At 69.1% G+C, this 112,217-nt stretch carries 111 protein-coding genes and 2 tRNA genes (1 of these 113 running past the window's edge); 47 read left to right on the top strand and 66 right to left on the bottom strand.

Annotated elements, in window-relative coordinates; genetic code table 11:
• Nucleotides 1–39 precede the first annotated feature (39 nt).
• Nucleotides 40–1,395, bottom strand: coding sequence for an SLC13 family permease (locus C1N74_RS09930; protein WP_088380084.1), 1,356 nt, complete (start codon nt 1,393–1,395; stop codon nt 40–42).
• 65 nt (nt 1,396–1,460) lie between these two features.
• Entirely contained in the window at nt 1,461–2,573 is a 1,113-nt protein-coding gene (locus C1N74_RS09935; RefSeq protein WP_137750447.1) for a PrpF domain-containing protein, read from the bottom strand.
• Between the two features lie 238 nt (nt 2,574–2,811).
• Between C1N74_RS09935 and C1N74_RS09940 the strand changes: the two genes are divergently transcribed.
• The gene (locus C1N74_RS09940; protein ID WP_137750448.1) at nt 2,812–3,723 is read left to right on the top strand and encodes a LysR family transcriptional regulator; all 912 of its coding nucleotides are present in this window, start codon (nt 2,812–2,814) and stop codon (nt 3,721–3,723) included.
• Nucleotides 3,724–3,777: 54 nt separating this feature from the next.
• Here the strand turns inward: C1N74_RS09940 and C1N74_RS09945 are convergent.
• Nucleotides 3,778–3,850, bottom strand: a tRNA-Ala gene (locus C1N74_RS09945).
• A 57-nt stretch (nt 3,851–3,907) separates the two neighbouring features.
• On the opposite strand from C1N74_RS09945, the gene C1N74_RS09950 reads away from it, so the two are divergent.
• Nucleotides 3,908–5,107 (top strand): amidohydrolase family protein, encoded by a 1,200-nt coding sequence (locus tag C1N74_RS09950; protein ID WP_137750449.1) that lies wholly within the window; start codon nt 3,908–3,910, stop codon nt 5,105–5,107.
• Between the two features lie 8 nt (nt 5,108–5,115).
• Here the strand turns inward: C1N74_RS09950 and C1N74_RS09955 are convergent, their stop codons facing one another.
• The 3 genes from C1N74_RS09955 to galU form a co-directional block, all read right to left on the bottom strand.
• Nucleotides 5,116–6,018: a large exoprotein gene (locus tag C1N74_RS09955; RefSeq protein ID WP_137750450.1), complete on the bottom strand. Its 903-nt coding sequence runs from the start codon at nt 6,016–6,018 to the stop codon at nt 5,116–5,118.
• Nucleotides 6,019–6,090: 72 nt separating this feature from the next.
• On the bottom strand, nt 6,091–6,732 hold the full coding sequence (locus tag C1N74_RS09960) for a GNAT family N-acetyltransferase (protein WP_137750451.1): 642 nt from the start codon (nt 6,730–6,732) through the stop codon (nt 6,091–6,093).
• Nucleotides 6,733–6,751: 19 nt separating this feature from the next.
• A complete protein-coding gene (gene galU, locus C1N74_RS09965) occupies nt 6,752–7,630 on the bottom strand; it encodes a UTP--glucose-1-phosphate uridylyltransferase GalU (RefSeq protein ID WP_023954639.1) in 879 nt (292 codons plus the stop codon).
• A 66-nt stretch (nt 7,631–7,696) separates the two neighbouring features.
• On the opposite strand from galU, the gene C1N74_RS09970 reads away from it, so the two are divergent.
• Genes C1N74_RS09970 through mscL form a run of 3 tightly spaced genes read left to right on the top strand, consistent with a single transcriptional unit; the run spans nt 7,697 to nt 9,124 of the window.
• Nucleotides 7,697–8,293, top strand: coding sequence for a 5-formyltetrahydrofolate cyclo-ligase (locus tag C1N74_RS09970; RefSeq protein ID WP_023954641.1), 597 nt, complete (start codon nt 7,697–7,699; stop codon nt 8,291–8,293).
• Between the two features lie 13 nt (nt 8,294–8,306).
• Nucleotides 8,307–8,597: an FmdB family zinc ribbon protein gene (locus C1N74_RS09975; protein ID WP_023954643.1), complete on the top strand. Its 291-nt coding sequence runs from the start codon at nt 8,307–8,309 to the stop codon at nt 8,595–8,597.
• A gap of 32 nt (nt 8,598–8,629) precedes the next feature.
• Nucleotides 8,630–9,124, top strand: coding sequence for a large conductance mechanosensitive channel protein MscL (mscL, locus tag C1N74_RS09980; RefSeq protein WP_137750452.1), 495 nt, complete (start codon nt 8,630–8,632; stop codon nt 9,122–9,124).
• A 186-nt stretch (nt 9,125–9,310) separates the two neighbouring features.
• Here mscL and C1N74_RS09990 read toward each other — a convergent pair whose 3' ends face one another.
• On the bottom strand, nt 9,311–13,039 hold the full coding sequence (locus C1N74_RS09990; protein WP_064954939.1) for an ATP-binding protein: 3,729 nt from the start codon (nt 13,037–13,039) through the stop codon (nt 9,311–9,313).
• Between the two features lie 166 nt (nt 13,040–13,205).
• Here C1N74_RS09990 and C1N74_RS09995 point away from each other — a divergent pair, with 166 nt between their 5' ends.
• Nucleotides 13,206–13,727, top strand: coding sequence for a methylated-DNA--[protein]-cysteine S-methyltransferase (locus tag C1N74_RS09995; RefSeq protein WP_137750453.1), 522 nt, complete (start codon nt 13,206–13,208; stop codon nt 13,725–13,727).
• Nucleotides 13,728–13,800: 73 nt separating this feature from the next.
• Here C1N74_RS09995 and C1N74_RS10000 read toward each other — a convergent pair whose 3' ends face one another.
• A complete protein-coding gene (locus C1N74_RS10000; RefSeq protein ID WP_036306006.1) occupies nt 13,801–15,417 on the bottom strand; it encodes a cation acetate symporter in 1,617 nt (538 codons plus the stop codon).
• A 17-nt stretch (nt 15,418–15,434) separates the two neighbouring features.
• Nucleotides 15,435–15,785 carry a DUF485 domain-containing protein gene (locus tag C1N74_RS10005; RefSeq protein ID WP_137750454.1) on the bottom strand — a complete coding sequence of 117 codons (351 nt, stop codon included), beginning with the start codon at nt 15,783–15,785 and terminating at the stop codon, nt 15,435–15,437.
• Nucleotides 15,786–15,907: 122 nt separating this feature from the next.
• On the opposite strand from C1N74_RS10005, the gene C1N74_RS10010 reads away from it, so the two are divergent.
• Complete coding sequence (locus C1N74_RS10010) at nt 15,908–16,765, top strand: LuxR C-terminal-related transcriptional regulator (RefSeq protein ID WP_064954941.1); 858 nt, start codon at nt 15,908–15,910, stop codon at nt 16,763–16,765.
• Nucleotides 16,766–16,825: 60 nt separating this feature from the next.
• On the opposite strand, the gene C1N74_RS10015 is transcribed toward C1N74_RS10010, so the two are convergent.
• From C1N74_RS10015 to C1N74_RS10025, 3 genes are all read right to left on the bottom strand, one after another.
• Nucleotides 16,826–18,010 (bottom strand): glycosyltransferase, encoded by a 1,185-nt coding sequence (locus C1N74_RS10015; protein ID WP_137750455.1) that lies wholly within the window; start codon nt 18,008–18,010, stop codon nt 16,826–16,828.
• A 126-nt stretch (nt 18,011–18,136) separates the two neighbouring features.
• Entirely contained in the window at nt 18,137–18,976 is an 840-nt protein-coding gene (locus C1N74_RS10020) for an SDR family oxidoreductase (RefSeq protein WP_137750456.1), read from the bottom strand.
• Nucleotides 18,977–19,095: 119 nt separating this feature from the next.
• Entirely contained in the window at nt 19,096–19,860 is a 765-nt protein-coding gene (locus C1N74_RS10025; RefSeq protein WP_023954660.1) for an MBL fold metallo-hydrolase, read from the bottom strand.
• Nucleotides 19,861–20,066: 206 nt separating this feature from the next.
• On the opposite strand from C1N74_RS10025, the gene C1N74_RS10030 reads away from it, so the two are divergent.
• Nucleotides 20,067–20,939 (top strand): manganese catalase family protein, encoded by an 873-nt coding sequence (locus C1N74_RS10030; RefSeq protein ID WP_137750457.1) that lies wholly within the window; start codon nt 20,067–20,069, stop codon nt 20,937–20,939.
• 144 nt (nt 20,940–21,083) lie between these two features.
• On the opposite strand, the gene C1N74_RS10035 is transcribed toward C1N74_RS10030, so the two are convergent.
• The 3 genes from C1N74_RS10035 to C1N74_RS10045 are packed head-to-tail and all read right to left on the bottom strand — an operon-like array spanning nt 21,084 to nt 23,322.
• The gene (locus C1N74_RS10035) at nt 21,084–21,290 is read right to left on the bottom strand and encodes a CDGSH iron-sulfur domain-containing protein (protein WP_103842492.1); all 207 of its coding nucleotides are present in this window, start codon (nt 21,288–21,290) and stop codon (nt 21,084–21,086) included.
• Entirely contained in the window at nt 21,287–22,240 is a 954-nt protein-coding gene (locus C1N74_RS10040; RefSeq protein WP_137751009.1) for a glycosyltransferase family 2 protein, read from the bottom strand. Before C1N74_RS10040 ends, C1N74_RS10035 begins: the two co-directional genes overlap by 4 nt.
• The gene (locus C1N74_RS10045; protein ID WP_137750458.1) at nt 22,240–23,322 is read right to left on the bottom strand and encodes an iron-containing redox enzyme family protein; all 1,083 of its coding nucleotides are present in this window, start codon (nt 23,320–23,322) and stop codon (nt 22,240–22,242) included. The genes C1N74_RS10040 and C1N74_RS10045 overlap by 1 nt, the downstream gene beginning before the upstream one ends.
• A gap of 213 nt (nt 23,323–23,535) precedes the next feature.
• On the opposite strand from C1N74_RS10045, the gene C1N74_RS10050 reads away from it, so the two are divergent.
• Together C1N74_RS10050 and C1N74_RS10055 are read left to right on the top strand one after the other, a co-directional pair.
• Nucleotides 23,536–24,684, top strand: a complete 1,149-nt coding sequence (locus C1N74_RS10050) for a zinc-dependent alcohol dehydrogenase (RefSeq protein ID WP_023954670.1) — start codon at nt 23,536–23,538, stop codon at nt 24,682–24,684.
• A 3-nt stretch (nt 24,685–24,687) separates the two neighbouring features.
• Entirely contained in the window at nt 24,688–25,278 is a 591-nt protein-coding gene (locus tag C1N74_RS10055) for a hypothetical protein (protein WP_375538043.1), read from the top strand.
• Here the strand turns inward: C1N74_RS10055 and C1N74_RS10060 are convergent.
• The 3 genes from C1N74_RS10060 to C1N74_RS10070 all read right to left on the bottom strand — a co-directional run bounded on the left by C1N74_RS10060 (nt 25,265) and on the right by C1N74_RS10070 (nt 28,468).
• Nucleotides 25,265–26,188 carry an SDR family oxidoreductase gene (locus C1N74_RS10060; RefSeq protein ID WP_137750459.1) on the bottom strand — a complete coding sequence of 308 codons (924 nt, stop codon included), beginning with the start codon at nt 26,186–26,188 and terminating at the stop codon, nt 25,265–25,267. The genes C1N74_RS10055 and C1N74_RS10060 overlap by 14 nt on opposite strands.
• 194 nt (nt 26,189–26,382) lie before the next feature.
• The gene (locus C1N74_RS16655; RefSeq protein WP_023954676.1) at nt 26,383–26,517 is read right to left on the bottom strand and encodes a hypothetical protein; all 135 of its coding nucleotides are present in this window, start codon (nt 26,515–26,517) and stop codon (nt 26,383–26,385) included.
• A gap of 142 nt (nt 26,518–26,659) precedes the next feature.
• Entirely contained in the window at nt 26,660–28,468 is a 1,809-nt protein-coding gene (locus C1N74_RS10070) for a DEAD/DEAH box helicase (RefSeq protein WP_023954678.1), read from the bottom strand.
• A gap of 103 nt (nt 28,469–28,571) precedes the next feature.
• Between C1N74_RS10070 and C1N74_RS10075 the strand changes: the two genes are divergently transcribed.
• Nucleotides 28,572–30,551 carry an AarF/ABC1/UbiB kinase family protein gene (locus C1N74_RS10075; protein ID WP_137750460.1) on the top strand — a complete coding sequence of 660 codons (1,980 nt, stop codon included), beginning with the start codon at nt 28,572–28,574 and terminating at the stop codon, nt 30,549–30,551.
• Nucleotides 30,552–30,554: 3 nt separating this feature from the next.
• The gene (locus tag C1N74_RS10080) at nt 30,555–30,908 is read left to right on the top strand and encodes a LysR family transcriptional regulator (RefSeq protein WP_137750461.1); all 354 of its coding nucleotides are present in this window, start codon (nt 30,555–30,557) and stop codon (nt 30,906–30,908) included.
• 3 nt (nt 30,909–30,911) lie between these two features.
• Here C1N74_RS10080 and C1N74_RS10085 read toward each other — a convergent pair whose 3' ends face one another.
• Genes C1N74_RS10085 through C1N74_RS10095 form a run of 3 tightly spaced genes read right to left on the bottom strand, consistent with a single transcriptional unit; the run spans nt 30,912 to nt 35,879 of the window.
• Entirely contained in the window at nt 30,912–31,508 is a 597-nt protein-coding gene (locus C1N74_RS10085; protein WP_052007935.1) for a VanZ family protein, read from the bottom strand.
• A 46-nt stretch (nt 31,509–31,554) separates the two neighbouring features.
• Nucleotides 31,555–32,583, bottom strand: coding sequence for an alcohol dehydrogenase catalytic domain-containing protein (locus C1N74_RS10090; RefSeq protein ID WP_258039107.1), 1,029 nt, complete (start codon nt 32,581–32,583; stop codon nt 31,555–31,557).
• On the bottom strand, nt 32,580–35,879 hold the full coding sequence (locus C1N74_RS10095; RefSeq protein ID WP_181405512.1) for a DUF5107 domain-containing protein: 3,300 nt from the start codon (nt 35,877–35,879) through the stop codon (nt 32,580–32,582). The genes C1N74_RS10090 and C1N74_RS10095 overlap by 4 nt, the downstream gene beginning before the upstream one ends.
• Nucleotides 35,880–35,968: 89 nt before the next feature.
• Between C1N74_RS10095 and C1N74_RS10100 the strand changes: the two genes are divergently transcribed.
• Nucleotides 35,969–36,832: an AraC family transcriptional regulator gene (locus C1N74_RS10100; RefSeq protein WP_137750463.1), complete on the top strand. Its 864-nt coding sequence runs from the start codon at nt 35,969–35,971 to the stop codon at nt 36,830–36,832.
• Nucleotides 36,833–36,838: 6 nt separating this feature from the next.
• Here the strand turns inward: C1N74_RS10100 and C1N74_RS10105 are convergent, their stop codons facing one another.
• The 4 genes from C1N74_RS10105 to C1N74_RS10120 form a co-directional block, all read right to left on the bottom strand.
• Nucleotides 36,839–38,170, bottom strand: a complete 1,332-nt coding sequence (locus C1N74_RS10105) for a cellulase-like family protein (protein ID WP_137750464.1) — start codon at nt 38,168–38,170, stop codon at nt 36,839–36,841.
• A 4-nt stretch (nt 38,171–38,174) separates the two neighbouring features.
• Nucleotides 38,175–39,122, bottom strand: a complete 948-nt coding sequence (locus C1N74_RS10110; protein ID WP_137750465.1) for a carbohydrate ABC transporter permease — start codon at nt 39,120–39,122, stop codon at nt 38,175–38,177.
• Complete coding sequence (locus C1N74_RS10115) at nt 39,116–40,009, bottom strand: carbohydrate ABC transporter permease (protein ID WP_023954696.1); 894 nt, start codon at nt 40,007–40,009, stop codon at nt 39,116–39,118. The genes C1N74_RS10110 and C1N74_RS10115 overlap by 7 nt, the downstream gene beginning before the upstream one ends.
• Before the next feature lie 65 nt (nt 40,010–40,074).
• Nucleotides 40,075–41,394 (bottom strand): ABC transporter substrate-binding protein, encoded by a 1,320-nt coding sequence (locus tag C1N74_RS10120; RefSeq protein ID WP_023954698.1) that lies wholly within the window; start codon nt 41,392–41,394, stop codon nt 40,075–40,077.
• A gap of 198 nt (nt 41,395–41,592) precedes the next feature.
• Here C1N74_RS10120 and C1N74_RS10125 point away from each other — a divergent pair, with 198 nt between their 5' ends.
• A complete protein-coding gene (locus C1N74_RS10125) occupies nt 41,593–43,023 on the top strand; it encodes a carboxylesterase/lipase family protein (protein WP_137750466.1) in 1,431 nt (476 codons plus the stop codon).
• Nucleotides 43,024–43,128: 105 nt separating this feature from the next.
• Complete coding sequence (locus C1N74_RS10130) at nt 43,129–43,518, top strand: hypothetical protein (RefSeq protein ID WP_137750467.1); 390 nt, start codon at nt 43,129–43,131, stop codon at nt 43,516–43,518.
• Here the strand turns inward: C1N74_RS10130 and C1N74_RS10135 are convergent.
• From C1N74_RS10135 to C1N74_RS10145, 3 genes are read right to left on the bottom strand one after another with little or no spacing between them, the layout of a single operon-like run.
• The gene (locus C1N74_RS10135; RefSeq protein WP_088380100.1) at nt 43,499–43,966 is read right to left on the bottom strand and encodes a DUF805 domain-containing protein; all 468 of its coding nucleotides are present in this window, start codon (nt 43,964–43,966) and stop codon (nt 43,499–43,501) included. The two genes, C1N74_RS10130 and C1N74_RS10135, sit on opposite strands and share 20 nt — an antisense overlap.
• A gap of 34 nt (nt 43,967–44,000) precedes the next feature.
• A complete protein-coding gene (locus tag C1N74_RS10140; protein ID WP_137750468.1) occupies nt 44,001–44,993 on the bottom strand; it encodes an SRPBCC domain-containing protein in 993 nt (330 codons plus the stop codon).
• A complete protein-coding gene (locus tag C1N74_RS10145) occupies nt 44,990–45,235 on the bottom strand; it encodes a helix-turn-helix domain-containing protein (protein ID WP_064954960.1) in 246 nt (81 codons plus the stop codon). Before C1N74_RS10145 ends, C1N74_RS10140 begins: the two co-directional genes overlap by 4 nt.
• A 127-nt stretch (nt 45,236–45,362) precedes the next feature.
• Between C1N74_RS10145 and C1N74_RS16660 the strand changes: the two genes are divergently transcribed.
• Together C1N74_RS16660 and C1N74_RS10150 are read left to right on the top strand one after the other, a co-directional pair.
• Nucleotides 45,363–46,427, top strand: coding sequence for a hypothetical protein (locus C1N74_RS16660; RefSeq protein WP_258317907.1), 1,065 nt, complete (start codon nt 45,363–45,365; stop codon nt 46,425–46,427).
• On the top strand, nt 46,424–46,810 hold the full coding sequence (locus C1N74_RS10150) for a GntR family transcriptional regulator (protein ID WP_071917939.1): 387 nt from the start codon (nt 46,424–46,426) through the stop codon (nt 46,808–46,810). Before C1N74_RS16660 ends, C1N74_RS10150 begins: the two co-directional genes overlap by 4 nt.
• 13 nt (nt 46,811–46,823) lie before the next feature.
• Here C1N74_RS10150 and C1N74_RS10155 read toward each other — a convergent pair whose 3' ends face one another.
• From C1N74_RS10155 to C1N74_RS10175, 5 genes are all read right to left on the bottom strand, one after another.
• Nucleotides 46,824–47,231, bottom strand: a complete 408-nt coding sequence (locus C1N74_RS10155; protein WP_137750470.1) for a hypothetical protein — start codon at nt 47,229–47,231, stop codon at nt 46,824–46,826.
• A 31-nt stretch (nt 47,232–47,262) separates the two neighbouring features.
• Nucleotides 47,263–48,906 (bottom strand): ABC-F family ATP-binding cassette domain-containing protein, encoded by a 1,644-nt coding sequence (locus C1N74_RS10160; protein ID WP_137750471.1) that lies wholly within the window; start codon nt 48,904–48,906, stop codon nt 47,263–47,265.
• 125 nt (nt 48,907–49,031) lie between these two features.
• Nucleotides 49,032–49,673 carry a hypothetical protein gene (locus tag C1N74_RS10165; RefSeq protein WP_137750472.1) on the bottom strand — a complete coding sequence of 214 codons (642 nt, stop codon included), beginning with the start codon at nt 49,671–49,673 and terminating at the stop codon, nt 49,032–49,034.
• A 379-nt stretch (nt 49,674–50,052) separates the two neighbouring features.
• The gene (locus tag C1N74_RS10170) at nt 50,053–50,280 is read right to left on the bottom strand and encodes an RNA-binding S4 domain-containing protein (RefSeq protein WP_023954721.1); all 228 of its coding nucleotides are present in this window, start codon (nt 50,278–50,280) and stop codon (nt 50,053–50,055) included.
• 20 nt (nt 50,281–50,300) lie between these two features.
• Nucleotides 50,301–50,852: a LysM peptidoglycan-binding domain-containing protein gene (locus C1N74_RS10175; protein WP_071917935.1), complete on the bottom strand. Its 552-nt coding sequence runs from the start codon at nt 50,850–50,852 to the stop codon at nt 50,301–50,303.
• 552 nt (nt 50,853–51,404) lie between these two features.
• Between C1N74_RS10175 and C1N74_RS10180 the strand changes: the two genes are divergently transcribed.
• The 4 genes from C1N74_RS10180 to C1N74_RS10195 all read left to right on the top strand — a co-directional run bounded on the left by C1N74_RS10180 (nt 51,405) and on the right by C1N74_RS10195 (nt 54,506).
• A complete protein-coding gene (locus C1N74_RS10180; protein ID WP_137750473.1) occupies nt 51,405–52,031 on the top strand; it encodes a response regulator transcription factor in 627 nt (208 codons plus the stop codon).
• A 121-nt stretch (nt 52,032–52,152) separates the two neighbouring features.
• The gene (locus C1N74_RS10185) at nt 52,153–52,821 is read left to right on the top strand and encodes a hypothetical protein (RefSeq protein WP_137750474.1); all 669 of its coding nucleotides are present in this window, start codon (nt 52,153–52,155) and stop codon (nt 52,819–52,821) included.
• Between the two features lie 34 nt (nt 52,822–52,855).
• Nucleotides 52,856–54,019, top strand: a complete 1,164-nt coding sequence (locus C1N74_RS10190) for a DUF697 domain-containing protein (protein WP_137750475.1) — start codon at nt 52,856–52,858, stop codon at nt 54,017–54,019.
• A gap of 88 nt (nt 54,020–54,107) precedes the next feature.
• Complete coding sequence (locus tag C1N74_RS10195) at nt 54,108–54,506, top strand: DUF6992 family protein (protein ID WP_137750476.1); 399 nt, start codon at nt 54,108–54,110, stop codon at nt 54,504–54,506.
• Between the two features lie 625 nt (nt 54,507–55,131).
• Here C1N74_RS10195 and C1N74_RS16505 read toward each other — a convergent pair.
• The 12 genes from C1N74_RS16505 to C1N74_RS10245 form a co-directional block, all read right to left on the bottom strand.
• Nucleotides 55,132–55,569: a hypothetical protein gene (locus C1N74_RS16505; RefSeq protein WP_219994737.1), complete on the bottom strand. Its 438-nt coding sequence runs from the start codon at nt 55,567–55,569 to the stop codon at nt 55,132–55,134.
• Entirely contained in the window at nt 55,550–56,032 is a 483-nt protein-coding gene (locus tag C1N74_RS16510) for a hypothetical protein (protein WP_219994738.1), read from the bottom strand. Before C1N74_RS16510 ends, C1N74_RS16505 begins: the two co-directional genes overlap by 20 nt.
• 97 nt (nt 56,033–56,129) lie before the next feature.
• A complete protein-coding gene (locus C1N74_RS10205) occupies nt 56,130–56,330 on the bottom strand; it encodes a hypothetical protein (RefSeq protein WP_137750477.1) in 201 nt (66 codons plus the stop codon).
• 176 nt (nt 56,331–56,506) lie between these two features.
• A complete protein-coding gene (locus C1N74_RS16665) occupies nt 56,507–56,713 on the bottom strand; it encodes a hypothetical protein (protein WP_258317908.1) in 207 nt (68 codons plus the stop codon).
• Between the two features lie 179 nt (nt 56,714–56,892).
• Nucleotides 56,893–57,588 (bottom strand): relaxase domain-containing protein, encoded by a 696-nt coding sequence (locus C1N74_RS16670; RefSeq protein ID WP_258317909.1) that lies wholly within the window; start codon nt 57,586–57,588, stop codon nt 56,893–56,895.
• A gap of 171 nt (nt 57,589–57,759) precedes the next feature.
• Nucleotides 57,760–59,370 (bottom strand): endonuclease NucS domain-containing protein, encoded by a 1,611-nt coding sequence (locus C1N74_RS10215; protein ID WP_137750478.1) that lies wholly within the window; start codon nt 59,368–59,370, stop codon nt 57,760–57,762.
• Nucleotides 59,371–59,410: 40 nt separating this feature from the next.
• The gene (locus C1N74_RS10220; RefSeq protein WP_258317910.1) at nt 59,411–62,347 is read right to left on the bottom strand and encodes a type I restriction endonuclease subunit R; all 2,937 of its coding nucleotides are present in this window, start codon (nt 62,345–62,347) and stop codon (nt 59,411–59,413) included.
• The gene (locus C1N74_RS10225; RefSeq protein WP_137750480.1) at nt 62,347–63,537 is read right to left on the bottom strand and encodes a restriction endonuclease subunit S; all 1,191 of its coding nucleotides are present in this window, start codon (nt 63,535–63,537) and stop codon (nt 62,347–62,349) included. Before C1N74_RS10225 ends, C1N74_RS10220 begins: the two co-directional genes overlap by 1 nt.
• Nucleotides 63,534–65,027: a class I SAM-dependent DNA methyltransferase gene (locus C1N74_RS10230; protein WP_137750481.1), complete on the bottom strand. Its 1,494-nt coding sequence runs from the start codon at nt 65,025–65,027 to the stop codon at nt 63,534–63,536. Before C1N74_RS10230 ends, C1N74_RS10225 begins: the two co-directional genes overlap by 4 nt.
• Nucleotides 65,024–66,565: a class I SAM-dependent DNA methyltransferase gene (locus tag C1N74_RS10235; protein ID WP_258317911.1), complete on the bottom strand. Its 1,542-nt coding sequence runs from the start codon at nt 66,563–66,565 to the stop codon at nt 65,024–65,026. Before C1N74_RS10235 ends, C1N74_RS10230 begins: the two co-directional genes overlap by 4 nt.
• Nucleotides 66,562–68,412: a DUF262 domain-containing protein gene (locus C1N74_RS10240; protein WP_181405513.1), complete on the bottom strand. Its 1,851-nt coding sequence runs from the start codon at nt 68,410–68,412 to the stop codon at nt 66,562–66,564. Before C1N74_RS10240 ends, C1N74_RS10235 begins: the two co-directional genes overlap by 4 nt.
• Nucleotides 68,413–68,790: 378 nt before the next feature.
• Nucleotides 68,791–68,862: transfer RNA gene (locus C1N74_RS10245), tRNA-Arg, on the bottom strand.
• Nucleotides 68,863–68,946: 84 nt separating this feature from the next.
• Between C1N74_RS10245 and C1N74_RS10250 the strand changes: the two genes are divergently transcribed.
• The 6 genes from C1N74_RS10250 to C1N74_RS10275 all read left to right on the top strand — a co-directional run bounded on the left by C1N74_RS10250 (nt 68,947) and on the right by C1N74_RS10275 (nt 72,044).
• Nucleotides 68,947–69,585: a hypothetical protein gene (locus C1N74_RS10250; RefSeq protein WP_137750483.1), complete on the top strand. Its 639-nt coding sequence runs from the start codon at nt 68,947–68,949 to the stop codon at nt 69,583–69,585.
• Between the two features lie 117 nt (nt 69,586–69,702).
• Entirely contained in the window at nt 69,703–69,984 is a 282-nt protein-coding gene (locus tag C1N74_RS10255; RefSeq protein ID WP_137750484.1) for an iron-sulfur cluster assembly accessory protein, read from the top strand.
• Nucleotides 69,985–70,186: 202 nt separating this feature from the next.
• Nucleotides 70,187–70,375, top strand: a complete 189-nt coding sequence (locus C1N74_RS10260; RefSeq protein ID WP_137750485.1) for a hypothetical protein — start codon at nt 70,187–70,189, stop codon at nt 70,373–70,375.
• A gap of 48 nt (nt 70,376–70,423) precedes the next feature.
• Nucleotides 70,424–70,792: an SdpI family protein gene (locus C1N74_RS10265; protein WP_137750486.1), complete on the top strand. Its 369-nt coding sequence runs from the start codon at nt 70,424–70,426 to the stop codon at nt 70,790–70,792.
• Nucleotides 70,789–71,340, top strand: coding sequence for a GNAT family N-acetyltransferase (locus tag C1N74_RS10270; protein ID WP_137750487.1), 552 nt, complete (start codon nt 70,789–70,791; stop codon nt 71,338–71,340). Before C1N74_RS10265 ends, C1N74_RS10270 begins: the two co-directional genes overlap by 4 nt.
• 236 nt (nt 71,341–71,576) lie before the next feature.
• A complete protein-coding gene (locus C1N74_RS10275) occupies nt 71,577–72,044 on the top strand; it encodes a DUF805 domain-containing protein (protein WP_137750488.1) in 468 nt (155 codons plus the stop codon).
• Between the two features lie 12 nt (nt 72,045–72,056).
• On the opposite strand, the gene C1N74_RS10280 is transcribed toward C1N74_RS10275, so the two are convergent.
• Both C1N74_RS10280 and C1N74_RS10285 read right to left on the bottom strand, forming a co-directional pair.
• Nucleotides 72,057–72,536: a DUF2087 domain-containing protein gene (locus C1N74_RS10280; RefSeq protein WP_137750489.1), complete on the bottom strand. Its 480-nt coding sequence runs from the start codon at nt 72,534–72,536 to the stop codon at nt 72,057–72,059.
• 854 nt (nt 72,537–73,390) lie between these two features.
• Entirely contained in the window at nt 73,391–74,098 is a 708-nt protein-coding gene (locus C1N74_RS10285) for a FadR/GntR family transcriptional regulator (protein WP_137750490.1), read from the bottom strand.
• Between the two features lie 272 nt (nt 74,099–74,370).
• On the opposite strand from C1N74_RS10285, the gene C1N74_RS10290 reads away from it, so the two are divergent.
• Both C1N74_RS10290 and C1N74_RS10295 read left to right on the top strand, forming a co-directional pair.
• A complete protein-coding gene (locus C1N74_RS10290; RefSeq protein WP_309147429.1) occupies nt 74,371–76,062 on the top strand; it encodes a 2-isopropylmalate synthase in 1,692 nt (563 codons plus the stop codon).
• Nucleotides 76,063–76,066: 4 nt separating this feature from the next.
• On the top strand, nt 76,067–76,810 hold the full coding sequence (locus tag C1N74_RS10295) for an SDR family oxidoreductase (RefSeq protein ID WP_023954747.1): 744 nt from the start codon (nt 76,067–76,069) through the stop codon (nt 76,808–76,810).
• Nucleotides 76,811–76,847: 37 nt separating this feature from the next.
• On the opposite strand, the gene C1N74_RS10300 is transcribed toward C1N74_RS10295, so the two are convergent.
• On the bottom strand, nt 76,848–77,369 hold the full coding sequence (locus C1N74_RS10300) for a tetratricopeptide repeat protein (protein ID WP_137750492.1): 522 nt from the start codon (nt 77,367–77,369) through the stop codon (nt 76,848–76,850).
• Between the two features lie 83 nt (nt 77,370–77,452).
• Here C1N74_RS10300 and C1N74_RS10305 point away from each other — a divergent pair, with 83 nt between their 5' ends.
• Nucleotides 77,453–78,820 (top strand): alpha-amylase family glycosyl hydrolase, encoded by a 1,368-nt coding sequence (locus C1N74_RS10305; protein ID WP_137750493.1) that lies wholly within the window; start codon nt 77,453–77,455, stop codon nt 78,818–78,820.
• 81 nt (nt 78,821–78,901) lie between these two features.
• Here C1N74_RS10305 and C1N74_RS10310 read toward each other — a convergent pair whose 3' ends face one another.
• Genes C1N74_RS10310 through C1N74_RS10320 form a run of 3 tightly spaced genes read right to left on the bottom strand, consistent with a single transcriptional unit; the run spans nt 78,902 to nt 84,553 of the window.
• The gene (locus tag C1N74_RS10310; protein ID WP_137750494.1) at nt 78,902–82,309 is read right to left on the bottom strand and encodes an error-prone DNA polymerase; all 3,408 of its coding nucleotides are present in this window, start codon (nt 82,307–82,309) and stop codon (nt 78,902–78,904) included.
• On the bottom strand, nt 82,309–83,850 hold the full coding sequence (locus tag C1N74_RS10315; RefSeq protein WP_023954757.1) for a DNA polymerase Y family protein: 1,542 nt from the start codon (nt 83,848–83,850) through the stop codon (nt 82,309–82,311). Before C1N74_RS10315 ends, C1N74_RS10310 begins: the two co-directional genes overlap by 1 nt.
• A gap of 1 nt (nt 83,851) precedes the next feature.
• Nucleotides 83,852–84,553: a hypothetical protein gene (locus C1N74_RS10320; protein WP_137751012.1), complete on the bottom strand. Its 702-nt coding sequence runs from the start codon at nt 84,551–84,553 to the stop codon at nt 83,852–83,854.
• Nucleotides 84,554–84,655: 102 nt separating this feature from the next.
• Here C1N74_RS10320 and C1N74_RS10325 point away from each other — a divergent pair, with 102 nt between their 5' ends.
• Nucleotides 84,656–85,192, top strand: a complete 537-nt coding sequence (locus C1N74_RS10325; protein ID WP_137750496.1) for a GNAT family N-acetyltransferase — start codon at nt 84,656–84,658, stop codon at nt 85,190–85,192.
• On the opposite strand, the gene C1N74_RS10330 is transcribed toward C1N74_RS10325, so the two are convergent.
• Both C1N74_RS10330 and C1N74_RS10335 read right to left on the bottom strand, forming a co-directional pair.
• Nucleotides 85,142–85,897 carry an ABC transporter permease gene (locus C1N74_RS10330; RefSeq protein WP_137750497.1) on the bottom strand — a complete coding sequence of 252 codons (756 nt, stop codon included), beginning with the start codon at nt 85,895–85,897 and terminating at the stop codon, nt 85,142–85,144. The genes C1N74_RS10325 and C1N74_RS10330 overlap by 51 nt on opposite strands.
• A gap of 1 nt (nt 85,898) precedes the next feature.
• Nucleotides 85,899–86,858 carry an ABC transporter ATP-binding protein gene (locus C1N74_RS10335; RefSeq protein ID WP_258317912.1) on the bottom strand — a complete coding sequence of 320 codons (960 nt, stop codon included), beginning with the start codon at nt 86,856–86,858 and terminating at the stop codon, nt 85,899–85,901.
• A gap of 37 nt (nt 86,859–86,895) precedes the next feature.
• Between C1N74_RS10335 and C1N74_RS10340 the strand changes: the two genes are divergently transcribed.
• The gene (locus C1N74_RS10340; RefSeq protein ID WP_258317913.1) at nt 86,896–87,540 is read left to right on the top strand and encodes a TetR/AcrR family transcriptional regulator; all 645 of its coding nucleotides are present in this window, start codon (nt 86,896–86,898) and stop codon (nt 87,538–87,540) included.
• Between the two features lie 16 nt (nt 87,541–87,556).
• Here the strand turns inward: C1N74_RS10340 and C1N74_RS10345 are convergent, their stop codons facing one another.
• The 3 genes from C1N74_RS10345 to C1N74_RS10355 form a co-directional block, all read right to left on the bottom strand.
• Entirely contained in the window at nt 87,557–88,054 is a 498-nt protein-coding gene (locus C1N74_RS10345) for an HNH endonuclease (protein ID WP_023954771.1), read from the bottom strand.
• Between the two features lie 314 nt (nt 88,055–88,368).
• Nucleotides 88,369–89,271, bottom strand: a complete 903-nt coding sequence (locus C1N74_RS10350) for a M23 family metallopeptidase (protein WP_023954773.1) — start codon at nt 89,269–89,271, stop codon at nt 88,369–88,371.
• Between the two features lie 284 nt (nt 89,272–89,555).
• Nucleotides 89,556–90,254 carry a metal-dependent transcriptional regulator gene (locus tag C1N74_RS10355; protein ID WP_023954775.1) on the bottom strand — a complete coding sequence of 233 codons (699 nt, stop codon included), beginning with the start codon at nt 90,252–90,254 and terminating at the stop codon, nt 89,556–89,558.
• A gap of 124 nt (nt 90,255–90,378) precedes the next feature.
• Here C1N74_RS10355 and serC point away from each other — a divergent pair, with 124 nt between their 5' ends.
• Entirely contained in the window at nt 90,379–91,491 is a 1,113-nt protein-coding gene (serC, locus tag C1N74_RS10360; protein WP_071917915.1) for a phosphoserine transaminase, read from the top strand.
• Between the two features lie 76 nt (nt 91,492–91,567).
• Here serC and C1N74_RS10365 read toward each other — a convergent pair whose 3' ends face one another.
• Both C1N74_RS10365 and C1N74_RS10370 read right to left on the bottom strand, forming a co-directional pair.
• Nucleotides 91,568–92,386 (bottom strand): DUF3027 domain-containing protein, encoded by an 819-nt coding sequence (locus tag C1N74_RS10365; RefSeq protein WP_137750500.1) that lies wholly within the window; start codon nt 92,384–92,386, stop codon nt 91,568–91,570.
• On the bottom strand, nt 92,370–92,753 hold the full coding sequence (locus C1N74_RS10370; protein ID WP_023954781.1) for a cold-shock protein: 384 nt from the start codon (nt 92,751–92,753) through the stop codon (nt 92,370–92,372). The genes C1N74_RS10365 and C1N74_RS10370 overlap by 17 nt, the downstream gene beginning before the upstream one ends.
• A 112-nt stretch (nt 92,754–92,865) precedes the next feature.
• Here C1N74_RS10370 and C1N74_RS10375 point away from each other — a divergent pair, with 112 nt between their 5' ends.
• The 3 genes from C1N74_RS10375 to C1N74_RS10385 are packed head-to-tail and all read left to right on the top strand — an operon-like array spanning nt 92,866 to nt 96,574.
• Complete coding sequence (locus C1N74_RS10375) at nt 92,866–93,141, top strand: hypothetical protein (protein ID WP_023954783.1); 276 nt, start codon at nt 92,866–92,868, stop codon at nt 93,139–93,141.
• 1 nt (nt 93,142) lies between these two features.
• On the top strand, nt 93,143–94,870 hold the full coding sequence (locus C1N74_RS10380) for a helicase-associated domain-containing protein (RefSeq protein WP_137750501.1): 1,728 nt from the start codon (nt 93,143–93,145) through the stop codon (nt 94,868–94,870).
• A gap of 60 nt (nt 94,871–94,930) precedes the next feature.
• On the top strand, nt 94,931–96,574 hold the full coding sequence (locus tag C1N74_RS10385; protein ID WP_064954991.1) for a DNA repair helicase XPB: 1,644 nt from the start codon (nt 94,931–94,933) through the stop codon (nt 96,572–96,574).
• A gap of 24 nt (nt 96,575–96,598) precedes the next feature.
• Here C1N74_RS10385 and C1N74_RS10390 read toward each other — a convergent pair whose 3' ends face one another.
• Nucleotides 96,599–97,603 carry a CPBP family intramembrane glutamic endopeptidase gene (locus C1N74_RS10390; protein ID WP_137750502.1) on the bottom strand — a complete coding sequence of 335 codons (1,005 nt, stop codon included), beginning with the start codon at nt 97,601–97,603 and terminating at the stop codon, nt 96,599–96,601.
• Between the two features lie 88 nt (nt 97,604–97,691).
• Between C1N74_RS10390 and C1N74_RS10395 the strand changes: the two genes are divergently transcribed.
• The 3 genes from C1N74_RS10395 (at nt 97,692) to C1N74_RS10405 (ending at nt 100,607) form a co-directional block, all read left to right on the top strand.
• Entirely contained in the window at nt 97,692–98,384 is a 693-nt protein-coding gene (locus C1N74_RS10395) for a response regulator transcription factor (RefSeq protein WP_023954791.1), read from the top strand.
• A 112-nt stretch (nt 98,385–98,496) separates the two neighbouring features.
• Entirely contained in the window at nt 98,497–100,185 is a 1,689-nt protein-coding gene (locus C1N74_RS10400) for a cell wall metabolism sensor histidine kinase WalK (protein ID WP_023954793.1), read from the top strand.
• Nucleotides 100,186–100,319: 134 nt separating this feature from the next.
• Nucleotides 100,320–100,607, top strand: a complete 288-nt coding sequence (locus tag C1N74_RS10405; RefSeq protein ID WP_023954795.1) for a WXG100 family type VII secretion target — start codon at nt 100,320–100,322, stop codon at nt 100,605–100,607.
• Nucleotides 100,608–100,667: 60 nt separating this feature from the next.
• Here the strand turns inward: C1N74_RS10405 and groL are convergent, their stop codons facing one another.
• The 5 genes from groL to C1N74_RS10430 all read right to left on the bottom strand — a co-directional run bounded on the left by groL (nt 100,668) and on the right by C1N74_RS10430 (nt 104,648).
• Nucleotides 100,668–102,287, bottom strand: coding sequence for a chaperonin GroEL (gene groL, locus C1N74_RS10410; protein ID WP_023954797.1), 1,620 nt, complete (start codon nt 102,285–102,287; stop codon nt 100,668–100,670).
• 174 nt (nt 102,288–102,461) lie between these two features.
• Complete coding sequence (locus tag C1N74_RS10415) at nt 102,462–102,665, bottom strand: cold-shock protein (RefSeq protein WP_023954799.1); 204 nt, start codon at nt 102,663–102,665, stop codon at nt 102,462–102,464.
• A 121-nt stretch (nt 102,666–102,786) separates the two neighbouring features.
• Nucleotides 102,787–103,371, bottom strand: coding sequence for a LytR C-terminal domain-containing protein (locus C1N74_RS10420; protein ID WP_103842403.1), 585 nt, complete (start codon nt 103,369–103,371; stop codon nt 102,787–102,789).
• Between the two features lie 29 nt (nt 103,372–103,400).
• Complete coding sequence (locus C1N74_RS10425; RefSeq protein ID WP_023954805.1) at nt 103,401–103,643, bottom strand: DUF3263 domain-containing protein; 243 nt, start codon at nt 103,641–103,643, stop codon at nt 103,401–103,403.
• 9 nt (nt 103,644–103,652) lie between these two features.
• A complete protein-coding gene (locus C1N74_RS10430; RefSeq protein WP_114599003.1) occupies nt 103,653–104,648 on the bottom strand; it encodes a DUF2332 family protein in 996 nt (331 codons plus the stop codon).
• A gap of 66 nt (nt 104,649–104,714) precedes the next feature.
• Here C1N74_RS10430 and msrB point away from each other — a divergent pair, with 66 nt between their 5' ends.
• Both msrB and C1N74_RS10440 read left to right on the top strand, forming a co-directional pair.
• Complete coding sequence (gene msrB / locus C1N74_RS10435) at nt 104,715–105,122, top strand: peptide-methionine (R)-S-oxide reductase MsrB (protein ID WP_023954808.1); 408 nt, start codon at nt 104,715–104,717, stop codon at nt 105,120–105,122.
• Nucleotides 105,119–105,655: a nitroreductase family protein gene (locus C1N74_RS10440; protein ID WP_064954996.1), complete on the top strand. Its 537-nt coding sequence runs from the start codon at nt 105,119–105,121 to the stop codon at nt 105,653–105,655. Before msrB ends, C1N74_RS10440 begins: the two co-directional genes overlap by 4 nt.
• Nucleotides 105,656–105,660: 5 nt before the next feature.
• Here C1N74_RS10440 and C1N74_RS10445 read toward each other — a convergent pair whose 3' ends face one another.
• The gene (locus tag C1N74_RS10445; RefSeq protein ID WP_071917912.1) at nt 105,661–105,903 is read right to left on the bottom strand and encodes a helix-turn-helix transcriptional regulator; all 243 of its coding nucleotides are present in this window, start codon (nt 105,901–105,903) and stop codon (nt 105,661–105,663) included.
• A gap of 83 nt (nt 105,904–105,986) precedes the next feature.
• Between C1N74_RS10445 and C1N74_RS10450 the strand changes: the two genes are divergently transcribed.
• Genes C1N74_RS10450 through C1N74_RS10475 form a run of 6 tightly spaced genes read left to right on the top strand, consistent with a single transcriptional unit; the run spans nt 105,987 to nt 111,980 of the window.
• Complete coding sequence (locus C1N74_RS10450; RefSeq protein ID WP_137750503.1) at nt 105,987–106,352, top strand: helix-turn-helix domain-containing protein; 366 nt, start codon at nt 105,987–105,989, stop codon at nt 106,350–106,352.
• 54 nt (nt 106,353–106,406) lie between these two features.
• Nucleotides 106,407–106,772, top strand: coding sequence for a helix-turn-helix domain-containing protein (locus C1N74_RS10455; protein ID WP_071917910.1), 366 nt, complete (start codon nt 106,407–106,409; stop codon nt 106,770–106,772).
• Entirely contained in the window at nt 106,762–107,190 is a 429-nt protein-coding gene (locus tag C1N74_RS10460) for an ImmA/IrrE family metallo-endopeptidase (protein ID WP_071917909.1), read from the top strand. Before C1N74_RS10455 ends, C1N74_RS10460 begins: the two co-directional genes overlap by 11 nt.
• A gap of 52 nt (nt 107,191–107,242) precedes the next feature.
• Nucleotides 107,243–108,337, top strand: coding sequence for a 3-oxoacyl-ACP synthase III (locus C1N74_RS10465; protein ID WP_064955000.1), 1,095 nt, complete (start codon nt 107,243–107,245; stop codon nt 108,335–108,337).
• The gene (locus C1N74_RS10470) at nt 108,334–111,009 is read left to right on the top strand and encodes an alpha/beta fold hydrolase (RefSeq protein ID WP_306460397.1); all 2,676 of its coding nucleotides are present in this window, start codon (nt 108,334–108,336) and stop codon (nt 111,007–111,009) included. The genes C1N74_RS10465 and C1N74_RS10470 overlap by 4 nt, the downstream gene beginning before the upstream one ends.
• Nucleotides 111,006–111,980 (top strand): NAD(P)-dependent oxidoreductase, encoded by a 975-nt coding sequence (locus tag C1N74_RS10475; protein WP_023954825.1) that lies wholly within the window; start codon nt 111,006–111,008, stop codon nt 111,978–111,980. The genes C1N74_RS10470 and C1N74_RS10475 overlap by 4 nt, the downstream gene beginning before the upstream one ends.
• Before the next feature lie 5 nt (nt 111,981–111,985).
• Here C1N74_RS10475 and C1N74_RS10480 read toward each other — a convergent pair whose 3' ends face one another.
• Nucleotides 111,986–112,217, bottom strand: the end of a protein-coding gene (locus C1N74_RS10480) for a DMT family transporter (protein ID WP_064955001.1). 722 nt of this gene lie beyond the right edge of the window; the window shows 232 of its 954 coding nt (coding positions 723–954); the start codon falls outside the window, past its right edge; the stop codon is at nt 111,986–111,988.

The following is a 112,217-nucleotide window of genomic DNA, read 5'->3' on the forward strand; positions in this document are numbered from 1 at the left end:
CGCGACGCGCACGGCTGCCGCCGTACGCGCCCGGATCCGTCAGAGCGAGAACGGCACGACGAGCGCAGCCCAGGCGAGGAACGGCCCGATCAGCACGATGACCCCGGAGTACCGCAGAATCCGCTGGTAGAACGCGGGCGGGTCGACGTTCTGGGCGTTCGCGAGGACGAGCGCGCCATTGGTCGAGAACGGTGAGACGTCGACGACCTTCGCGGCGATCGCGACCGCCGAGATCGCCATCCCGCCGGCGACGGGGCTGTCCTGGATGAGCGGGAGGAGCATCGGGATCGAGATCGCGATGACCGCCGTCGACGAGGCGAACGCCGAGACGACACCGGCCATGACGCAGAGCACGAGCACACCGATGAGGGGCGAACCGAGGCTGCCGATCCCGTTCGCGACCCACTCGATCGCGCCGGCTTCTTCGACGATGCTGATGTAGGTGATCATGCCGGCGACGAGGAGGATGGTCGACCAGCTGATGCCCTCGACCGCCGCGGTGAGGTGCTTCTTTTCGATGAAGGCGATCAGGGTGCCGGCGACGAGCGCGAGGATGCCGATGTCGAGGTGGAACACCATGGCCCCGACGGCCAGCCCCAGCAGGGCGAGCAGCGTCAGAACCTGAGCCGGCGTCGTCCGCACGCGAGGGGTCTGGAGGGTCTGCGTGAGAGTGAGGACCGAGCCCTGCTCGGCGCCGCCGACGGAGATGTTCCCTGTTGCGGGCACGCGGGGTCCGGGCACCGCGCCGCCATCACCGGTGCTGCTGTCCGCAGCGCCCGGGTACGCTCCCCCGCGAAGCCGGTTCTTCCACGAGAAGAACAGCTGCGTCAGGATCGCGATCAGCGTCGAGTAGACGAACGCCGTCACGAACAGCACCATGGGCGAGAAGCCCGGGGTGTCGCCCACCATGCCGCTGACGAGCAGGCCGAGCACCGAGATCGGCGAGAGCGAACCCGCCAGCGCCCCGTACACGACGGTCATTCCCACCGGCAGCGGGTCGAGGCCGTGCTTGGCGGCGAAGCTGAGCGCGACGGGGGCGACGAGGGCGACGGCGGCCGGCGGGAACGTGCCCATGGCCGTGAGGATCGCGGCGACCCCGAACAGCACCCACGGCACCAGCGCCGTCCGGCCCCGCACGAGGCGGACGCCGCGGTCGACGATGAGGTCGACGGTGCCGTTGAGCTTCGCGACGGCGAACAGATAGGTGACGCCGACGATCGTGAGGAAGAGGTCGGCGGGGAAGCCCGCGAGCATCTGCTTCTCGTCGAGGCCGAGCACGAGCGTTCCGACGAGGAAGGTGCCGATGAATCCGAGGATGCCGATGTTGATCGGCCGCACGGTGGCGATGATGACCATCGCGAACAACGCGAGTATCGAGATGAGTTCTGGTGACATCGTTGTCTCCCAACGGGGGTTGGCGGCAGCCGGCTGCGCCTCGGCGAGGCCGGCCGCCTATCTGATCATCGGACGAGGAGGGCTTCCTCGACCAGTCCCGATGCGTGATCGGGCAGCTGCTCCAGCGGCAGGGTGACGGAGGCATCCGCCAGCCGCCGCGCCGAGCGGGTGATGCCGACCGCGGGCAGGGCGCCGTGTCGGCCGATGCGGGTGCTGACGACACCCGACGGCGTGCGAAGCGAGGTGACGTCGGCGGCGCCTCGCGCGGCCATCCTCGACACGACGGTGCCGGGAGTCGCCGCCGCCAGCGTCAGCGCGACGCTGCCGGTGATCGCAATGGCCGGGTGCGCCTTGCCCATCGACATCATCGTGACCCCGAAGTCGTGATCGTCCGCGCTGCGGGGCGACACCAGGGCGACCTTGGGCACCGCTTTGAGCGCGGCGACGGCGGTCGCCGCGAGCCCCATGCGGACGGCGCCTTCTCGACGGATACCGTCGATGCGGGCGAGCAGCTCGGGTCGCGCATCGATCTCGGCGGGCGTCTCGAGGCCGGTCAGGCCCAGCGCCGCCGCCTCGGCGATGACGACGGGCGCGCCGCCGTCGATCAGGGTCACCGGAACACCGTCGATCTCTTCCAGCGCGACGCCGGAAGGAAGCAGCCGTCCCGTGGTCCGGCCGGCCGGGTCGACGAACCAGAGCACGACCTCGAGGCCCGCGAACGGGACGCCGACGATGTGCGTGTCGCCCGACTCGTCGAACATGCCTCCGGGCGTCGGCACCTCGGCGACGATCAGCTGACCCGTGTTCGTGTTGAAGATGCGCACCGCGGTCCGATCACCGCGCGGCGCGAGCCACCCGGCGTGGAGGGCGTAGGGCGCGACGGCGGCCGAGCAGTTGCCGCAGTTGCTCGACCAGTCGACCCGGCCGTCGGCGAGACCGATCTGGGCGAAGGTGTAGTCGACGTCGGCGTCGTCTCGCCGGCTCGGCGCCAGGATGACGGCCTTGCTGGTGGTCGAGGTCCCCCCGCCGAGGCCGTCGATCTGGCGCTCGTCCGGGCTGCCGTACAGACGCAGCAGGATGTCGTCGACGGGCGCGCCGACACGCTCCAGCTCGTCGCGGCGGAACACCCAGCACTTGCTGGTCCCGCCCCGCATGAGTGTCGCCGGAATCTCCAACATGGCCGCCTCCTGAGGTGTCGGCCTCCATCGTCGCCTGCAGCTTCGTGCAGCAAAATGACCGATCACTTCACGCCCGTGAAGTGATCCTTCATACTGCTGGCGCGGAGAATCCCGGTATTCACGCGAGCGGTCCGGCCAGAAGTGTCGCCCGGGTCAGCCGTGATCGTGAAGCATCGCTTCATCCGCTTTCAGCGTGCGAGCTCTCGCCTGTACGGTGGAGGCGGAAAGCGAGGCCCCCATGCTCGATGTGCGACGACTGGCTGTCCTGGTGACGATCCTCGATCACGGGTCGCTGACCGCAGCGGCGAAGACGCTCGGGTACTCACCCTCGGCGCTCTCGCAACAGCTGCAGCGGCTCGAGCAAGAGGTCGGCCAGCCGCTGGTGCGGCGCCAGCCGCGCGGCGTCACGGCCACCGAGGCGGGCGCGCTGCTCGCCGGGCACGCCCGCTACATCCTGCGCCGGCTGCGGGCGGCGGAGTCCGAGCTGGGCGAGCTCGCGGGTCTGCGGCGCGGCCGCATCGCGGTCGGCACGTTCCCGACGATCGGCACTACGCTCATGCCGGTCGCGATCAGCCGCTTCCGGCGCGACTACCCCGATGTACGCCTCGACGTGCACAGCGCTCGGTTCGACGAACTCGTCGCCGCTCTGCAGGAGAACACGATCGGCCTGTCGCTGCTGTGGGACTACGAGTGGAACCGCATCGACGAGCCCGACCTCTCGATCACTCCTCTGTTCGAAGACCCCACGGTGCTGGTGGTCTCGCAGGACCACCGCCTTGGGCGCACCCGCCACGCGACGATGTCGATGCTCCGGCACGAGGAGTGGATCGTCCGCAAGCGCGACCACCCGGTGGCCGAGGTCCTGGAGCGCAGCTGCCGGGCCGCCGGATTCAGCCCGACCATCGCGTTCGAGGCCAACGACTACCAGGAAGCCCTCGCGATGGTGAGCGTCGGCCTCGGCGTCGCCCTCGCTCCGCGCACGGCGGTGCAGTCCGCACGACCGGACGTCCGTATCGTCGGCCTCGGCCAGGACGCACCCTCGCGGCGCGTCGTCGTCGCGCATCGCAGCGACCGCGTCCGCCCGCCCGGGGAGCGCGCGATGCACCAGATCCTCATCGACGTCGCCCGGGAGCAGCTCGTCACCGGCTGACCGCCCCCGTATGCGAAAACCGGCATCCTGATGGATGCCGGTTTCTCGTTTCGGTGGACCTGAGGGGATTCGAACCCCTGACCTCTTCATTGCGAACGAAGCGCGCTACCAACTGCGCCACAGGCCCGGAACTCCCCCACACTATCACGCAGTCGGGGCTGGTCCGTGCGCGCACAATGGAAGGATGCTCCACCCCGCGGCATCCGTCATTCGCAACGTCCGTGTCTCCGACGCCTCCGCCGTCGACATCCGCATCGCCGATGGCGTGATCGCCTCCGTCGAGCCGGCGACGCCGCAGGCGCCGTCGGCAGACGCGGGCGACACCGGCCTCGAGATCGACGGGCGCGGGATGCTCGCGCTGCCCGGCCTCGTCAACGCCCACGCCCACGTCGACAAGTCGTGGTGGGGGCTCCCGTGGCAGTCGTACGGCGGCGAGGGCGGCACCGACGGCCGCATCCGCCACGAGCGCGCCCGTCGCGACGAACTGGGAATCCCGAGCGTCGCGACGACGGCACACGTTCTCGAGCAGTTCGTCCGTCACGGCACGACCGCCATCCGCACGCACGTCGATGTCGACCTCGGCGTCGCCCAGCGCGGCATCGAGGCCGTGCGCGAAGCGGTCGCCGCGTACGACGAAGCGCTTCAGGTTCAGATCGTGGCCTTTCCCCAGGACGGCGTGCTGCGCCGCCCTGGCGTCATCGACCTGCTCGACGAGGCGGCCGCCGCCGGCGCGGACTTCATCGGAGGCCTCGACCCCGCGACGATCGATCGCGACCCGGTCGGCCAGCTCGACGCGCTCTTCCGCGTCGCCGCCGACCGCGGCGTCGGGATCGACCTGCACCTGCACGACCCCGCCGAGCTCGGCGCGTTCCAGATCGAGCTGATCATCGAGCGCACCGAGCGTTTCGGTCTCGCGGGACGCGTCAACATCGCGCACGGATTCGCGCTCGCGCAGGTCGGCGCGACGCACCGGCGCGACCTGCTCCAGGCGATGGCCGCGCTCGACATCACGATGACGACGGTCGCGCCCCTGCGCCTCCCCCAGCTGCCGCTTCACGAACTGGACGCCGCGGGCGTGCGCTTCGGCTTCGGCACCGACGGCATCCGCGACCTGTGGAGCCCCTACGGCACCGGCGACCTGCTCGGCATCGCCTGGCAGTACGCCCGCGCCTCGAGCCTCGTCCGCGACGACGACCTGCGCCGTGTGGTCGACATCGCGACGGGCGGCTCGGCCCCCTTCGCGGGACTGCCGGTCGGCCGGATGGAAGCGGGCTCGCGCGCCGACATCATTCTCGTCGACGCGGAGAACCCGATGGACGCGCTCGTGCGCACACCCGAGCGCGAGCTCGTCGTGGGCAACGGGCGCGTGCTGTTCCAGCGCTGAGTCGGGCGTCAGCCGGCCGCGCGGTGCGCGAGCAGACGCCGGACGTGATCCTCGATCTGCGCGTCGTCGACCTGACCGGTCGGCACGAATGCGGGGGTGGGTGCCTTGGCGGCCCGGCTGGCGTCGAGGGATGCCGGCGCGCGGCGCGCGGCCTCGCGCTGGATCGCCTCACCGACCGCGGCCTGGCGCAGCGCTTCGCGCGCGTCGACCTCGTCGAGCACGGCCGCGGCGCGCGAACCGGCGGAAGCAGTGAGCGGGCGGGGCAGCTCGCGCGGCGTCCAGGTGGCACGCGCGTCGGCGAACTCGAACTCGGGCACGACGGCCGACTCCGGCTCAACACGAGCGGTGACAGTCGGGGCGACGACGGCGGAGCGGGCGGCGCGTCGAGCTACCGCAGCCATGCGGTTGAGCACGACCGTGGCCACGAGCAGAGTCGCGAGGCCCGAGACCAGCAGCGCGGCCGATCCGGACGAGGTCAACATCCATCCGCCGGCGCCGGTCGCGCCAGCGGCCAGCAGAGCGACGATCGTCGTCGCGAGGCGGAGCCGACGGCGGACACGAGCCCGGTGCTCGGGCGACGTCATGCGCGCGGTGCGCGCGGCGCGCACCTCGTGGCGCGCTTCGATGAGCTGGCGGCGCTCGCTTTCGAGTCGCAGCTGCTCCTTCTCGTGCTGCACCTGACGGGCGAGCTTCTGCTGCGCCAGCGCGGTGCGCGTCGAAAGCTCGACCCGCACCTCTTCGGGCGCCTCAGCGGTCTCTGCGAGCACGCGCAGCGCCTGGTTCAGGCGGACGGCGTTGCGTTCGGCGGCGTCGTAGCGGTAACGACTGTGCCAGGACGGAAGCAGATAGACCATCCACAACGCGACCGCGACGAGGACGATCACGCCGCCGCCGAGAACCTGCCCACCCATGGGGACAACCGTACGTGGCATCCTCCGTGGTGACACTTCAGACACACCCGTGTCTGAAGTTCTTGTTCAACTTTAAGGTTCGAGACCCGCCGCGCGGCGGTCCGCGAGCGGGACGGTGGCCGCGTCGGGAGGCACAGCGCCCTCGAGCCAACGCCCGAGGACACCACGAGGCACCTCCTCTGCGACGAGCGCGAAGGCGAAATGGTCGCGCCAGTCGCCGTCGATGTGGATGTAGCGGCGGCGCAGTCCCTCGTAGCGGAATCCGAGCTTCTCGACGACGCGCAGACTCGCCCGGTTCTCGGGACGGATGCAGATCTCCATGCGGTGCAGCCGCAGCTCCTCGAAGCAGAGATCCGTCGCGAGGGCGACGGCGGTCGGCGTGATGCTCTTGCCGGCGAACCGCTCGCTCACCCAGTAACCGATCGTCGCCGACGACAGCGAACCGCGCGCGATGCCCCAGACGTTCAGCTGACCGGCGATCTGGCCCTCATGCTCCATGACGAACGGCACTCCGCTGCCGTCACGGTACTGCTGCAGCAGACGCCGGATGCCGAGCCGCATGTCGAACGACACGGGGCCTTCGGGGCTCGTCGCCTCCCATCGCTGCAGCCACGAACGGTTCGCCAGCAGCTCGGACTGCAGGGTGCGGGCGTCGCGCGGCCTGATCAGCCGTATGGCCACCGGTCCGTGGTGGCGGGGTGCGGTGGCCTCCACGCGCGTTCCCGTTCTCGTGTCAGAGGGTCCCGACGAAGTCCTTCAGCCACGGCCGCAGCTCAGGACCGAGGTCATCGCGATCGGAGGCGAGCTGAACGATCGCCTTGATGTAGTCGAGCCGGTCGCCCGTGTCGTAGCGGCGTCCGCGGAAGACGACGCCGAGCACGCCCTCGGTCGTCGCGAGCTCTTGCAGCGCATCCGTCAGCTGGATCTCGCCGCCCTTGCCCGGCTCGGTCCGCTCGAGGATCTCGTACACGTTGGGCTTGAGGACGTAACGACCGATGATCGCGTAGTTGGAGGGTGCGTCCTCCTTCTTCGGCTTCTCCACGAGCCCCGTGACCTTGACGACATCCGGGTCGTCGGTCGGCTCGACCGCCGCGGCGCCGTAGAGGTGGATCTGGTCGGGGTCGACCTCCATGAGGGCGACGACCGTCAGGCCCGAGCGCTCCTGCTCGGCGAGCATCTTCGGCAGCAGCGGGTCGCGCTCGTCGATCAGGTCGTCGCCGAGCATGACGGCGAACGTCGCGTCCCCGACGTGGGCGCGGGAACGCAGCACCGCGTGCCCCAGACCCTTCGGCTCGCCCTGACGGACGAAGTGGATGTCGGCGAGGTCGGACGACTCCTGCACCTTGCGGAGCTTGACGTCATCACCCTTGCGCGTGAGGTTGTGCTCGAGCTCGGGGACGGAGTCGAAGTGGTTCGACAGGTTGTTCTTGTTGCGCCCGATGATGATCAGGACGTCATCGATGCCTGCCTGGGTCGCCTCTTCGACGACGTACTGGATCGCCGGCTTGTCGACGACGGGCAGCATCTCCTTCGGCATGGCCTTCGTGGCGGGAAGGAAACGGGTGCCGAGGCCTGCGGCGGGGATGACCGCCTTGATGCGCTGCTGAGACATGGGACCACCATATCGATCAGGTGCCGCAGACGAGCCCTAACGCGCACAGCCTTTACAATCGGGGGCATGTCCGACGCGATCGACAACGCAAAGCGCGCGCTGCGGGCGGACCTCCGCGAACGCCGGTACGGGATGTCGGATGCCGCGCGCGAGTCGGCCGCCGACGGCATCCGCGAGCAGCTTCGCGAGCTGGTGGCCAGAACGGGCGCCCGCTCGATCTCGTGCTACCTCTCGGCGCCGACCGAGCCGGGCACCCGCGCCTTCATCGACGAAGCCGTCGCGGCGGGAGTCCGGGTGCTCCTGCCGATCAGCCGCAACGACGGCCTGCTCGACTGGGTCGTCGCCGAACCGGGGGCCGCCGTCGCTGACGGCCTCTTCGGAGTGCCCGAGCCGATCGGCGAAGTGCTCAGCCCCATCGCCGTCAGCGACGTCGATCTGCTCGTCATCCCCGCCGCTGCGGTCGACGCCGCAGGCATGCGCCTCGGCTGGGGCCGCGGGTACTTCGACAAGACCCTCGGTTCGATGGAGAACCGCCCGCCGGTGTACGCCGTGCTCTTCGACTCCGAACTCGTCGACGAGGTGCCGCGCGATCTGCACGATCAGCCGGTCACCGGCGTCGTCACTCCCACCAGAACCGTCGTCCTCGCTCCCGAGGCGCACTGAACACCGAGGAACCATGCCCACCTACGCCTATGCCTGCAAGTCGTGCGGGCACCGCTTCGACGCGGTCCAGTCCTTCGCCGAGCCTGCTCTCACGGTCTGCCCCGAGTGCTCGGGCGAGCTCCGCAAGCAGTACGGGTCGATCGGCGTGACCTTCAACGGCGGCGGCTTCTACCGCACCGACTCGCGCGCGAGCGGGTCAGGATCGGGCGCAGCGTCGAGCACGTCAACCGGTGGCGGTGACTCGTCGTCTTCGGCATCATCGAAGTCCGAGGCGAAGTCCTCCCCCGCCGCGGCGGGTTCCTGACACCCCGGCGCGTCCGGACAGAGAGGAGAGCCATGATCAAGGGCTTCCGCGATTTCATCATGCGCGGCAACGTCATCGACCTGGCCGTCGCCGTGGTCATCGGCGGCGCGTTCACCGCCGTCGTCAACGCGATCGTGTCGAGCATCATCAACCCGCTCGTCGAGCTGTTCTACCAGCCCAACGAGGAGGGTATCGCCGGTCCGACGCTGACCGGAATCTACGGTCAGCCGGTCCCGTTCCCCCTGGGGGGACTCATCACGGCGATCATCAGCTTCTTCGCCGTCGCTCTCGTCGTGTACTTCGTGTTCGTCGTGCCGATGAACAAGTGGAAGGAGCGCCAGGCCGCCAAGGCCGGCGTCGTCGAAGAGACGGCGAAGCTCCCGACCGAGCAGGAGCTGCTCATCCAGATCCGCGACCTGCTGGAGAAGAACAACGCCGCGAGCTCCACGTCGCCCACACCCGCAGCGGCTACCGACGCCCCGCTGCGCCGTTCGCAGAACACTCCCCCGGCAGCGCCTTCCGCCTGACGGAGTCAGTAGTGCGGCGGAACCTCGTTCCGCATCCGCGCATCGTTCGGACCGGATGCCCCGGCCGCGCCCTGGGCGCCGGCCGGGGCATCCGTCGTCTCATCGGCCGGTGTCGGCTCGGCCGTGGTACCCGGAGCTGCGGTCAATCGGGCGCGACGGCGACCGACGCGCTCCACCCGTTGCCGATCAGTCGATGACATCGAGCGGCTCGGTGCTCGCATCCGCCGTCGGCGCCTCGGGCTCGACGCCCAGGATCGCCGCGACCCGTGCGGCCACACCGGCGGGATCGCTGTAGAGATCGAACGAGTGCACGCGGATGTAGTGCCATCCCAGCCGCCGCAGGATCTGCGGCCGCAACCGCAGCGACTCGCGGAGCGACTGTCCGATCGTCTCGGGGTCGCCCTCGACAACGACCGCTTTGCCGTCGCGCTGCGCGACCAGCGGAAGCAGCCCGCGGTATGCGACATCGACCGCGACGCCGAGGCGGCGGAGGTTCTGCGCGAGAGCGAGCGTCAGGGGGTCGGCGAGGTCTTCGAGGCGGGCCTCGCGGGCGCGGGCTGCGATGCCCCCGAGGATCGACATGAGCGTTGCGGCGCCATTCTCGAGGCGTCCGTCGTCGAACGCGGACGGCCGGATCGACGACACGATGACCATGGAGCGACGGGCGCGCGTCATGCCGACGGTGAGCAGACGCTCGCCGTCCGGTCCGGAGAGCACGCCGAAGTCGCTCAGGACGCGACCGTGGCGGGTGAGGCCGTACCCGAGGGAGAACACGACGCGGTCGCGGCTCTCGGCCACAGACTCCTCGAGCCCGAGGACGGCGAACGGCTCAGCCGTCTCGCGACCGACGAACTCGGCGACATCCGATCGTCCGGCGAAAGCGGCCTCGACGGCGGCGCGGATGCGGAGGGCGTGCTTCGTCGACGCGGTGACGACCATCAGCGACTCGTTCGGGCGGTTGACGGCGTGCTCGACGACGAGCGTCACGACGCGGGCGACCTCGGCGTCGGGGCTCTCCACCGCACCGGAGTCGGGGTCGGGCGCGCCGACACCGCCTTCGACGTAGTCGACGCTGAGGCTGCCTCGTCCGAGGTACGAGCCAGCCCAGGGGAACGAGACGATCTCGCCGCCGTAGAAAGCCTCGTTGACGAGCTCCGCGAGGTCTTCGCCTCCCGCGCGGTAGCTGCGCGTCAGGGTCTCGACCGGGACGATCTCGGCGAGCCGCTCGAAGACGCTGCGCTCTTCGGGGTCGACGAGGGGCTCGTCGGAGGGATCGCGGTCAGCGGCGATCTCGAACGGCGTCGGTCGCTGCGTCACCGGATCGCCGAACGCGACGACCTGCCGCCCGCGGCGGAGCGCAGCGGCGGATTCGGCGACGCTGAGGGCGCCGGCATCCGCCAGGATCACGACGTCGTAGGCGGGACGGGCGGGCAGCGTCGCGACCTCGTAGGGCGATGCGATCCACACCGGCGCGAGGGTCCGAAGCAGCTTGGGAGCGACCGCGAGCAACTCGGCGGCCGAGGCGGTGCCCTCGCGCAGCGCCGACTTCAGCGCCGCGGTCTCGTCGGCCTCATCGACGATCGCGATCTTCCATCGCGTCGCGAGTTCGGCCGCGAGCTGCTGCCCCGCCGATGCGGCGTGAGCCTCGTCGACGAGGCGGAAGTCGCGTTCGAGCCGGTCGACGACGCTGGTGTTCGCGCCGAGCAGCGCACGGTCGCTGCGGAGCATGGCCTCGAGGGCGGACTGCCACCACGCGAACTCGAACTCCGACGCGACGCGTTCCTCGGGCACATGCCGCACGGAGAGCTCGGTCAGCAGACCCTCGAGGCCCAGTGCGGCGAGCTCGCCGCGCAAAGTGGCGCGCTCGACGAGGTTGTCGAACACATCGGAGTCGGCGGCGAGTCCGGCGAGGATCCGCACGAGCTCGGGGATCGGCGTCGCGAGCAGGTCGTGTCCGGGGCCGAGAACGCGAGAGAGCTCACCGAGATCGGCATCGACGCGCTGCCACGACGTCGCGACGGCATCGAGGCCCGCGGGGATCTCGGGCACGACGCCCGCCTCGGCGAGGCGCTGCCACTGCTCGCGCTGCTTCTGCACTCGCACGAGGGCGTCGTGCATGTCGGTGACGTGCATCCCGGGACGCACGTACTCCTTGGACAGGCGGCGCAGACGGCGGCGCGTGGCGCCGTTCATCTCCGGGGTGTCGCGGCGGGTCGAGTGCGCCTCGATGAGGTCGCCCAGCGGACGCTCGAAGACGGTCAGGCTGAAGCGGTCGAGCGAGGCGCGGATGCCCTGCAGCAGACGGATGTACGCGCCGAGCTCGGCGAGCGTCGTGAACGGCCGCATCCGGGTCTGTCCGATGAGCTCATACCCGCGCTCGAGGATCTCCGGGATCTCGGTGCGGTGCAGCCGACCCGCCAGAGCGTGCGCGGCGCGTGCCTGCTCGGTCGTCTCGAACGCGACGCCGTACCAGGGCGAGTCGTCGGGACCGAAGCGGAACTCCCCCAGCCGCGCAGCGGTCGCGAGCGAAGCGGCGGCTTCAGCGCGTCGTGTCGAGAGGCGCTGGAGGGTCGCGGAATCGAACCGGGTGGCAGCCGAGGGCTGCGGAGACTCGGCGGCGATCGTCGTCAGCTTCTGCAGCACCTCGAGCGGCGAGACGCCGAGCATCGGATGCCGCTGCGTCAGCGAGACGCGATAGTCGCGCAGCACCGTGCGCAGGCGCACCAGCGCGTCGTCGATCTCACCCATCTTGGGGTGCTGCGCCTTCTCGTTCCGGGCGATCGCGCGAATGAGGTCGCGGTGGACGCCGCGAGGCGAGACGGCGAGCCCGGGCAGCCCGATGCCGGCGAGGCGGTGGCGGACGCCCTCCAGAGTGGAACGGCGGGCGCTGACCACGAGGACGCGCTTGCCTCGCCTGACCAGCTCGCCGACGGCGTTAATGATCGTCTGCGTGCCCCCCGTGCCCGGGAGCGTGTGGACGACGAGCGACTGCCCCGCGACGATACGGTCGAGGACGCCTTCCTGCTCGGCGTCGGCGTCGAGCAGCAGGCGGTCGGATGCGGGCGGGCGGTCGTCCGAGGGAACGGCGTCGGGCACCGGGTACCGCGTCGCGATAAGAGCGCGGTCGTCCTCGTGGCCCGCGAGCGCATTGAGCACGGGCACGTCGAGGTCGGCGGCGTCGCGTTCCGCGCGGGCGGCGACATCGGCGAACGTCGAGACGATCAGGCGCGGCTGCACGGTGAACGTGTCGACATGCGCCGTCAGGGCGCGGAGGTGGTCGATGACGGGCTGCGGCTTGAAGACGCCGCCGTCGTACGCGAGCGCGGCCAGCCCGCGCCGGTCGAGGTCGATACCGAAATGCGTGCGGGCGATCTCGACGAGCTCGGGGTTGACCGAGAAGGAGCCGTGGAGCTTGAGATCGAAGTCGCCGTGATGACGGCGGATGGCGAGCGGTCGCAGGAGGACGGGCGCGTTGTAGGTGAGTCCCCCGGCACGCCACGAGGCGAACCCGACGCCGAGATGGACGGTGTCGAGGCCGCGCGTCGTGCGGAGCTCGACGTCTTTCGCGGTGATGCGCCCGGCCGCGAGCCGTGCCGTGCGCAGTCCGACCTCGTCGCGGAACAGGTTCGACAGCAGCGTCGACCGGCCCGTGATGAACTGCGGCAGACTGCCGGGATGCGCCTTGGTGATGTCGATGCCGACGTCGTCGGAGGCGATGTAGTGCAGCAGCGTCGACCGGCCGCCGAGCTGAGCCGCCTGCACGCGGATGCGCTCGCGCTCCGGGTCGGCGACGTGCGCGACGGCGACGTCCTCTTCGGCGACGTCGAGCTGCGCCGGGGTCACCGATTCGACCCGAACCTCGTCGGCTGCGTCCGGACGGACGGCTCCTCGATCTCCTCGCCACACAGCACACACCCTAAGCGGCGCGACCGCATCCGACACTCAGGCGCCGCCGAGTTTCGCGCTATTGCCGACACGCCGGAGGATCGGCGTTTCCTCCCCAGCCTTCCCGCCGGCGATCTCCTCCCCCGGTTCGCTGACCCCGCCCGTCGTGCGCGAGGCCGCCCGAGATGATGGAGCAATGATCGACGCAGCTTTCGCGGTGCACGCCACGCCGATCGGCGACGCCCTCCTCGTGGTGACCGGAACCGGCCTGGTGCACCTCGACATCCTCGACCGCCCCGCCGACATTGCCCTCGTCGACCTCGCTCCCGCCCTCGGAGCGTTGCCGGTGCACGATCCCGGCGCGACCGCCGATGCCGCGGCAGAGCTCGACGCCTACTTCGCGGGACGGTTGCAGCGCTTCCATACCCCGATCGACTGGCTGCTCGCGCCGACCGGATTCGCCGGCGAGGCGCTGCGCGCCGTCTGCGACGTCCCGTACGGCGAGGTCGCGACGTACGGCGAGATCGCGATCGCCGCCGGCTCGCCGCGTGCGCACCGTGCCGTCGGATCGGCCTGTGCGCGGACACCGATCTCGATCGTCGTGCCCGCCCACCGCGTGGTCCGCAGCGACGGAGCGATCGGCGAGTACGGCGGCCACCCCGAACGCAAGCGCTTCCTGCTCGACCTCGAGAGCGGTGCAGGCTCCGGCCGCGTGTAGGCCGCGCCGGAACGACGACGGCCCCGGGCAGCGCACGCCCGGGGCCGTCGTTCGATCGGCGGTGTCACTCCCTCTAGTGGTCGACCGCCTTCTCGGCGCCGTGGCCGGTGAGGGATCGCACGTCCATCTCGGCGGCCTTGACCGGGTCCTCCTGGCGGCGCTCGGTGACCGAGCCGAGCCAGCCGAGGAAGAAGCCCAGCGGGATCGAGACGATGCCCGGGTTGTTCAGAGGCCAGATCGCCGTGCCGACGTTCTTGAACACGCTCGTCTCGGTACCCCAGAACACCGGCGACAGAACGATGAGGATGATGGCTGCCGCCAAGCCGCCGTACATGCTCCACACCGCGCCGCGCGTGGTGAACCTCCGCCAGAACAGCGAGTAGATGATCGTCGGCAGGTTCGCCGACGCAGCGACCGCGAACGCCAGGGCGACGAGGAAGGCGACGTTCTGTCCCTGCACGCCGATACCGCCGACGATCGCGAGGATGCCGATCACGATCACCGTGCGACGGGCGACCTTGACCTCGCCGTCCGGCGGCACATCGCCCTTCTTGACGACGTTCGCATAGATGTCGTGCGCGAACGAGGCCGCCGCGGTGATGGTGAGACCGGCCACGACCGCGAGGATCGTCGCGAACGCCACCGCCGAGATGAAGCCGAGCAGCAGGGGGCCGCCCAGCTCGAGGGCCAGCAGCGGGGCCGCGGAGTTGACGCCGCCGGGCGCCGATGCGATGCGCTCGGGGCCCACGAGCGCACCCGCGCCGTAGCCCAGGACGAGAGTGAGGAGATAGAACAGACCGATCAGCCAGATCGCCCACACGACCGAGCGCCGGGCCTCCTTCGCCGTCGGCACCGTGTAGAAGCGCATGAGCACGTGCGGCAGGCCCGCGGTTCCGAGGACGAGCGCCACGGCGAGCGAGATGAAGTCCCACGGGTTGGCGCCGTACTGCAGGCCGGGTCCGAGGATCGCCTCGCCCTTCGGCGACGCGGCGACCGCGCTCTCGAGCAGGGTGTTGAGGTTGAACCCGTTGATCGCGAGCACCCAGATCGTCATCACGAGCGCGCCGCCGATGAGGAGGAACGCCTTGACGATCTGCACCCAGGTGGTGCCCTTCATGCCGCCGATCAGCACGTAGACGATCATCAGCACACCGACGACGGCGACCACGATCGACTGCCCGACCTGCTCGGTGATGCCCAGCAGCAGCGAGACGAGCCCGCCGGCACCTGCCATCTGCGCGAGCAGATAGAAGAAGCACACGGCGAGCGTCGTGATGGCGGCCGCCATGCGCACCGGCGTCTGCTTCAGCCGGAACGACAGGACGTCGGCCATCGTGAACTTGCCGGTGTTGCGCATCAGCTCGGCGACGAGCAGCAGGGCGACGAGCCAGGCCACGAGGAATCCGATGGAGTACAGGAAGCCGTCGTAGCCGTTGATCGCGATCGCGCCGCAGATGCCGAGGAAGGATGCCGCCGACAGATAGTCACCCGCGATCGCGAAGCCGTTCTGCGGACCGGTGAACGAACGGCCCGCGGCGTAGTAGTCCGCGGCGGTCTTGTTGTTGCGGCTGGCGCGGATGACGATGAACAGCGTCACGGCGACGAACGCACCGAAGATCGAGATGTTCAGCACCGGATTGTTGTCGACCGTCTCGCCCGCCGCGACGACGGCCGCTCCGACGCCGTGCACCGCTTCCCAGAATCCGTTCACGAACCCGCCTCCTGCCGTTCGAGGTCATGCCGGATCGACGCCGAGATCGGGTCGAGCTTGTGATTGGCGTACCAGACGTAGCCCATGGTGATCGCGAACGTCGTGACGAACTGGCCGAGTCCGAACAGCAGACCGACGGTGATGTCACCCCAGACGCGCTGGGCCATGAAGTCGGTCGCGAACGACGACAGCAGCACGTAGGCGAAGTACCAGACGAGGAAGACGATCGTGAGGGGCCACACGAAGCTGCGGTGTTTGCGCTTGAGTTCCTGGAACGGCGCCGACTCTTCGACGGCGACGTAATCCACTGCGCCAGGCGGCGGCGAGTGGGTGGGCGATGCGGACATGTGGCCTCCTTGCCTCATGGTGAGCAGCTCTCCAGCGGTCGTCGTCGTCGAGCGACCGCGATGGTATGGTCGACGCTACGAAAGGCGGCAACGAGGCCGTCACCCCCGGAAGTAGGTAGTGCGTGACGGCACTGGCGGCACCCGAGAACGACGCGCAGCTGGTCTCCCGCGCGGTGGACGACCTCGCACGCAGCACACGCTTTCCCGTCGTCTTCGGCGGCCTCGAGAGCCAGGGCTCGGTTCACGTCACCGCGATCGCCGGAGCGCGGTCGCATTCGATCGACGACCTGGTGGTGAGGATCGGGCGCGGACTGGGCGGCGCCGCGATGGTCGAGAAGCGCCCGCGCCTCGCCCTCGACTACCGCACCGCGCGCACCATCACCCACGACTACGACCGGGCGATCCTCGGCGAGGGGATCTCCACGCTCTTCGCCGTCCCGATCGTGACCGATGGCCGAGCCCGCGGGGTGCTGTACTGCGGTTCGTGGTCGCAGGCTCCCGTCGGAGACCTCGTCGCACGGCCGGCGTTCCGCGCGGCGGACGCGATCAGCACCGAGCTGCGCATCCGCGACGAGGTGCAGCGACGGCTCGCCCTGGCCCCGACGCCCGAAGCGGCGACGGGCCTGTCCGCCGCGGCTCGTGAAGACCTCCGCGAGAGCTTCGCCGAGCTGCGCAGCATCGCGGCGACCGTCGACGACGCCGACCTGCGGGCGCGGCTCGCCGCGATCGAACGCCGCCTGACGACGGTCGCGTGCGACGGAACGACCTCGGCGAAGGACGCCGACGTGCAGCTCTCGCCACGCGAGCTCGACGTGCTGGCGTGCTGCGCCCTCGGCTCGACGAACGCCGAGATCGGCGCGGCGCTGAGCCTGAAGGAGGGCACCGTGAAGTCGTACCTTCAGTCCGCGATGGCCAAGCTCGATGCGTCGACGCGGCACGCGGCCGTCACACGCGCTCGACGCCTCGGTCTGCTCCCCTGACCCGCGACGCCCGCCGATATTCGCTGACGTCGTTGCCGGACCAGGCCGCGACGCGCAGGATCAGGCCGCGATGCGAAGACGGCCGCGGTGCTGCTCGATGACCGCCGCGTACTCCGCGATCATCCGGTCGCGACCCAGTCGGCTGCGGGCGGCGAGCGCGGCAGCGGCGAATCCTTCGCGTTCGAGGGCGGCACGTCGCCACCCGGCCGCAACAGCGTCGGGGTCACGCGGGGTGACGATGCCGATCCCCTCGACGAGGCGGGCCGCGTCGCCGACATCCGTCGTCACCGGCACCGCGCCGCTTGCCGCTCCCTCGAGCAGACAGAGGGGCGCCGCCTCGCCGAAGGCGCTCGTGAGCGCCACGACGTCGGCCGCCCGGTAGATCGCGGGCATGTCGTCGCGGATGCCGAGGGCGTGCACGCGGTCACCGCCCTCGGCGGAGAGCATCTCGACCAGCCGGGGGTTCTCGCGCGTCATCCCCGCGCCGCACATGACATAGTGCGCATCCGGCACCATCCGGCGGTGCGCGGCGACCGACCGCAGGAAGAGCTCGGGATCCTTCATCTCGTCGAACCGGGCCGCGTAGGCGACGACGACCGCTTCCTCCGGGATGCCGAGCTCGCGGCGCACGGGGTCATCCCCGCGGGTGATGGCCGGGCGGAACCGCGAGAGGTCGATGCCGTTGTCGACGACGTGGCGCCGCGCGCTGCCGAGAAGCGGCGCGTACGCGGCATCCGTCGACTGCGCGCACGAGACCGCCGCCGTGAGGATCCCGCGCCGGACGCTCTCGCCGAGCCACGCGAGGGCGTCGCCGGAATGCTCGGGATCGGAGCGATGGAGGCAGGTCACGACGGGCCGAGGGGGCATCATCATGGCGTCGTCGAGCGCGAGCAGCAGTCCGAGCGGCTGCTCCTTGAGCGTGAGCACGACGTCCGCTGCGGCGATCGCCCGCGACGCCGCGCGCAGCTGTCGTGATGAGTACGCATGCGGCGCATGCGGCACCGCCCCCGCGGTCTTTCCCAGCGAGGCGACGGCGATGCCCGCCGAGCGCAGCGAGCGATAGCGCGGATCGGCGGCCATGTGCTGCACCGTGGACTCGCGCCTGGCCCGCGACGCGATCGAGAGCACGCTGTGGTGCTGTTCGCCCCGCGCGTGCAGGCCCGCGACGACGTCGCTGTGGAGGATCCGAGCCCCGCCGGCGAAGAAGCCCTCGGTGAGGGAGAGGACGCGAAGCGGAGCGCTCATTCAGGACCTTCGGGATCGACGCGGCGGGTGCGATCCATCGTGCGGCAACGCCCGCCCGCGGCGAGTGAACCGCGGACGAGCGTTGCGTGAACGAACGGCGCCGGACGCCGGTCCCGAGCGCCGGGCTCAGAGGATGGGCTTGCCTCCCGTGACCGCCAGACGCGCGCCCGAGATGTACGACGCCTCGTCGGACGCGAGCAGCACGTACGCCGGAGCGAGCTCGGCGGGCTGACCGGCCCGTCCGAGCGGTGTCTGCTCGCCGAAGCTCTCCACCGCGTCGGGCGGCAGCGTGGCCGGGATCAGCGGGGTCCAGATGGGTCCCGGGGCGACGCTGTTGGCGCGGATGCCGCGCTCACCGAGCATCTGCGCGAGCGAGGCGGTGATGCTCGCGATGGCGGCCTTCGTCGCGGCGTACGGCAGCAGGTTCGGCGAGGGCTGATCGGACTGCACGGAGCTCGAGCCGATGATCGACGATCCCGGCCCCATGTGCGGCAGCGCCGCCTTCACCAGGTGGAAGTACGCGTCGACGTTCGTCGCCCACGTGAAGTCCCACTCCTCGTCGGGGATCTCCTCGAGGGTCTCGCGGTTCATCTGGAACGCGGCGTTGCTGACCAGGATGTCGATCCCCCCGAGCTCCTCGACGGTGCGCCGGACGGCCTCGCGGCAGTGCGCCGGGTCGGAGATGTCGCCGGGGATGAGAACGGCGCGACGGCCCGCATCCTCGACGAAGCGCTTGGCCTCTTCGGCATCCTCGTGCTCGTCGAGGTAGCTGATGGCGACATCCGCTCCCTCGCGGGCGTAGGCGAGCGCCACCGCCTTGCCGATGCCGCTGTCGCCACCGGTGATGAGGGCGCGCTTTCCGGTGAGCTTTCCGGAGCCGCGGTAGGTCTCTTCGCCGTAGTCGGGCTTCGGCACCATCTTCTGGTCGGTACCCGGGACGTTCTGCTGCTGGGGTTCCATGGTCATCCCTCTCTTTCGTCGAACGGTGAACGGTTGGTCTACCCGATCCCGACTGGGCTCCGGATACACGGGGCTTGACACCCGGTCGCCCGATCCGGCATCGCGTCGCCCGGGCGACCGGCGCGTCAGTCGACGCCGCGGGAGCGGGCGATCGACACGGCAGGCGCGATGCCGCCGTCCTCCCAGACGGCGCCGTGACCCGGAAGGACGAGGCGGGCGCCCGTCTCGGCGAGCCGGCTCAGCGAATCGAGCGCCTCGCGGCTGTGCGCGGTCGCGGCCCGGGCCACGACGCGCGGGCCGACGCGCCCCGTGTAGGGATCGAGGGTGACAAGGGCGTCACCGGTCAGCAGGATGCCGCGGGACTCGAGAAGGAAGGCGCAGTGCCCATCGGTATGACCGGGCGTCGCGATCGGAAGGATGCCGCCGGCGAGCGGGATGGAATGTCCGGGCACGATCGACGGATCGGTCCGCACGCCCTTCACGCCCAGCGCTCCCGCACTCACCATCCGGGCGAGGATCGGCATCGCCGCCGGATACCGGAACGGGTAGGGGAATCGCGGGGCTTCGTGCGCGTACCGGTACGGATGCCGCGCCAGCTCCTCGTCGCCCGGGTGCACGTCGGCCACGAGGTGGTGCTCGTCGGCGAGGCGCTCGCACATCCCCACGTGATCGAAGTGCCCGTGGGTGAGCAGAAGCATGTCGATGTCGGACGGGCGGGCGCCCACGGCCGCGAGGGCCTGCTCCAGGAGCGGCCACGTGCGCGGGAGTCCCGCGTCGATCAGGACGAGCCCGTCGTCGGAGGCGATGAGGTAAGCGTTCACGCCGCCGCGAGCGAGCTGGAACACGCCCTCGGCGACCTCGGACACCCGCGGTCGGTGATCGGTCGTCATGATGCTCCCTCCGGTCCCGCACGATGATCCGCAGCCCGTCGGCCGAGCGCCCGGGGCTTGACAGATCGATCCGCGGTCACCCGCCGCGCGGGCGCGATGGTCGCACCGACCCCGGAACCAGTCAAGGCCCGTGGCTGTCTCGGAAAGGCAGACGTACGTTCGCGGCGCCGGCGCACTCGGCGCTCGGCCGATCCCCAGGAGGCGAGATGTTCTTTCATCGACAGGAACTGCAATTCGAGGCCCGTCCGGAGAAGCCCGACGCGATCTTCGCGCGACGGATGCAGGAGGTGCTCGGCGGCCAGTACGGCGAGATCACCGTGGCGATGCAGTACGGGTTCCAAGCGTGGAACGCCCACATCCCGGGCAAGTACCGCGACCTGCTCTACGGCATCGGGGCCGAGGAGTTCGGCCACGTCGAGATGCTCGCGATCATGATCGCGCAGCTGCTCGAGAAGGCTCCGGCCGAGCAGTCCGAAGCCGCCGCGAAGTCCGACCCCGTCCTCGGCGCCGTCATCGGCGGCATGGACGTGCAGGCTGCGATCGTCGCCGGCGCGGGCGTGCGCCCGGTCGACTCGAACGGCAACCCGTGGCAGGGCTCGTACGTGACGGCCAGCGGCAACCTCCTCGCCGACTTCACCGCCAACGCGAACGCCGAGATGCAGGGGCGCCTGCAGGTCGCGCGGATCTATCACATGACCGACGACAAGGGCGTGCGAGACATGCTCTCGTTCCTCTTGGCGCGCGACACGATGCACCAGAACCAGTGGATCCGGGCCGCCCAGGAGCTGCGCGAAGAGGGAGTGGAGGACATCCCCGTGCCGTCGAACTTCCCGCTCTCGAACGAGGCGCGCGAGCACGCCTACAAGTACATCAACTTCTCGGACGGTGCCGCAGCCGCCGAGGGTTCGTGGGCCGCGGGACCCACCCCCGACGGCAAGGGCGAGTTCACCTACCTCGACGGACCCGACACCTCGGTTCCCATGCCGCCGCCCACGCAGCCGGACCCCCGTTTCTACGGCACCGACGCGAAGCCGAACATCATCGACAAGGCCGAGGGCGTCATCCGCGACAAACTCTGACCCCGAGGGGCACGGCCGCGGGCGACGCGGCCGTGCCCCGATGCAAGGGATCTCGCCCGACACCCCGGCCGGAACGGCATCCGATCGGGGTGTCGGCAACGATCCCTTGCATCGGCGCGCAGCGCAGAGCGGCCGGGGGCGGGCTCAGTCGGCGGTGAAGCCGGCGAGCTTGTGGGTGCCGTCGCAGAACGGCTTGATCGCGCTCACCCCGCAGCGGCAGAGCGCCACCGTGCGGCGGGTGCGCGGAATCGGGTTGCCCGCGTCGTCGAGCAGCTCGACGTCGCCCCGCACGAGCAGCGGCCCGTCGGGGCAGGCGGTGATGGTCACGGATGCACCCTGGTGCTCGCTCATCGTCTCTCCTTCTTCCTCAGTGTCCTCATGCTGTTCGCCGCTCGCCGCAGCCGCGTGCCGCGATAGCGCACCCCGCCGCGCAGCCGCAGCGACAGCGCTACCCAGCTCGCCAGACCCCGCTCGATGACCCACGGCACCGCCCACAGGGCATCCGTCCGCCCGAAAACGCCACGTCCGCCGTCACGGCGGCGCCCGACCTCGGCGGCGACGATGACCGCTGTCCCGGAGAGCGCCAGGGCAACCGGCCGGCGGCGCAGCGCGAGGATGAGGGGAACCACCGCCAGCTCCAGCGCGAGGCGAGCCGGCTGCGCGAGGCTGTCGTACGCCTGGCGCACGCGCTGTTCCCGGAAACGGCCTGCCGTCGCGGGCAGGCGGGCGACGAAGATGTCGCGCGCGATGCGCCGGCGGCCGCCACGGGCGATGATCGTGCGCTCGAGCTCGAGGTTCTCGAACAGGACGTCGGTGTCGTAGCCGGGGCGAGCGAGGCCGGTCCGTACCGCGACGGTGCCCGAGAAGTCGCCTCCGAAGGCGCGGTTGACGAGGGTGCGGCCGGTGTCCCAGCGGGCGTGCCACGGCCGAGGCCGCAGCCAGACGTTCTGCGGCCGCACGATGTCGGCATCCGACAGCGCTGCGACGACCTGCTGCCGAGAGCCGTCGTCGTACCGGACGTCGTCGTCGGCGATGACCGTGAGCGGATGCCGGGCAAGGACGAGCCCCGTCATCGCTCCGCGCGCTTTTCCGTTGCGGCCCGGCACCGACGGCGGCACCACCCGCGCGGGCGCCCAGTCACGACGGTGCGCGGCGAACAGGTGCGCGGGCGAGCCGTCGACGACGGTGACGTCGACGCGGCGGGTGAGCCAGGTGAGGTACTCCCCCAGCTCGGCCGCGTCGGACCGATGGGCTTGGTCATCCCAGCGCAGCGGCAGAACGTACTCGACGTCGTCGCGCATCACGCCGTGAGGTCGGGAAGGACGCCGCCGCGAAGCGCGCTCCGCTCCTCCTCCCAGGCAGCGAGCACGTGGTCGCCGACCAGGTCGTCGAGGACGAGGCAGGCCCGAGCGCCGAAGAGGATGTCGGGCAGCAGTTCCGGCTCGTCCTCGGCGAGGGAACCCGCGAGGTCGCGACCCGCGATCTGCTCATGCACGGCGTCGGCCTCGACGTGCTCGTCGAAGTACCACGTGACGTCGGAGCCGAACCCGAGCCGCCGGAAGCCGTCGCCGTACGAGCGGTTGGGGATCGACGAGGTCATCTCGAACGCCGCGAGGTGCCCCACGATCGCCCCGCGGAGGCGCCGGTGCAGCCCGAACAGCGACATCGCGTTATGGCTGGCCAGGATGACGGCGGGCACGGCGTCGATGTATGCGCCATAGGTGTCGTCGAGGCCGGCGCCGCGGACGGTCTGGGCGAAGATCGTCGCGTGCACGCGGGCCGGGTCACCGCCGCCGTACTCGTCCGACTGGATCTCGACGAGGGCGGCCTTCGACCGGCCCCGCAGTCTCGGGATCGCCCACGAGTGCGGGTCTGCTTCGCGCAGCGTGTAGACGGTGCGGAGGATGAGGAACTCACGCAACTGCTCGAGAGAGGCCTTCTTCGCGACGAAGCGCGCCATGCCCGGTCCCGCGGTCGGGGCAGTCAGGTCGAACAGCCAGCGTGCGACGGCGTCCCGTTCCGCCTCGGGCGGATCGGCGATCTCGGCCGCGGCGCGCAGGGCCCCCTCGAAAGCGCGCTCGATGCGCCCTCTTGCGGCGATGAGCGACGGCTCCCATTCCCACGAGGCGTCCAGCCCCGGCAGCGAGCCGTAATGGACGGCATACATGAGGAACAGGGAGAGCTGCAGGTCGTCGTCGCACAGGATGTCGGGCGTCTCGGCGAGGGCGCGCCCCACGAGCTCGGGAGCGTCGATCGGGAGACCACTCGTCGCCGGGGCGATGAGCGCCCGCTGGAGCATCGCGCTCACGGGCCCCCGGGCACCGAACGGCAGGGGATCGGCGCCGCCGAGGTCGATGGGGATGGTCTCGATGGTGATGCTCATGGGGCTCCTCGGGGTGAGAGCGGCGACCGTACGTGGCCTGCGCGGGGTGCTTCGAGCGGGTTGACCCGTGCGATCTCGGTGTGCAAGCGGCGCCTCCGTTGCGGCGTGACGCGCGCGGGCGGTAGCGCGTCGACGTCAGCTCGTCCAGCCCGTGGGCGGCAGGCGCGGTCGCGCGCAGTGTGACGGGCACGAACCCCGGCAGAGAGGCGATCGATGAAAGCCATGACCTACCGCGGACCGTACAAGGTCCGCGTGGAAGAGAAGCCCGATCCGAGGATCGAGCACCCGCACGACGCGATCGTGCGGGTGACGCTCGCCGCGATCTGCGGATCGGACCTGCACCTCTACCACGGCATGATGCCCGACACCCGGATCGGTCACACGTTCGGTCACGAGTTCATCGGCGTGGTCGAGCAGCTCGGCGGCGCCGTGACGAACCTCGCTGTGGGCGACCGCGTGATGGTGCCGTTCAACATCTTCTGCGGCTCGTGCTACTTCTGCGCGCGCGGGCTGTTCTCGAACTGCCACAACGTCAACGCCAATGCGACGGCGGTCGGCGGCATCTACGGCTACTCGCACACGGCGGGCGGCTACGACGGCGGTCAGGCCGAGCGCGTGCGCGTTCCCTTCGCCGACGTCGGCCCCACCGTCATTCCCGATTGGATGTCGGATGAGGACGCGCTCCTGCTCACCGACGCCTATTCGACGGGCTACTTCGGCGCCCAGCTGGGAAGCATCGTCGAGGGCGACACCGTCATGGTGCTCGGCGCCGGGCCGGTCGGCCTCGCTGCGGCGCAGTCGGCCTGGCTGATGGGTGCGGGGCGGGTCATCTCGTTCGACCATCTCGACTATCGGCTGATTAAGGCTCGTGAGTTCGCGCACGCCGAGACGGTGAACATCTCCGAGCACCGCGACGTCGTCGTCGAGATGAAGCGGATGACCGACTACCTCGGTGCCGACGTCGTCATCGATGCCGTGGGTGCCGAGGCGGACGGCAACGTCACCCAGCACGTCACCTCGGCGAAGCTCAAGCTGCAGGGCGGCTCGCCCGTCGCCCTGAACTGGGCCATCGACGGAGCACGCAAGGGCGGATCGGTCTCGGTGATCGGCGCGTACGGTCCGCTGTTCAGCGCGGTGAAGTTCGGCGACGCCCTCAACAAGGGCCTCACGCTACGGATGAATCAAGCACCGGTGAAACGGCAGTGGCCGCGCCTGTTCGAGCACATCCGCGCGGGATACATCTCGCCGAGCGACCTGATCACCCACCGCATCCCTCTCGAGCACATCGCCGAGGGATACCACATGTTCTCATCCAAGCTCGACGACTGCGTGAAGACCGTCGTCGTCCCCTCGGAAGGCTGACCCGTGAGCGCGAACTCCTCCGACGTCCCCACCCCGTACAGCCCGAACGTGCCCCGGCCGGCGCCCGATCGCGCGGCGTTGCGCGCCCGCATCCCCGGGTGGGGCGCCGACCTCGACCCGGCAGACCGTCCGTCCGGCAGCGTCGAGAGGATCGACGAGACTGCCGCCGATCGCGGGATGCCGCCGCGACAGGCCGACGACCCGGGCCGCGAGCGCTCGATCGAGCACGCGTTCCTCACGCCCGTCTACAGCACGGCGCAACCGCTGCACGGTCTCTCTGGGCGAATCCGCCGGCTGGCCTATGCGCGTTTCAGCGAGGGCCGTGCCGCGCACTGGCTGCTGCTCGTCGCCGGTGATCGCGTCGAGGCCGTCGGCGCACATGTGCGCTCGTTGGCGACGGCTCGGCCCGACAACCCCATCACCGAGACCGGGGTTCTGAGTGAAGCCCGTCGGCATCCGATCCGGTCGCGGTTCGGCCGAGGACGGGTCGACCAACGGCACACCTGGCTCGATCCCCTCCTCGTCGCCGGGCCCTGGGTCCTCGCCGGGTGGCTCGTCATCCGTATCGTCGGACGGGCGTTCAGACGTCGCTAGGCCGATCGAGCGGGCGCGGGATCTCGGCAGCCGTCGCGGGGTCGTCGAGACTGTCGAGAACCGCTCCCGAGCTCGGCTCCGCCGCGGCGCCCCGCCGGAGGCAGGTCTGGACGAGATCGGCGGCGAGCCGGGTCGTCAGCCCCGGGGCGATGCGGTGGCCGAGCAGCGCCGCGCGCGCCTCCCACCCGACGGCGACGCACTCGCGACGGGAGACCGCCGACCGCAGGATCGCGTCGGCCACGAGCTCGGGTTCGTCCATCAGCGGCAGCCGCAGCGCGCGACCCGCGTGGTTGCCCGCGTGGCGCCACAACGGTGTCCGAACGGCCCAGGGCAGCACCGCCGTCACCGCCACGCCCGTCGCACCGGCGAGCCGCAGCTCCTGTCGCAGGGCACGGGTGAGCGACAGCACGCCGGCCTTCGTGGCCGCGTACGACGCCTGATACGCCAGCGGGACGACGCTCTCGACCGACGCGGTGTTCACGATGACGCCACTCCCCCGCGGCACGAAACGGCGGAGAGCGACGTGCGCCCCGCGCACGGCACCGGCGAGATTGGTGTCGACCACGCGGAGGTGCTCGTCGAGGGGCGCCTTCCAGAATGGTCCGATCGTGGCGACGCCCGCGTTGCCGACCCAGACATCGATCGGTCCGAACATCCGCTCCGCCTCGGTGGCGAGGCGCTCGAGGTCCTCGGTGCGGCCGGCGTCGCCCGGCACGACGTGAGCCTGACCGCCCCGGTCACGGATACGTCGAGCGAGCTCGTCCAGCGCTTCGCCGCGCCGCGAGAACACGACGACCCGCGCGCCGGCCTCGCCCGCGCGTACGGCGACGGCGCGACCGATGCCGCTGGACGCGCCGACGACCACGATCGTCCGGCCGGTGAGATGGGGATGCGGAGTGGTCGCGCTCATCGACGCAGGATCGTCCCGGCGGTGCGGATGCCGAAGCCGGTTGCGTTCCCCGCGCGCACACGCTATTCCGCGTCGCGTCCTCCGGAGCCGGCGCGGGAACGACGACGTCGGCGGTGCTCCTGCCCCTCAGTGCTCCGGGAACAGAGCACCTTCCGGGAACAGAGCACCGCCGACGCCGATGACGACCGCAGCCGTCAGCGGTCGGTGCGGGCGTCCTCGGCAGCCTCTTCGGCCTCAGCGCCTTCTTCGGGCGACTCGGAACCGGCCGATGCCGCGTCGTCCGCGTCGTGCTGGTGCTCGTCGTCTCGTCCGTGGTGGTCGACGCTCATGTCACTTCTCCGATCGGCTCGCGTGGCGTCCCGCGCTCGCGGGACACCTCCACTGTGCACGCCGGGCGGATGCCGCGAACCGGGCTTGCCCCGAAAGCGGATGCGTGCGAGACGCAGTCCGCTCTCGAGGGACGCCGGACTGTCAGTCGCTGGGCTCCGAGCGGTGGCGCGGCTTGCGCGCCGGGCGGTCGTCGCGCTCGCGCGGGCGATCGTCGCGGTCGTATCGACTCCGCGAGCTGCGGCTCGGTCCGCCCGTGTCGACGCGGATCTCGATCGCCTTGCCCGAGATGCGGGTGTCGGCCAGGCGGTCGAGCGTCGACTGGGGCATGTCGTTCGGCAGCTCGACGAGCGAGAAATCGGGACGGATCTGGATGGCGCCGAAGTCGCCGCGGCTCAGACCGCCCTCGTTCGCGAGCGCGCCGACGATCTGACGGGGCTCGACGCGGTGACGCTTGCCGACCGCGATGCGATAGGTCGTCATGTTCGGGTTGCTTGCGCGCGGGCGACGCTCGGGACGCCCATCGCGGTCGTCGCGATCGAACGATCGGGGGGCGCGGTCCTCGCGCGGAGCGCGGGCGCGAGGCTCGGGGTCGGGTTCGAGCAGCAGCGGGGTCTCGCCCTGAGCGACGACGGCGAGCGCGGCGGCGACATCCACTTCGGGCACGTCGTGGTGACGGACGTAGTGTGCGACGATGTCTCGGAATCGCTCGATGCGGTCGGTGTCTTCCAGGGCCGCCGTGATGCGGTCGTCGAAGCGCGACAGGCGCGTGACGTTGACCTCGTCGACGCTCGGCAGCTGCATCTGCGTCAGCGGCTGGCGCGTCGCACGCTCGATCGCGTTCACGAGCCCGCGCTCGCGCGGGGTGACGAAGCTGATCGCGTCGCCGGTGCGGCCGGCACGCCCGGTGCGGCCGATGCGGTGGACGTACGACTCGGTGTCGGTCGAGATGTCGAAGTTCACCACGTGCGAGATGCGTTCGACGTCGAGGCCGCGGGCAGCGACATCCGTGGCGACCAGGATGTCGAGCTTGCCCGACTTCAGCTGGTTGACGGTGCGCTCGCGCTGCACCTGGGCGACGTCACCGTTGATCGCGGCGGCGGAGTAACCGCGGGCGCGCAGCTTCTCGGCGACCTCCTCGGTCGCGCTCTTCGTGCGGGCGAAGACGATCATCGCCTCGAAGTTCTCGACCTCGAGGATGCGGGTGAGGGCGTCGATCTTCTGCTGGTACGACACGATCAGGTAGCGCTGGGTGATCGTCGAGGAGGTCGTCGTCTTCGACGCGACGGTGATCTCTTCGGGGTCGTTGAGGTACTGCTTCGACATCCGGCGGATGGCCGCGGGCATCGTCGCCGAGAACAGCGCGACCTGCTTCGTGTCGGGGGTGTCGGCGAGGATCGTCTCGACGTCCTCGGCGAAGCCCATCTTCAGCATCTCGTCGGCTTCGTCGAGCACGAGATACTTCAGCTCGGACAGGTCGAGCGTGCCCTTGTCGAGGTGGTCCATGATGCGGCCGGGCGTACCGACGATCACGTGGACACCGCGGCGCAGTGCCGAGAGCTGCACACCGTATCCCTGGCCGCCGTAGACCGGCAGCACGTGGACGCCGCGGGTGCGGGACGCGTACTTCTCGAACGCTTCGCAGACCTGCAGCGCGAGCTCGCGCGTCGGAGCCAGCACGAGAGCCTGAGGGGTCTTCTGCGTCAGGTCGAGCCGGTCGAGGATCGGCAGCGCGAAGGCGGCGGTCTTGCCGGTACCGGTCTGCGCGAGCCCGACGACGTCGCGTCCCTCGAGGAGCGTCGGGATCGTCGCCGCCTGGATCGCCGACGGGGTCTCGTAGCCCACGTCGGAGAGTGCCTTGAGCACCTGCTCCCCCAGCCCGAGGTCGCGGAAAGTGATGACGGGCGGCTCGTCGGCGGACTCGGGTACAGGCTGTTCAGCAGAAGTGGACACGCTTCAGGGTAGTCCGCCTCTGCTGAGAACGCGCGATCGGCCCGGCGCGCTTCGGCCCGGTGCCCTAGCCTCGAAGCAGGTCGAGGGACTCGAGGGGGTATCGATGCCGGAGTGGTTGCTCTTCACCATCGCCGCGGTGGTCTTCTCGATCGCGGCCACCTGGCTCGCGAAGCGCGCGCTCGAGGCGCGGGTCGGCTGGGTGCGCGGGCCGCTCGTCTCACTCATCGTCTTCGTCGTTTTCGGACCGCTCGGCGTCTGGGTGCTGCGCGGAGCGGGCGTGCTTCAGGAGCAGGGCGGTCTGCTCACCGACCAGCCCGTCGCGTTCGGCTTCGTGCTGCTCGTGCTCGCGTGGCTGTTCGCGATCGTCCTCATCGCCCTCATCACGCTCGAGCTCATGTGGCCGGCGCGGCCGCCGATGGGGCCCGTCACCTACGTTCGCGAAGCGTTGCACCGGCGCCGCCGGGCGGTGCGGTACGCACGTATCGTCGCGATCGCCTCGCGGCACGGCCTCGGCGGGATGCGCAGCGAATCCGCGCGCGCCGAACTGCCCCGAGCGCTCGCGGCCACCCTCGACGACGCGGGCGTCACCTTCGTCAAGCTCGGCCAGATCCTCTCCACCCGCAACGACCTCCTCCCCTCCGAGATCACGAGTGCGCTCGCCTCGCTGCAGATGGACACGACGCCCATCCCCTGGCATGAGGCGAAGGCCGCGATCGAGAAGCAGCTGGGCCGGCCGATCGAGCTCGTCTTCGCCAGCATCGACGAGACGCCGCTGGCAGCGGCATCCGTCGGTCAGGTCCACAGCGCACGGCTGAAAGACGGTCGCGCCGTCGTCGTGAAGATCCAGCGCCCCAAGGCGCGCGCGCAGGTGGCCACCGACCTCGACATCATCGAGCGGGCGGCCGCGGACCTCGAGCGGCGCACGACATGGGCGAAGGATGTCGGCGCCTCGGCCCTCGCCGCGCAGTTCTCCGCCGCACTGCGCGAAGAGCTCGACTACCGGGTCGAGGTCGCGAACATGGAGATGCTGCGCGACTCGATGACGGCCGCCGACGCTCGCGCGGTGCGGATCCCGGATGTCTATCCCGACCTCTGCACGGAACAGCTCATCGTCATGGAGCACGTGCAGGGCATCCCGTTCAGCCGGCTGCCCGAGCCCGGCAGCGACGCACCGAACGCCGTCGCTCCCGACGAGGCGACGCGCATCGCCGACGCCGTGCTCGACGTCATCGTCGGGCAGATCGCGCTGCGCGGCGTCTTCCACGCCGATCTGCATCCCGGCAACCTCATCCTGCAGCCCGGCGGCATCGTCGCCCTCATCGACTTCGGGTCGGTCGGAATCATCGAGCGCAGCATGCGGCGCCTGTTGCTGCCGATGCTCGTCGCGCTCCACAACGAAGACGACTCGGGGGCGACGGATGCCGTGCTGATGCTCGTGAAGCCACGCGGCGACGCCGAGCTCGACGTCGGAGCACTCCAGCACGACATCGGCGTCATCCTCACACGACTGCACAACTCCACCTCCGACCAGCACCTCTTCACCGCACTGATCGAGGTGCTCCGGCGCCACCGACTCGCACTCCCGCCCGGTCTGCTGCTGGGATTCCGGACGCTCGGCGCGATCGAGGGGACGCTGCGGCGACTCGATCCCGACTACGACATGATCAAGCGCGCACTGTCGCGGGCCCCGCAGTACGCCCTGCACATGAACGACCCGCGCTCGGTGGCGATGACCGCTCAGGTGCAGCTGCAGCTCGGGATCGAGCGGGCGCGTGAGCTGCCCCGCCGCGTGGACGGCATCCTCGGCGATCTCGAGGCGGGCCGTCTCACCCTCCGTCTCCGCGCGCTGGAGTCGCCCGACGACCGCTCCTGGGTCGAGTCGCTCACCGGACGCCTCACCACCACGCTCGTCGGGGCCACCCTGGTCATCGTCGGCGTCATGATGGGCGTCGTCCAGCACGGCCCGCTGCTCACCGACTCGGTGTCGGTCTTCCCGTTCCTGGGTAGTGTGGTCGGGCTCGGCGGCCTTCTGCTGCTGTTGCGTTCGCTGCGCTCGGCGCTCGTCCGTCGCGATGGAAGGTGACCCATGAAGATCCGCGATCTCGTCCACTTCGTCGCCGCGGCCGACACGCTGCACTTTCCGCGTGCCGCCGAGATGCTCGGAGTATCGCTCCCCGTGCTGTACTCGTCGATCGATCGCCTGGAAGAAGAAGTCGGACATCCGCTGTTCACGAAGGACGGCGGCAAGCCGCGCCTGACCCCGGCGGGCACCCTGCTGCTCGCCGACGCCCGAGCCGAGGTCGCCGCGGCTCCCGCGCCGGCCGTCGCGCCGAAGCAGAAGGCGTCGGGCGGCGGAAAGGCCAGGGCCTCGAAGGGCTCGGGCCGTGCCCCCATCGTCAAGGGACAGCCCAAGCCGTACAAGAAGCGTCAGGGACGCTGACCGTCAGGTGCGGGTGGCGGTCGTCCCGCGCGTTCGCGCCTCCGCACCGGTCCGCGGGCTCCAGCGGAACAGATCGATGAGCCGCGCGAGCGCGGGAACGCGCGCGAGCAGGAGCAGGAGGCCGTAGCCGAGGGCACCGCCGGCGACGTTCGAGAGGAAGTCGTTGACATCGGCGATGTGTCCGCCCGCGAAGTACGCCTGAGCCGCGAGCTGCAATGCCTCCACGGTCAGGCTCGTGATCGCCGCCGCGCCGACGACCTTCAGCCACGTCGGCCGGGCGAGCATGAGCGGGATCAGGATGCCGAGCGGCACGAAGACGAGCATGTTCATCAGCGCGTCGTCGAGCTCGTAGTCGGCGAACGGGATGAGCGCCAGACCCGGCGTCCACGGGGTTCCCGAATCGGGCTTGTCGAGGAAGATCGGGAAGATCGTGTTGCCCACGATGCCCGCGGCGTAGACGGCCACCGCCGCGGCCACGGCCGCGCGAGCCGGCGAGAAGCTGCGCCGGGCCCACAGCACGGCCAGCAGCACGGCGAAGACGACGATGCCGAAGGGGATGACAACGGGGAGGACCGGTACTTCGGCGAAGGGATTGCTCATCACCGTCGACGCTATCGCGACGCTGCCCCACGCCGGGACGGCGCCGTCACCGCACCCGCGGGTCGATGAGGAACTTCATCGTGTCGGGGTCGGAGTTGCGCCCGAAGAAGTCGGTGAGGTCATCGAGTCCGCCGCGCGCAGTCACGAGGTCGTCCACTTTCACGGCCCCCGACGCGACCAGCTGGATGGCGAGCGGCCACGTGTCGACATAGCGGAAGAGCCCCTCGACGACGAGCTCGCGACTCTGCAGCAGGAAGAGGTCGAGGTCGACGGTCGACGACCCCATCCCGACCAGGACGGCGCGGCCGGCGCCGCGGAGCGAGCGCAGCCCGGCGGCGATCGCCGCCCGGGCGCCGGACGCGTCGATGAACGCGTCCATCCGCCGATCGAGCGACGCCACCTCGGCGGGCTCCATCACGCGCGTCGCCCCGTGCGTGAGCGCGACCCGTCGACGAGCGTCGACCGGGTCGACCACCACGACCTCGGCCGCGCCGAACGCACGCGCCGCAGCGCCGGTCAGGATGCCGATGGGACCGGCACCGGCCACCAGCACTCTCGAGCCCGGCACCACCCCGGCCTTGCGCACGGCGGCGATGCCGACCGACAGCGGCTCGAGCAGCGCGCCCTCGTCGTCGCTCATCGTCTCGGGCAGCGGGTGCGCCGCGTCGCCGGGAACCGCGAGGTAGCGCGCGAACGCGCCGTTCTCGGGCGGTGCCGAGGGGAACCGCATCCGCTCGCACAGGTTCGTCCGCCCCGCCCGGCACGCCGGGCACCAGCGGCAGGGACGCTGCGGGTCGATCGCGACCCGCTCTCCGATCCGGTGCGCGTCGGCGGGAGAGGCGACGGCGGCGATCACTCCGGCGGCCTCGTGTCCGAGGATGAGGGGGCTCTCGACGACGAGGTCGCCGACGCGGCCGTGCTCGAAGAAGTGCACGTCCGACCCGCAGAGCCCGACGGCGGTGAGCTCGACGAGCACGTCACCCGGTTCCATGACCGGCACCGCGACATCGCGGACCTCGAGACGTCCGGGCGCGACCAGAACGCTCGCCATCATGCGATCGGGGATGCCGCTCACGCGTGCACCCGCTGATCGGCCGATGCGGTCGCCGGCGACTGTGCCAGCGACGCCTCGATCTCCTCGTCGTAGCGCGCGAGCGCCGCGGACAGGTCGTCGGCCCGGTGGCGCGCTGCCTCGACCGGGTCGAGCGCGAACAGCAGCGTCTCGGGGAGCGATGTCGCGAAGTAGTCGACGCGCGCCGGAGCAGAGCGCAGCTCGCTCACCCGCGCCGCGACGCGCAACCGCAGGGCTGCCGCGGCATCGACGTCACCCCGGGCACGGGCTGCCCGCGCCCCGTCGAGCGTGTCGGCGTCGACCTCCGACGCGGCCGCCTCCGCCATTGCCGCCCGCCACGCATCGTCGGCCGCGACCCCCTCACCCGAATCCGCGCGAAGCCGCCCGAGCCGAAGCCACAGGGCTGCGCGATTGTCGAGCAGGTGCCAGGCCTCGCCGAGCGATCGCGGAGCGTCGAGAGCCCGCTCGAGGATGGCCGCAGCCTGCGCGGCATCCGGCTCGATCTCCTCGGCGCGTGCGATCGACGCCCGGGCGAACGCGCGGATCGCCATTCCCTCGCCGCCCTCCCACGGCTGCAACGGACGACTGAGCAGCAGGTCGAGCGCCTCGGCGGATCGCCCGTTCGTCGTCAGCAGGTCTGCCAGGGTCACGAGAAGGTCGTCGCGCACGATCAGTCGGTCGCGCGCAGGCTCGAGCCTGGCCAACCGGGCGGCGGTCGAGATACCGCGACGCTGCGCGAGCTGGTCGAGTTCGAACCACAACCGCGGGTCATCGCTGACCTCGACGGCCCGGTCGTACAGCTCAGCGGCGGCGTCGAGGTCGCCCCCGACCTCTGCCGTCGCGAGCGCGGCGTTGCGCAGCAGCACGCCGTCGCGGGTCGCGTCGTCGAGCGCGGCGCGCCACTGGGCCAGCGCGTCGGCTCGGCGTCCGCGGTCGTAGAGCCACATACCGAGCAGCGATCGGGCACGCGCATCCGTCGGATCCGCGGCCACCGCTGCCGCGAGAGCGTCGTAGGCGTCGAGGCCCGCGGGGAACACCCAGTCGACGGGTGCGCGCTGCGCGCGACGGCGAGCCTCGGCGGCGGCTTCGGTCTCGCCCGCTTCGGCGAGCAGACGCGCCCGGACGTACTCGGCGACCGGTGCCGCTCCTCCCGTGCCGGCCGCGGGGCGCGCGGCCGCGGCGGCGAGCACGGCGAGCGCCTCGTCTCGCTGCCCGACACGGGCGAGGTCACCCGCGAGATCGAGCAGCACGAGGCCGTCGTCGGGGAGGCCGCGCCCGCCGAGGTAGGCGGTGAGCACGTCGAGTCGATCGGTCTGCTCGAGCGTCGTGAGCTCGGCCGCCGCCTCCACCTCACGCCCGAGGCGACGCAGCACGATCACCCGCAGGTTCCGCGCGAGCGGATCGTCCGACCCATGACGGAGCGCATCGTCGAGGCGGCCGAGCGCGGCGAGGGAGCGCCCGGCTCGCGCGTCGAGCAGAGCCATCTGCACACTGGCGGGGTGGGCCCACCGCACATCCCACGCGGCCTTCGCGAACGCGTCGTAGGCACGCTCGTCGTGGCCGCGACGCGTCTCGACGAGGCCGAGGCGGTAGTGCGCCTCACCGTCGGCGGGGTTCGGGTTGCGGAAGGTCAGCCGGTCGACGGCGGCACGCAGGTATGCCGCGGCGTCGTCGTATTCGCCGCGGCCGTAGGCGGACGCACCGAGCGCGGTGTTCGCGCGCGCGTCGCCGGGATCGCGGCGGAGCGCCTCTTCCCAATAGGGTTCGGGATGCCGCGTCGGGTGGCGGTACTGCGCGAGGTGAACGCCCGTGAGGTACAGCTCGTCGGCCGACGCGATGTCTGCGGGCAGCGGCGGCTCGGTCGCGACGGCGGGCTCGGGCGCCCCGTCGCCGTCGGAGCGCGGCCGCCAGCGGATGAGCTCGCGATCGCCGTCGCGGACGACGACCTCGACATCGGTGGCCCCGATCCCCTCAGCGCACTCGATCGACTCGATGAACGCCCGGCCCGGCCCGAGGTCGACGACGCGTTCCTCGGTGTCGGCCCCGACGCTGAGCCGCACCCGCGCGCCAGACACGTTCGCGGTGACGGCGACACCGATGTGCACGCGCCCCTCTTCGAGACGCACCGAGACCGCGGCATCCTTCGTCGCCTGATGCGCCGCGCCGATGCCGGTGATGGGGAACCAGAACTGCGAGAACGTCTTGACCTCGCCGGGTGCGAGGTAGGCGAAGTCGGGCTGGTTGTCGGTGTACACCCCGGCCATCAGCTCGACGTACGGGCCGTCGCCGTCGGTCAGCTGGTCGTCCCACGCGTGGCCGAAGGGCGCGTTGCCCCACGTCCACTGCTTCTTGCCCGGTGCGATGCGGCGGTCGGCCCAGTGCACGAAGCCGGCACCGGCGGCGTGGTCATAGCCGCCGAAGAAGTCGTCGCGCGTCTCGACCACCATGTACGACGTCGGCACGGGGATGTTGCCGTAGTAGTCGATGCGGTCGGCATCGGGATGGGCCGCGTCGACCCGCGCCGGGTAGTCGACGCCGTAGTAGGGACGGTCGGCTCGCGGGAAGGCGGTGATGGCACGACGCGCATGATCGGCGACGTAGCGGACGTCGGTCGGGAAGAACGACTGGTACTCGTCGTGCGCGCGCGCCGCGACGTTCGCCCACCACAGGAACGTCTGCGGCACCTCGGTGCGGTTGTGCAGCCGCGCGCGCAGCTCGATCAGCGAGCTATCGGGGCGCAGGCGGATGCCGTGGGTGCCGCGCATGCGCGCGAAGGGGTCGTGGTCCGACATCCAGACGGTGACCGCCCCGTCGGGTTCGCGCTCGATCCAGCTCTCCATCGGCAGGAAGGTCGCGGGACGGTGGTGCTGCGGCCAGTTGAACTCGACACCCCCCGACACCCAGGGACCGGCGAGCCCGACGAGGGCGGGCTTGATGACGTTGTTCCGGTAGAAGAAGTCGTAATCGGCGGTCTTGTCGTAGCCGATGTGGATGCGGCCGCCGAGCTCGGGAAGCAGCACCAGCCGGATCCAGCGGTTCTCGATGTGCACCGCGCGCCAGTCGCGATCGCGCGGCGCGGCGGCGATCCGCTCGGTGAACGGCAGCGGGTACACCCGGCCGCTCGACCCCTGGTAGACCCGGCGGTCGAAGAACATCGGCAGCTTCTCCGGTTGCGCCGGCTCGTAGGTGGGGATCGTGAGCGGCTGCTCCCAGACGGCCACGCCGCCGTCGTCGAGCGTCGCCTGCTCGTCCGCGGGCGGCTCGGGAAGACGCAGCGAGGATGTCGAGGTCGAATGCATGCCTCCAGCGTCGCCGAGCGCGCGCGGCGGCGACATGGCGGAAGCGGCCGTGCACCTGGACGATTCGCCGATATGCCAGGATGGCGACCATGGCCATCTCGGACGGTTTCGCGGGTGAGAGGCTGTGCGTCGTGCCGGCGCCGGCCATCACCGCAGCACTGCAGCGCCCCGTGACCCGCCGACTCGTCGTCACCGATGCCGGCTGGTTTCCGCACGCCGCAGATCATGGCCGGACTCGCGAGCGCGGCATTCGCACGACGATCGTCATCGTCTGCACGGCGGGCGCCGGGTGGCTCGAGATCGCCGGGACACGCCACCGGGTGCAGGCCGGCACCGCCGTGGTGATCCCCGCGCGCACGCCGCACGCCTACGGGGCGGATGCCGATGACCCCTGGACGATCTGGTGGTGCCACGTCGTCGGCTCCGACGTCGATGACCTCACCGCGGCGATCGGCACGACCGCCGCGCGTCCGCTCGTACGGCTGCACAGCGTCGAACGCGCGGTGTCGCTGCTCGACGAGATCGTGCGCGGGCTCGAGCGCGACCAGTCGCCCGTGCGCCTCGTCGCCGTCACGGGCGCCGCATTCAAGCTCATGACGCAGCTCGCCTCAGACCAGGCGCTGCCCGAGCGCGGCGACCCGCTCGAGCGAGCGATGACGTTCCTGTCCGAGCGGCTCGACAGCGCGGTGCCGGTGAGCGAGCTCGCAGCCCTCGTCGGCGTCTCGGCATCTCATCTGACGTCGCTGTTCCGGCGCGCGACGGGAGGCGGCGTCCTGGCCTACCACACGGGCCTCCGCATGACGGCGGCGCGCACCCTTCTCGAGCGCACCGACCGCACCGTCGGTCAGATCGCGACCGAGGTCGGGTACAGCGATCCGTTCTACTTCTCGCGGCACTTCCGACGCGTGCACGGGATGAGCCCGAGCCGCTACCGGGACGACCGTCGCGGGTGACACCCCTCAGCCGCGACCGGGGGCGGCCGTCGTCGGGGCCGCGAGGATCTCGGCGTTGAGGCGCCGCTGCCACGCGACATCCGACCACTGCGGATGATGCGGCGCCGCGTTCGAACTGAGCACCATTCCCCACACCCCGTGCTCGAGTGCAGTGCGAACGCCATGCTCGGCGAGTTCGGTTCCGACCGGCCCGTCTTCGAAGTCGGCGCGCAGCGGGGTGTAGCCAACCCACCCCTCCCCCACGACGGCCGGGATGCCGCGGCGGCGAGACCACGCGGCGAGCGCCGTCACCCGCGACCCGATCTCGCGCAGCATTTCTTCGCGGTAGAGCCCGTAGTGGTTGTAGAGCCAGCGGTCCCAGAGGTCGGGGTCGACCCAGTCGTATCCGTAGATCTGCTGATCGGTGATGACGGTGGCCTCGAACTTCCAGTCGGCGGCGCGGCCGTACTCGGCGAACGTGGGCGCGTCATCGACGAGCAGCGCTCGCATGGCTGCGCCCGGGAAGCCGTCGGTGCCTTCGGAACGGATGTCGATGCGTCGCTGCAGCGCGTCGAGCACGCCGTAGGCGTAGACGTGCAGCTGACCGACCTGGAACCGCTCGGAGAGTCCCGCGAGGTCGAGGAAGGGCGCCTTGCCGTAGCTGGCGGTGACGAGGTGACCGGGGTGCGCGGCACGCACGCGGTCGAGGGCGGCATCCCCGCCGTCGGCGAACGCGGGGACGATCGAGAAGTCGACCTCGTTGTGGAGCTCGGCGAAGGCGATCGTATCGTCCAGACCCGCGGCCTCGATCTCATCGAGCATCCGAATCGTCGCGGACGCGAGCAGGTCGTAGCGCTCTTCGAGCGGCACGGCGTCGATCGCGCGGAACCAGCGCTCGTCCGCCGCGAACGCCGGCGACTGCTGGTACTCCCAGCTCGCGAGGATGACGACGATGCCGCGTTCGCGGGCACCGCGCAGCAGGTCGAAGAAACGCGTGCGGAGGTCGAGCCGGTAGCCGCCGGGCACGTCGTACCAGCGCGTTCCGTTGCCGAACACCTCACCGTGCGGCGAGCGCCCGAGTCCCTCGATCTCGAGGTCGCTCGCGAGGTCGTCGAGTCCGAGACCGCCGAAAAGCAGCAGCGGCGCGGCGCAGATCCGGATGGCGTTGTAGCCGCGGTCGACGGCCTCATCGAGGGCTGCGCCGAGGTCGGCGTAGGGCTCGCCGGCGCCGGCCCGGGTGTACCAGGAGAAGTCCCACAGGGTGATCGTGAGGCGCGGCGGCAGGTGGGCGGGGACGGCGCCCGTCAGCGCCCGGGTGTCGGGGGCCGGGTCGTGTCCGGAGCCGAGGTAGCGGGTCATCGGGTCATCCCTTCGTCGCGCCGGCGGTGAGACCGGCTCGCCAGAATCGTTGCAGAGCGGCCATGACCACGATGAGCAGGACGGCCGAGACCGCGGCTCCCGTCACGACGAGCTCGTAGTACAGCGGTGCGCGCTGCGTCTGGCCGTTCCACAGCATGAGCCCGAGGGTGACCGGGAACGTGCGGGCGTCGTTGAGCATGACGAGCGGCAGCAGGTAGTTGTTCCAGATTCCCACGAACTGGAAGAGGAACACCGTCACGAGGGCGGGCGCCATCATGCGGGTGGCCATGGTCGCGAAGATGCGCACGTCGCCGGCACCGTCGAGGCGCGCGGCCTCGATGACCTCGTCGGGCACGCCGGCGGTGGCGTAGATGCGGCAGAGGTACACCCCGAACGGACTGACGATGCTCGGGAGCAGGAACGACCAGTACGTGCCGGTCAGGCCTACCGCGTTGAACATGAAGTAGGTCGGCAGGGCGATGACGGTCGCGGGAACGAGGACGCCGCCGAGGATCATCGCGAAGACGGCCTCGCGCCCGGCGAAGGCGTACTTCGCGAAGGCGTAGCCCGCCGCCCCGCTGAGGATCGTCGCGATGAATGCGCCGAGCCCCGAGTAGAACAGGCTGTTGAGCAGCCACTGGGTATAGATGCCGCGATCGGTCGTGAAGAGGTTCTGGAGGTTCGTCAGCGGCTGCGGCGCATCGCTGAACCAGAGCCCGAAAGAGCCGAACAGGTCGGCGTTGCTCTTGGTCGCGGCGAACAGCACCCACACCACCGGAAGCGCGAAGTAGACGAGAGCGGCGACGAGCACGGCGAGGGTCGGCAGCGATGCCCAGAACCCCGCACCCGGTCGCCCCGTGCCGCCGCGGCGGGCCCCGCGGCGATCGCGACGATCGGATGTCGCGCCGGTGGTGACCGTGCGGGTGGACTCGGTGACGGGTGCGATCACCATGCGCGGTTGCCCTTCCGGTTGACCAGCCGCAGGAAGACGAACGAGAACACGAAGGCGATGACGGCCACGATGACGGCCATCGCGGCGGCGAGGTTCGGGTTGCTCTGCGTGAACGCTTGGTTGTAGGCGGCGAGGTTCGGCGTGTAGTCGGTGTTGATGGCGGTCGTGAGCGGACGCAGCACGAGGGGTTCGACGAAAAGCTGCAGCGTGCCGATGATCGTGAACACCGTGGTGAGCACGAGCGAGGGGCGCAGGAGCGGCAGCTTGATCTCCCACACGATGCGCCACTCGCTCGCGCCGTCGATGCGCGCGGCCTCGTACAGATCGGCGGGCACCGCCTGGAGCGCTGCGATGAGCACGAGCATGTTGTAGCCGGCGAACGTCCAGATGCCGATGTTCGCGATGGCGAACATGACGGTGCCCGATTCGAGCGGCGCGGCCGAGATGCCGACGGCAGACAGCCCCTGGAGGATCGGACTCGTGCTCGGCACGTAGAGGAAGCTCCACAGGAGCGACGCGATGACGCCGGGCACGCCGTACGGCATGAAGAACGCGACGCGGAAGAACTGCGGCCAGCGGGCTCGGGTCGACTCCAGCAGCAGCGCGAGCACCGCCGAGAGCACCACCATCAGCGGCACCTGAATGAGAGCGAACACGGCGATGCGTCCGAGGCTCGAGACGAACGCGGGATTCGCCAGCGCCCGGGCGTAGTTGTCGAGCCCGACGAAGAGCGTTTCGGGCGCGCCCAGCCCGAGTCCGCTCGCACGGACCGAGAAGAGGCTCTGGACGATCGCCCAGACGATGGGGGCGACGTAGAAGACGGCGAAGGCCAGGAGGAACGGGCCGAGCAGCAGCAACAGCGGCAGCCGGCTTCGGGTGGTGTGCATGCGATTCCCTTCGGGGCGCGACCCGAGCGGGGCGGACGGCGTCGCTGCCGTCCGCCCCGCTCGGTTCAGTCGGCGACCGAGATCCCCTTCGCCGTCATCTCGGCCACCATCCGCTCCTGCACCGCGGCGTAGGCCTCGGTGAGCGGGGTGCCCGACTCGACGGCGGCGGCGACCTCGTCGAGGAGGCTCGCGTTCAGCGCGTCGACCAGCGGCGGCCACTGCCAGTCGCGCGCGACCTGCTCACTCGACTCGGCGAAGACATCCCAGATGTCCTGGCCGCCGAAGAACTCGAACACCTCGGGGGCCGACTGGATCGAGGGGATCGAGTCGACGTCGGCGATCGCGGGCCAGCCCGCTCCGTTCTCGGTCAGCAGGCTCACGCTGTCGAGGTTGCTGTTGAGCCAGAGGGCGAATTCGGCCGCCTGCTCGGGGTGCGCCGACCCCTTCAGCACCACGTTCGCGGAACCGCCCGACCAGCTCGCCGAGCGGGGGTTCGCCTCATCCCACTGCGGCATGAGTCCGACCGACCACAGTCCCGAGGTCTCGGGGGCGTTGTTGCGGATGATCGCGTCGGCCCACGAGCCGCTCATCCACGAAACGATGCGCCCGGCCTGCACGTCGGCGAACCACTCGCTCGACAGGTCGGCCTGCACCTTCACGAGGTCTTCGTCGATGAGGCGCTGCCAGTACTCGGCCATGCGGAGGGTGTCGGGGTTGTCGATCGCGACCTTCCAGGCGTCGCCCTCGACTTGGAACCAGGGCTCGCCCGCCTGCTCGGCGAGGCCTTCCATCCACGCAGCCTGGTTCGGCGCGAACGCCGCGATGTAGCGGTCGGGCGCCGTCGCCCGCACCGCCACGGCGGCCGCATAGAAGTCATCCCACGTCGCGGGGGCCTCGGTGATGCCCGCCTCGGCGAACACGTCGGAGCGGTAGTAGAGCCCCATCGGCCCGGCCGCCTGCGGGATGCCGTACACCCGATCGTTGAACGTCGTCGCGCCGATCTGCCAGTCGGAGAAGACGTCGACCTCGTCGCCGACGTAATCGGTGATGTCTTCGAGGGCGCCGTTGAGGAGGAACGTCGGCATCTGGTCGTAGCCGACCTGGGCGACATCCGCGGGGTTGCCGGCCTGGACATCCGAGAGCATCTTGGCGTAGCCGCCCTCGGCGCCCGAGACGATCGTCTGCAGCTCGACCTGGATGTCGTCGTGCTGCTCGTTGAAGAGATCGACGGCCTGGTCGATACCGGGCACCCAGGTCTGGAACGTGAGGGTGACCGGCCCCTCGTCGGCGGGCGCGGAACAGGCCGCGAGCGGCGCGATGACGGCGGCGGTGACCGCCAGCGGGAGAAGGCGACGGCCGCGGAGCCGCCGGGGTGGAGTAGACATCGATGCCCCTTTGCATGTGTGCGACGAGCTGCTCGGGTAGCAGCCGGATTTCACACGCTAGAACCGCCGAGAGCGCGCGCACATAGCCGAATGAGCGTGCGCCCTGGACGATCCGCTGATCACCCCCTGAGGACAGCCCCTCTCCGGGACGCCTCATAAGTGGGCCTCATACGGTGGGAGCACACGGAGGGAGCAGGGATGCCGGAGGAAGTCGTGTCGGACGAAGCGCGGGTCAGCATCGGCGGCGGCGAACTGCGAGGCTCGCGCCTGAACGGGGTCGACCGCTACCTCGGCATCCCGTACGCGAAACCGCCCGTCGGCGAGCGCCGCTTCCGAGTAGCCGAGCCGGTCGACCCCTGGGACGGCGAGCGCGACGCGACACGGTTCGGCCCCACGGCCCCGCAGACCCCGTATCCGGGCGACCTCGGCGAGCTGCTCACCGTCCCGACGATCGAGGGCGACGACATCCTCACCGTCAACGTGTGGGCACCGGTGGGAGCGGCGGACGCCCCCGTCGTGCTGTGGCTGCACGGCGGCGCTCTCGAACGCGGCGCCGCCGCGCAGACGATCTACGACGGCACGACGTTCGCCCGAGATGGCATCGTCTTCGTCTCGGCGAACTACCGCCTCGGCGTGGAGGGATTCAGCGTGCTCGACGGCGTTCCCCGCAACCTCGGGCTGCGGGATGCCGCGGCGGCCCTGCGCTGGGTCAGCGACGAGATCCGGGCCTTCGGCGGCGATCCGGCGCGCATCACACTCATGGGCGAGTCGGCCGGCGGCGCTCTCGTCGCCGCACTGGTGAGCGAACCCCGTTCACGCGCCCTGGTCGCGGGAGCGATCATCCAGTCGGGTCCGCTCGAAGCTGCGGAGCCCGACAAGGCGCGCCGGGCGTCGGATGCGATCGCCCGCGAACTCGGCATCCCGACGACCCGCGAAGCGTTCGCCGCCACGTCCACCGCCGATCTGCTGAGCGCGCGGTCGCGGGCCTCGGCCGGTTCGAGCCCGCTGCGCGGCGCGCCGGGATTCGTCCTCGCCCTCGACGAGGAGTCGCTGCCCGAGGTGCCCGAGGACGCGCTGACGTCGGCGGACCTGCCCATCATGATCGGGACCAACACCGACGAGTACCGCCTGTGGCTGACACCCGACGCGATCGCCCGGATCGGGCGGCTCAAGGCATGGGTGGCGCGCCGCGCGATGGGGGTGTCCGAGCGGGCGGCCCGGGCCGTCGCACGCTCATTCCCCGGCGCATCGCCCGGTGAGGTTCTGGGGCAGCTGCTCACCGACCGGATGCTGCGCGCCCCCGCGACCCGTGTCGCTCGTGCGCGCACCGCACCGACGTTCGTCTACGAGTTCGCCTGGCGCAGCCCGGTTCGGGGTCTGGATGCCGCACACGCGCTCGAGATCGGCTTCGCCTTCGACCGGCTCAGCGACCCCGAGGCGCTGCTGCTAGCAGGCTCGGACGCCCCCGCCGACCTCGCGCGCGACATTCACGCGGCGTGGGTCGCCTTCATCCGCGGCGGCGACCCCGGCTGGCCGCGATTCTCACCGTCGCGCACGACCCGCATCTGGGATGCCGCGACCCGCGACCTTCCGCAGCGCCGGGCAGAGGTGATCGACGCCCTGAGCTAACCCGGGCATACGCGAAATCCGCCGTGTCGGCTAGGCCCTCTCGGTAATTCGTCGGCGGTGCCAGAGTTTTCGTCCGGACCTCTCGCACCGACGAACGGAGCCGTCATGACGGACGCCAACACCTCACCTGCCACGGGCGACGACGCCCCCGTCGACGATGCCGACGCGCAGACGCCCGTCCCGGAGGCATCCGAGAACGCATCGGGCGTCACCCGCGCCGCATCGCGGGTCGTGCACGGTGTCGCCGATGCCGGCAAGGGCGCCATCCACAAAGCGCAGGATGCCGCGAAGGACGCGCTTCCCGACGCAGTTCCCGACGTCGCGGACAAGATCGTCGACGCCGCGGCCGGCTTCGCCACCGCCCGGATCGATCAGAACGTCAGAATCGTCGACGGCGCACTGACGCTCACCCGCCGCACCGGCAAGGCCGCGCGCATCGCTGCCGTCATCGGTGTCGTCGCCGTCATCGCGCTGCTCATCGCCCGCCGCTCGTAACGGGATCGAAGCGCGCTCCCCCACGCTCACCACGCATCGAGAGCATGATCGCGAGGGCGATCCAGCCGATGAGCGGCAGGACGATCAGAAAGAACCACACGCCGCTGCGGTTCGTGTCGTGCAGACGACGCCAGGTGACGGCCAGCATCGGCAGCAGGGTCGCCAGCGAGAAGACGAGCACGATGACGTCGGGGACGTTCTGCACGACACGAGTGTCGATGGGACGCCAGTCGCCTGTGGTGAGCCCGTTGACGATCTGAACCACGATCGGGAACAGCACGATCACGAGCATCGGCCACCAGAACTCCGACCGGCTCGCGCGTCCGCGGAAGGTCGCGTAGTTCTGCATCCACCGCCGCAGCGCCGCGAGCGGCGGTGCGCCGACGTAGGGCCGAGTCAGTGGGGGCTCGGCGAGACGGTTCGGTCGGGGTGTCGCTTCACTCGTCATTCCCCGAGCCTACGGGGCGCCCTCACATGGGCGTCTACCGGAACACGCGACCGATCGATGCACCGATCTGTGAGATCTGCAGCCAGATCGCGAAGCTGTACAGGGGTCGCATGACCCACCGCAGCGGGGGGAGGCCTCGCCGCGAGGCGGTGCGTTCCCACGCTTGACGGACCAGCAGGCGGGTGCCGCCGGCGGCGGGTTCGAGTTCGATCCGCATCCGGCGCCTGTTCGATGTCGGCGAATCGGGCCAGGTCGTGACCCACTCGATCGCCGTCGCGGGCTCGCTCTCGATCAGCTCGATGCGGGCGCGTCGACGCTCCGGGTTGATGCGCTGCGGCTTGCCGTTCGGCGCCGTCTCGAGTGCGTACGCGGTCCATGCGGTGCCCGGCGCGGCTGTGGCAGGCAGGTCGTCGACCCGGCCGAAACCAAGATCCCATTCCGGCATCCGTGCGGGATCGCTGAGCAGCGCCCACACCTCTGCGACGGGAGCGGGGATATGTGCCGCGCCGGCACCCGAGATCGACCGACCGTTATCGGCGACGCGGGTCGGCAGAGCGGGATAACGCTCCGCCTGATCGAGAAGCTCGCGCACCTGCTGCGGGCTCGTGTCGAGGCGCTGGAGAATCGCCTCGATGAGCCCGCTGCCCTCGTCGACCAGCTCGCGCAGGACCGCGGCGGCATCACCGCGCTTGCCCCCCTGACCCGCACGCCGGAGGACGTCGAGGGCGCGATCGTTCCACGCGAACTCCCCTCGCTCGTGATACGTGATGCGGCCGGGACCGGGCATGGCGGCCTGCACTCCGAGTGACGCGAGCTGATCGGAGTGCTGCTGCTCGACTGCCGCGCGCGTGCGCTCGAGAGAGGCGCCGAGCGCGCGCAGAACCTGGCCGGCGACCTGCTCGTTGATCGTCAGGGCCAGCAGAAGGTGGTCGATGTCACCGTTCTGCTCGCCGAGTCGAGATGCCTCCTCCGCACCGGCGAGGGACAGGTCGTACATCGTCGCGGTCGCGACCGTCAGCTTGCTCATCGGGTTCTCCTCGGGACGTCGATGGTCGGATCGATCCGTTTGGCGTACTTCTTGTGCACGGCCTGGCGCGAGACGCCGAGCGCGTCGGCGATCTCTTGCCAGCTCATGCCTGCGCGCAGGCCCGCCTCGACCTGCGCCAGCTCGAGGCGTTCGGTGAGAGAGCGCAGCGACGCGATGGCTCGGAGACCCGCACGTGGATCACGCGTGTCTGCGGCGACGCCGGCGATCTGAGTGGATTCCATGTAAGCAACCTAGGTTGCTCGTAGTCATCTTGTCAACCTTGGTTGCTCATCAGGTCTGTGCGCATCTTGTGTCATGCTCTTGATACATTTCGTGTCATCATCGAGGTACAAGCGAAAGGCATCACGCATGCTCATCCCTTCTCTCGCGAGCTTCGGGCCCCTGGATCTCACCGGGGCCATCGCGACGTGGCCTCCGATGTCGTTCGTCCTCGGCCTCGTGGCCGCCGCGACCGTCGTCGCGATCCGGGCCAACACGAGCGGCGGTGACGAGCGCGGCGCCGGACTCCTCGGTGCGCGCCGGTCCGCGGTTCGGCGTCGCTACGCGGGAGAGCACATCGCCCTCGCCGTCGCGGGGGTCGTCATCGCCCTCGGCTTCGTTCTCGAGTTCCTGTTCCGCGGCTATATCTGGGACGGCTCCGGCGCGTCGTGGTGGCGCGTCGCGACACCACTCGTCGTCGCGCTGGTGGGCGTCGTCACCGCGCTCGTCCTGGTCCGCACGCGCGGATCGGGCGCCCCCGAACGGCCCGTGTCGCCACCGGTGCGCAGATCGTGGGTGTCGTTCAGTTCACCGGTGGCCCTCTCCGCCGTGACGGTCGCAGCCCTCGCGCTCGCGGGGACCACCGTGGCGGCTGGGCTCGCGTCGTCGCCCGACGATGCCGGCGACTGGCTCTGGCTCGTCATCCCGATCCCGAACGCCGCGGATGTCGACCCGCTGCGCGTCGTCTTCTACGGCTGGGTCTACGGCGTGCCTGCCCTCGTCGGGCTGGTGCTGCTGGTGGTCGCCGCCTGGCGCGCCCTCGACCGCAACGCGGCACGGTCATTCCTCCGGCCCGAGACCGTCGCGATCGAACGCGCAGCCCGCCGCCGCACCGCCGGCGGGGTCGTGTGGCTGACGACGGGCGCGTGCCTGCTCGCCCTCGCGGCCGGGTGGCGCCTCATCGGCAACGCGGGTTCGACGACGACGCTGGTGATCGACGGGCCGGGCACCTCCAGCTCGTACGACGTCGCATGGCGCTACGCGGAGCTTGCGTCTCTCGCCGGTGCCGCAGCACCGATCATCGAGATCGTGGCGCTCTGCATCCTTCTCGTCGTCGGCGGATCGCTCGTGCCGCGTGCCGATCACGCCCCGGCTGGTGCCCCGGCATCCCCGAGGCCGGGGTCGTCGGGGACGGATGTCGGGTACGCCCGGTGACCCTCACCCGATCTCTCTCCGCGACTGACGAGAGCACCCCGTCGCGCGAGATCTACCTGCAGCTGCGCGGACTCATCGTGTCGGGCATGCTCGCGGCCAACGAACGCCTTCCCACCGTCCGCCAGACCGCTGCCGACCTCGGCGTCGCGCCCGGCACCGTCGCGAAGGCCTACAAGCTGCTCGAGCAGGAGGGTCTCGTCGTCACCCGCACCGCCGCGGGAACCCGCGTCGCCGAATCGGCGGCGGTACTCCCCCGTCCCGTGCTCAAGCGGATCCGCGAGCTGACCGATGAGGCGCTGCGCACGGGCGCGGGGATCGACGATGTCGTGAGCGTGCTGCGGGCGCAGTGGGGCGCTCAGACCGAGCAGCCGCCGGCCGATTGAGGCAGGGCTCGGGCTACAGCCCACCCCGGATGACGACGACGCTGTCACTGATCTGTTCACGGCCAGGGCGGTTCTCAGCATCCGGCAGATAGCGGAAGTCACCCACCTCGATGGCAGGCCCTCCCGTGACGGTCGTCCCGAGTCCGCCGCCGGAGGAGCAGGCGGTGCTCTCGAAGCCGCCGTTCCGGAGCTGAATGAGGCAGATCTCGTCGTCCTGGCTCTTCGCGAGGAACACCTCGACCCCGTCTACCTCGCCGACGAAGCGCGTCGTGTCAGACGCGACGCCCTCGATCGCCCGCTCGTCGGCGACGACGTCGCGGTCGGTCTGCTCCGCCGCGAACTCCGGTAGATCGCTTGCCGAGCAGCCGGCGAGCAACAGGATCGGTGCGGCCAGGAGCAGTGCTTTCATCGGCGATCGCATGCCTGCACCCTATCGGGATGGCTGTCGAGACTCAGGCCTCGGCGACGCGACCGCCCTCGACGTGCCAGCGACGGTTCGTGCTCACGGCATCCAGCATCCGCCGGTCGTGGGTGACGAGCAGCAGCGTGCCGTCGTACGACTCGATCGCCTGCTCGAGCTGCTCGATCGCGGGTAAGTCGAGGTGGTTCGTCGGCTCGTCGAGCACCAGGACGTTCACGCCTCGAGCCTGCAGCAGCGCGAGGCCGGCACGCGTGCGCTCTCCCGGCGACAGCTCGTCGACCGGGCGGAGCACGTGATCGGCCTTGAGGCCGAACTTCGCCAGCAGCGTCCGGACCTCGCCGGACGCCATTTCGGGTACGAGGGCCTCGAAAGCGTCGGCCAGCGGACGTGAGCCCACGAGCAGCGAGCGGGCCTGGTCGATCTCGCCGATACTCACGCTCGACCCGAGTCCCGCCGATCCCTCGTCGGGAGTCTGCCGACCGAGGATGGTGCGCAGCAGCGTCGACTTGCCGGCACCGTTCGGCCCGGTGATGCCGATGCGGTCGCCGGCGTTGACCTGCAGCGAGACCGGTCCGAGCGTGAACGAGCCCTGCCAGACGACCGCGCCGTTGAGCGTCGAGACGACGGAGCTCGACCGCGGCGCAGCACCGATCGTGAATTCGAGCTGCCACTCCTTGCGGGGTTCCTCGACTTCTTCGAGCCGGGCGATGCGGCTCTCCATCTGGCGCACCTTCTGCGCCTGCTTCTCGCTCGACTCCGTCGCGGCCTTGCGCCGGATCTTGTCGTTGTCGGGGTTCTTCTTCATCGCGTTGCGGACGCCCTGGCTCGACCACTCGCGCTGCACGCGGGCACGCGCGACGAGGTCGGCCTTCTTGCCCGCGAACTCGTCGTACTTCTCGCGAGCGTGACGGCGCACGGTCGCCCGCTCTTCGAGGTAGGCGTCGTAGCCGCCGCCGTAGATGCGGTGCGAGTTCTGCGCCAGGTCGAGCTCGAGCACACGGGTGACGCTGCGCGCGAGGAACTCACGGTCGTGGCTGACCAGCACGACTCCCCCGCGCAGGCCGCGCACGAACGCTTCGAGGCGCTCGAGCCCGTCGAGGTCGAGGTCGTTCGTCGGCTCGTCGAGCAGCACGATGTCGAAGCGCGACAACAGCAGGGCCGCGAGTCCGACGCGCGCCGCTTGACCGCCCGAGAGGGATGTCATGTGGATGCCGTCGGCGTCGAGCTCGAGCCCGAGGTCGGCGAGCACGATCGGCAGACGCTCGTCGAGGTCGGCCGCACCACTCGCGAGCCAGCGCTCCAGTGCCGTGGCGTAGCGGTCGTCGGCGCCGGGGATCGAGGGATCGCCGAGGTCGGATGCTGCGGCATCCATCTCCGCCGTCGCCTCCGCGCACCCGGTGCGGCGCGCGATGTACGCGGCGACGGTCTCGCCCTCGACGCGCTCGTGCTCCTGCGGGAGCCAACCGACGAACGCGTCGGCGGGAGCGAGACTCACGGTTCCCGCCTGAGGCGCATCGCGCCCCGCGAGGATGCGGAGAAGCGTCGACTTACCCGCGCCGTTGGCCCCGACGACCCCGACGACGTCACCCGGGCTGACGGTGAGATCGACGCCCTCGAAGAGTGTGCGGTGGCCGTATCCGCCGGCGAGGCCCTGAGCGACGAGAGTTGCGGTCACCGGACGATTCTTCCATCTGGTGGGGTGAGTGCCGGATCGGTGCGGGGTGACCGGTGGCTAACGGGACGTGAACCCGTGAGCCGGATCGACGCCTGTGTCGATTCGCGGTCGCGGCGGGTGGGCGTCTAGCCCTCGCCGAGCGCCGCGTCGCGTTCTCTGCGCCAGGTGGCCAGGTATGGATAGGCGGTGTTCACATCGTGGGCGCGGCGAGCCGCGCGGACTGCCGGCGCGAGCAGAGCCGCGTCGCTGTGCTCGTACGAGTGACCGAAGGGCAGGGGGAATCGCGACCGGAAGTGGTCCATCCACAGCAGCACGAGGTCGCCGTCGTGGGCGAGGATCCCGTTCTCGAACGACCCGCGCTCGTGGCGGATGATGTCCCAACCGCCGCCCTCGCGGGGAACCGCGGAGAAGTCGGGGTCACCCATCCACCGCCACGCATCGCGGTGGCGCACCGGTGCGCCGATGCGACCGGCGAGGGCTGCGGCGAGGGCGTCGGGGGTCCAGGGCGCGGGGAAGAACGACGAGAGGCTCGCGATCAGCGCGAGCGGGCTGAGAGGTCCGGCATCCGAGCTCCGGCGCTCGGCGGCGAGAGCTTCATTGAGGATGACCGTGTTCGTCGCGGGCGCGCCCGGGTCGAGCATCGCGAGATACAGCTGCAACATGTCGAGGTACCGCCGGTGGTCGGCGGCCGTCGCGAACGGCGGGAGTGGGATGTCAGCGACGGGCTCACGCCCTGCGGGAACGTCAGCGTCGAGGAACTGTTCCATGCGGCCAGTTTGGCGCAGCTCAGGGCGGGTGCTGTCGAGGTGGGACGCGGGTGGCGTTCATCTGTCAGCACGAGAGTGAATGGCTAGCATCGACATCAATCGCCCCCGTCGTCGGCTCGCCCGCCGAGGCGCGTGAGAAAGGCCGCCACCGAATCTGATGTCCGTACGCCGTAGGTCCGTCAGCCCCGGCTTCTTCGTCGGAGCCATCGTGTACGTTGCGATCGTCGTGACGTTCGTGGTCCTCGGTGCCACCAATTTCGGTCGCGGAAACGACGATGCGCCGCCTGTCCTGCCGTCGGACTTCCCGCGCCCGAGCGTTACCGGGACCGTCGGCCCCTGAGAACGGCCGCGCTGGCCTCTCGCGAGGGGAATCTCGGCGCTACGGACGAACCCGAGCCCCGCGTCCGTCGAAGACGACGACGTCGTCGTGCTGCAGCTGGCGTCCACGGCGGCGGTCGACCTCGCCATTGACCGTGACGAAGCCGTCGATGATGGCTTCCTTCACGTCTCCGCCCGAGTCGAGCAGGCCCGCGAACTTCATGAACTGCCCGAGGCGGATGCCGTCGCTCCCGATCGAGACGTCGATGATGCGGGGAGTTTCAGCCATGCGGAAATGCTAGCCGAGCGTTACGGGCGCAGGATCAGGATGTCGCCGGGCTGGATCTCCACCGGGGGCATGAACTTGCCGTTATACGACATCACAGTGACGTAGTCGATGCACAGGCGATCGCTGATGCCCCACGCCGTGTCGCCGGACGCCACGGTGTAAGTCGAGATCTCGCCCTCATCGTTCAGCCCGACCTCGCCAGATGCGTAGGGAGCCGGGCCGAGGTCTGTGATGGTTCCACCGAGCCTCGCCGCGGGATTGCCCGCATCATAGGGATGGATCGCGGCCCACGTCGGGCAGTCGCCTGGCCCTGTGGTCGGGATGGCGATTCCACCACCGATGTCCTGATACCCGGGGAGCTCGTCCTCGGTGCCGACAGGAGACGTCGTCTCGATGGCAGCATCTGTCGGCGGGCTAGCCGGCCCCTGATCCGTTGCCGTGTGCTCAACAGACGCCCCGGAGTCGGAGGCGGTGGAGCTCGAGAAAGATGCGAAAGCCGGCGCGGCCATCGCGACGAGGCCGGCGACCGCCAGAGCGGAGACACCGAGCAACACACCTTCGCCCTTGTTCATTGCTGGGGAGGCTATCCGACACTCGTGTCGGCACGCCAGAGCGTCCGAGCATCCAATTCGGCGAGACGGTTACGGTCGAGACCGTCACGCCCGTAGCGTTGTCGGCACGATGGCGAGCCAGCGCCGCAGACATCGACACGGCGTCAGTCGGGTCGCATTCATCCGTTGCCGTCGATCTCGCCTATCCCCACCAAAGCCCCGTCATACCTCAAAACAACACGTTCGCCATCGTCGCCTACTTCACCAATCACCCCGCAAATCAGTCCACGTCCCACACATACGCACGAGCTCCGGCGCGATTCCCGGCGGCGGTCTGATCGACGTTTTCCCCCCGTCATCAGAAACACCGACACCATCTTCGACGAGTTCCAGTGGAAGCGAGTTTCTTCCGGCGGCTGCGAGACGTTCGAGCTGAACCGCGCGTTCACAACCGACCGCGCCGGGGAACTCTTCCGGGTCGTTGCACGAATCAACCGGGTCAACAAGGTCGTCGCCGGATACCTGCGTCAAGCATGTCCTCGCGGTCGATATGAGCGTGCCGGCGGGAGTCGCGTGAGCGCCATCCGCGTGCTCGTCGTCGACGATCAAGAGCTGCTCCGTCGCGGCCTGCGGATGAGCCTCGAGACCGACAGCGGCGTCGAGGTGGTCGGCAAAGCGGAGGACGGTTCGCGAGCGCTCGCGCTCATCCCGACCGTCCGCCCCGACATCGTGCTCGCGGATGCGCGCATGCCCGTCCTCGACGGACTGGGGCTCGTGCGAGAGTGCACGGTGCATCATCCGGGTCTGCCCGTGCTCGCCCTCACGACGTTCGATGACGCCGAGCTCGTCCGCTTGCTGCTCGAAGCGGGCGCCGCGGGGTTTCTTCTGAAGGATGTCTCAGCCGACCGCCTGCTCGACTCGATCAGGCAGGTTGTGAATGGCGGCTTGGTCATCGACCCGCGCGTCGCACGCGTCGCGCTCAGCCGTGACAGCGGTGTCGCTCCCCCGCTCTCACCCGAGCTGACGCAGACGGAACAGGCCGTCGCCGAGCTGCTCGCGCTCGGGCTACCGAACGCGGAGATCGCGGCGCGCCTGCACCTCGCTCACGGCACCGTGAAGAACGCGGTCTCGGCGCTGCTAAGGAAGTTTGGGCACACTGACAGGACGTCGCTGGCGTTGGAGTTGGCGCGCGGGAAGTGAGTGCAACCAGGAATCCTCTGGGGAACCGATCGCGTGCGCTGACACTCGGGTGCCGGGTATCCGCCGTGTGGCCTAGGTTCACAATAGAGCCGCGGTGCCGCGGCCGATGGGGGTACGAGGCATGACCAGCGTCGACACGCACAACAACTCAGCTCGCGCAGCAAGACGTGAAGCGAGGACACCGCTTTGGGCGAAGGTTCTCCTCGTTCTCTTCGTGGCGAGTCTGATCGCCGCGGGCGCCTACGCGGGCTTCACCGCTGGCAAGTCCGCCGGCGCGACGGAGACACGAGATACGCAGGTCATACGTTCCGTCACAGCCGAAGAAGAGGTAGTTCTGATGACGTCAGGCGTCGCGGGCGTGTTGGAAGAACGCGGCGACGGGCTCGACGTCTTCGGGCTCTTCGAGCTTCCCGGCAGCGAGCGAGCGCTCTTCGTTCGGTACGAGTTCGACACGAAGCTCGGAGTGGAGGGCAAGGACGTGAAGGTGCGCGAAGTCGGTCAGAACTCGTACCTGATCTCGATCCCGAAGTTCGTCTCTCTCGGATACGACGAACCTGAGTTGTCGAAGGCAACCGAAGAGAACGGCATCCTCAGTTGGACGACGCCGGAGATCGATCAGTTGGAAATCGCAGAGGCCGTTCTCAGCGGCGGCGACGCAACGGCGTACGACTCGACGTCTTATATAGACGGACTCCGTCCACTGCTCGAAGAACAGGCTCGCGCCTTCTACACCAGGATCGTGACGAGCATCGATCCCGACGCTATCGTCGAGTTCGAGTTCGCTCGATGACACCGAATCCGGACAGTAGAGAGATGATCGACCTGTGAGCGACAAACGCGAAAAGAAGACAGCCGCGTCGGAGTCGGACGACCGCGCGTTCACGGATGCGAACTCCGATGCGAAGGCGCGTTACGGACGATTCAACCTCGCCGTCATCGGCGGCACGGGCGTCGGCAAGTCCTCGCTCGTCAACGCGGTGTTCGGCCGCGACCTCGCAAAGGTTGGCAAAGGGCTGCCCGTCACGCGCGGCGCGAAGTACTACAACGACTCCTCGCTAGGCATCTGGGACATCGAAGGGTTCGAGATCGGATCCTCCGCTCCTCCGGGAGACATCCTGCGGGGTCACCTCCGCACGATCTCGGAGCGTCCCGCCATCGAGCAGATCTCCGTCGTGTGGTACTGCGTGCTGTCGCAGCTGCCACGGCTCACTCAGCCAGACATCGACATGATCCGCGAGCTCGACGCGGCAGGGCTTCCCGTCATTCTTGTGCTCACCAAGGTCGACTGGATCAAGAACCCGGTGACCGGCAAGCGAAGCGCCCCCGATGACGTGACCGAATTCCAGGAGTGGCTCGAGGATCCTGTCGACGGAGAGGGCCGGCGTATTCACATCCCGATCGAGCGCGTCATCCTGACGTCCACGACAGGAAAGCACGGGAAGGGCAAGGGGCACGGTCTCGGTGACCTCGTGGCGGAGACCCTGGCCCTCTCGCCGGACAACGAGAAGGAGGCCTTTCGCATCGCCCAGAGACTCAATCTCCCGTGGAAGCGAGAACTCGCGCGCCCCGTCATCACCGCCGCCGCAAGCGCAGCAGCGGGAGCCGCGGCGGTTCCCGTTCCGGTTGCCGACGCGATGGTTCTCGCGCCGATCCAACTCGCGATGATGGGCAGAATCGCGGCGATCTACGACCTCGAACTGACGACGATGATGTCAGCGGGCGCGCTCGCCCAGCTCGGCGTTCAGATCGGCGGGCAAGCTCTCGCTCGCAGCTTCCTCAAGCTCATCCCCGGCGCCGGGAGCGTCATCAACGCGGGAGTCGCGTTCGCTCTGACCGCCGCGACCGGCGAGGCCTGGCTGCGCCTGTGCGAGAACGTGCACACCGGCAAGATCGACGTCTCGAAGGTCACCGATTCTTGGGGCGACTACGCACCGGGATTGCTCGAGGTCGTACGCAAGATGGCGGAGCGGCGCGTGCTGAAGCGCTGACGCGCTGGTGGTGCGGCCGAGTCTAGGTCGCCGTCGGTTGGGACGACAGTGGCGGGATGCCGTGGCCCCGCCGCACCAAGATGGGTCCATGAGCTCCGCGCGCACCGTGACCCGCACCGTCGTCCGTCGGCTGACGCGGTGGGGCACGGCATCCGTGCTCGTCGGTGGGGCATTCGCGCTCCCGCGACGCACGCGCGGGTTCGGAGTGCAGACCCTGATGTGGGGCGCGATCGACCTCGCGCTCGCGGCCGTCACCCGCGGGAGGGGCGAGGTCCCGAAGACGCAGACCCTGCGGCGCATCCTGCTCGTGAATACCGCGCTCGACGTCGGCTACGTCGCCGCGGGCGCCCATCTCGCCGTCCGGACGCCGACGTTCGGCGACCGCGTGCGACCCGCCGACGCGCGGGGTCACGGCCTGGCCGTCGTGCTGCAGGGAGCGGCGCTGTTCGTCATCGATCTCACCGCCGCCCGGCGCCTCCGGCACTGACGCGCGGTGAGCCCCGCGCGATGGCGATGGCTCGGACGTCGTCCCGTACCGCGCTCACGGCACGCATGTCCCGGTCGAGAGCGTCGACCGGGACATGCGCGATCTGTCCGGGTGTTGCACTCGAACGAGCCTGGGCTTTGGCCCGAAGCGGCGCGCGCGCTTGTGGTGTCGGATTCTGATCGAGAACCTTCGAGGCAGATTGGAAAGGGTCTTGCAGGAGGAGGCGGAAAGGGAGTGGCGAACCGGCTTCGCACCGCTCGTCCATTCCGACACGAAAGCCGGTCGACTACTGCACACATCCTGGTCCCTAACCGGGCGGTGTGTTGCCGGCATCCTTTGACCTCGCACGAGCACACGGCCTGCTCCGGAAGGACGTCCCGGATGGACTAAGAGATCAGGCCGCCAGGGTCCGGGTCGCACAGCCGGGTTGGGTACAAGCAGGCACTGGCTGATTGGTCGGTCGATGCGCCTTCCAGATCTCCTCGATATCGAGATCGTCCCGAGCCGCAACCATCGCGTTATAGGCGTTGTCTGAGTACCCGAGGTATCGCACCTTCCCCATGTGGAACGTGTTGGACATGTCCGGGTCGGTGTCGGCGCCGACGTGCCGCCGGAGGGCCGTCGCTTAGGGTTCCGTCACTCCGACCTTCTTTGCAAGGTCGGACTTGGAGAGGCGGTACTTCTTCTGAAGATCCACGACGCGAACGGCCGAGGCATCCGCGCCGTCACTCACGTAGGTCACTGGCATTCCGCCGCTCTCGACGAAACGTACCTCCAGCTCGACGCCTTCCCCGCTGGCGTTGGCACTAACTCCCCCGAGCTTGGGAAAGACCTGCTCGCGCGACTTGCCCTCGTTCATGCCCTTGACGACTCGCGTGACGTCCTTGTCCGAGACAACTGTGTCGGGATCCGAATGCGCCTCCATCGCGAGCAAGGTCCGAACCCTTGCTATGGCCTGCGCTCCCATGCGCCGCCCGAGCTTGAGCAGTTCGCGAACTCGCTCGAATTCCTCGTCGACGAGCAGTTGAAAGTCCTTCGGCGATTCAGCGCCAACGGGTAGCACCCTTCGAGGGATGTGGTTGCCCATTCTCACCGAAGACGCGGTTAAGCAGATGATCGAAAAGAGTCATCCCCGCCCGGATGTGCATGTAGAGGATGCCTTCGTTCACCGTAATGTACCAGTGCTGCTCGTCGTCACGCATGGCGTCGATTGTGCGGATGAGCCCGGCTTCGTCGTTCGTGAGTTTGATCCTGGGGTCGTCCTGCGCCAAATTGAGCGCTCGATCGAGACCGATCGACTTGCCACTCTTTTTGTCAAAGACGGTGACGCCACTATGATTGAGTGCAGCTTTCATTAGCATCTCGAACGCATGCTGCATCCGGAGCAAGACGTTCGTAACACGACCGTCTTCATCCAGCCCGTTGAATGCGATGACACTCGCACGCACCGAAGCGAGGGCCTTCGCCTTCAAGATGCGAGCACTCTGACGAAGCTTCACGGAACCAGCATCCAGGACATTGAACACGGCCGTCTCATCGACACGGCTACCGAGTGGGAAAGAACGAAGCGACAACACTACGGAGTGCCTCGGGCGGGGGCGACACCCCGGTTCTGAGTCGGGCCTATCGTGGCTGGTGCTTGTCGTAGATCCCTCTGCGCTTCATCTCCTCCACGTACCGGTCGTAGTCGCGTTTGATGTCTTCGAGCTTCTCGGGCGAGAAGTCGCGCTGGAAGGTGGGACTCTGGGCTTTCAGGGCAAGATCGTGTGCGATGCCGAGTTCGTGATCGGGTAGGCCGCGTAGTTCGCTGTCCGTGAGTTCCATGCCGCCACGATAGCGGCTTCAGGAATGGCTTCCAAGGAGTTACAGCCCTTACTCGTGTCACGCTCCTCTGCAGCCGGGCAACGGCTCGAGCTGACCGATCCTCAGGGGCTAGTCCGGCATGCCACAAGCGAGAGTGCGCGAATCGAGCCCGCGCGGAGATCGAAAGTACTGGAGGGTCAGCCGCTCGAGGTGGACCATTCGTCCGCGTCGACGACGGCCTGTGCCGCGAGCAGATCGAGATCCACCGCATCCAGGTCGCGGGCAACAAAGAGGCCAGCTGCGCGTGGCGCGATGAGGTTCGGATCGATCGCCGCAATCTCGTGTCGGGCCGTCGACTCCCGCGACACCTCATCGATATCAGCGGGCTTGTTCGGACGCGACACCGCCCAGGCGCGTCGATCAATCTGCTGAAGGAGGTCGACACTCGGCGCTGACTCTCCGTGTGCCGCAGACCATTCGGCGATCAGGCGTGCACAGTTGGACTCGATCTGTGCGGAGCGGCGCGCGAGGGGCGCACGGCGCCGGCGAGCTCGGCGATCTCTCCCTGGTCATTGAGGGCGTATCAGTGCCGGGCGAGCGTGGCGATCCATGCCGGGTCGGTGCGTGCAGCGAGTTCGCCCTCCGCGTTGATGACCGTGTGCAACTTCATCACGACGCGGGAGTCAAGGTTCGACCACTTGCCATCCGCACCGAGCACCTTGATGTCCAGCCACAGGTGGCGGTGGATGTGCGGGTCAAGGGCGCGCGAGCGGCGATGCTGCAGCTCGACGACTTCGATGCGGGTGATGTCTTCGCGGATGAGTCCGGTGTGTCCGCGGCGGGCGTTGAGCTCGCTCCGCGAGGTGAGCAGGATGCGGTCGCGGAGGCGATCCTGCAGCGCCTCGAACTCGGCGGCGAGATCCGGTTGCAGGAGCGCCGCGATGCTGTAGGTCTTGGGGTGGTTGATCGTCCCGTTGAGGATCAGGTCGGCGTCAGGGCACAGTCGCTGGTGTCCACGCCTTTCCCCCGTGATCGGGGCGTGACCGGTGATCCAGACGCGCAGTCCGCTGGCGGTGAGCTGACCGCTGCCGATTCGGACGCGCGCGACGACGAACCTGGTGACGGTCGACTCGGATGCCTCGGCGTACGCCTCGAGCGCCTCGGCGCCGCGCGCGTACGCACCGTGCGCATCGCAGGTCCCCTCGGACGCATAGTCGATCGCCTGGCGAACTCCGCGCGAATCGACGCCTCGCTTCCACCGCTCAAGTCCTCCGCGCATAGGTCAGGGCAGAGTCGCTATTTTCAGCCTATCCGAGTATTTTTCGACAAAGCAGGCAAATGGAGCGCAATGCATCTACATGCTGCCGTCATCGCGGATGCCTGCGTGCATCGCCTCTTGTTCATCGTCGGTCGTCGCGTCGCCCGCGTCTTCAGTCACTCATGTGAGAGGTCACAGACCAGATCCGATTGTGAGCTTGCGGAACAGCTCATCCGCGAGGTGATCGAGGTACTCCTCATTCGCGGCTGCGAATGAAACCGCCGATTCTGCCGCGACTTGACTCGGAGATACCTCTGCACGAACCACCGATGCCCCGTGGATGTGCACGCGCCAGAACTTCGCATCTCGAGGATCATCGGCGTATTCAGCCTCGTAGAGGGCGTATCTCAACCCATGGAGCTGGCAGTACCTGCTCTCGTCCTCCCACTGCGCCCCGGCGTGCCTAGACATCAAGTACCAGAATGCCCCCCGCGGCACGACTCGCTCGATTGCCTCGGCCGCATCGCGCTGCGTGACCCCGTCCCACACCAATGCACCCGAATACTGTCGGAGGCCGAAAGAGGCTGATTCCGCAATGATCTCGAGCGCGGGAAGTGCATCGGTCCGCCCAGAAGCGAGGGCTGACAACCCGAAGAGTAGGTCGCAAGGACTAAAGAGCTGGATGGAAACGGAGTCGACGTTCGGGTCCGAGATTAGATGATGCAGAAGTTTCGGGACCTGCTTCTGCCACCCCTTGGCGCCTTGTAGCGAGTAACTGACATTCTCAAGCAACCGAGCACAGGCGGTTGGATTGGACGTACTCACTTGACTTACGAAGAGGGACGTGTACTTGTCGCCCACGGCGAGCGCCGCCATCAGCAACTGATCGTCGGGCCAAATGAGCTGTGAGCTGAATCTTCCCGACCGCACTATCTTGTCGATTCGCCAAGACTCCTGGAGGCCGCGGAGCTTGTCCGGGTCGCCGATCAAAATCTCGGAGGGCTCGCAGAGTTCGTTGATCCGCCTTAGAACCTCTTCTTCATGGCCCCAGTCAGTTGGGTCGAGCAGGTCCGAGTCATCGACCTCCCAGGCCGCGGGGTCACCGCCATCAGCGAGATAATCGGCATGCCATTCATCCAGCTGACGCTCTTGGACGGCAGCACGTTGCGCAGCAGACAGTTCCGCTAGCACCACGTACAAGGCATATGGGTATATCACGCGAATATCCGTACGATCGTGATCTAAAACAATCAGGAAGTAGTCCGTTACTTCCTGTTGCTCCAGTGACGCGACTACTCGATTCATCTCTTGCGATCGGGCCTCGGAAGTGGGATAGACCAGAATCTCGTGCTTCGGGCACAGTGATAGCGACGCTTGAGCGATGAGCGGCTCGACTGGCTCAACGCCAATCGGCAGGTCGGTTGCGCCGACAATCAGCTTCTTGCCAGACAGCTCGAACGCCCCCGCACCATGCAGCTCCGAGAACGGGACGAGCAGCTCATGCCATGTCGTCGAAAGCAATACGCAGCGCACTTGATGCTTCGCCAGCCCGTAGTTTTCTCGGACGAGAGCCATGTATTTGAACAGCTCATGCATCGCGCTGCGGGCGGCAGAGTCGCTCCGTTTGAGCTCGATTAGGACCAGCGTCCCGTACATGTCCCGCGCTACCAGGTCTACGAAACCCTTCGCACCGGCTGCATTTGGTAACAGAAGTTCGGAGTCCACGAGCGACAACCCCTGCTCGATTAGGTCCAGGTGGTTCGCGAGGTGATCCCGGTACCGGTTTTCAGCGAGATTGGGCATCTATTCAACGCTCCCGCATCGTGTCACCGGGCATGCCACTTTAGTAATACTCACGGACGTACCCAAGCGCCTTCTCGTACACGTCGTTGTCACGAATTTTGAACTGCACGTAGAGCGTCTGCCGCAACGCCTTCCGCACTTCCTGGTCGCCCGCGATTGTCGATTGCCATCCCTCGAAGCGAACTGCGCGAACGACCTGGTCGATGCGGTCGACCACGTTCGACACGATGATTGGCGTCTCGTCGCCCTTGAGTGCCTCGAACAGTTCGGTGAGCGCCGCTCTGCCCCTCTCCTCGCGCGGGATCTCGCTCTCAGTCTTCTCGGCAGCGACCGTGTCCTTCGCGAGCTCGAGGAGGTCACGGAGGAAGTCGAGGCTGGACTGCTGGATGCCTGCGTACTTCTCACGGAGGGCGTTGAGGCGCTGTCCGAGTTCGATGAAGACGGGGTTGTTGAGGTGGCGTGCGATGCGGGCAGTGATCCGCCTCTCGATCTCTTCCGTGGAGAAGTCCTTGCGCTTGCCGGTCATCAGGTCTTCGATCGTCTGCGCGTCGAGGACGATCGTCTCGTCGCCCTGCGGGATCTCGACGTGCACGCTCTCATTGATCAGCTCGATGGTCTTCGCGCCGAGCGCGTGCCACACGAGCCGGCCGGTGATGTCGGCAGGCCGCACGGACTCGTACACATCCGTGATCCACTTATAGTCGTCGCGGAGGTCCTTGAGCATCGGGTCGGGGCTGAGCGCCTCCCACAGTTGCGATACCATGCTGTACGCGAACCCGAACGCATCCTTGGCATCGTCCTCCGCGATCGCAGCTTGCGCCTGAATTAGGCCCTCGTAGCCGCCGATCGATCGATCAACGCCGGGGAAGAACGAGAGGGCTGCGGCCATGGCCGGCGCGAGTTCCGCCTTCAACTCCTCGATGTTCGAGATCACTCGCTGGACCGCGGCCTCGTCGAACGCGAGCGACTTCGCGACATCGTCGAACATGCCGAGATAGTCCACGATCAGCCCGTGCGTCTTACTCGGCGGATACACCCGGTTCGTGCGAGTGATCGCTTGGAGGAGCGTGTGCTCCTTGAGTGGCTTGTCTAGGTACTGTGTCTGCAGGATAGGCGCATCGAACCCGGTGAGCAGCTTCGCCGTCACAATGATGATCTTCAGTGGGCCGGCTGGGTCGTTGAACCGTGCGACGACCTGCTCCAGTTCGTCGGCACCCGGTGTCCATTGCGCCCATGACGCAGGGTCGGTGCGTGCCTTTGACATCACGATGGTGGATGCTTCGGGCGGCAGCCTCGTGTCGAGCGCCTCCTTGTATGCGACACAGGATGCCTTGTCGTACGCGACCAGCTGCGCCTTGAAACCTTCCGGCTCGACCTTCTCCGTGAAGTGCGTGACCACGTCGTCGGCGATTTGTCGGATACGCTCGGGTGCTTTGATCAACACTTCGATCGACGCCGCCTTCTTCGACAGCGTGATCTTCTCGGCCTCGGTCAGGTTGCGCTCCGTGGCGAGCTCGTCGAACGCGGCGTCGATCTTTTCCTGATCGAGGTGGATCTCCGAAAGTCGCGGCTCGAAGTGCAGCGGGAGTGTGGCACCATCGCGGATCGAGTCCTGGAACGAGTACCGCGACAGGTACCCGCCCTCATCCTCAGGCGACCCGAACCACATGAACGTGTTGTGGTCGCGCTTGTTGATCGGCGTGCCCGTGAGGCCGAACAGGAACGCGTTCGGTAGCGCCTCACGCATCCGTTGCCCGTAGCCGCCCTCCTGTGAACGGTGAGCCTCGTCGACCATCGCGATGATGTTGTGCCGATCATCGAGCACGCCATTGACCTCGCCGAACTTATGGATCGTCGTGATGATGATCTTCCGCGCGCCCTGGCTCAACAGCGTCTGCAGCTCCTTGCGTGAGTCGGTCGAGACCAGCCCGGGAACGTCCGATGCGTTGAACGTGCCGGTGATCTGCGTGTCGAGATCGAGCCGGTCGACAACAATGAGGATCGTCGGGTTCGTCAGTTGGGCCATAGCGCGCAGCTTCAGGGCGGAGAACACCATCAGTAGCGACTTGCCCGAACCTTGGAAGTGCCAGATGAGCCCCTGCTTGATCCGCCCCTGAAGAACTCGCTCGACGATGAGGTTCGTGGCCTGGAACTGCTGGTAGCGCGCGATGACCTTGATCTTGCGGTGCTTCGCGTCGGTCGCGAACACCGTGAAGAACCGCAGAAAGTCGAGCACGGATGCCGGAGCCAGCACCCCTCGCACGGCATCGCCCACCACCTGGAGGCCGACCTTCGCCGACGCGGTCGGATCGGACGTTTCCTCGCGCCACGGCCCCCACAGCTCGACCGGCATGCCGACGGAGCCAGAGCGGAAATCTTTGCCCTCGGTCGCAAACGACAGCACGTTCGGCACGAAGAACTGCGGAACGCTCGCCTCGTAGTCGTCATGGATCTGCGCGGCCGCGTCGATCCAGGTGTAAGCCGCTCGGATCGGCGTCTTCGCCTCTCCCACCACGAGGGGGAAGCCGTTGCACCACAGCACGAGGTCGAACCGCTTGCCCAGCGTGCCGAGCTGGAACGTCACCTCGGTGGACACGACCCACTGGTTAGATGAGTCGTCGTCAGGCTGATCGAAGTCGATCAGACGCACCGTGGTGTGCTCACCGTTCGGTCCGAACGGCATCGACCTCTGCCCGGTCAGCCACGCCATGAACTCTTCGTTCGCAACCACCGGATGCGGGCTGTTGCGCGCCGAGATCAGGATAGCGCGCAGCACATGGACGACCTCGTCCGCCTTGCGCCGATCGGCGGCGATCTCAGGGTTCAGCCTGATCAGAGCGTCCGTGACGAGCCCCTCGAGCAGCACCTCGTCGGCGCGGCGCGGCAGCTCACTGCCCGGCAGGAACTGCACATCGGGCGATGTGATCAGATCGCGAACGAAGTCACGTACCGAGTTTGCCTCGTTGAACTGGGCCATCATTTGCCTCCGAAAACTGTCGAGAAGATGCTGCCAGCCAGTTCCTTGAGCGAGCGCGCTTCGACGTTGGCTGCGGTCATGCCGGAATCGAAAGCATCAATCTCAGCGAGCAGCATCGCTTGGTCGGAGAGAGGTGGCACGACAAGTTTGTGCCCCTTGATGTCTTTGCCGTTGATCTTCCAGATGCCGTTGGTCGACTTCGCGTTCTCGAGTAGTGCCGCGTGAACAAGAGGGCTGTTCCATTGTTCGGCCGCAAAGCGCGGCAGCACCCGCGAGGGGTTGAACCGAAGTCGGATGAGCAAATCGGGATAGATACACCCGCTCGGAAGTCCGCCAGCGACAAGCCCGCCACGGCCCGTCAGTTGACGATTTCCGTTACCCCGAACGACCAAGAAGTCGTCGTCTTCGAGCAGGAACCCTGAGACGGTGGCCGGGTCGACATCAATGTACTTGACGGAGTTCCCGCCAGTCACGAGGCCGCCACGAACGGCACTGATACTGAGAGTTGGAACTCCGCGATTCTCGTCGTTCGAGGGAGCCGACTTGCCATTCGTCGGCCCCCTATCCACCAGGGAGGTGACCGGGTCAAGAACCCAGCCCTTCTTTTCAACTCCACGCGCTAGCCGGTCAGCAAGCATCGTCGACTTTGCCGCCGTGGTGGCCTGCGCGAGTTCCGATGCGGCGAGGCGATGCCGCTCGACCGTCCAGAGGAGCTTAGCGATGCGTTTCTGCTGGTCTAGCGGCGGAAGGTCGAACTGCTGGATTCGAAGATCACGCCAGTTGACCGTCGGCGAGAGAGACCCGACCGAGATCTCGACAGCGCGGTCCAGAAAGTAGGCACTGGAGAGGAACACGGGGAGGAACGTGGGGTCGATGCGCCCTGGTCGAGCGCGCAAGACCAGTGCGTGCGCCGAGCAGATGCCCTCGAATTCCGCGAGAGCGACCTTCTTCTGGTAGGCACGTCGGCGACCGAAGATCACGTCGCCCGGTCGGAACCGCAACTTCTGCGCCTCGACTTTGTCGGGCGCGTCCCAGCGTCGGACCGTCATAACGCCCGGGTCGAGGTGCTCAAGTCCGACGTAGCGGTCGACTCCGGCCTTTGATGGGTCATCAACACGGTCGGTGACGCTGTCGATCACGTCGCCGAAGGCGACCCGTTGCCAAGTGGACTTGTCGAGGTTGAGGCTCACGCGTCAACCTCCGCGCGGAGCAGCGCTATCACGTCCGCAATCACGTTATCCGAGGCATCCGCTGCGTGTCGCCAGTCGGCCACCGCGTCGACGGCGTCGACCTGCTCGCCTGGGTCTGCCGCCTTTGCGCCGGCCACGTACAGCGGAATCGCGAGGCTGTACGCCCTGTCGGCGATCTGGCTGAGGGGCGCTACCGCGGCGAACTGCGGCACGTCGGCGAAGCGGCGGTACGCATCGAGGATCTTCGACTGGTGCGAGTCGCGCAGGAACGACTGAGCCTGTTCGCGCGCGACCTCGTTGACCGCGTTGATGAACAGCACCTTGCCGCGGTGCTCCGCAGGCTTGTTCGCGCGAAGGGTGACGACGACGGCCTCCATGGGTGAGTTGTAGAAGAGTCCCGCGCCGAGTCCGAGCACGCACTCGATCAAGTCCGACCTCACAAGCGCTTCGCGCAGCGCGGCCTCTTCGCGACGGAACAGAACACCGTGCGGGAAGAGGATCGCCGCGCGGCCGGTCTTGGGGTCGAGGCTCTTGGCGATGTGCTGGAAAAACGCGTAGTCGGCGCGTCCCTGCGGCGGCACGCCCCACACATTGCGGCCGTATGGGTCTTTCGCGAAGGCATCCCGGTTCCAGGCCTTGATCGAGTACGGCGGGTTGGCGAGCACGACGTCGAACGTGCGCAGGCCACCCTTTTCGCTCAGGAAGGCGGGTCGGGCGAGCGTGTCGCCGTGCGCGATCTGGCCGTCGGCGATGCCGTGCAGGAACAGGTTCATGCGCGCGATCGCCGAGGTTCCGTAGTTGAGCTCTTGCCCGTAGAGCTTGAGGTTGCGCCACTCCTTTTGCTGGCGCTTCACCTCGGCCGCCGTCGAGATGAGCATGCCGCCGGTACCGCATGTCGGGTCGTACACCGACTCTCCGGGCTGGGGTTCGAGCATGAGGGTCATTAGGTGGACGAGAGTGCGGTTCGTGTAGAACTCCTGCGCGGTGTGCCCGGAGTCGTCGGCGAACTTCCTGATGAGGTACTCGTAGCCGTTGCCCAGTTCATCCTCGGGCAGGTTCGCGATCGACAGCGTCTGCGTCGAGAAGTGCTCGATCAGGTCAGCGAGCGTAGAGTCGGGCAGCAGATTCTTGTTGCCCCAGTCTCCGTCGCCGAACACCCCGGGCAGCGTGTCGGGGTTCGCGGACTCGATCGCCCGCATTGCCCGCAGCACCGTCGCGCCGATGTTCTCGGTCACCGCGCGAACGTCGCGCCAGTGGCATCCGTTGGGAATCGCGAAGCGATGATTCTCGGGCAGATCGGCGAACTCTTCGTCACCGTAGGTGTCGAGGGCCGCGGCGTGCTCTTCGTCGTACACGTCCGAGATGCGTTTGAGGAACACCAGTGGGAAGATGTACTGCTTGTAGTCGCCGGCGTCTATAAGTCCGCGCAGGATGACGGCGGCACCCCACAGGTAGTTCTCGAGCTCACGCTGGCTGATCCGGCCGGTCATGCGCTCAATCCCCACTTCGCGAGTTCTGCTTCGAGGGCCGCGCGCGTCTCTCTGGCCCGCTCGTGCGCGGCCTCCAGATTCGCCAGCGCGTCGACGAGCGTGATCTTCTGGCCCTCCTCTGCCGAAGTCACGTACAGCGGGATGTTGAGGTTGAAGCCGTTGTCCTCGATCTCGGCGAGGTCGGCGACGTGGGCGCGGCCGGCGATGTCGGCGAACCCGCGGTAGGTGTCGAACAGCTCGTCCGCGTGCTCGGGTTCGAGGGTGTTCTGGTTGCGGCCCTTCTTCATGAGGTCCTCACCGTTGATGAACAGCACCTTGGCCTCTTGGTCGGCGGGCCTCTGGTGGCGCAAGATCAGCACGCAGGCGGCAAGGCCCGTCCCGTAGAACAGGTTCGGCGCGAGACCGATGACCGCTTCAACCTTCTTGGCCTTCAAGATGTGGGTGCGGATGCGTGCCTCGGCTCCTTGTCGGAAGAGCGCGCCCTGCGGCAGCACGACCGCGACCCGGCCGGTGTTCGGGTCGGCAGAGGTGAGCATGTGCTGCACCCACGCCCAGTCCGCATAGCCCTTCGGCGGGACCCCGCCGAGTTGGTTGCGACCCCACCGGTCGGACGCCCATTCGATATCGCCCCACGCCTTGAGCGAGAACGGCGGGTTGGCCACCACATTGTCGAATCGGGCGAGTCGGTTGCCTGTGTAGAACGCGGGATTGCGGAGGGTGTCTTCGCGAACGACCTTGAAGTCCTCGACGCCGTGCAGGAGCAGGTTCATGCGTGCGATAGCGGAAGTGGCCAGGACTTTCTCCTGGCCGTAGAGCTTGCCCCACAGCGTCCTCGGGCTACCTCCAGCATCCTTCACATGCTCTATGACCTCGATGAGCATGCCGCCGGTCCCGCAGGCGGGGTCGTAGACGCTCTCCCCCTCCTGGGGATCAAGGATATTCACAAGCAGACGAACGACCGATCGCGGCGTGTAGTACTCGCCGGCCTTCTTGTTGGACTGGTCAGCGAACCGTTTGATGAGGTACTCGTACGCGTTGCCGAACACATCCGGTGCGACGTTCGCATTGCTCAGAGTTCTCGTCGAGAAATGCTCGATGAGGTCGGCGAGCTTGCTGTCGGGCAGCTTGTCCTTATTCGTCCAGTTCGCGTTGCCGAAGATCCCGTAGAGCGTCTCGGGGTTCGCCTTCTCGATCTCGCGGAATGCCGTCTGAAGCGCGGTGCCGACGTTTTCGGTCTTCTCACGCACGTCAGACCAGAGGTTTCCGTCGGGGATCGCGAAGCGGTGGTTCTCGGCGAACGCCGCGAACTCGTGGTCGCCACCGGACTCTCCGAGCGCTTGTTCGAACTCTTCGCGGTAGACGTCGCTGACCCGCTTGAAGAACATCAGCGGAAAGATGTACGCCTTGAAGTCGGCCTGGTCGATGCTGCCGCGTAGGAGGTCAGCGGCACGGGCAAGGTACTGCTCAAGCTCGGCGAGCGACATGGAACGACTGCGCACGGCTCGTGGATCAACCGAGGGCGGGGCAGCCGTGCTCACGCGGATTCCTCCATGATCGATGCGTCGACGATGTCGTGGAGGTATGGCTGGCGCCCCTCAGTAAGTTCGGCAACCGCTCTTCCGACCAATTGTACCCGGGTGGCCAGGAAGGCGTCGAAGTGCGGTTTCACTAGCTCCGCGAGCTCCGAGCCCGCCACATCGAGCGGGTATGGCCCCGCCGCCACGAGTAGTTCATAGGGTACGAGGTGGGTCGCGAGACGCGCACGCACGTCGCTGGGGTCGGGCGCTTTCTGCGCGCGGTCTTCCAGATATTGGATGGGATCCAGCCGGCCAATAGTGCGATTGGTTTTCCAGGTGATGAGCACGCAATTGAGCGCGAGGTACGAGTTGATCCCGGCTGCACGGAGCAGGGCGTCGGGGAAGAGGTGGTGGTACTCGCGGCGACTGATGTTGTCCGCCGAGAGTTTCGTGTCGTCCGCAAAGTCGCGTGCACCGAAATAGGTCGATGCTGCGAGTACCGCTCGTCCGAGTCGATCGGCCTTCTTCGACCAATCCGCCGCGAGCAGATCCCTGCGCGTCGGCAGCGGGTACAGCTCGCGGTCGAATACCGGAACGCTGTCGACGTCGCCCGTACCATCGAGATACGCCCGCAGAGGTGCGTAATCGGCGGCGGCTCGCGTCGCGGCCGCACCGACATAGCGAGTGGTGAAGAACGCCGACCAAAGATACCTGCGCACGAGCTGGTCGACGCGCGCCCTGTCGTCGCCATCCGTCGCTGCATTCGCGAGGAGTGCGGCAGCGACGGGCAACGGGGGACCACTCGGAATCTGCGACGACGTGAAGATCCCTTCGCCTGCGAGGAGTTCGGCGAGCCGCTTGAGCCCTGCAGACATCGTGTCCCAGTCGGCGACGAACTTAGGGTAGTCGAGCTCGTAGTAACCCTTCTGGTTGGGCTGCTTGCCCTGCATCAGCGCGGACACCTGCAGAACCGCGTCACCAACATCGCCGAAATACCGAGCCAGCGCAGGCTGAGCCTCGTTCAAAGCTCGCAAGCACTCTCGTAGACGTACCCCCGTCGCGTTCTCGAGCTCGGCGACCACAATGTCGTACGCCCGCAATGACTTGGCGTTGGTGTTCATGTTGACGAACACGCGCAGCGCAACGTCCTTCTGGGTGGCAGCCGGGAGCCTGAGGTATGGCAAGTTGTAGTGCCTCACCCGCTCGCGGAGCGGGCCGATCCATTGTTCCTTCAGGACACTTCTGCTTGCACTGACTGCGCGCTCCGCAAGAAGTACCTGCACTTGTTCCTCGGCGCTCGTTGCTTCACCGATCGTCGGCGCAGGGTACGCGGCATCCACCCAGCGGTCGACCTGATCTCCGCTGGGGTCGAGAAGGCGAACGGGAACCAATCCGCGTCGTCGACACTCGGCCGGGTCATCAGCCCACAACGGCTTGACACCGCGACGATCGCGCCAGCGGACGACTGCTCTCACTGACATACCGTGATCGTCGTTGTCGGGATCTTCGTCCAGCTCTGGCACGTGAATGAAGTACGTTACGTGGGAGCTCGTCGCCTTAAGGGCCTGCCACAGGGCCGTCAATCGCTGCTGACCGTCGAGCAGATGCTCGGTGACCTTCGAGGTCGGCTCCGGCGCGGTTTCAAGCGGGCGCGAGTGGAACTTCTCATCGTCGCCAACATCCAAGATCAGGGTGATACCTAACGGGAGATCCTGGATGATCGTGGTGAGCATCGACACGACCCGACCCCGATCCCAGGCGACACCGCGTTGGAAACTCGGAAGCCGGAGCTGACCACTACTGATTCGATGCAGCCAGTCGTCGATCGGGCGATTCAGTGCCTCGCTACGGTTACGCTCGTCACTCACTGCGCAACTCTTCTCTTCTCTGCTCACCCATGTTGACAACTTCTTCAGCCTAACGATGAGGGTGGCGAACCGCCCCTCGGTACACGCGCAATGAGCGCTTTCGACCCAACATCCGCCGGTCGGATGCGGCGCAGTGATCGTTGCCAAACGGCCGCTACGTGGCGCCAACGCGGAGCCCGCGACGTAATGGCTCCAACCGCATGCGCAGCGCAGGACCACAGGGCTCGTCCGCGGACGCGGTCCGGCGCGCAGGTCGCGGACCGGCGCGCAGGTCGCGGACCGGTGGGCTCAAAGCCCGTGAATGTGACCCAAGAGCGGCTAAGAACGCTGTCCGAAGACTTTCACCACAAACGGGATACTTGGTCATTGGCAGGGCTGTGCCCCTGGAGGGATTCGAACCCCCGACCCGCTCCTTAGGACGGAGTGGCTCTTCCACTGAGCTACAGAGGCTAGGCACCCCAAGTCTAGACGGCCGCGGGCCGCGGCATCCCGTCCCTCCTCAACCCCAGCGCGCCCCGCCCTAAGCTGACCAACGTGACCCGAGATGCCCCAGCCGCCGCGCCAGCGCGCGGGCCGCTGCGGACGGCAGTCGGGATCCTCGCCGCGTTCGTCTTCTTCTTCGCCACCATGGCGACCTGGATCGGCGGACTCATTGCGTTCGACGCGCTCGGCATCCCGATGCAGGGCGACGAGTGGCTCGGCTGGGTGCTCGCAGGGCTCATCGCCGTCGCGGTGTGGCCACTCGCGCGACGGCGAGCGCACCGCGAGTTCTGGGCTCACCAGCACCACGACGCCACACCGCCGAAGGCCTCCGTGACGGCACCGGACCGCGCTCTGCGAATCCTCGTCATGGTCATCGGCGCCGCGGGACTCGTCGCGCTGTGCGGGCCACGCAACGTCACTCTCGCCCTGGCTGAGGCGTGGCAGATCATCGCTCCGGGCGGACGGTCATCGAGCGCGCTCCTGCAGCTGATCGGCCTGCTGCTGTGCTTCGTGCTGATGGTTCCGCCGATGCTCATCACCCAGCGGAGCCTGCGCCGCACCCCGCGCAATCACCCGGATCGCCTCGGTCTCGAGATCCGGCAGAACTGGTACGTGTCGGCGGCGACCGCGTGGGCCTGCTGCCTGCTGCTTGGGCTGATCGTGAGCTTCGTTCTCGCCGAAACCCTCTGACGCGGTAGTCGTCCGCCGACCTTCAGAATCCCCTGGGAGTCGGCGCTCACGTTTGCGTTCGGGGCGGATTCTCGGAATCGTGGCGGGCTCCGCAGCAATCCACGGAAGGAGAGCTTCATGCTCACGCTCACCGAGAACGCCGCCACCGCGGTGAAGAACCTCACCGCCCAGATCCCCGCCGAGACCGGCGGTATCCGTATCAGCGACACCGGCTCCCCCGAGACCGGCTTCGCGCTCTCCCTCGCCGAGGCTCCGCACAGCGAGGATGCCGTCGTCGAAGCCGACGGTGCTCGCATCTTCGTCGACCCGGCCGCGGCCCTTGCGCTGGATGACCGCGTGCTCGACGCACAGGTCGACGGCGAGGGCGCGATCAGCTTCGCGCTCGGCGTCCGGGGCTGACACCCCGACAGACTTCGAGAGCCCCGGCATCCGCATCCTCAGCGCGGAGGTCGGGGCTCTCGCCTGTTCGGGGCGCAGGCGCGACCACGCTGACACCGTGCACGCCCTTCCCTCTAGCCCGCGAGGATGATGGCACGGGATGTGCGTGCTCAATCTCCTTCCGGCACAGTGGCAACCGGTGCCGCCCGGCTAGATTGCTGACGTGAACGAAGTGTGGATCGTCTATCACGACAGCGGGCCAGACGACAATATCCTCGGCGTTTTCGGATCGCTGGAGGAAGCGGACTGCTACGCCGAGGAAGTCGGCCCACAATGGGAAAAGGGTGCGCTCGTAAGCCACTTCCCCGTACCGTGGCGATCCGCAGATCGTCAGACGATCATCGAGATCTAGCGGCACCGATCGCCGCACGCAGAAAGGCTCATCGATAGGGTCGAGAGGATGGAAGCCGAGATCATCCCCCGCATCGTCCTGTTCGTCCCGATGGGCGGCGCGGGAGCTCTGCTGATCTGGATGGCGCGGGCTGCGGCATCCGGAAAGCTGAAGCGGAACTCGCTCGCCGGCATCCGCACACCCAGCACCATGGCCAGCGACGAAGCCTGGCTCGCCGCTCACGAGCGTTCGAAAGGTGCGACTCTGCTCACCGGCTACCTGGCGGTCGCGATCGGCGTGGTGTCTCTCGTGCCGATGCCTCCGGCAGCACTCGGGATCATGGTGCTCGTGGGCGCCGTGCTCATGGTCATCGTGATGATGTGGGGAACGCGCGTCGGCATCAAAGCGGCGCTGGCAGCAACCGAGGCTGCGCGATGACACCGGGGCCCGTCGAGATCGACTTGCACGACGATGTCGTCTTGCGGTCGCTCCGCCCCGGCGATGCCGCGGCTCTCGCCGAGGCCTACCGCGTGAACTCTGAGCACCTCGCACCTTTCGAGCCCCTCCGCCCGGCGGATTTCACCACCGAGGCAGGTCAGCAGACCGAGATCGCCGCCCTCATCGCGAGCCGCGAGGCCGGCACCGCCCTGCCCCTCGTCCTCACCCACGGCTCGAGAGTCGTCGGACGGGTCACGCTCTCGGGCATCGTCCGCGGGGCGTTCCAAAGCGGGAACCTCGGCTACTGGATCGACCAGCGCTACGCGGGCCGCGGCCTCATGACCGCTGCGGTGAACGAGATCTCACGTCTCGCGGCGAATGAACTCCAGCTGCACCGCATCCAGGCCGGCACGCTCGTCGACAACGTCGCCTCGCAGACCGTCTTGAGAAGGTGCGGCTTCGTCGAGTTCGGACTCGCGCCCGAATACCTGCTCATCGCCGGCCGCTGGCAGGACCACCGGCTGTTCCAGAGGATCCTCGAGCCCTGAGGTCCGGGCGACGGCCAAACGTGGCCCACCTGGCGCTTCGCGCCGACTCGCGGCGTCGATAGCGGCGTGACCTGAGAAGCGAATCGCATCGACCGCCGCAGCGGAGAGGCGGAGGTTGTAGCGATCGCACATGCCCGCTGTCACGACGCGCAACACGACTCACGGCCGAAATACCGGTACGGGAGGATGAGGCGCGCCATCCCGGCGCGACCCGTCGCGTCACCCTGGAGGATCCCGTGTCTTACGCAGCCCCGCAGCCCGCCGCCTCGAACGTCGACCCGCTCTCGCAGCCCCTTTACGGCGCGAGCTTCGGCCAGGCCTTCAGCCGCTTCTGGAAGAAGTACGCCACCTTCACCGGTCGCGCAAGCCGCAGCGAGTTCTGGTGGTGGTACCTCGCGGCCGCCGTCGTGACCGCCGTGCTCTACATCATCGCCGGCATCCTGGGATTCTCCGGTGCCACCTACGACTCGATGACCGGCGCGGTCGCGCCCGGCCCGCTGTTCGGCATCGGCGCGCTGCTCATCGCCGTCTGGCACCTGGCGACACTGGTTCCCACGATCGCCCTCTCATGGCGCCGCCTGCACGACGCGAACCTCGCGGGGCCGTTCTGGTTCCTCAGCCTGGTCGCCGGCATCGGCAGCCTGGTGGTGCTGGTGCTCTGCGTGCTCCCCTCGAACCCCGCGGGAGCTCGCTTCGACCGCTGACCGCAGCCTCGATCACTCCGGGCGGTCGGCGAGCCAGTACAGGGCTCCGTCGGCCGTCCGCTCGAGCACACCGGTGTCGACGGCGTGACGGCGGAAGAACGCGGCATCCGTCACGAACATGCTCAACCGCTCGTTGAGCGCCGGCTCGGTGACTCGTTCGCCCTCGCCGACGACCCGGCGCGCCACGGCCGCCACAGCGGGGTCGAGCTCGTCCAGCGCGAGATCGCCGGCCGAGATCCGCGAGCCCTGCAGCGACGTCAGCGGGCCGAGATGAGCGTCGAGCGCGGCGAGCGCCTCATCCAGGAAACTTTCGCTCAGCCGCATGCCGTCATCCGTCCGCTCAGCGACGCCGCTGCGAACGAACGCCTCTGACTGCTCCCCTACGGATGCCGTCGGCGTCGGCCCGATCAGCTCGGCGAAAGCTACGCGCAGGCGCGGGCTGCGAAGCATCATGACGAGGGAGCGAACCGGACGCAGCGACGAAGCAGACATCCCTCGATCCTCACCGACCGCGGCGCGCGCATCAAGGCGACGAGCTGACCGCGCCGCGCAGGCCATCCGGTGTCTGACCTGGCACTTCGCGCCCACTCGCAGCGCCAGAGGGGGCTTGAGGTGACAGGTGAATCGGGAGAGAGCAGAAGCCCAAGCGCGTGCGAACTCGCGCAGTCAGGGGCGTCCAGGCAGACCACGCTTCACCTGGCACCTTGCGCCCCTTTACAGCGCCGGGAGGGGCCAGAGCTGCCAAGTGAACCGACGCATACGCGTGCGAACTCGCGCAGCGCGGGGAGCCACGCTTCACCTGGCACCTCGCGCCCACTCGCAGCGCCAGAAGGGGCCGCAGCTGCCAAGTGAACGACGCGTACGCGTCGTGCGAACTCGCGCAGCGCGGGGAGCCACGCTTCACCTGGCACCTCGCGCCCACTCGCAGCGCCAGAAGGGGCCACAACTGCCAAGTGAACGGACGCATACGCGCGCCAGCTCGCGCAGCCCATGGAGGCCACGCTTCACCCGGCACCTCGCGCCCCTTTACAGCGCCAGAAAGGGCCGCAGCTGACAGCTGAACCGACGCATACGCGAGCGAACTCGCGCAGCCCAGGGAGGCCACGCTTCACCTGGCGCCTCGCGCCCACTCACAGCACCAGAAGGGGCCAGAGCTGACAGGTGAATCCTGAGAGGGCAGAAACCCACGCGCGTGCGAATTCGCGCAACGCAGGGAGGCCACGCTTCATCTGACACCTCGCGCCCACTCACGGCAGCAGAAGGGGCCGCAGCTGCCAAGTGAATCGCCTCGCCCCCTACTACTCATCGACCTCACGTGCGCAGGCATCGCGCCGGGCCCGGCGCACTCAGGCTGCCAACTGATCCAGCAGCGAGATCAGGTGCGCGCGGGTCAGCGCTGCCGCGCGCTCACCATCGCGATCGGCGATCGCGTCGGCGATGCGCTCGTGCACCTCGTGGTCCGCGTCGCCGGCATCCACACTGGCACCCGCACCCGCATCAGCACCCCGGCGCCCGCCCCGCGCCCGCAGCATCGCGACCATGGCCTCGCGGCTGCGCGGGGTGAAGCCGTCGAACATCTCGAGCAGCAGCGGATTGTGCGACGCGGCGACGATGATGCGGTGGAACGCGGCATCCGTGTCGACATGTTCCTCGACGTCCGACCGGTGCGCCGCACGCCGGTCGAGGGCAGCGCGGAGCGCCCGCACCTCTGCGGGGGTCCGGCGCACGGCGGCGAGCGCCGACGCTTCGACCTCGATCGCGAGACGCGCTTCGAGCACGGCGCGGATGTCGGCCCGTCCGACGACGCGCGACCAGTCCTCGGGGGCGTCGAGCGCGGCGACGAACACACCCGCTCCCTGGCGTGAGGTCAGCACCCCGCGTCCGGCGAGCTGCCGGATCGCCTCGCGGACGGTCGAGCGACCGACGCCGAGCTGCGGCGCGAGGGTCGTCTCCCCCGGCAGCTTCGCACCCAGCGCCCACTCCCCGGCACGTATCCGCGAGAGCAGCAGCTCGGCGGCCTGATCGGCGAGGGGTTCTCGGCGAACAATCGTCATACTCACATCATCTCACCAAGCGGGCAACACCTCAGCTTGTCTGAGGAGTTGTGCTAGCGTCTGGGTCATGCTCGACCGTCACGACCTCCTTCTTCGCCGCCACGGCGGGGCCTAGTCAGACCGGCTCCCCGCCGTGGAGCCTCCCCGCGCCGGTCTCCCTACCGACCAATGCGAGAAGACCCATGACGATCCACGCCTCCACCCGCCTCTCCACGCCCGCGGGCCCCGTCCCCTCCGATGCGCCCGCCTGGAACCGGCAGCGCCAGTCGCAGATGCCGTCGCACCGGTACCGTGACGCGTTCGCGCGCGTCGACACCCCGGCAGCAGATGAGGCGACCCAGCGCAGCTGGCCCGCCAACCGCCTCACTGCGGCACCGCTGTGGGTGCCCGTCGACCTCCGTGACGGCAACCAGGCCCTCGCCGAACCCATGGATCCCGAGCGCAAGCGTCGCTTCTTCGAGCTGCTCGTGACGATGGGCTACAAGGAGATCGAGGTCGGCTACCCCTCCGCCTCGCAGACCGACTACGACTTCGTGCGGCTGATCGCCGAGACCGATCTCGCCCCCGACGACGTCACCATCGTCGTGTTCACGCCCGCGCGACGCGACCTGATCGAGCGGACGGTCGCATCGATCCGCGGCATCCGCAACGAGGTCGTCATCCACATGTACACGGCTACCGCACCGGTGTGGCGGGATCTCGTGCTGGGGCGCGACCGCACCGAGCTGGCAGAGCTCATCCTCGCGGGCGGTGAGGACGTGCTGCGCCTCGCGGACGACTCGCCGAACGTCCGCTTCGAGTTCTCGCCCGAGGTGTTCAACCTGACCGAGCCCGACTACGTGCTCGAGGTCTGCGACGCGATGACGACCCTGTGGGATGCCGCGCCCGCGCGCCCCGTCATCCTGAACCTCCCCGCCACCGTCGAGATCGCGACACCGAACGTGTACGCCGACCAGATCGAGTACATGCATCGAAACCTCGCCCGTCGCGATTCGGTGATCTTGTCGGTCCACCCGCACAACGACCGCGGCACCGGCATCGCCTGTGCCGAGCTGGCCGTGCTCGCCGGGGCCCAGCGCGTCGAAGGGTGCGTCTTCGGCAACGGCGAGCGCACCGGCAACGTCGACATCGCCACGCTCGCGCTCAATCTGCACGCGCAGGGCGTCGACCCCATGATCGACTTCTCCGACATCGATGAGATCCGGCGCACCGTCGAGTACTGCAACCGCATCGAGATCCACCCGCGGCATCCGCACGTCGGAGACCTCGTGCACACGGCCTTCAGCGGCACGCACCAGGACGCCATCAAGAAGGGCTTCGCCGAGCACCGCGAACGTGCCGCCGCGCTCGGGCGCGACGAGCGCGAGATCGACTGGCGCGTGCCCTACCTGCCGATCGATCCCGCCGACCTGGGGCGCAGCTACGACGCCGTCATCCGGGTGAACTCGCAGTCGGGCAAAGGCGGCGTCGCGTACCTGCTCGAGACGGCGTACGGCATCGAACTGCCACGGCGCTTCCAGATCGAGTTCGCCCGGCACGTGCAGCGACACACGGATGCCGGCGGCGGCGAGGCCACGGCGAGCGAGCTGTGGGAGCTGTTCCGGACGACCTATCTCGGCGACATCACGACCGGCCCGCGGCTGACGCGCTACGACTCGACGGATGCCGGCACCGAGATCACCCTCACCGTCGACGGGGTCACGCACACCGGCGAGCACCCCGGAGTCGGACCCGTCGAGGCGCTCACGGCCGCCCTCGCCGAGCACGGGATCGCCATCGAGGTGCTCAGCCTGCACCAGAGCAGCATCGGCAGCGGCACCGATACCGACGCCCTGACCCTCGTGGAGTACCGTGACGGCTCCGGCGTGGTCGCCTGGGCCGCCGGCGCGGACCGGTCCGTGCTCGCCGCCACTCTCGACGCGATCATCCGCGCCGCGCAGAGGCCGGCCGAAGCGTCATACTGACCTCGTGAGGATCGCGATCGCCGGCAGCACCGGCACCGTCGGCAAGCTCGTCCACAGCATCGCCACCGAACGCGGACATGACGTCGTCGCGCTCGCGCGCAGCAACGGTCATGACCTCGAGCATGCCTCGCTCCCACCGTCGGTGCTGGACCGTGTCGACACGATCGTCGACGTCAGCGGCATCCAGACGCTCTCGCGGCATCGCTCGCGGCGGTTCTTCGAGAGCGTGTCAGCCAACCTGCAACAGGCGGGAACGGCCGCCGGAGTCGGGCACCTCGTCGCGCTCTCGATCGTCGGCATCGACGGGGTGGATGCCGCCTACTACGGCGGGAAGCTGGCGCACGAACGGGCCGTGCAGCGCGGGGCGCTCCCCCACACGCTGCTCCGCGCTGCGCAGTTCCACGAGTTCGCCGAGCAGACGCTTGTCCGCGGAAAGATGGGTCCGATCACCGTCGTGCCGGCCGCCCGGGTACGCCCGATCGCTGCACGCGAGGTCGCCGAGCACCTCGTCACGCTCGCGGAGGGCGAGCCGGTCGGCCGGGCGCGCGACCTGACCGGGCCGCGCGACGAGCTGCTCATCGACATGGTGCGAGCGCTGCTCGATGCCCGCGGCATCCGCCGCACCACGATCGAGATGCGCCTGCCGGGATCGTTCGGTCGCGCGATGTCGTCGGGGCGCCTGCGCGGGCACGCGAACGCCGAACGCGGCACCGTCACGTTCGCGGAGTGGCTCGCGGCGCAGAGCTGAGTTGCCGGCCGCGGCGCCGGCTCACCGCGTGGCCCCGTCACGCCGCGGAGTCAGCGTTCGCCGCGAGCGACCGCAGGTAGGCGGCGTTGCCGCGCAGCGCGGGCTTGTAGCGGTCGAGCTCATCCGAGTCGACGGCATCGGCGAGGAGGTCGAGCAGTCCAGCGAGCGCCTGATCGGCCCGGCCGGCTGCGTGAAGTGTGAGAGCCTCGAACGCGCCGAGAGACACCGACTCGGGGTACTCCCGCCGCGCCTGAGCGAACACCGCGAGCGATTCGTCGAGACGGTCGAGGTTGCGCAGCGTGCTGCCGTACTGCAGCAGGCAGCGGCGCCGGGTGTCTCCGCTGAGCCCGGCCCCGAGCGCGCGCTCGTACATCGCGCAGGCAGCCGCCTCGTCACCGGCGGTGTCGTAGGCGCCGGCAAGCTCGTACACGACACGCGCGTCGTCGGGATGCCGCTCGTACAGCGGCAGAAGAGCGGCGAGGGTCGGGGCCATGTCGTCGCGATCGCGTGCGGCGAAGATCCGATCGAGTTCGGCGTAGAGGTCGTCCACATCCGCCATCCTCGCAGGCTCGGCCCTCTACGTCGTCGCGGGCCTGGCGGCAAGCACCTGCGACCGGAAACCGGTTCGTGTTGACTGCCGGGATGAGCAATTGGGCCGAGACCGTCATGTGGTGGCACGTGTACCCGCTGGGATTCACGGGAGCACCGATCCGGCCGGACCTCTCCGACGCGCAGGCGGACGCTGGCGGCGCGGACCAGCCCGTCGAGCACCGGCTCGGCCGTATCGAGGCGTGGCTCGATCACGCCGTCGAGCTCGGGCTCAACGGGCTGCTGCTCGGGCCGGTGTTCGCCTCGAGCACGCACGGCTACGACACGACCGACTACTTCCGCATCGACGCGCGGCTGGGCGACGGGCTCGATCTCGACCGCCTCATCGCGGCCGCCCACGACCGCGGCATCCGGGTGCTGTTCGACGGTGTCTTCAACCACGTGGGACGCGAGCATCCGGCCTTCGAAGCTCTCGAGGAACGGGGCCCGGAGGCTGACACCGCCGACCTCTTCCGCGTGCGGTGGGACGGCTGGCAGCCCGGTGGGCCGGTGGACGCCGACGTCTTCGAGGGGCACGACGCCCTCGTGACACTGAACCACGACTCACCCGCCGTCGCCGACCTCGTCGTGGAGGTAATGACGCACTGGCTGGGTCGCGGCATCGACGGCTGGCGACTGGATGCCGCCTACGCCGTGCCTCCCGCGTTCTGGACTCGGGTGCTGCCGCGGGTTCGCGCCGAGTATCCCGAGGCGTGGTTCCTCGGCGAGGTCATCCACGGCGACGCCGCCCGCATCGTCGAGGAGTCGACGATCGACTCGCTGACGCAGTACGAGCTGTGGCAGGGCATCTGGCACGGCATCGCCGACCGCAACCTGTTCGAGCTGAAGCACGCGATCGAGCGGAACAACGAGCTGCTGTCGGTCTTCGCTCCGCAGACCTTCGTCGGCAACCACGACGTCACGCGGATCGCCTCGGCGGTCGGCCCCGACCTGATGCCGCACGCACTGGCGGTGCTGTTCACGGTGGCAGGCGTGCCGTCGGTGTACGCGGGCGATGAGTACGGCTACGAAGCGGTGAAGGAGGAACGTCTCGGCGGCGACGACGCGGTGCGCCCCGAGTTCCCCGATGCGCCGCCCGCACCTGAGTCGCTGCCCGGGAGCGCGCAGCACATCCTCCGCACGCATCAGCAGCTCATCGCCGTGCGCCGGCAGCATCCCTGGTTGCATCGCGCCCACACCGACGTGATCCATATCGACAACACCGCGATGGTGCTGCGGACTGCGACGGGAACGGATGCCGTCGTCACGGCGCTCAACGTCGGCGACGCACCGGTGACCGTGCCGGTGGCCGACGCGACACAGGTGCTCGCCGGGTCGCTGGCCGACGACATCGACAGGCGCGCCCGCGAGGTATCCCTTCCCCCGCACGGCTGGGCAGTGCTATCGGCTACCCCCGCCTGACCCGCGACCCGACCCAGATGGCGGTTCTCCCCCACGCGTGACGACCATTCGCGTCGGCTCGCATCGGGTCGCGCGGTGGCGTCAGCGGAAGTCTCGTGACTGGTGCCTCACCCCCACCCGCAGGTCTTCGAACGCGTCGGCGAGGATGTTCACGACCCCCTCGTTGGACCGCTCGAGGATGCCGCGGACGATGAGCGCCGGGCTGTCGCGCACCACCCGCCGGTAGCGATGCCACATGCCCGTCGAGCAGATGACGTTCATCAGTCCGTGCTCGTCCTCGAGGTTGAGGAACGTGATGCCGGAGGCCGTCGCCGGCCGCTGCCGGTGGGTGACGAGCCCGGCGATCTCGACGCGGCGCCCCGACTCGTGCTGTCGCAGGTCGTTCGCGGTGAGCACGCCGCGCGCATCGAGCTGCGAGCGGTAATGGGTCATCGGATGGTCGTCGGGTGAGATGCCTGTGGCCCACAGGTCGGAGGCCAGCACGTCGTAGCTCGACTGGTCGGTGAACAGTGGCGGCTGTACGGCGATGAGCGAATCGGGCAGGTACTCGATGCGGTCCTGCGCGGCCGAGCCCGCCAGCCAGATGGCCTCGCGACGGGTGTGCCCGAAGCACTCCAGCGCGCCCGCAGTGGCGAGCGCTTCGAGCTGCGTCGTGTCGGCACCGGTGCGGCGCACCAGGTCGCGCATGTCGCGGTAGGGACCGGATGCCTCGCGCTCGGCGACGATCCGCTCGGCGAACCTCTTGCCGATGCCGGTGACCGCGGCGAGCCCCAACCGCACGGCGAAGCCGCCGTCGCGACGATGGGCCGCCGACTCGTCGGGGGCGTTGATGTCGAAGACCGGCACCGGAGGCTGCTCGCCGAGGCAGCTGTCGAGCCCCGTCGGCCCCGGCCGCCCCGCCTCGCCCGACACGGATTCGAGCACGGCTTCGGCCCCCGAGAGCTGCAGATCGGGGCGCCGCACCTCGACCCCGTGACGGCGGGCGTCGGCCGCCAACGTCGCCGGCGAGTAGAACCCCATCGGCTGAGCCCGCAGCAGCCCGGCGAGGAACGCCGCCGGGTAGTGCAGCTTGATCCACGAGCTGGCGTAGACGAGCAGCCCGAACGACAGCGAGTGGCTCTCGGCGAAGCCGAAGTTCGCGAACGCCTGGATCTTCGCGTAGATGTCGTCGGCGGCATCCCCCACCAGGCCGTTCTCGGCCATGCCCTCGTAGAGCTTCTGCTTGAGCGAGTCGATGCGCTCGATGCCGCGCTTGGAGCCCATCGCGCGACGCAGCAGGTCGGCGTCCTCGCCCGACAGCCCGCCGATGACCATGCCCATCTGCATGAGCTGCTCCTGGAAGACCGGCACCCCGAGCGTGCGTTCGAGCACGGGCTTGAGCTTCTCGTGCGGATACGTCGTCTTCTCGTACCCGAGCTTGCGGCGCACGTACGGGTGCACGGCGCCGCCCTGGATGGGTCCCGGCCGGATGAGGGCGATCTCGATCACGAGGTCGTAGAACCGGCGCGGCTGCAGGCGCGGCAGCAGGCCCATCTGCGCGCGGGACTCGACCTGGAACACACCGATCGAGTCGGCCCGGCACAGCATGTCGTAGACGGCCGCCTCTTCCTTCGGCAGCGTCGACAGCTCGAACCTCTCCCCCGTCGCCCCCTCGATGAGGTCGAAGCAGTACTGCAGCGCGGCGAGCATCCCGAGGCCCAGCAGATCGAACTTCACCAGGCCCATCCAGGCGGCGTCGTCTTTGTCCCATTGGATGACGGTGCGGTCCTGCATCCGGGCGTGCTCGATCGGCACGACCTCACCGACGGGACGATCGGTCAGCACCATGCCGCCCGAGTGGATGCCCAGGTGCCGGGGAGCCTTCAGCAGCTCGGCGGCGTAGCCGAGCACCCGCTCGGGGATGTCGTGGTCGGGACCGGTGTCGAGGGTCGCACCCCAGCGTTCGACCTGCTTCGACCAGGCATCCTGCTGTCCCGGGGAGTGCCCGAGGGCCTTCGCCATGTCGCGCACGGCGTTCTTGGGCCGGTACTGGATGACGTTCGCCACCTGCGCCGCCCGCTCGCGCCCGTAGGTGGCGTAGACCCACTGGATGATCTCCTCGCGCCGGTCGGAGTCGAAGTCGACGTCGATGTCGGGCTCCTCCTCGCGGAGGGCCGAGAGGAAGCGCTCGAACGGCAGCCGGTAGTAGATCGAGTCGATCGCGGTGATGTCGAGCAGGTAGCAGACGGCGCTGTTCGCGGCCGAACCACGCCCCTGGCAGAGGATGCCGCGCCGGCGCGCCTCTTGCACGATGCCGTGGACGATGAGGAAGTAGCCGGGGAAGTCCTTCTGTTCGATGACGGCGAGCTCTCGCTCGATACGGTCGCGGTCTTCGGCCGGCAGGTTCGGGTACTTGCGCGGCACGGCCTCCCACACGAGGTGCCGCAGCCACGTCATCGGCGTGTGCCCCTCGGGAACGGGAAGCTTCGGCAGGGCGGGCTTGGCCCGGCGCAGCGGGAAGGCGAGCTCGTTGGCGAGCTCGACGGTGCGCGCGACGGCGCCGGGGAACCGGCGGAAGCGCCGCGTCATCTCGGCACCCGACCGCAGGTGCGCGCCCGCATGCGAGGGCAGCCACCCGTCGAGCTCGTCGAGCCCGCGATTGGCCCGCACCGCCGCGATCGCCGCGGCGAGGTGGGCGCGCTCGGGCACGGCGTAGTGCACGTTGTTCGTCGCGAGGATCGGCAGACCCCGCTCACGGGCGAGGCCGGCGAGGATGTCGTTGTGCCGCGAGTCGAGCGGCTCGCCGTGGTCCAACAGCTCGACCTCGACGGCATCGCGCCCGAACCGGTCGACCAGGGCGTCGAGCTCGGCGGCGGCGGCATCCGGTCCGCGCTCGATGAGCGCCCGGCGCACTGCTCCCTTGCGGCATCCGGTGAGGACACTCCATTCGCCTCCGGCGATGTCGGCCAGATCGTCGAGCCGGTAGCGAGGCTTGCCCTTCTCCGCTCCGGCGAGCTGCCCCTGGGTGAGCGCGCGCGCCAGCCGGTGGTAGCCCTCTTCGCCGCGGGCGAGGACGAGCAGATGCTCCCCCGGCGGGTCGGCCTCGTTGCGCGCGGCGCCGACGCGCTGCGGCAGATCGAGCGACAGCTCCGCCCCGAACACGGTCTTCACCGCCAACTGCTCGGCGGCTTCGGCGAAGCGGACGATGCCGTAGAACCCGTCGTGGTCGGTGACGGCGAGAGCGTGCAACCCCAGCCGTTCGGCCTCTTCGGCGAGCTCTTCGGGCGATGAGGCTCCGTCGAGGAACGAGTACGACGTGTGCGCGTGCAGCTCGGCGTACGGCACCGCGTTCTCAGGACGCTCGATCCTCGGCGCCGAGTACTTTCCGCGCTTGCGCGACCACGCGGGACTGTCGCCGCCGTCGGCACCCGCCGGCGCGCTCGGGGCACGGTTGCCGCTGAGCAGTCGTTCCATCTCGGACCACGGCACCGAGGGGTTGTTGAAGCCCATCAGTCGTACCGCCCCTCGACCGACCATTCGCCGCCGTCGCACACCAGCAGCCACGCGGTCTGGGTGGCATCGACCATCTGGAAGCGGTGGGCATGGCGCGCTCGCGCGGCATCCCACGCCCGCTCGACCACCGGCCACGGTCCCGCCCACGAGCGGATGCCGCGCGACCCGGTCGATGACACGAGCGCCGCCGGGATCGCCGTCAGCTCGCCCCGCCCGTCGACGGCCACCATGTCACCCTCCCGATCGACGACCGCCAGCGGCAGCGCCCGCTCGAAGACCGTCGCGGGTAGCGGATCGGGCAGGCTTCCCGGCCATGGCCGCTCGCGCGAGCTCGTCACCGGACGGTCGCCCCACGGCACGAGCACCTGCCGCTCGGCGAGCCAGCGCCCGCCGCCGACAACCGGGGTCACGACGCCCGTGTGACCGAGCATCGCCTGGACGCGCGACAGGGCGTGGTGCACCCGCTGCTCGGGACCGGAACCGAACAGCGAGACGGCGTGGTGGGATGCCGCATCCACCGCTTCGGGCTCGATCTTGACCCGAGCCACACCGCTGGTGAGCTTGCCACTCTCGGCCAGCTGCCAGCGCACCCGGTCGACGACGGCGGCGGCGTCGAAGGTGCCGGGGTGAAGCCACACGCGGTTGCTCGTCTCGCCCCGGTCGCCGGTGAGAATCACGCGCAGCTCGGTGCACACGAGATCGACCGCGCCGAGTCCGGAGACGAACTCCTCGGCCGCGACCCTCATGCCGAACGCGACCTGATCGGCCAGCTCGAGAGGAGGTTCGAACGAGACCTCGCGGTGGAGCTCGGGCGGCGGGGTGCGCGGGGTCACCGGGCGTGAATCGGCACCGGAGGCGAGGCCGTGCAAGCGCGCGCCGCGGGGGCCGAAACGTTCGACCAGTCGTTCGGGCTCGATCGCGGCGAGGTCGCCGAGGGTCTGCACACCGAGCCGGGCGAAGAGGTCGACGGAGTCGTCGTCGAGCACGGCGATCGTCAACGGAGCGAGGAACTCCGCCGAGCGCCCGGCCTCGACCACCCGGATGGGCCGGTCGGGGCGGGTGCTCATCCGGGCCGCCTGCTGCGCGGTGAAGGGTCCGTCGGCGACACCGGCCCGCACGTCGAGGTCGCCCTCAGCCACCGCGGCCAGCAGCGCGCCGGCGGCCTCGGTCTCACCGCCATAGAAACGCGCGGGGCCGCGCACGCGCAGCGCGCAGAGCCCCGCCTCGAGCACCTGCACTCCCGGCGCCATCTCTTCGAGGCGCGCCACGATCGGCGCGAACTCCCGGTGATCGCGCACCGCATCCGCGTCGGCCACCTGCAGCGCGGGACATCGGGCCTGCGCGTCACGGCGACGCTGCCCACGTGCGACGCCGTCGGCACGCGCGGCCGCTGAACACGCGATGACCACGCCTTTCTCGAAGACCGCGATCGGCGCGTTCGGATCGCCGCCGCTTTCGCGCACGAACGCCACGACCGGCCAGTCGGGCACCCACACCACGAGACTGCGTACCGGCGCCGTCGCCTCCTGCTCCCCCACGTCAGACCGCCCGTCGCATCGGGATCGGCTCGACGACCGTGCCGCCCGCGAGAGCCCGCTCGTGCGGAGCGGCCGAGATCGCGCCATCGGGCGCGGGCAGCAGCATCCGCGCCGATCGGGGAACCGGGAACCGCCGGCTCGACACGGTGACCGTCAGCTCGCGGTCGCTGAGGTAGCCGTCACCGTCGCCCAACCCCGACCACCGCGGATCGGTGACGTCGAGCATCGCCTCGGTCTGCGGCCACGGCCCCTGCACGAGCAGCACCGTTCCACGGTCGCGCAGCCGACCCGCGAGCTTGGCGATGTCGGAGTCTTTCGCCCGCTCGGGCGGACGCACCGCGACGATAGGAAGGACGTCGGCGATCGTCGCGGTGACAGCGAGCCACCGGGCTCCCGGATCGGGGATCAGCACGACGCGGGACAGGTCGACCCCGGCGTGCTCCGCCGCTTCGGCCCCGAAGCCCGGCATCCCGACCACACCGCACCACGACCCGGTCTGCGACGGCTGGGCGAGCAGGGCGAACAGCAGTGAGGACGACGAGCCGAGCGAATAGGCGGCGCCGGACCGCAGCCCCCGCCCGGGCAGCAGTCCGGCCAGGGCAGGATGGGTCGGCAGCACCGGAGCATCGAGGCGGCGCCCCTGCATCCGCTCCATCTGCGCGCGCAGTCGCTGCACGTCCTCGGCGGCAGCGGGATTGCGCATGATCGACCTCACTCAGCAAGGGTAGAACATATGTTCTAGACCATCAATGTCGAGATCGAAGATACGACCGACTTCCGACATTCGCCTGGCAGATTGGATCGCGTGAACGCCTCCGACACCCCACCCGTGACCCTGCGCCCCTATAGGTCGGCCGACGCCGCCGCGACGCTCGCCGTCTTCACCGAGGCGATCACCCGGACGGCGGCCGCGCACTACACCCCCGAGCAGATCGAGGCATGGGCCAGACCGGGCCGTCGCGACCTCCCCTCGTGGGATCAGGCCATGAGCGACCGTGCGAGCGTCGTCGCCGTCCGAGGCGACGAGGTCGTGGGATTCTCGGACGTCGACGAAGACGGATACATCGACATGCTTTTCGTGTCACCCCGGCATCTGCGGCGCGGGATCGCACGAACCCTGCTCGGCTTCGTCGAGCAGCGGGCGCGGTCGGCGGCGACGCCCGAGCTCACGTCCGACGTCAGCATCGCCGCCCGCCCCTTCTTCGAGAGCGCCGGGTTCCACGTCGTCCGCGAGCAGCGGGCGGTGAAGGAAGGGATCGAGCTGACGAACTACCGGATGCGGAAGGCCCTCTCACACGTCACGCGTTCTGAGGACGAGAAGAGCGGCGAGCGTCGTCCATAGCGTGAAGATCGCCATGATCCCAAGACCCGCCAGCGGCGGCATCCCGCTCGTCGTCGCGACAGCGTACGAGGCCTGGCCCGCCATCGTGGGCCAGTAGGTACCCGCGAACTCGCCGATGACCCCGGGCATCCCCGGGGCGAGAGCGGGCACGAGAAGCGCGACGGTCACGATGATCGCGAGCGCACCGGAAGAGCTTCGCGTGATGATGCCGAATCCGAGGCCGAGGACGGCCGTGAGGACGAGGTACACGATCGCGCAGACGATAGCCCGAACAGTGTCAGGGTCGTCGAGCGCCGCCACAGGCAGAGCGGCCGCCGTGAGCGCTGCCTGCGTGGCACCGAAGCTGCCCGCTACTGCTGCGACCGCCGCGACCGAGCCGACGAGCACCGAGACCCCCAGCTTCGAGGCCAGGAGGGCGCCGCGCCGAGGCACGATGGTCAGGCTCGTGATGATCTGCCCCGAGCTGTATTCACTGGTGATGGCCTGCGATCCGATGGTCGCGAGGAGGATCTGACCGACCAGGATGCCCTTGAAGCTGATGCCGGTGGGGTCGAAATCGGAAGGGAGCGTGGCCTGCCAGTCAGCCACGAGCCCACTCACCCCCAGCAGGCTGACCATCACCGTCACGACGACTGCCGAGGCAGCGAGGATCCAGGTGCTGTGGACACTGCGGGCTTTGATCCATTCGGAAGCGAAGAGGTTCATGTCAGGCGGCCTTCTGCTCGATCGTGGTCATGGCGAGAAACGCGTCTTCGAGCGAATCCCGAACGAGGGTGAGCTCGAACACCTCGGCGCCGGAGGCGGCCGCGATGCGGCCGACGCTCTCCGTCGTCGCCCCCGAGACGATGAGGACATCGGTGCGATCGGCGTCTGCCCGAACCAGAAGCCCGGCTCGCCGGAGCGCATCACGCAGGACGTCGGCATGGGGAGTCCGAACGCGGACGTACTCGTTCGTGTGCGAGGCGATGAATGCGTCCAGAGGCTGGTCTGCGAGCAGACGACCGTGGTTGATCACGATGAGGTGATCCGCCGTCAGCTGCATCTCACCCATCAGATGGCTCGAGACCAGCACCAATCGGCCCTCCGCAGCGAGCTCGCGCATCAGGGATCGAGCCCAGCGGATGCCTTCCGGGTCGAGTCCGTTGAGAGGTTCGTCGAAGATGACGATGCCGGGGTCGCCGATCAACGCCGTGGCGATCCCCAGCCGCTGCTTCATCCCGAGCGAGAAGTCGCCGGCCGGCCGGCTCCCTGCTTCAGCCAGGCCCACCATCTCCAGAACCTCCCCGACTCGGCCCCACGGCACGGCTCCGGCACGCGCGACGGACGCGAGATGATCCACGGCCGTACGCCGCGGATGAACGGCGCGCGCATCGAGCATCGCGCCGATCACCCGCATCGGATGGGGCAACTCGTGCAGTCGATGCCCGTTCACGGTCGCGGCGCCGCTCGTGGGCTTGTCCAGGCCGAGGAACATGCGGAGGGTGGTGGACTTGCCCGCCCCGTTCGGTCCGAGGAAGCCGGTCACGATCCCGGGCCGAACCTGGAACGACAGACCGTCCACGGCGGTGACGGTTCCATAGCGCTTGACGAGATCGTGAGCTTGGAGAGATGCCTGCGTTGTCTTCTGCACGGCAGGTACACTACACCGTACAGTGTAGTGCTGCACCGGTCGGTGTAGAGTTCGGGCAGAGCGGAGGATGACGATGAGCGATGCGAGGCCGGTCAGGCAAGGCCAGGAGCAGAAGCGCTCCGCGATACTCACGGCGGCGCGAGAGCTCTTCGTCGAGGTGGGCGTCGAACGATCCAGCATGGATGCCGTTTCGGCGCGCGCAGGTGTCTCCAAGCGCACCGTGTACGACTACTACGGCGATAAACGGCGGCTGCTGCTCGGAGTGGTCGAGAGCGCGGGCGAGACAGCCGTGAACACCCTCCGCGAGCTGGCCGAGACGCACCTGCCGGACACCATCGCGATCGACGGCCGCGACGGATTGCACCAGGCTGTGCTCGCATTCGCCGCCGAACTCGGGGGGTTCCTCGCCATATCGACGAACTACGCAGCCGCGGTCAAGCTGATCTCGGAGAACGAGTCACTCCTGCCCGAACTCGAGGACCACCCGCTGGACCGAGCGCACGCCGACGTTCTCGCCGAGCGCTTCGCTCACTTCGCGACCGAGGGTCTGCTCGACCTCGACGATCCGGGACTCGCCGCCGAGCACTTTCACGCGCTCACGACGCTCCGGGTTCTCAACGAACCCGCTCGCCGCCGGACGGACGCGGAGCGGGTTCGACAGATCATGACCGATGGCGCCGGCGCCTTCCTGCGCGCTTACGGCCCGAGAACGCGGTAAGCGCGCACCGCAGCGATCAGGCGGCGAGACTCAGGTAGGGCTCCCAGCGCGGGTCGGATCGCTCCGTTCCCCGCACCGTCCACTGCGGTCCACGCGGAGGCTTCGGCAGCCACCGCAGCTCCCACCCCATCTCCTGCGGAGTGTGGTCGCTCTTGAGGTTGTTGCACCGCAGGCAGCAGGCGACGAGGTTCTCCCACGAGTTGCTGCCCCCGCGCGAGCGAGGCATGACGTGGTCGATGGTCGACGCGGCCTTTCCGCAGTACGCACATCGGTGCGCATCACGGCGGAGCACCCCGCGCCGTGTCACCGGCACTCGGCGCGCATTCGGGATACGGACGTACCGGGTCAGGACGATCACCGCCGGGCGTTCGTACGTCCCGTCGATCCCGAGAACGGGGTCATGGACGACGTGCTCGACGATCGTCGCCTTGTCGTTCAACACCAGGAGGAGGGCCCGACGGAACGACACCACAGCGAGTGGCTCATACCCGGCGTTCAGTACCAGAGTGCGCATTTCCTGTCCTCACGAACTGCCCTGACGGCTTCAGCGGATGTTCGATGACCGACGTAACGCGCGCCGTGCGGGCAGGTCCCGCGAGGGTGTGAGCACGAAAAAAGGCGCCGTCATGAAGACAGCGCCTTGATTCACGGCCGAGGCCGCAGTGGTGCACACGATGCCGCAGGACGTAGCGACCGATCGCATTCACGGTTCGAATGCCCGGTACTGGTCCCATCGGCTCCCCCTCGGCGTGCGCGAGCGTCGCGTTCAGGGTAATACACCCTCGACCCCGGGAAGGTCGACGGAAGATGAACGGATGATGCGTGTCGTCAGCCCGCGTTCGCGACGAGCCACGACTCGGCGTTCACGTACGCGCCGTCGACGACGATCTCGAGGTGCAGGTGCGTTCCGAACGCACGGCCCGTGTCGCCCACCTGGCCGAGCAGCTGGCCCGCCGAGACGGTGTCGCCGACCTGCACCGCGCGGGTGCCCCAGTCCATGTGGGCGTAGAGGCTCGTGACGTTGGTGCCGTTGATGTTGTGCGCGACCTTGACGTACACGCCCCAGCCCGGACCGCTCTCGCTCGACGCGACGACCGTGCCGTCGGCGACCGAGTAGATCGGCGTGCCACGGTCGGCCATGTAGTCGGTGCCGCGGTGACCGGCGTACGGGGTGCCGAAGTTGTTGAACGACATCAGAGGACGACGCACGAGACCGGAACCCGGCGCGACGAGCGGAATCGACTGGCTGAACGACGTCGAGGATGCGGTCGAGCTGCTCGCGGAGATGCGGTTGGCGAGAGCCTCGGCGGCTGCCTTCGCGGCGGCCTCCTCGTCCTTCTTCTTCTGGATCTCTTCGGGTGTGGTCGCCGTGAACCCGCTGCGGTCGAGGGAAGCGGGGCCCACCTCGGACGCGACGACGATCGACTGCGCATTGTCGGCGGCCACCTGCTGCAGCGTCATCGCATCGGCCGACGTACCGCGCACGGCGGCGAAGGCCGGGATGGCGACGGTCGCCACGAGACCCACCACGGCAGCGACCGTGAAGGTGCTGCGGACGGGGTGGACCCGACGTCGGCTGCGGCGGGCGGCGCGGTTCTCAATGGTCGCGACGTCCCGTGATTGCTTCTTTGCTGTCGGGAAGCGGCGGCCACGCAGGGCGCGACCAGAGCGGTCGGGATTCGTCGCGTCGACCTCGGGTACGTCTACCGACGAATCGTTGTTTTCAGCCAAATCAGTCCTCCGGCGCCTCTGCGCGATGGTCTGCGCTGGCTCGTCGATACTGCGCGTGTAGGTCCACGCGACATTCGGGTGTCACCGCGTGGACGACGAGCCGAAGAGGCAATCCATGCAGCGGTCTCGGGCGGGCTTCTCGCCTGAAGACTTCTCGAGGCTACCGGAAGGTAACGAATAAGTCACGCTGTCGCCCCCATCCCCACCCGACGCTCAGGGTCGACGCGACGCGGACCGGATCGACGTCTGCGCGGGGCGGATCGTGCCGCGAGCCGGCAGGGACCTCAGTCGCGGCGCGTGAGGAAGATGTGCGACGCGACCTCGACGGGGAGCTCGAGTCCCTCGTCGACGCCATCCATCTGCACGAGGACGTAGCCCTCGGAGAACTGGAAGGTGCCGTCGCGACCGGGGACGACACCCGCGGCCCGCAGCTGCTGCAGCAGTTCGGGATCGACCTGGGCCGGCTCGGCGAGGCGGCGCACGGTGCCCTCGATCGGGCCCCCGGTTTCGTTGAGGACGCGGACGAGGCCGACCACGCCGTCATCGAACGTGCGAGCAGGGACGTCGCCGAGCTGATCGAGGCCGGGGATCGGGTTGCCGTACGGCGATTCGGTGGGGTGACCGAGCAGCTCGATGAGGCGGCGCTCGACGAGCTCGCTCATCACGTGCTCCCAGCGGCACGCCTCTTCGTGGACGTAGGCCCAGTCAAGGCCGATCACGTCGCTGAGCAGGCGCTCGGCGAGGCGGTGCTTGCGCATGACGTCGACGGCCTTCTGTCGTCCGCTGTCGGTCAGCTCGAGCGAGCGGTCTTCCGAGACGACGACCAGGCCGTCGCGCTCCATGCGGCCGACCGTCTGCGAGACGGTGGGGCCGGAGTGCCCGAGACGCTCCGAGATGCGCGCACGCAGAGGGACGATCGCCTCTTCCTCGAGCTCGAGGATGGTACGCAGATACATCTCTGTCGTGTCGATGAGATCGGTCATCACAGCCCTTGTCGTGCGCGTGGTCGGAAGAACCCCAGCCTATCCGCTGGCGAGGACATGCGAGGCTGCCCTTACCTCCTGCTCATGGCACGGCGGGCCCGGACACCGCCTCTAGAATCGGCTCATGGCGCACGTCACCCTGCCCCGAGACATCCTTCCTCGCGACGGCCGCTTCGGCTGCGGTCCCGCCAAGATCCGCCCCGAGCAGGTCGCCGCCCTGTCGGGTCCCGGCTCGATCCTGCTCGGCACGTCGCACCGTCAGTCGCCGGTGAAGAGCCTCGTCGGCCAGGTCCGCTCCGGTCTCTCCGACCTGCTGCGACTGCCGAACGGCTACGAGATCATCCTCGGCAACGGCGGATCGACCGCCTTCTGGGATGCCGCAGCATTCGGCCTCATCGAGAACCGCAGCCAGAACCTCGTCTTCGGCGAGTTCGGCGGCAAGTTCGGTGCGGCCGCATCCGCGCCCTGGCTGCAGGCGCCCGACATCCGCAAGGCCGAGCCCGGTTCGAGCATCACGGCGGAGCCCGTCGAGGGCGTCGACGTCTACGCCTGGCCTCACAACGAGACCTCGACGGGTGTCGCCGCTCCCGTGCGCCGCGTCGCCGGCGACGAGGGCGCGCTGACGGTCATCGACGCCACGAGCGCGGCCGGCGGCATCGACTTCTCGGTCTCGCAGTGCGACGTCTACTACTTCGCCCCGCAGAAGAACCTCGGCTCCGACGGGGGCATCTGGTTCGCCGCGGTCTCGCCCGCGGCGATCGAGCGGATCGAGCGAGTCGCCGCCTCGGGTCGCTACATCCCCGAGTTCCTGAGCCTGAAGAACGCGCTCGACAACTCGCGGCTCAACCAGACGCTGAACACGCCCGCCGTCGCGACGCTGTACCTGCTCGACAAGCAGCTCGAGTGGATCCACAGCAACGGTGGCCTGCAGTGGGCCGCCGACCGCACTGCGGAATCATCGTCCGCACTGTACGACTGGGCCGAGGCTTCGGAGCACGCGACGCCCTTCGTCGCCGATCCCGCCGACCGCTCCCCCGTCGTGGTCACGATCGACTTCGATGAGACCGTCGACGCCGCCGCCGTCGCCAAGAGCCTGCGCGGCAACGGCATCGTCGACACCGAGCCCTACCGCAAGCTCGGCCGCAACCAGCTGCGCATCGCCACGTTCGTCTCGATCGAGCCCGACGACGTGCGCCAGCTCATCAAATGCATCGACTACACGATCGACCGTCTCTGACGGCGGCGCACCGCTGAGACGACAGAAGGGATGCCGCACCGCGCGGCATCCCTTCTGTCGTTCTGGGCGAGAGCGGTCAGCGCTCCCAAGGCGATTCGTCGTGGTCGGAATCGTCATCCTCGTGGTCGTCGGACTCGTCGTCGTCGGACTCGTCGTCGTCGGACTCGTCGTCGTCGGACTCGTCGTCCTCATCGGACTCGTCGTCCTCGTCGGACTCGTCATCCTCGTCGGACTCGTCATCCTCGGAGTCCTCGTCCGATTCGTCGTCTGCCGCACCGGCGTCGAGGGCGTCGATGTCGACCCCGTCGACGTCGCCCGCGTGGGTGACGGCCGTGCTGCCGTCGGCGAAGTCGTCGTCGTCCGCATCGTCATCGTCATCGTCGATGTCGTCGGCATCGTCGAGGTCGACCGCGTCATCATCATCGAGATCGTCGTCGGAGTCGTCCTCGTCGGCAGCGGCCTGGGCAGCCTGATACTCGGCGAGCCGCACGGCCCAGGGCACCCACTCGGGGGCCAGGAGGGCACCGGCGGCGGGGAGCAGTTCGACTTCGAGAACCGTCGGCTCGGCGTCCTCGACCACCGCGACACTGACGGTCCAGAGCCACCCGGGGTACCCGGCGAGACGGTTCGCGAAACGCAGCGAGACCACACCGTCGGCCTCGACCACGTAGTCGACCGGGTCGCCGACCGTCGAGGCAGGGGTGATCTCGGCGAGCGCCGCCAGGGCCAGATCGTGCGCGGCGAGCAGACGCTCGTCGACGGTCACCGGATCGGTCGGCACAGCGTCCTCGGTTGCCGGAGCATCCTCCGAGACGGCGGTCACTTCGGCGACGGGCTCGGCGGACCCGGGCTCGTGCGACGTCGAGGCGTCGGGAGAGTCAGGCGTCGAGGTCATCGGCGACCTTGCGCAGCACCGCGGCGATCTTCTTGCCGTGACCCGAGCTGGGGTACCGGCCGCGACGGAGGTCGGCACCGATGCCGTCGAGGAGCTTGACGAGGTCCTCGACGATGATCGCCATGTCGTCCGCGGGCTTGCGGTTGCGCTTGCTCAGGCTGACGGGAGCCTCGAGCACGCGAACGGCCAGGGCCTGCAGACCGCGCTTGCCGTCGGCGACGCCGAACTCCAGGCGCGTGCCGGGCTTGAGCGACTCGGTGCCCGCCGGGAGTGCCGTGGCGTGCAGGAAGACGTCCTGGCCGTCATCGGAGGAGATGAAGCCGAACCCCTTCTCGTCGTCGTAGAACCTGACCTTGCCGGTGGGCATGTGCGTACCTCGCTGTCACGGACCGCGTTTCGCGGGCAGAACGGAATGCCGGGACCGTTTGAGCCCCGGCAACCAGCCTACGGCACCGCCGCGAAGCGCTACGCTGATGCGGATGAGCACGCGCAGCACGGGCGACGACCTTCCGGTCCGCCGTATAGACCGCATCCTCGCGTTCATGTCGCTGGGACTGCTGATCCTGGCGATCGTCTGCTTCTTCGCGATCATCATCGGCACCGCGACCGGCATGGAGCAGGCGGACTTCGGCTCGGGGGTGTGGCCGACGGTCAGCGCGATCGTGTGGATCGCCCCGCCGATCGCGTTCGCCCTGCTGCTGACGGTGCTCATCATGACCTTCATCCGACGGAGCCGGGCCAACAAGGGCCGGTGACGTGTCTCCTGTCGACGCCCGTGCCCTCGCGAGCTGGCTCGCCACGGTCGACGACGACGTCCTGACGGCACTCCTGCGTCGACGCCGCGTCTCGACCGACGCCGCGTGGGCCGACTTCTTCGACGCCGCCGAAGCGCTGCTCGACCCCACGGCGGTGGCGAAGGCCGCCCCGCTGCTGTCTCGGCCGCTCGTCGACGCCATGGATCAGGCCGTCGCCTCGGACGAGCCGGTGCCCCCGGGCACGGCACGCGACGAGCTGCTGCACCTCGGACTCGTCTCCCCCGAGGGCCTGCCCTACGCCGGCGCGGCGGCCGCATGGCGCGACCTCTCGCGACCCGAGACCCCGGATCCGGCGACCGCGGGAGCTGCCGCGGAGGATGACGCGCAGCTGGCCGAACGAGCCTTCACCGCGCTCTCGTCGCTCGCCGACGTTCTCTCGCTGACACAGCCGTCACCCCTCGGACGCACCGGCGCCGGAACTCTGGGCGCCGGCGATCGCCGCCGGCTGGTCGATGCGGGAGCCGTGGCGGATGCCGCGACGGTCGACCTCGTGATCGGCATCGGTCTCGACGCCGGGCTGCTGAGAGCGGTGGACCGGGAATGGCGGGTCACGACGGACGGGAGCGCGTGGCTCCTGCGCGGATCGGTCGATCGTTGGGTCGAGACCGCGTCGCACCTCCGCGACGCCCTCCCCGCCGCGTTGCGCACGGAGAACGGCGGTTGGCGGCCGCCGGCCGAATGGCACCTCGCCTACCCGCTCGATCCTCAGTGGCCGGCCCGGGCCGGCCGCCTCGCGGCGCAGTGGCGGCTCTGGGCGATCATCGACGCCTCGGGCCGACCGGCAGCATGGGCGACGGCGATGGCGGACGGCGGCGACGTCGACCGGGAGACCCTGCAGGCGCACCTGCCCGGCGAGGTCGATCGCATCTTCCTCCAGAACGACCTCACCGCGATCGCCCCGGGACCCCTCGAACCCGCGATCGATGCGCGGCTGCGCCGGGCGGCGCGACGCGAATCGCGCGCGCAGGCGTCGACCTACCGGTTCTCCGCCGAATCGATCGGAGCGGCGCTCGCGGCCGGAGAGGATCCGGCATCCCTCGCCGAATTCCTCACCGCGATCTCGCTGACCGGCCTGCCGCAGCCGCTGGCGTACGAGCTCGAGCGCGCGGCGCAGCGCCACGGGCGCCTGCGCGTGGGGACCGATGCGACCGGCCGTACCCAGGTCACCGCATCCGAGCCGACTGCTCTCGACACGCTCGCGGTGGACCAGGCGTTGCGCCCGCTCGGTCTCATCCGCGACGGTGACCGGCTCATCAGCCGCAGCTCGGTGGACGCCGTCTTCTGGATGCTGAGCGACGCCCGCTATCCCGTCGCCGCGGTCGACGCGGACGGACAGGTGCGCATCCTCGACCGCGCCCGCCTGACCGATTCCTCACCGGGAACGGCGGCGGGTGCCGACGACGCGTCGTATGCGCCACTCGTCGAGCGTATGCGCCGCGCTCACTCCTCCGACGACGCGGATGCCGCGTGGCTGGGGCGCGAGCTCGAGCAGGCCGTCAAGGCGCGGGCGGTGATCGAGGTGAGCGTGCGGCTGCCGGACGGCACGACGCGCGACTTCGTGCTCGAGGCGACCGGCCTCGGAGGCGGTCGTCTCCGCGGCCGCGACCGCGCATCGGATGTCGAGCGCACCCTGCCGGTGTCGAGCATCGTCTCGGCGCGTCTGACCTGAGCTCGGTCGCCGCTCGCCGCGCAGGCCGATGCCCGTTCAGCACCGGTACGATTGCTCGTTATGGCTGATGGCCCCCTGATCGTCCAGAGCGACCGCACCGTGCTGCTGGAGGTCGCCCACCCGAGCGCGGAGGATGCGCGGCACGAGCTCGCGATATTCGCCGAACTCGAACGCGCCCCGGAGCACATCCACACCTACCGCATCACCCGGCTGGGCCTGTGGAACGCCCGCGCCGCGGGGCACGACGCCGACGACATGCTCGCGACGCTCGATCGGTGGTCGCGCTTCCCGGTGCCGCCGTCGGTGTCGACCGACATCCGCGAGACGGTCACCCGGTACGGACGCCTCGTCATCGAACGCGACGACGAGGGCACGCTCGTGCTGCGTTCGAACGACGCGGCCGTGCTGGCCGAGGTCACCCGCAACAAGCGGATCCAGCCCCTGCTGCTGGGGCACCCCACGCCCGAGACGTACGTCATCGACGCCTGGGCCCGCGGCCAGATCAAGCAGGAGCTGCTGAAGATCGGCTGGCCGGCGGAGGACCTCGCCGGCTTCACCCCCGGCACACCCCACGAGATCGAGCTGCACGAAGACGGCTGGAGCCTGCGCCCCTACCAGCGCAAGGCGGTCGACATCTTCACCGAGGGCGGCTCGGGTGTGGTGGTGCTCCCCTGCGGCGCGGGCAAGACGCTCGTCGGGGCCGCGGCGATGGCCGACACGAAGACCACCACGCTCATCCTCGTGACCAACACCGTCAGCGCGCGGCAGTGGCGCAACGAGCTGCTCAAGCGCACGAGCCTGACGCCGGAGGAGATCGGCGAGTACTCCGGTCAGTCGAAAGAGGTCAAGCCGGTCACGATCGCGACCTACCAGATCCTCACCGCGAAGCGGAAGGGCGAGTACGCCCACCTCGCGCTCCTCGATGCGCTCGACTGGGGTCTCGTCGTGTACGACGAGGTGCACCTCCTTCCCGCGCCGGTGTTCAAGTTGACCGCCGATCTGCAGGCGCGACGCCGCCTCGGCCTCACCGCCACCCTCGTGCGTGAGGACGGGCGCGAGGGTGATGTGTTCAGCCTCATCGGCCCCAAGCGCTTCGACGCCCCCTGGAAGGAGATCGAGGCCCAGGGCTTCATCTCCCCCGCGGTCTGCTACGAAGTGCGCGTCGACCTCCCGGCGTCCGATCGCCTCGAGTACGCCGCGTCGGCCGACGACGAGCGGTACCGCCTGGCGGCCACCGCACACGCGAAGATCGGCGTCGTCCGCGACCTCGTCGCGAAGCATGCGGGCGAGCAGATCCTCGTGATCGGGCAGTACCTCGATCAGATCGACGTGCTCTCCGACGCGCTCGGGGCACCGAAGATCACGGGGTCGACCCCCGTCGACGAGCGCGAGGAGCTGTACGAGGCGTTCCGCACGGGAGAGATCCCCGTACTCATCGTCTCGAAGGTCGCGAACTTCTCGATCGACCTGCCCGACGCCTCCGTCGCGATCCAGGTCTCGGGGTCGTTCGGATCCCGCCAAGAGGAGGCCCAGCGGCTCGGACGCCTGCTTCGTCCGAAGTCCAACGGTCACACCGCGAGCTTCTACACGCTCATCGCTCGCGACACCGTCGACCAGGACTTCGCGCAGAACCGGCAGCGCTTCCTCGCCGAGCAGGGGTACAGCTACACGATCCTCGACGCCGAGAAGCTCGAAGCGGCCTGAGCCGGTCGCCGCGCGCCGGCCGAGTCAGGGCTTCGTGAGCTCGGGCGTCGGCTCGCCCGGAAGCGGCACGGTCGCCGTCGGCGTCGGCATGGGGATCGGCGCCGGCAGCGGTGTGCGCGGAAGGGCGTAGGTCCGCACGATCGGGCGGCGCCGCAGCACGTACTCGACGGCGAGGCAGTAGCCCCCGAGCAGCAACGTCGAGGTGGCGAAGCTCACCCAGCCGACATCCGCCGCCGTCGGGTCGGCTCCCGCAGCGATTCCGGTCGCGAAGGCCAGCAGGTTGTTGACGATGTGCACCGCGATCGCGGCCTCGAGTCCGCCCGTGCGCCACGTGAGCCAGCCCGCGGCGATCGCGAAGAGCGCGACGGCTGCCTGACCGACGGGGTCGTAGAGGTGCCCGATGACGAAGAGGGGAACGGGAAGCAGGATGGCAAACAGCGGATGCCGCAGCCACCGCCCGATCGCCTGCATCAGGTAGCCGCGGAAGACGTACTCCTCGGCTGCGGCCTGGACCGGAACGACGAGGACGACCACGAGCAGGCTCAGCCACAGGGTCGCGCCCGCCGGCGGCGTCAGTGCGGCTGCGCCCTCCTCGGCCGGGAGCAGCGCCGTGACGACCGTGACGACGACCGCCATGACGACGGCGAGCGCGACGCAGACGAGCAGCCAGCGCCAGCGCAACCGCCCGAAGACGGCGGAGGCGAACCCGAGGCGACGACCGTTGACGATGAGCGACGCGAGCAGGTACGCGGGCAGCAGCAGCGCGATCGCGCCGAGGCCGAGAAGCAGTGACAGCGGGTCGCCGACATCCAGCGCTCCGCCATCGCGCAGGACGTCGTTGAGCGCGCGTGCCGCGTCATCGCTCGACAACGCGATGAGCAGGGCGGCGAGCGCGACCACGATCACCATGACGAGGTACAGGACGATGCCGAGGGCGCCCACCGCGAGCGGGGTCCACCATCCCGAGCGACGACGTGCGAACACGAGCCGGTGGAATGCGAGACGGTCGGAATCGATCGGACGCGGCATGCCTCCATCCTCTCGCGACCCTTACCAGGTCGACCCGCTGCGGCGCGATATCCAGCAAACCGATGGGATCCGGTGCCAGTATGGGCCTATGACAGCACCGCGCATTCTCGTCGTGGACGACGAACCGAACATCCGTGACCTGCTGATCACCGGGCTGAAGTTCGCCGGATACCAGGTCCGCGCCGTGGGCAACGGAGCGCAGACGATCTCGGCGGTGCTCGAGGAGGAGCCCGACCTGATCGTGCTCGACGTGATGCTGCCCGACATGAACGGCTTCAGCGTCACCAAGCGCCTGCGGGGCGCGGGCTACACCGCGCCGATCCTCTTCCTCACCGCGAAGGACGAGACCGAGGACAAGATCGAGGGACTCAACGCCGGCGGCGACGACTACGTCACGAAGCCCTTCAGCCTCGACGAGATCGTCGCCCGCATCCAGGCCATCCTCCGCCGCACGATGCAGGCCGACGAGGAGTCGATCATCCGCGCCGGCGAGCTGACGATGGACCAGGACACGCACGATGTGCAGGTCGGGGACGTCTCGATCGACCTGTCGCCGACGGAGTTCAAGCTGCTGCGCTACCTGATGCTCAACCCCAACCGCGTGCTGAGCAAGGCGCAGATCCTCGATCACGTGTGGGAGTACGACTTCAACGGCGACGCCGGCATCGTCGAGAGCTACATCTCTTACCTGCGCCGCAAGATCGACCCGCACTCCTCCGAGCCGCTGATCCAGACCAAGCGCGGCTTCGGCTACATGCTCAAGGCCGACAAGTCGGCGTGATCCGCGGGAGCGCAGACGCCTGAGCGATTCCGCGAACGACGGCGTCACCCGATGGTGGCGCGGCATCAGCCTGCGCACGAAAGTCACGGGCGTCATCGTCACCCTGCTGGCGATGGGGCTGATCGCGGCGGGCGTGGGAACGATGATCTTCCTCCGCAACGCTCAGGTCGCGGCTCTCGACGGCAGCCTGCGGTCGCTGGCCCCGACTGACCTGGCGAGCACGGTGATGGATGTCTCCGTCGAAGACGGAATCGCCCTCTTCGAGGCGAAGGAGTCCCCGGCGCCGACCACCTTCGTCGTGGCGATCTACAGCGCTGAGGGCGAGCTGCTGTCGGTGGCGGGCGGGCCCGAGTCGATCCGCCCCGATCTTCCCGCCTCGTTCCCTCTCGATCGAACGCTCGTCAAGGGAACGGAGCCGTTCGAGCTCCCCGCCCGCCAGGGGAACGGGACCTTCCACGCGAGCGTCGACATCCTCCAGCCTGAGGGATCGCGAGAGAGCTACACGCAGCTCGTCGCGCTGCCGCTGACCTCGGTGACGCAGACCGTCGCGAACTTCATCAGCATCTACACCGTGATCGCCGCCCTCATCCTCGTGGCCGGTGCTCTCGGCACCCGCTGGCTCGTGACCCTCACCTTCCGCAGCCTCAGCCAGGTCGAGGAGACGGCGATGACGATCGCGGCCGGCGACCTGAGCCAGCGCATGGGCGACATCTCTCCCGGCACCGAGGTCGGCCGGCTGAAGATCGCCATCAACGCGATGCTCGACCGCATCGACACCGCCCTGGCCCAGCGCGACGCCACGGTCCAGCAGATGCGGCGGTTCATCGGCGACGCCAGCCACGAGCTGCGCACGCCGCTGGTGACGGTCCGCGGATATGCGGAGCTGTACCGCATGGGTGCGATCACCGACGCCGAGCACACCGCGCAGTCGATGGAGCGGATCGAGAAGGAGGCCGTCCGGATGAGCGGCCTCGTCGAGGACCTCCTGGCCCTCGCGCGCCTCGACGAACGCCGAGACCTGGTCATCACTCCCGTCGACCTGCGTCCGATCGCCCGTGATGCGGCGCTCGACACGCGAGCCGCAGCTCCCGAGCGCCAGGTGTCGGTGATCGAGTACTCCGATGAGACGTTGACCGTGGATCTGCCGACGGACACCGGGGCCGGGGCGACGGCCAAGCGCTCCGGCGGCGCCCGCAATCGCACGGGCCAGACGCTCGCCCGCCTGCGGCGACGTCCGAAGGACGACCGCGGCGCCCGCTCGGGATCGGAGTCGGGTTCGACGTCGCGGAAGGCGGATGCCGCGTCGGCGAGCACCTCGTCCGCCGCGGCCGCCGACACGAAGCCTCTGCTGCAGCCGGCCGAGCCGCCGCTCGTCCCCGTCGTGCTCGGCGACGAGAACCGCATCCGCCAGGTCGTAGCGAACCTCATCGGCAACGCCCGGCGCTACAGCCCCGAGGGCACTCCGATCGAGATCGCCGTGGGCCTGGACCGTGACGCCCGCATGGGATGGATCTCGGTGATCGATCACGGCGAAGGCATCCCGGAACCGCTGCGCGAGAAGATCTTCCAGCGGTTCTGGCGCGCCGACACGTCGCGCACGCGCGAGACCGGCGGGTCCGGCCTCGGCCTGTCGATCGTCGCGTCGATCGTCGAGGCGCTGCACGGCTCGATCGATGTCCAGGCTACGCCCGGCGGCGGCGCGACGTTCCGCGTCGCATTCCCCCTGGCCGATCGCCGCGAGGCCGCCGAGCACCTCTGGATCGAGACCCAGCCGCTGCCGCGTCTGCGCGACGAGCGCTGAGCGGGATGAGGGGCGCGGCTCCTCCCCCGGCAGCGCCCAGCGTCGCTCTCTCCCCCGTCCGCCCGGCCTGCGACCGCAGGCGGTGGGAGGGGCCCTAGCGTGTCGGCATCCCATCGCACGACGCAAGGAGCGACATGGCCATCTTCTCCATCGACAGCGACGCCGTGGCGAGTGCCACCGCCGCCATCCGAGCCACCTCGGGGCGCATCGAGAGCGACACCGGCGCCATGATGGCGCAGCTGACACAGCTGCAGGGGTCGTGGACCGGAAGCGCCGCACTCGCGTTCCAGGCGGTCGTCGAGCGCTGGCGCGCCGCCCAGCGCGAAGTCGAAGCGGCGCTCGGCGACATCGGATCGGCGTTGGATGCCGCGGGCCAGCAGTATCTGCACGCCGAGGCTGCGGCCGCCGGCCTCTTTCGCTGACCCGCCACGGAAACGCAGAACGGCCCCTCCCGAAGGAGGGGCCGTTCTGTCTGCGATGGATCAGAAGTCCATGCCACCCGTGGGGTCGCCCGCGGGAGCCGGGGTCTTCTCCGGCTTGTCCGCCACGACCGCCTCGGTCGTGAGGAACAGGCCGGCGATCGACGCGGCGTTCTGCAGCGCGGAGCGCGTCACCTTGGCGGGGTCGATGATGCCCTGCTCGAAGAGGTCACCGTACTCGCCGGTCGCGGCGTTGAGGCCGTGACCGATCTCGAGCTCGGCGACCTTGTTGGCGACGACGCCCGGCTCGAGGCCGGCGTTCAGAGCGATCTGCTTCAGCGGAGCCTCGATCGCGACCTTGACGATGTTCGCGCCGGTCGCCTCGTCGCCCGAGAGCTCGAGACCGTTGAACGCGTTCTTGCCGGCCTGGATGAGAGCGACACCACCACCGGCGACGACACCCTCTTCCACAGCTGCCTTGGCGTTGCGGACAGCGTCCTCGATGCGGTGCTTGCGCTCCTTGAGCTCGACCTCGGTCGCAGCTCCGGCCTTGATGACGGCGACGCCACCGGCGAGCTTCGCGAGGCGCTCCTGGAGCTTCTCGCGGTCGTAGTCGCTGTCGGTGTTGTCGATCTCGCGGCGGATCTGGGTCACGCGACCCTCGAGCTGAGCCGAGTCACCGGCACCCTCGACGATCGTGGTCTCGTCCTTGGTGATGATGACCTTGCGCGCACGGCCGAGCAGGTCGACGGTGGCGTTCTCGAGCTTGAGGCCGACCTCTTCGGTGATGACCTGGCCGCCGGTGAGGATCGCGATGTCCTGCAGCTGAGCCTTGCGGCGGTCGCCGAAGCCGGGGGCCTTGACGGCAGCCGACTTGAAGATGCCGCGGATCTTGTTGAGCACCAGCGTCGCGAGAGCCTCGCCCTCGACGTCCTCCGCGATGATGAGGAGTTCCTTGCCCTCCTGGATCACCTTGTCGACGATGGGCAGAAGGTCCTTGATGTTCGAGATCTTCTGGTTCGCGATGAGGATGTACGGGTCTTCGAAGACAGCCTCCTGGCGCTCCGGGTCCGTGACGAAGTAAGGGTTGATGTAGCCCTTGTCGAAGCGCATGCCCTCGGTGAGCTCGAGCTCGGTGCCGAAGGTGTTCGACTCCTCGACGGTGACGACGCCTTCCTTGCCGACCTTGTCGATCGCCTCGGCGATCAGCTCGCCGATCGAGGCGTCAGCGGCCGAGATCGAAGCGGTGGCAGCGATCTGCTCCTTCGACTCGACCTCCTTCGCGTCGGCGAGGAGCTGGTCGGTGATGGCCTTGACGGCCTTCTCGATGCCCTTCTTGAGCGAGATGGGGTCCGCGCCGGCTGCGACGTTGCGCAGGCCTTCGCGAACGAGCGCCTGAGCGAGGACCGTCGCGGTGGTCGTTCCGTCACCGGCGACGTCGTCGGTCTTCTTGGCGACCTCCTTGACGAGCTCCGCACCGATCTTCTCGTACGGGTCGTCGAGCTCGATCTCCTTGGCGATCGAGACGCCATCGTTCGTGATGGTGGGGGCGCCCCACTTCTTTTCGAGCACGACGTTGCGACCGCGCGGGCCGAGCGTCACCTTGACGGCGTCGGCCAGCGTGTTCAGGCCGCGCTCGAGGCCACGGCGGGCCTCCTCGTCGAAAGCGATGATCTTTGCCATGTGTGTGTCGTCCCTCCCGGACGGTGGAGAACAGTCTTTAGCACTCGATGAACGTGAGTGCTAAAGCCATTCTGGCACTCGCCCATGGGGAGTGCAAGCCGCCCCGTCGGCGACCGGACCGGGAAACGACAGAGCGCGCCGCGATGGCGGCGCGCTCTGTGCGAGTGGTGCGATTCAGGCGACGACGCGCACCGATTCCGCTTGCGGACCCTTCTGCCCCGTCCCCACGGTGAACTCGACCGCCTGCCCTTCCTCGAGCACGCGGAAGCCGCTCATCTCGATGTTGGAGTAGTGGACGAAGACGTCCTGCCCCTCGTTCACGGTGATGAAGCCGAAGCCCTTCTCGGCGTTGAACCACTTGACGGTGCCCTGTGTCATGCGAATCTCCTGATGCTGTGCGACAGCGTCATCGTATGCAGGGCGCTCCGCCTGACCCGGCGCTTCCGGTCACTGTTGACACGGCCGCATCGAGAATTTCACGAGCGTGAAACACGCCCCCTCATTCACCCTCGGAAGAGCCGCCCGCCCGGTCCTCGCCGACCACCACGGTCAGCTGCTTGCTGGGGTTGCCGTCGGCCGCGTCGGGGCCCGCGTATGCCTCGCTCATCTCCACGTCCGCACCCCCGATGACCTGGGCGAGACCTCGCGCAGCGCCCTCGTCCTCCGCATTGACGTAGAAGATCGTGGTCGTCGCGAAGTCATGAGTGCTGGCGTCACCCGCGTCGACGACATCCGAGTTCCACCCTGCGCCGACGACGGTGTCGCGGAGGGCGGTCGCCAAGCCGCGCTCGGAGGTGGCGTTGAGGATCAGCACCGGATAGGACGTATCGACCACCGGATCGGCTTCCACGGGGGCTTGGACCACAGCCGTGGCGGTCGGTTCCGCCGGGAAGAGCGCGATCCGCCCGGTGACGATCATCGTGCCGACGATGCCCACCGCGACCAGGACGAGAACCGCGCCCGCGGCCCAGGCCAGAACGACGCCGGCACGGAGCCGGGGGTTCTCCGCCCGGTGGGCGCCGACTCGGGTGGTGTCGGCAGGGAGCTCGTCGAAACGGTCTTTCGGGTATGTCGTTGTCGGCACGGAGGAATGCTATCTGGCCAAGCTCCGCGTCACATGGCCGCGCGTTCGGCGCGCGAACGCTCCGCAGCCGCGCGCATGCGCCGCAGCCGGTGCACCAGCATGGGGTCGTGCGAAACCGCATCAGGCGAGTCGATGATGCGCCCCAGCAGCTGGTAGTACCGCGCCGGGCTCAACGAGAGCTCGGCGCGCACGGCCTCTTCTTTCGCGCCGCTGTGGGCACCCCAACGCGCCTCGAAGTCGAGGATCGAGCGGTCGCGATCTGAGAGTGCCACTCCTCCACGTTACGACCGCGGTCGCTCGGATCCGGGACGCCACTCCCACCACCGCCCGAGCGGGTCGGCTGCCGCGTCGATCTCGCCATCGAGCGCCACGGCGAAGCCACCCCGCCAGTCGCTCGGCACCCTCGACCACGCGTCGTGGGTCGCCGGGTCGTCGATCGTCAGCCATCGCCCGAGATCGCGGGCGCGCTCGATCACCCGCGAACGACGCTCACGCGGAATGTGGACGAGGACGCCGGGAGTGGTGATCACCAGCGTCACCCCCGCCGGCGCGAGAGCCGCGGCCTCCGGCAGAAGGTCGAGAGCGTCTCCGGCGAACAGGAGGGGCGGATCGGATGCCGCGACCGCCGCGGCCGCGCGGATCCGATCCGCCCGTCCGTTCTCGCCGGGCCAGACCAGCCGAGCCAGCCAGTCGACGTCGCGAGGGTCGCGCACGTCGAGCGGGGCGAGGTCGATGCCGGCACGCCAGACGATGTCGGGATGCCGCACCTGCGGCATCCGCTCCCCCGCAACCGCGCTGACGAGCTCGACGTCCGAGACGCCGGTCACCGGATCCAGCCGCACCTCGCCTCCGTCTACGCCGACATATCGATACGAGTAGCGGTCGGGATACAGGCACAGCCCCGCGCTCGCCCCGACCTCCAGCAGCGCGATCGGGCCGGTCACCCGCGAGAGCGTCGGGAGGAGTGCCGCGCAGCGCAAGGGCTCGTTCGTCTGCACCGAGCGCGCGAGGCTCTCCGAGACCACAGCCTCGGCATGCGCCAGCACCCAAGCGGCCCACGCTGGGGCATCGACGTCGCCCGACCCGAGCAGCCGGCACACCGCGAACACGAGCGGCGGCTGGCGGCGGTTCGCGGGAAGGCGCGAGAGCACCTCCTGCAGGGCAGGATCCTCGACGACGCGCCACGCCCAGTCGGCGTACAGCTCGGAGCGGCCCGGAGCCTCGTCTGCGGCGAAACGCCGGTAACGCTCGATCACGGCGGCGAACTCGTCGGACATGAGGACATTCTCCGGGAACATCGACCCCCAACGTCGAGTTGAATAGGACGAGGCGAAGGAGCAGACATGACCTATTCCGTGAACAAGACCGACGAGCAGTGGCGCGAGGAGCTCACCCCCGAGCAGTACGCGGTGCTGCGGCAGGCCGGCACCGAACGCGCGTGGACCGGCGAGCTGCTCGACGAGAGCCGCGCGGGCCTGTACACCTGCGCCGCCTGCGGCGCCGAGCTGTTCCAGAGCGGCACGAAGTTCGACTCGCACTGCGGGTGGCCGAGCTTCTACGAGTCGGTGCGCCCCGAGGCGGTCGAGCTCATCGAGGACCGTTCGCACGGGATGGTGCGCACGGAGGTGCGCTGCGCGAACTGCGGTTCGCACCTGGGCCACGTGTTCCCCGATGGTTTCGGCACGCCCACCGGCGACCGCTACTGCATGAACTCGCTGTCGCTGTCGTTCACCCCCGAGCAGGAGAAGTGACCGGAGCCTTCGAGGCCGCCGGCGCACGCCGGTCGTGGTCGAAGGTCACCGACGAGGCACCCTCGCACGAGGAGCTCGCGCGGCTGGTCTCCGCCGCGGGGCGTGTCGCCGACCACTCTTCGCTGCGCCCGTGGCGGCTCATCGAGATCAGAGGCGACGGGCGCACGCGGCTGGGCCGCGCGCTGAACAAGGCCGAGGGCAAGCGCGGTGTCTCGACGAAGCCGATGCGCGCTCCGCTGCTCATCGCGGTCGTCGCCAGCTACAGCAAGAAGAGCAAGGTCCCGCGGTGGGAGCAGGAGGCCGTGGCGTCCGGCGTCGCGCACATGCTGAGCCTGCTGCTCGACGAGGCGGGCTGGGGCGTGTTCTGGCGCACCGGGGGCGCGACGCGCTCCAAAGCCGTCGCGAAGGCGCACAAACTCGGTAAGCGCGAGGAACTGCTCGGGTGGCTTTATGTGGGCGGCAAGCCCGCAGACCGGGACTCGGGCCGACGCAAGACGATCGACGCCGACGACTTCCTCAGCCCGATGCCCTGAACGCGTCAGGTGGGCGGCGGCCCGCCTGACCGCACCCGCCGCGTTCTCAGGCGACTGTCATCGAGCAGGTCGGACATGTCGACATCGAGGGCCGCCGAGATCCGTGCCAGCTCCTCGATCGACATGGCCGACGGACGCCGCACATGCAGGCGGCGCGCGAGCGTTCGCATCGGGATGCCGCTCGCCTCAGCCAGCCATTCCTGCGTCAACCGCTCATCCGCGAGGACCGCGCGGATGGACCGAGCCACTCGAGCGCTTAGCAAGCCGTCTGCCATATGGCAACACTATTGACACGCTTGCCACATGGCAATGGTTCCGCCAAACTTAGCACGTGCCCACAGGAAGAACGCCGGAACCCGGCCCGCTCAGCCACCATGTCGCGAACCTGCTCGCCGCCGAGATCGCCCGCCGCGGACTGCGGCAGACAGACGTCGCCGCACAGGCGGGCATGTCGGCCTCGCAGCTGTCGCGCGTCCTCGCCGTGAAGAAGGTCTTCACGCTCGACCAACTCGACGCGGTGTGCCGCGCCGTCGGCATCCCCATCGCGCAGGTCGTCGTGATGCCCGGCGAGCAGGCGCGGCACGCCAACCGAACCGACCGCATCGCACCCATCGATGTCGGACCGGCGCGCCGCACCGAGCGCGCGGTGGCCAAAGCGCCGCAGGACGACCTCGGCGGGGACGACGGTCGCGGATGACACGCCGCTCCGGACGGGCGGACACGATGGCGACAACTCCGCCAGACTTGGCACGTGCCCTCAGGAAAGACCCCGGAACCCGGCCCGCTCAGTCGTCATGTCGCGCACCTGCTCTCCATTGAGATCGCCCGCCGCGGACTGCGTCAGTCGGACATCGCCGCGCGAGCCGGTATGTCGTCCTCGCAGCTGTCGCGGGTGCTCGCCGCGAAGAAGGTCTTCACGCTCGACCAACTCGACGCGGTGTGCCGCGCGGTCGGCGTCCCCATCACCCAGGTCGTCGACGTGCCGGGACAGCAGCCTGGCCGGGCCCTCGACGCGGCTTCCGTCCCCCGCATCGATGTCGGACCCTCACGCGATACTGAGCGGGCGGTGGCCAAAGCGCCACACGACGACCGCGGAGGGGACGACGGTGACGGATGACGAGCTTCTCGACACACTCGATCTTCTCGGCGTACGCGTGACCATCGTCGATCTGCCTCCCGACCGCGACGGCGAGTACGAGCACGGGCTTCGGATCGTCCGGCTCCGGCCGGGAATGGCCCGTCGCCTCCACCGGTCGGTCCTGGCACACGAGTGCGCCCACGCCGTCTACGGCGACGTGCCGCTTCGCGACCCGCACCACGCCGAACGGCAAGAGACGCGGGCCGACGAATGGGCGGCACGGGCGCTGGTGTCGGTCGACGACTACGCGCGCGCCGAGAGCATCCACGACGGTCACGTGGATGCGATGGCCCTCGAGCTCGACGTCACCGTCGACCTGATCCGAGCCTTCCAACGCACGCTCCGACATCCGCGCGCCCTTCGCATGCCGGGCATCCCGACGAGCGCTTCCCGGTAGCACAGCGTTCCGCATGCAGCCGACCGCATGCGTCGAGACGTAAAATCGACGGATGCCCGGATGCGCCTCGAGCGCGGGTCGGAGGCAGAAGCCGCTGGCCACCGGAGACACCGCGGGAGTCGCATTGCACGGAAACGCCACCACTCGTTACGACGACGTCGCCCTCCTTTCGGTCGCGAGTGTCCTCCCCTCCCGCGTCACCTCTTCCGACGCGATCGAGGACCGATTGTCGGACGTGCTGCGGCAGCTCAAACTCAAGCCGGGCCTTCTGCGCCGGGTCGCGGGCGTGAACGAGCGACGCAACTGGGCTGCGGGCGAGTCCTCCGACGACGCGACGATCCAGGCGGGGCGCCGGGCGCTCGACGAGGCGGGCGTGCGTCCCGACCAGATCGGCCTGCTCATCAACACCTCGGTGTCGCGGAAGCATCTCGAGCCCTCCGTCGCGGTGCGACTTCACCACGGGCTCGGGCTGCCCACCTCGGCCATCAACTTCGACGTCGCCAACGCTTGTCTCGGCTTCATCAACGGCATGAGCCTCGCGTCGGGAATGATCCAATCGGGCCAGATCGACTACGCGATCATCGTCAACGGCGAGGACGCCGATGAGATCCAGGTCAACACGGTCGAGCGACTCAATCGCGGCGGCCTCGACCGCAACGGGTTCATGAGCGAGTTCGCCTCGCTCACCCTCGGCTCGGGCGCCGCCGCCGCCGTGCTGGGGCGTGCGAGCGAGAACCCCGGCGGACATCGCATCGTCGGCGGCGTGACCCGCGCGGCCACGCAGTTCCACGAGCTGTGCGTCGGGAGCGTCGACGGAATGTTCACCGATGCGAAGGCTCTCCTCAAGGGCGGTCTGGCGCTCGTCGTCGACGCCTGGAAAGAAGCGCAGTCGACCTTCTCGTGGTCGAGCATCGACCGTTACATCACGCACCAGGTCTCATCGGTGCACACCAACGCGATCGTCAAGGCCGTCGGCCTCGATCGCCGCCGCGTTCCGGTCACGTATCCCCAACTGGGCAACGTGGGACCGGCGTCCATCCCCATCACCCTGGATGCGGAGAAGGCGACGCTGCAGCGCGGCGATCGCGTGCTGCTCATGGGTGTCGGCTCCGGGCTGAACACCAGCATGCTGGAGCTCGCCTGGTGACCCCGGTGGCGCCGCGGGAGCTCCCCGGAATCGAGGGCGGCGTCTCGACGACCCGCGTCGTGGCCGGTGTCGGCGCCGACGCCGGATCGCAGCGACGCTGGCACCTGCTCGACACCGCTCCGCTGCTCGAGCGAGAGGGCATCACCCCGGTCGGGACGATCGTCGCGGTGCACGGCAACCCGACCTGGTCGTATCTGTGGCGCGCCCTCGTCGCGGCGTCGCTGCAGCGCGCACGGGCCGGCGGACCGGCGTGGCGCATCGTCGCCGTCGATCAGCTCGAGATGGGCTACTCCGAGCGCACGACACTGACGCGGGGCCTGCCGCAGCGCATCGACGACCTCGGTGCGCTGATCGATGAGCTCGGCATCACCGGCACGCTCGTCACCCTCGGCCACGACTGGGGAGGCCCGATCTCGCTGGGATGGGCCGTGCGCCATCGCGACCGCGTCGACGCCGTCGCCGTTCTCAACACCGCGGTGCATCACCCCGCCGGGATGCCACTGCCCTCGGCCCTGCGCGTCGCGGGAGCCCGATCGCTGCTGGCCACGACGACGATCAAGACGACCGCGTTCCTCGACACGACCCTCGCGCTGGCCGATCCTCCGCTCGCTCCCGAGGTGCGTGCCGCTTACCGGGCGCCGTACACGTCGAGCGGACTGCGGCGCGGCATCGGCGCATTCGTCGCCGACATCCCCGCCACGCCCGAGCATCCGAGCACTCCCGCCCTCGACGAGCTCGCAGGCGGCCTCGTCGACCTGACGGTGCCCGCCCTGCTGCTGCGCGGGCCGCGCGACCCGGTGTTCGGCGAGCACCATCTCGACGACCTCGCGCGCCGCCTTCCGCACGCCGACGTGCACCGCTTCGAAGGTGCCGGACACATGCTCGCGGAGGAGCGCCCGTACGCGGACGTCGTGCTCGACTGGCTCGACGACAACGGCCTGTCCTCCGGTGACGCGACTGACGCCCGTGACGTGGGTGAGCGCCGCATCCCCGCCGACGAGAAGGATGCGGACGACGACGCTCGCGCGTTCGTCCCGATCTGGCAGCGACTCTTCGACCGCAGCGACGACGACGACACCGCCGTGGTCGATCTCACCCGACGCGTCGGCGGGGAGCCGCTGGACGTCAGCTGGCGCGAGCTCGCGCAGCGTGTGGATCACCTCGCCGCGGGGTTCGCGGCGTTCGGAATCCGACGCGGTGACCGGGTCTCGCTGCTCGTGCAGCCCGGTCCGACGCTGACCGCCGTGCTCTACGCGTGCCTGCGCATCGGCGCCGTCGTGGTGGTCGCCGACCGGGGGCTGGGAATCCGCGGGCTCTCTCGCGCCGTCCGCGGCACCGAGCCCGCCTTCGTCATCGGCGAGCAGGCCGGCCTCGCGGCCGCACGCGCACTCGGGTGGCCGGGCCGGCGCATCTCGGCTCCGAATCTGCCCGCCCCGGCAGCCCGTGCGCTCGGCGTCGAGGCCTCGCTCGCCGAGATAGCCACCTCGGGTTCTCGCGGCGCGGTGCCGGCGCCGCCGTCTGCCGACGACGAAGCGGCGATCCTCTTCACCTCCGGCTCCACCGGCCCCGCCAAGGGTGTCGTGTACACCCACGCGCAGCTCGCCGCGCTCCGCGACACCCTCGGATCGCACTTCGACGTCACCCCCGATGTCGGGCTGGTGACGGGCTTCGCCCCCTTCGCCCTGCTGGGTCCTGCGCTCGGCACGCGATCGGCGACGCCGCGCATGGATGTCTCAGCGCCGCGCACGCTCACGGCGACCGCGGTCGCCGAAGCGGTCCGCGCCTCCCGTGCGCGCATCGTGTTCCTCTCTCCCGCGGCCGTGGCGAATGTCTGCGCGACGGCCGATGCGCTCACAACCGACGATCGCGCAGCGCTCGCGCAGGTGCGCACGTTCCTTTCGACCGGCGCGCCCGTGAGCATCGGCCTTCTGCGCCAGGCGCACGAGCTCATGCCCGAAGCCGAAGCTCACACGCCGTACGGCATGACCGAGTGCCTGCTCGTCACCGACGTCACCCTCGACGAGCTCGAGCGAACGCAGTCGGCGCCCGACGCCGGCGTCTGCGTGGGCACGCCGATCGGCACGGGCACGGTCCGCGTCTCCGGCCTCGACGCCGATGGCCGTGCAACCGGCGACCTCTCGGACACACCGCATGTCACGGGCGAGATCGTGGTCTCGGCGCCCCACCTGAAGCGCGGCTACCACCGTCTGTGGGCGACCGATCGCGAGGCGGTGCGAGGTACGGGCTCCCACCCCGGCCGCTGGCATCGCACCGGAGACGTCGGTCACTTCGACGCCGAGGGTCGGCTCTGGGTCGAGGGGCGGCTCCCCCATGTCGTCGTCACGAGTGACGGGCCCGTGACCCCGGTCGGTCCCGAGCAGCAGATCGAGAGGGTCGAGGGCGTCCGCCGCGCGGCCGTCGTGGGTGTCGGGCCCCGGGGCCGCCAGGTGTGCGTCGCCGTCGTCGAGACGACGCCCGGGGCGCGCCGGCCCGGCCTCGCCCCGTCGGCACTGGCCGAGCGCATCCGTGCGGCATCCGACTCCGCGATCGCTGCCGTGCTCGTCGTGCCTGCCCTGCCCACCGACATCCGGCACAACTCCAAGATCGACCGGTCGCGCCTGGCGGCGTGGGCCGAGCGCGTGCTCGCCGGCGAGAAGCCGAGCGCACCGTGATCGTCCTGGCCACCGGCGCATCCGGTTTTCTCGGTCGCGCTGTCGTCGCGGACCTGCTCTCCGCCGGGCACGAGGTGCGCACCTTGCAGCGCCGCCCGTCCGGCGTCACCGGAGCGCACGACATCCGGGGATCGGTCACCGATGCGACCACCGTGGCGGATGCCCTGGCGGGCGCGGATGCCGTCGTCCACCTCGCCGCGAAAGTGTCGCTCGCCGGTGACAGACGCGAGTTCCACGACGTCAACGTCGGGGGTACGACGACCCTCCTCGATGCCGCCGCAGCGGCGGGAGTGTCGCGCTTCGTGCAGGTCTCCTCCCCCTCCGTCGCTCACGCCGGCTCCGCTCTCGCGGGCGCCGGGGCCGATCCCGCCGACCCCGTTCGCGCGCGCGGCGAGTACGCGCGAACGAAGGCCGAGGCCGAGCTGATCGCACTCGGACGCGACTCCGAGGCGATGCGCGTCGTCGCCGTGAGGCCGCATCTGGTGTGGGGCCCGGGCGACCCGCAGCTCATCGAGCGCATCGTGGCTCGCGCTCGACGGCACACGCTGCCGCTCCTGAACGGGGGCACGGCCCTCATCGACACCACATACGTCGACAACGCTGCGTCGGGCATCGTGGCCGCGCTGGAGCGAGCGGACGCCGTCGGCGGTCGCGCTTACGTGCTCACCAACGGCGAACCGCGACCCGTGGGCGACCTGATGGCGGGCATCTGCCGCGCAGCGGGAGCCCCCGAGCCGAAGCTGCGCCTGCCGGCTGCCGTCGCCCGTGCGGCAGGAGCCGCCGTGGAGAAGGTCTGGGACGTGCGTCCCGGCGCCGACGAGCCGCCGATGACGCGTTTCCTCGCCGAGCAGCTGTCGACCGCGCACTGGTTCGATCAGACGGAGATCCGGCGCGACCTGCGGTGGGCGCCGACCGTCTCGATCGATGAAGGACTCTCACGACTCGCGGAGCACTACGCCGCACACCGCTGAGACTCTCAGCGGACGCGGCGCCGCCAGGGAACGACGGCGATGATGACGCCGACGAAGGCGACCGCGGCGGCCGTGGTCGCAGCCAGCAGCGACGGTCCGGACGGGGGCGGCGCGATCGCGTCGAGGACGATCGAGGCGGCGAGGAGTCCGACGACGGATCCGAGGCCGAGGAGCAGCACCCCGGTGCGCTTGACCAACGCCGCCGAGATCACGATGTAGACCACGCCCGTCGCACCG

This window comes from Microbacterium sp. SGAir0570 (assembly GCF_005491085.2).
GTDB classification, from domain to species: Bacteria; Actinomycetota; Actinomycetes; order Actinomycetales; family Microbacteriaceae; genus Microbacterium; species Microbacterium arborescens.

Excerpts from the sequence above, each read along its gene's own strand:
- C1N74_RS09930 (WP_088380084.1), bottom strand. The coding sequence starts at position 1,395 with ATGTCACCAGAACTCATCTCGATACTCGCGTTGTTCGCGATGGTCATC.
- C1N74_RS09935 (WP_137750447.1), bottom strand. The coding sequence starts at position 2,573 with ATGTTGGAGATTCCGGCGACACTCATGCGGGGCGGGACCAGCAAGTGC.
- C1N74_RS09940 (WP_137750448.1), top strand. The coding sequence starts at position 2,812 with ATGCTCGATGTGCGACGACTGGCTGTCCTGGTGACGATCCTCGATCAC.
- C1N74_RS09950 (WP_137750449.1), top strand. The coding sequence starts at position 3,908 with ATGCTCCACCCCGCGGCATCCGTCATTCGCAACGTCCGTGTCTCCGAC.
- C1N74_RS09955 (WP_137750450.1), bottom strand. The coding sequence starts at position 6,018 with ATGGGTGGGCAGGTTCTCGGCGGCGGCGTGATCGTCCTCGTCGCGGTC.
- galU (WP_023954639.1), bottom strand. The coding sequence starts at position 7,630 with ATGTCTCAGCAGCGCATCAAGGCGGTCATCCCCGCCGCAGGCCTCGGC.
- C1N74_RS09970 (WP_023954641.1), top strand. The coding sequence starts at position 7,697 with ATGTCCGACGCGATCGACAACGCAAAGCGCGCGCTGCGGGCGGACCTC.
- C1N74_RS09975 (WP_023954643.1), top strand. The coding sequence starts at position 8,307 with ATGCCCACCTACGCCTATGCCTGCAAGTCGTGCGGGCACCGCTTCGAC.
- mscL (WP_137750452.1), top strand. The coding sequence starts at position 8,630 with ATGATCAAGGGCTTCCGCGATTTCATCATGCGCGGCAACGTCATCGAC.
- C1N74_RS09995 (WP_137750453.1), top strand. The coding sequence starts at position 13,206 with ATGATCGACGCAGCTTTCGCGGTGCACGCCACGCCGATCGGCGACGCC.
- C1N74_RS10005 (WP_137750454.1), bottom strand. The coding sequence starts at position 15,785 with ATGTCCGCATCGCCCACCCACTCGCCGCCGCCTGGCGCAGTGGATTAC.
- C1N74_RS10015 (WP_137750455.1), bottom strand. The coding sequence starts at position 18,010 with ATGAGCGCTCCGCTTCGCGTCCTCTCCCTCACCGAGGGCTTCTTCGCC.
- C1N74_RS10020 (WP_137750456.1), bottom strand. The coding sequence starts at position 18,976 with ATGACCATGGAACCCCAGCAGCAGAACGTCCCGGGTACCGACCAGAAG.
- C1N74_RS10025 (WP_023954660.1), bottom strand. The coding sequence starts at position 19,860 with ATGACGACCGATCACCGACCGCGGGTGTCCGAGGTCGCCGAGGGCGTG.
- C1N74_RS10030 (WP_137750457.1), top strand. The coding sequence starts at position 20,067 with ATGTTCTTTCATCGACAGGAACTGCAATTCGAGGCCCGTCCGGAGAAG.
- C1N74_RS10035 (WP_103842492.1), bottom strand. The coding sequence starts at position 21,290 with ATGAGCGAGCACCAGGGTGCATCCGTGACCATCACCGCCTGCCCCGAC.
- C1N74_RS10040 (WP_137751009.1), bottom strand. The coding sequence starts at position 22,240 with ATGCGCGACGACGTCGAGTACGTTCTGCCGCTGCGCTGGGATGACCAA.
- C1N74_RS10045 (WP_137750458.1), bottom strand. The coding sequence starts at position 23,322 with ATGAGCATCACCATCGAGACCATCCCCATCGACCTCGGCGGCGCCGAT.
- C1N74_RS10050 (WP_023954670.1), top strand. The coding sequence starts at position 23,536 with ATGAAAGCCATGACCTACCGCGGACCGTACAAGGTCCGCGTGGAAGAG.
- C1N74_RS10060 (WP_137750459.1), bottom strand. The coding sequence starts at position 26,188 with ATGAGCGCGACCACTCCGCATCCCCATCTCACCGGCCGGACGATCGTG.
- C1N74_RS16655 (WP_023954676.1), bottom strand. The coding sequence starts at position 26,517 with ATGAGCGTCGACCACCACGGACGAGACGACGAGCACCAGCACGACGCG.
- C1N74_RS10075 (WP_137750460.1), top strand. The coding sequence starts at position 28,572 with ATGCCGGAGTGGTTGCTCTTCACCATCGCCGCGGTGGTCTTCTCGATC.
- C1N74_RS10080 (WP_137750461.1), top strand. The coding sequence starts at position 30,555 with ATGAAGATCCGCGATCTCGTCCACTTCGTCGCCGCGGCCGACACGCTG.
- C1N74_RS10085 (WP_052007935.1), bottom strand. The coding sequence starts at position 31,508 with ATGAGCAATCCCTTCGCCGAAGTACCGGTCCTCCCCGTTGTCATCCCC.
- C1N74_RS10095 (WP_181405512.1), bottom strand. The coding sequence starts at position 35,879 with ATGCATTCGACCTCGACATCCTCGCTGCGTCTTCCCGAGCCGCCCGCG.
- C1N74_RS10100 (WP_137750463.1), top strand. The coding sequence starts at position 35,969 with ATGGCCATCTCGGACGGTTTCGCGGGTGAGAGGCTGTGCGTCGTGCCG.
- C1N74_RS10105 (WP_137750464.1), bottom strand. The coding sequence starts at position 38,170 with ATGACCCGCTACCTCGGCTCCGGACACGACCCGGCCCCCGACACCCGG.
- C1N74_RS10110 (WP_137750465.1), bottom strand. The coding sequence starts at position 39,122 with ATGGTGATCGCACCCGTCACCGAGTCCACCCGCACGGTCACCACCGGC.
- C1N74_RS10115 (WP_023954696.1), bottom strand. The coding sequence starts at position 40,009 with ATGCACACCACCCGAAGCCGGCTGCCGCTGTTGCTGCTGCTCGGCCCG.
- C1N74_RS10120 (WP_023954698.1), bottom strand. The coding sequence starts at position 41,394 with ATGTCTACTCCACCCCGGCGGCTCCGCGGCCGTCGCCTTCTCCCGCTG.
- C1N74_RS10125 (WP_137750466.1), top strand. The coding sequence starts at position 41,593 with ATGCCGGAGGAAGTCGTGTCGGACGAAGCGCGGGTCAGCATCGGCGGC.
- C1N74_RS10130 (WP_137750467.1), top strand. The coding sequence starts at position 43,129 with ATGACGGACGCCAACACCTCACCTGCCACGGGCGACGACGCCCCCGTC.
- C1N74_RS10135 (WP_088380100.1), bottom strand. The coding sequence starts at position 43,966 with ATGACGAGTGAAGCGACACCCCGACCGAACCGTCTCGCCGAGCCCCCA.
- C1N74_RS10140 (WP_137750468.1), bottom strand. The coding sequence starts at position 44,993 with ATGAGCAAGCTGACGGTCGCGACCGCGACGATGTACGACCTGTCCCTC.
- C1N74_RS10145 (WP_064954960.1), bottom strand. The coding sequence starts at position 45,235 with ATGGAATCCACTCAGATCGCCGGCGTCGCCGCAGACACGCGTGATCCA.
- C1N74_RS16660 (WP_258317907.1), top strand. The coding sequence starts at position 45,363 with ATGCTCATCCCTTCTCTCGCGAGCTTCGGGCCCCTGGATCTCACCGGG.
- C1N74_RS10155 (WP_137750470.1), bottom strand. The coding sequence starts at position 47,231 with ATGCGATCGCCGATGAAAGCACTGCTCCTGGCCGCACCGATCCTGTTG.
- C1N74_RS10165 (WP_137750472.1), bottom strand. The coding sequence starts at position 49,673 with ATGGAACAGTTCCTCGACGCTGACGTTCCCGCAGGGCGTGAGCCCGTC.
- C1N74_RS10170 (WP_023954721.1), bottom strand. The coding sequence starts at position 50,280 with ATGGCTGAAACTCCCCGCATCATCGACGTCTCGATCGGGAGCGACGGC.
- C1N74_RS10175 (WP_071917935.1), bottom strand. The coding sequence starts at position 50,852 with ATGAACAAGGGCGAAGGTGTGTTGCTCGGTGTCTCCGCTCTGGCGGTC.
- C1N74_RS10185 (WP_137750474.1), top strand. The coding sequence starts at position 52,153 with ATGACCAGCGTCGACACGCACAACAACTCAGCTCGCGCAGCAAGACGT.
- C1N74_RS10195 (WP_137750476.1), top strand. The coding sequence starts at position 54,108 with ATGAGCTCCGCGCGCACCGTGACCCGCACCGTCGTCCGTCGGCTGACG.
- C1N74_RS10205 (WP_137750477.1), bottom strand. The coding sequence starts at position 56,330 with ATGGAACTCACGGACAGCGAACTACGCGGCCTACCCGATCACGAACTC.
- C1N74_RS16670 (WP_258317909.1), bottom strand. The coding sequence starts at position 57,588 with ATGCGCGGAGGACTTGAGCGGTGGAAGCGAGGCGTCGATTCGCGCGGA.
- C1N74_RS10215 (WP_137750478.1), bottom strand. The coding sequence starts at position 59,370 with ATGCCCAATCTCGCTGAAAACCGGTACCGGGATCACCTCGCGAACCAC.
- C1N74_RS10220 (WP_258317910.1), bottom strand. The coding sequence starts at position 62,347 with ATGGCCCAGTTCAACGAGGCAAACTCGGTACGTGACTTCGTTCGCGAT.
- C1N74_RS10230 (WP_137750481.1), bottom strand. The coding sequence starts at position 65,027 with ATGACCGGCCGGATCAGCCAGCGTGAGCTCGAGAACTACCTGTGGGGT.
- C1N74_RS10255 (WP_137750484.1), top strand. The coding sequence starts at position 69,703 with ATGCTCACGCTCACCGAGAACGCCGCCACCGCGGTGAAGAACCTCACC.
- C1N74_RS10265 (WP_137750486.1), top strand. The coding sequence starts at position 70,424 with ATGGAAGCCGAGATCATCCCCCGCATCGTCCTGTTCGTCCCGATGGGC.
- C1N74_RS10270 (WP_137750487.1), top strand. The coding sequence starts at position 70,789 with ATGACACCGGGGCCCGTCGAGATCGACTTGCACGACGATGTCGTCTTG.
- C1N74_RS10280 (WP_137750489.1), bottom strand. The coding sequence starts at position 72,536 with ATGTCTGCTTCGTCGCTGCGTCCGGTTCGCTCCCTCGTCATGATGCTT.
- C1N74_RS10285 (WP_137750490.1), bottom strand. The coding sequence starts at position 74,098 with ATGACGATTGTTCGCCGAGAACCCCTCGCCGATCAGGCCGCCGAGCTG.
- C1N74_RS10290 (WP_309147429.1), top strand. The coding sequence starts at position 74,371 with ATGCCGTCGCACCGGTACCGTGACGCGTTCGCGCGCGTCGACACCCCG.
- C1N74_RS10300 (WP_137750492.1), bottom strand. The coding sequence starts at position 77,369 with ATGGCGGATGTGGACGACCTCTACGCCGAACTCGATCGGATCTTCGCC.
- C1N74_RS10305 (WP_137750493.1), top strand. The coding sequence starts at position 77,453 with ATGAGCAATTGGGCCGAGACCGTCATGTGGTGGCACGTGTACCCGCTG.
- C1N74_RS10310 (WP_137750494.1), bottom strand. The coding sequence starts at position 82,309 with ATGGGCTTCAACAACCCCTCGGTGCCGTGGTCCGAGATGGAACGACTG.
- C1N74_RS10320 (WP_137751012.1), bottom strand. The coding sequence starts at position 84,553 with ATGCGCAATCCCGCTGCCGCCGAGGACGTGCAGCGACTGCGCGCGCAG.
- C1N74_RS10330 (WP_137750497.1), bottom strand. The coding sequence starts at position 85,897 with ATGAACCTCTTCGCTTCCGAATGGATCAAAGCCCGCAGTGTCCACAGC.
- C1N74_RS10340 (WP_258317913.1), top strand. The coding sequence starts at position 86,896 with ATGAGCGATGCGAGGCCGGTCAGGCAAGGCCAGGAGCAGAAGCGCTCC.
- C1N74_RS10345 (WP_023954771.1), bottom strand. The coding sequence starts at position 88,054 with ATGCGCACTCTGGTACTGAACGCCGGGTATGAGCCACTCGCTGTGGTG.
- C1N74_RS10355 (WP_023954775.1), bottom strand. The coding sequence starts at position 90,254 with ATGACCGATCTCATCGACACGACAGAGATGTATCTGCGTACCATCCTC.
- serC (WP_071917915.1), top strand. The coding sequence starts at position 90,379 with ATGGCGCACGTCACCCTGCCCCGAGACATCCTTCCTCGCGACGGCCGC.
- C1N74_RS10365 (WP_137750500.1), bottom strand. The coding sequence starts at position 92,386 with ATGACCTCGACGCCTGACTCTCCCGACGCCTCGACGTCGCACGAGCCC.
- C1N74_RS10370 (WP_023954781.1), bottom strand. The coding sequence starts at position 92,753 with ATGCCCACCGGCAAGGTCAGGTTCTACGACGACGAGAAGGGGTTCGGC.
- C1N74_RS10375 (WP_023954783.1), top strand. The coding sequence starts at position 92,866 with ATGAGCACGCGCAGCACGGGCGACGACCTTCCGGTCCGCCGTATAGAC.
- C1N74_RS10385 (WP_064954991.1), top strand. The coding sequence starts at position 94,931 with ATGGCTGATGGCCCCCTGATCGTCCAGAGCGACCGCACCGTGCTGCTG.
- C1N74_RS10390 (WP_137750502.1), bottom strand. The coding sequence starts at position 97,603 with ATGCCGCGTCCGATCGATTCCGACCGTCTCGCATTCCACCGGCTCGTG.
- C1N74_RS10395 (WP_023954791.1), top strand. The coding sequence starts at position 97,692 with ATGACAGCACCGCGCATTCTCGTCGTGGACGACGAACCGAACATCCGT.
- C1N74_RS10400 (WP_023954793.1), top strand. The coding sequence starts at position 98,497 with ATGGGGCTGATCGCGGCGGGCGTGGGAACGATGATCTTCCTCCGCAAC.
- C1N74_RS10405 (WP_023954795.1), top strand. The coding sequence starts at position 100,320 with ATGGCCATCTTCTCCATCGACAGCGACGCCGTGGCGAGTGCCACCGCC.
- groL (WP_023954797.1), bottom strand. The coding sequence starts at position 102,287 with ATGGCAAAGATCATCGCTTTCGACGAGGAGGCCCGCCGTGGCCTCGAG.
- C1N74_RS10415 (WP_023954799.1), bottom strand. The coding sequence starts at position 102,665 with ATGACACAGGGCACCGTCAAGTGGTTCAACGCCGAGAAGGGCTTCGGC.
- C1N74_RS10430 (WP_114599003.1), bottom strand. The coding sequence starts at position 104,648 with ATGTCCGACGAGTTCGCCGCCGTGATCGAGCGTTACCGGCGTTTCGCC.
- msrB (WP_023954808.1), top strand. The coding sequence starts at position 104,715 with ATGACCTATTCCGTGAACAAGACCGACGAGCAGTGGCGCGAGGAGCTC.
- C1N74_RS10465 (WP_064955000.1), top strand. The coding sequence starts at position 107,243 with ATGCCCGGATGCGCCTCGAGCGCGGGTCGGAGGCAGAAGCCGCTGGCC.